The sequence below is a fragment of the Mucilaginibacter flavus genome (genome assembly GCF_030409315.1).
Lineage (GTDB): Bacteria > Bacteroidota > Bacteroidia > Sphingobacteriales > Sphingobacteriaceae > Mucilaginibacter > Mucilaginibacter flavus.
Window position 1 is genome coordinate 1 of the sequence record NZ_JAUFPS010000005.1, and the last position, 115,343, is coordinate 115,343.

The window sequence follows — 115,343 nt, forward strand, 5'->3', positions numbered from 1 at the left end:
CTCAAAATCAGGGTTGGAATTAATTGGTTCGTTCATCAAACAAAAGTCCAACTTTTTCGCAACTTGTGTACACACAGTAGCCCGTTGGGAGGGAATAAAACACCTCTGATAATCAGAGTTTAAAACCCATCGCTATTTGGAAATGAGGCTTTTACCCCACCATCCTATCTACAATTTCAGCTACGGTCAGTTTCTCCTGCACACCGCTGCTCATATCTTTAAAAGTAAGCAGTCCGGTTGCAATTTCATCGCCACCGATTACTACCGTGTAGGGGATATTTTTATTATTGGCGTAATCCAACTGTTTTTTGATTTTGGCACCTGCGGGATAAAGTTCGGCGTTTACGTTTTGCCTGCGAAGCTGTTGTAATAATGGCAAGCCATAAGTTTCGCCCTCTTTATCGAAATTACAGATCAATACTCTGGTGGTTTGGTTGGCGGTGGTTGGGAAAAGGTTCAATTCTTCCAGCACATCGTAAATTCTATCGGCACCAAAGGAAATACCCACACCTGTTAAGCCTTTTAAGCCAAACATACCGGTTAAGTCATCATATCTGCCACCGCCGCCAATGCTGCCCATAGTAGCTTCGTTGGTTTTTACTTCAAATATGGCACCGGTGTAATAGTTTAGTCCGCGGGCAAGGGTTATATCCAGTTCGAGCGTAGCGGTTTGCAGCGGGCAGCTTTGCAGGTATGTAAAAACGGTTTCTATTTCGTCGCAACCTTTTAACCCGGTAGTCGATTCGGCCAGGGCTTCGCGCAGACTTTGTAGTTTTTCGGCATTGGTACCTTGCAACAAGATCACCGGTTTTATTTTTTCAATATCAGTTTCGGTAAACCCGCGATCAAGCAATTCTTTGGTTACACCATCCAGACCTATTTTATCCAGCTTATCAATAGCTACGGTAAGGTCGATAATGTTATCTGCTTTATTGATCAGCTCGGCAATGCCGGAAAGTATTTTGCGGTTATTGATTTTGATGGTAAAATCTTTCAGCCCTAATTTGCCTAAAGCTTCGTCATAGATCAATACAAATTCAGCTTCATTTAATAATGAATCGGAACCTACCACATCGGCATCACATTGGTAAAACTCGCGATAACGGCCACGTTGCGGCCTATCGGCACGCCAAACCGGCTGCACCTGAAAACGCTTAAACGGGAATGTGATTTCATTTTGATGTTGAACTACGTAACGGGCAAAGGGAACGGTTAGATCGTAGCGGAGGGCTTTTTCGGAGATATTGTTAGTTAGTTTATTAAACGCAACAAGTCGATTTTTCGGAGCTATCAACTTATAGTTTTTTTCATAGTCATCGTGAAAAGCTATTTTCTCGGCATCTGTTTCTGCTGAGTTATATTTACTAATCAGATTATACATTGAATCAAGCACCTCAAAATTGGTATTATCCTGTAATTCCAACAAGCCCTTATCCAATTCATTAAAAAAAGACTCTAAAGACTTTGAATTAAAATACTCTCCTGAATCAAGGATTTTAAATATTAACTTATCGCCCTCTTCTCCATACTTTCCGGTTAACGTCGATAGATTTTCCATCGTAGGTGTTTCTATCTGCTGATAGCCGTATTTGCGGAAAACGCTTTTAATAGTATCAAAAATATAATTACGTTTCACCATTTCAACAGGTGAAAAATCGCGGGTGCCTTTAGGTACGGATGGTTTGATGGATGCCATGCGGCAAATGTACAAAAAAGCTTAAGCCCTCCCAACCTCATTAGCGCGACGGATAAATGACACAGTTTTTACTATAGTTTTCGCCTATTCGTATATTTTTGAAAACCATGAACATTATCGCCCAAACACCCCGCTTACTGATCCGTGAATTTACTGCTAATGATGAAGCGCTTTCTTTACTCATGGATGAGGATGAGCGGCTTACCCAATATGTAAAAAAACGTACCCCGGCCGAGGCTAAACAGGTTTTTAAGGATACCCTTAAAGATTACAAAAACAAAACAGGGCTTGGACGCTGGGGGATTTTCGACATTGCTAATAATGATTTCATTGGCGTTTGCATGCTGAAACCAAGTGAATCTGACCCTAATAGTATTGAACTGGGCTACCGCCTGCATTTAAAATACTGGGGCAAAGGTATCGCCACCGAACTTTCGCAGGCGCTTGTTGATTACGGTTTTAATCAATTGGGACTGATAGAAATTTGCGCCGTTACACACCCGCAAAACGCCGCATCGCAAAAGGTACTGCTAAAGGCCGGACTTAAACGAAGCGGGGAGGCTTTTTGGTACGGTGAGGATTTGCCTTTGTTTAAAGTGCGAAAAGCTGTGATTTGATTTGCTTTATTGCTTTTGGGTTACTAACTATTAGATTTATTTGTAACTGACAAACATCGGCCCGCTCAATTGCCGCGGGAGGGCTGTTACTTTTTCTTGATAAAAAGTAACCAAGACCGAGCATAGCGAGATAATGAGCACCAATAAAATAAATAACAGCGAATAATTCAAGTCAGCAGAAATGCTTCTTTGCGCTCAAGTCCTCTGCCCTGCAAAACGGGCAAAACCTGGGCTGGGATTATTTTGCCCTCGCCCGCTTTTGCCCCAACCGCAAAAACTCCCTATGCCCTGCCGCCGTACAAGCCCCGCATTGTTTTGTCCGTTTTCGCCCGAAGCTGTTCTGCTGACACTTTCGGAATAACGAGAGCATTTTGGGCAATTGTAACAAAAATCCTGTAATCCCTTAATCCTAAAAATCCCGGTTCAGACAAAAATTCTACTAATTCTCAAATCCTGAAAATTCTGATTCAGACAAAAAAATACTCAACCAAATCTACTCAACCAACCTCTTGATAATCGCTTTACACCCGTCTTCAATCAGCGTGAAAACCGGCTCAAACTGGTTGTCATCATAATAAGGATCGGGGACTATTTTATCACCAAGCAGCATACTTACTTTTTGGGCGTCTGTATCGTTACGAGCCATGTTGAGTACATTGCTCAGGTTGCTTTTATCCATCACAAAAATGTGGTCGAACTCGTCGAAATCGCTTCGCCTGAACACACGACAAACCTGTTTGCTGATATCAACACCATGATTACGCGCCGCGCGGATGGAACGCCTGTCTGGTGCTTCGCCAACGTGCCAATTGCCCGTACCGGCCGAGTCAACTTCCCAACCAAGGCCCTGCTCATCGCTCAGGTGCTGCATAATCCCCTCCGCCAGCGGCGAACGACAAATGTTGCCGAGGCATACCATTAAGATTTTCATTTCTTTTTGAGGTAAAAGGTGAAAGGATAAAGGCGAAAGGTAAAATACAAAAGGTTAAAAGAGGCAGCCGACCGAAAAAATTATATTTCCAGCACCTGTAGCTGCAGCTCCTTTAACCTTTCGCCTTTAACCTTTTACCTAAAAAATTACCCAAATATCTGATTCAATACCCCGGCTAAACGCACACCAGCTTTCAGCAGTTGCTGGTTAAGCAGGCCTATGTATTTGAAGTTGTATTTGTAGGTTAAGTTTTCGTTAGGTTTTACGTCGGTATATAATTTTTCGGCAATCTGGTTGCTCTCATACCACCACTCGCTGATTGGGGCTTTTTGTAAAGCGGCACGTTCGGCGGCTGTGGTATGATTAACCATGGCGGCGTATTCGGTATAGCTTAATTGCTGGTTATCTATCAGCTGGCTATCCCAAACCGAATGCAGGTTACTATCCTTACCAAACCATTGTACTTTAACGTCATTACCACCTTTGTCGCTGGTGTGGCCGGTATGCAGGGGCTGATGTACGTCTTCTACAATGTGGATCAACATGCGCAGATAAAGCAATTTATTAGCTTTATTGGTCGCCGGCTTTTTTAATTCAGCAATTAAAAAATTCATTTTGGTGTAGGCATCTACAGCCGTATCGGCTTTCAGATAAGTTTGCAGTTCGGGATAAGTGTATGCTTTATCCAGATCGATAAAATGCCAGTTATACAGGTAGCTATACGCGGGGTCTGATTTTATAAAATCGGCCCAGTTACTGGTAATGGCAATGGACTCATTACCCAATATAGCCTGTATGGCTTTGCGGGCTTTGGGTGTTAAATAGCTATCGGCTATCTGGCCGCAAATGCGGTGTCCGTTGGTACCCCAGGCCATGCTTTGCACCGGTAAGTAGCATACCGCTACAAACAGGGTGATTTTTTTTAAGATAGATAGTTTCATGTTTTTACAATGGTTTTGGTACGCAGCCTGTTCTTTTAACCAGTCGCGCGTTTATAGGTATTACGTTTGATGTACTATTAAATTGAATAAGCGAATCTGTAGTTTGTTTTATTTTGAAAAACTCTTCATAATCGCCATAGCGGAAGCAGCTTTTCTCATCTTTGTAGCCACCGTCGGCAGTGCAAAACTCCCCTTTAAGATGTAGGGTATCTTGTTTTTGGGTATAGGTGCCTTTAATATATTCGGCCCAGTGACCGCTGCTCATGCAGGTATCGGCACCGTAATTAACTTTACTTACGGTGTTGATGCGTACAAAAAACGAGTCGCAGCTAAATTTCAGATCATATAACGAATAGGTAACCAAACGCTTTTGCGCTGGCACCGAATCCTGCTTCCACTCGCCCTGTAACATTTTGATGCCCGGCTTTTGATAGTTGGCATTCATGGTACAGGAAGAAAGGTACGTAGAGAGGTAAAAGGCGAAAGGTAAAAGGTAAAAGGCTTTTGAGCGTAAAGCTGAAGGCTTAAAGCTAAAAGCGGGAAGGTGAAAGCTGAAAGGCCAAAGGCCAAAGGTCTTCTGCATATTTCGGATGCTGTTCAAAGCAGTAAATAAAAAGCCCCTCTCCTTTAGGAGAGGGGTTGGGGTGAGGCTTCTTATTTTAAGCTTCCTATCATATTTTCGGGGCGTACCCACTCGTCAAACTGTTCGTTGGTTAATAAACCAAGTCCGATTGCTGCTTCACGTAATGAGCTGCCTTCTTTTAGTGCTGTTTTGGCAATTTTGGCGGCGTTTTCGTAACCGATGTGTGGGTTAAGCGCCGTAACCAGCATCAATGAGTTTTCCAGGTGTTTTTTTATACCGGCGTAGTTTGGTTCGATACCAACGGCGCAATGATCATTAAAGGATACACAGGCATCACCAATTAAACGGGCCGACTGCAGGAAGTTAGCTGCCATAACCGGTTTAAACACGTTTAACTCGTAATGACCATTTGAACCACCGATAGAAATAGTTACATCGTTACCCATTACCTGCGCGGCCACCATGGTAACAGCTTCGTTTTGGGTTGGATTAACCTTGCCCGGCATAATTGATGAACCCGGCTCGTTATCTGGGATATGGATTTCGCCAATACCCGAACGCGGACCAGAAGCCAGCATCCTGATATCGTTTGCTATTTTCATTAAAGAAACCGCTATTTGTTTTAAAGCGCCATGACTTTCAACAATGGCATCATGAGCGGCTAATGCTTCAAATTTATTTTCGGCAGTAATGAACGGCAATCCGGTAAATTCGGCTATATATTCTGCAACTTTTACGTCATAACCTTGTGGAGTATTGATGCCGGTACCTACAGCTGTACCACCAAGGGCCAGCTCAGAAAGGTGATCTAAAGTGTTACGCAGCGCTTTTAAACCGTGGTTTAATTGTGATACATAACCAGAAAACTCCTGCCCCAAAGTAAGCGGCGTAGCGTCCATCAAGTGGGTACGACCAATCTTTACCACATTTTTAAACGCCTCAACTTTAGCCTGTAAAGTATCGCGTAGTTTTTCAATACCAGGAATGGTTACATCAATCAGGATTTTGTAGGCCGCGATGTGCATTGCCGTTGGGTAAGTATCGTTTGATGATTGTGATTTATTTACATCATCATTGGGGTGGATGAAAGTTTTGCCTTCGCCCAGTTTGTTACCTTGTAATACGTGCGCTCGGTTAGCAACAACCTCGTTCACGTTCATGTTTGATTGCGTGCCCGAGCCTGTTTGCCAGATCACCAGTGGAAATTCTGATGCCAGCGCGCCGGTCAATATCTCATCACAAACCTGTGCTATCAAGTCACGTTTTTCGGCAGATAGTACGCCAAGATCGGTATTGGTATACGCGGCGGCTTTTTTAAGATAAGCAAACGCGTCGATAATTTCCTTTGGCATTGAAGCCTCCGGACCAATTTTAAAGTTATTGCGTGAACGCTCTGTTTGTGCTCCCCAGTATTTATCGGCAGGTACCTGTACCTCGCCCATGGTATCGTGTTCGGTTCTGAAACTCATGGTTGTATTAAAATTTTGCAGGGGCAAAGTTATGCTTTTATCTGATGCGGGGGAAAGGCAAATGGTAATCTTTTTGTGATGGAAAGAAGGAATATTTTTCTTACAACCAATCTGACAATTAAAGCAAGTTTTTTGATGTCAACAGCTTTTGCAGATATTCGTAAGAGCAATAATACTCAATGTCGTTACTATAATTTATCTCCATATTTTGGAGTTCTTCTATTATTTCAATATCTCGAAATTCACTTTTAAAATATTCTATATCATAAATAGGATGCCTGTCAAACAGCTTAGAAAACTCATAATTTAGAAGAGCTTTAAAGTCATGAACCACATCAGCTTGATCTCCATCGACTATATCAACCGTGAAAGTAATGAGTTCATCATTACCTACCAGTCTTTGAGGGGATTTATCATTTTCTACTTTTGTAAATTTCTCTATTGTATCTATGGTTTCACACAAAGATTCTTTTAAAGACTCAATGAACAAATCAATGGAATGAGAATAGCGAGGATGGGTACTTGAATTTTCAAAATAATAAAGCAATGCATCCTTTTTGAAATTTTTTTCGGATTTAAAAATTGCTTCAAAACGATGCTCCACGAGGTCCAAAATATTTTTAAATGGAATCATTGAGTGGACAAGCTTTTTAAGTTCATCCAAAGTTTTCTTGAATCCAACGAGAATTACCTTAATTTTCTCCCAGAGTATATTTAAATACTTATTTAAAAAATCTTTATGTCTTTCTATAATTTCACTCAAACTGTGGTATGTGTCTTTTCCCTTAAAGTCATTATCCACTGAATAAAGAATATAATTTATAGTGCCATTTGAGAAGAATTGGCCTAAGAATATAGACGATATTAATTCGCGTCCAACTGGCTTTCTCCTTATTGGGTGTCCTATTAATTCGTTTCGGATTGTCCTATTAGGGTTTTTATCTTCTTGGCTCGACGGTTGTTCTTTAAATATGTAAAGTATTTCGTCGATCAGGTCTTGTTGCGCATAAATAGTCTGCATCACGCCTGTTGCTTGAAATACACTATAATTGAAATCTTTAAAATATTCAATGTTCTGAACGAACGGCAATGTATCCCTTAAATAATTAAAAATATCCGCATAATAATTGATTTTGCTTTGCGTCTCAAAATTTATCTTGGATTTACAAAATCGATAATTACAGAAATAAATTTCCCACGCTTCGTTGATTGTTTTTAGCTTTTCTTCAATTCGTATCATAAACAGAAAGACATTTCGCCTCAAAACTCCCTTTTGGCAGCCGTTACCCAAGCATCAAGCGCCGATAGTTTAGCGTTGTTATCTTTAAACCATTGCAGGTTTTCATCTTTATAAGCACTTAAGCTAATTAGCCTGGCAAGTGTCTGCATGTTATCTGTTTCGGCCAGTTTCGCAAAATAGTCGGCGTAAAAATGAGTGTAAAAATCATCTTTTTTATCCATGCTAAAAGTATGCGATACTTTATAAACCGATTGCAGTTGCAGTGTTAACGAGTCAATTGCTGTTAGACCTTTTTTATCGGTAGTTGCAGATAAAATGGCTAATGGTAAAGATAAATTTCCGGGGTTAAGGTCGGTTGCAGATATGTTTACGTTTACCGCTTTCTCGCTCTTTTTAGAAATGCCATAGTTAAGGATATATTTCACATAATTAAAAGCCTCTGCAGATCGCTTGGTTTGCGGCTCAAGCAATAAAAAACTACTCCAGGCTAAAAGTGATACTCCGCGTTTATTTTCATAAAAAGTAGCCATTGCATAAGCCCTGTGACTACTGGCGTGTTTAGGATCTAACTTAATGGCTTCAATGGCATAAGCTTCTGCTTCGGGATATTTTTTTTGACGCAGGCTCGATATCGCCAGGTTAAAGTGCAGGCGCTGGTAATCGGGTGCTACTTCAACGCCCTTTTTATAATATTCTATCGCTTTATCGGCTTGCTTATCGTCATCATAAATACTCCCCAGCATGTCATAAGCCGCGCCGGATTTGGGATCTAACTTAAGTAGCTTCTCTAAGTAAGGGATCGCCTCTGTGCCTTTACCACTTGAAAACAGCGTAAAGCTAATTTCATGATAGGCACTTGAGTAATTCGGATCAATTTTCATTGCCTCCTTGTATTTGGCAATGGCTTCATCGTATTTGCCGGCATCGTGCAGGGCAACGCCTTCGGTAACTAACTTTTTGGCATCCTCGTTTGCTTGCCCAAAGGCAAACGACGAAAAAACAGACAATAAAATAAGCAACAGGAATTTGTGATAGGTTTTCATGCTTAAATGTAAGTAGTTGATTTATTAAAAAGAAATATCATTAAAAAAGATTAACACCGGTCTGTAGCACTTCGTATTACGGTACTTTTTTTGTTAATTTTGTAATATCATCAACATTACCCAAAAGTGTATTCAGAAGCAAGGAAACTATATCTAATTGAAGCAATGCTCAAAGTTAAAAGTGAGGATGTTTTAATTGCGTTAGAGAATGTACTAAAAAAGAGCGAAGTAAAAGCATCGCCAGCTAAACCGAGCATTTATGATTTTGTGGGAATACTTTCTGACAAAGAGACTGCTAACATAAAAAATGCTATTGCAGAGGCCTGTGAAATTATAGACGAAAATGACTGGAAATAGTTATTTTTTAGATACCAATATCGTCATCGAGGTTTTCTCAGGGAACAAAGTTATTGCCGATAAAATAAATGAAATTGCTCAATTTTCAATTTCCTCTATTGTTTTAGGAGAGTTGTATATAGGAATAAATAGGGTTGCTAATAAAGCAAAACATTTAAAGAAACTCGAAGCTTTCCTTAACTTGTGTACTGTAGTCGACGTTGATACAATAACAGCTCAGTTTTACGGCGAAATCACTGCCGCGCTCTTTAAAAAAGGGAAACCGATTCCTTCAAACGATATATGGATTGCTGCCACTGCCAAACAACATAATTTGATTTTGGTTACAAGGGATAATCACTTTCAAGAAGTGGATAACATTTTTATAGAAAACTGGTAATTTCAGTTACAGTAAACAAAATTATCATCAAAACTTTCGCTCAGTCCCTGCTATCCAGGCTCCTAAAGCTTTGCGTTTATCCTCGTTTAACTGCAACCATTGTTTACCAGCCTCTTTATTCGCACTTAAGCCCATCAAATGCGCAAAGGCCGGCATATGATCAGTTTTGCTTAACCTATAAAAGAAATCGGCATAATAATGCCTGAAAAAATCATTCCCTGTTTGCTTTTCGGCTAACGTGCCCACTGCCTCAAATATGGCTTGCAACTGATTTTGTAAAACCTCGGTAGATGTCGAACCTGGTTTTGCTTTAGCAATTGCCGCATTAAGAACTCTGTTCAATGCAATGGTTGATGGCTCGGCTTTAGTATCCTCTGCTCTTAACGTTCCGCCTTTTAAAATGCTTTGCATGTTGGTATAGGCTTCATCGCTCCGCGGGCCTTCGGGCTCAAGCAACAGGTAACTGCAAAAGCCCATCAAAGCCGCCGCCCTTTTATTTTGATGAAAGGTAACCAAACCATATAGACGCTGACTATTGGCATGCTTTGGATCGAGCTTAATGGCTTCAATAGCGGCCTGCTCGGCTTCGGCAAATTGTTTGGCCCTAAAGTAAGCTATGCCAAGGTTAAAGTACAGAGGCTGATAGTCGGGTTTTATTTTTAGTCCCTCCTTATAAGCATCAATAGCCTGTTGTGGTTGTTTGTTGGCATCATAAATACCACCAAGCAATTCAAAAGCAGGCCCGGTAAAACTGTTGCTGGTTTTGGTGATCTTGCTCAAATACGGAACAGCCTCCACCCCTTTGTCCGAAGCGTTTAAACTGTAGGCCAGCTGATAGTTGGCCTGGGTGTTTTCAGGATCGGCAGCAAGCACCTGTTTGTACTTTTCAATTGCCCCTGCATAATCATGTGCGTTATTAAGCTGGATGCCTTGCTTAATAAGCGCGCTTACATCGATATCCTGGGCGTATATGGTAGCCGAAAATAATAAAGCGGGTATAATAAGGGAGATATTTTTAAACAATTTCATGTTTTAAACATACAAAGAGTATTAACTAAAAGAAAAAAATAAAAACTTTAATGGATACCTGCGGTATAATTTTTAATTTTCGCATTCGTTTAAGTTGAGAGTTTTTTCCTATGAAGTTATTGTACAAGAGTGTCCTTTCGTTTACTGCCTCGCTATTAGTTCTTACGGCATGTTCGTCAAAAAATAAAGATAAATCACAAGCCGCCACACCCGCTACCAGTAAGCCATTAGATACTGTTGCCCTGCTGGCTTATAACCCCAAAAACGCCGATAAAAAGATAGACGAGGTAATGCAGGAACTGCACCGTACCCGCGCTTTTAACGGCAATGTGCTGGTTGCAAAAAAAGGAAAAATTGTTTACGAAAATGCTATTGGCTGGGCCGATTACCTGCACCGCGACAGCCTGCGTATAGGATCGCAATTTGAACTGGCGTCGGTTACCAAAACCATGACGTCAACAGGCATTTTGATGCTGATGGAACGCGGTAAGCTGAAGTTAGATGATGATGTGAAGAAGTTTTTTCCCGATTTTCCGTACGATGGCGTTACCATTCGCTTGTTGCTTACGCACCGGTCGGGCATGATGAACTATGTATATTTTATTGATGATATATACCGCAGTCAGCATTTAAATCAGAAAAAAGGGTTGACCAATATGGAGGCCATGAAAATGATTGCCGATAATAAGCCTCGCCCGTTTAATGTGCCAAACAAGCGCTTTTTATATAACAACTCCAATTTTATGGTGTTGGGTTCTATCATTGAAAAAGTGAGTGGACAATCGTACGCGCAATTCATGAAAGAGAATGTGTTTATCCCGGCCAGCATGCTGCATACTGCGGTTTACTCCAAAGCGGTTTATGATAAAATACCGGTTCATGTGGTAGGGCACGACCGCGGCCAGTGGAAATACTCGGTGGCGCAAAACTTTTTAGATGGCCCGGTTGGCGACAAGGGCATTTACAGCACCGTAAAAGACTTATTTTTATTTGACAGGGCCTTGCGTGCCGGCATCCTGTTAAAACAAGCCACGCTCGATTCGGCCTATGTACCACGTAACCCCATGTTGCATGGTCACTTTAGCTACGGTTACGGCTGGAGAACTTTTACAGCCCCAGGCGAGCAGGTTATTTACCACACCGGCTGGTGGCATGGTTTCAGGCATATTTACCTGCGCGATATGAAACACGATATCACCATTGTGCTATTGTCAAACCTGGCCAACGGCAGCTTACTAAAACTTGATGACCTGTTTAAAGCCGCTGGTATGCCTATAGTACGCAAAAGCGCTTACAATGGAAATGGAGATACGAGTGATGATTAGGTGCGTGGTGAGTAAAGAAACTTCATCTCAAACTTTTTGGTTTTGAATTTGTAAAATTTAAGTATCAATCACATTAAATAATTATCCATCTGCATATTTGCACATCTGAAATCTGCACATTTGCATATCTGCACATCTAAAAAATTATGTTTGATAAAATAATGGAAGCCCAGCAAAAGGCTGGCGAATCAAAAAAACGTTTGGATGCAATAACAGTATCTGGCGCTGCCGAAGGTGGCAAAATTACGGTAACGGCTAATGCCAATAAGGTGGTCAAATCAATCAACATCAATCCCGATTTTTTGGCCGATGCCGATAAAGAGGAATTAGAAGAGTTATTGGTTGTTGCCATAAACAAAGCAATGGAACAAGCCGATAATGTAAGCCAGGCCGAGATGGCCGCCATGACTAAAGATATGCTTGGTGGCATGGGTGGACTGGGTGCCTTGTTTGGGAAATAATGCCCTCTACTCCCTAAAGGGGAACACCGCTTGGTTTAACTTAACGTAAAAACATATAACTACTACACTATGAAAACTACATATTACGGCCAATCTACCGTTGCGATAGAAACCGGCGATTTTAAACTGCTTTTCGATCCGTTTATAACTTATAATCCCCTGGCAAAGGATATTGATGTAAAAAGCTTCAAACCCGATTATATCCTGGTATCACATGGCCATGGCGATCACGTTGCCGATTTGATAGAGGTTCAAAAAAACAGCGGTGCTAAAGTGATCTGCATTGCCGAAATTGCCAACTGGCTTAATGGCAAAGGCGTTGAAAATGTACACGGTATGAACATTGGCGGCGCTTTCAATTTTGAATTTGGCCGCGTTAAAATGGTAAACGCTGTACACTCCAGCACCATGCCCGATGGTGCGCCAGGTGGTAACCCGGCTGGTTTTGTGCTTTACCTGCCCGGCAAAACACTATACTTTGCCGGCGACACCGCGCTTACCTATGATATGAAACTGTTAGAAGATGAAAACATCGACTGGGCATACCTACCTATCGGCGATAACTATACTATGGGTGCCGATGATGCCATCAAAGCAGCCGCTTTCATCAACTGTAAAAACATCATTGGTGTTCATTACGATTCTTTTGAAGTAATTAAAATTGATAAAGACGAAGTAAGAGAGAAATTCATCAAAGCAGGCCTGAATTTGAAGTTACCTGCAATTGGCGAAACGATAGATTTGTAAAAAGCAATAAAAATAAAGGAGTCATGCTGAACTCGTTTCAGCACCCCACTTGCAAAGTATGCATTAGCACGGTTACCTGTCCTATGGGTTCCTGAAACAAGGATGACATGGCCCTCAACAAAAAAGCCTCCCGAGAAACTCAGGAGGCTTTTCATTTTAAAGATAGCCACTACATTTTCATGGTAGTGTCTTTCATTTTTTTCTTCATCTTCATTTTACCTTTTTTCACCTTTTTCTTCATTTTCATGGTATCCGTTTGCATAATACCATGGGATGATTTAGCAGGTGCTACTTCTGCAAAAACGCTTCCGAAAGAGATTGCCGCTAAGGCGATCATACAAAGTGCCTTTTTCATATTTTTCGTTTTATAGTTTTTATATTAATAGAACAAAGAAATTATGAAATGTTTTAACTTTTAATTAAATAACAGTTCCATTAGGAATGATCGCACGTTTTTTCACTACAACTATGCCATCCTGTACAGTGTGTGTACCATAATCGCCATCGGGTAAAAGTTCGCCGCAATTGATGGTTACATCATCGCCTATAAAGGTATTTTTATCGATGATAGCGTTTTTGATTTTGCAACGGTTACCTATACCCATAATTGGCGAATCGCTTAGCTTTAACTCGGCAATTTGCTCCAGGGTTTGGTAGTTATCGCTGCCCATTACGTAGCAATTTTCTATTTCGGTATCAACACCAATGCGGGTACGGATACCAATGATAGAGCGTGTAATTTCCTTAGCGCTGATAATACATCCATCGGCAATGATAGATTTGTTTAGCGTAGTACCCGATACTTTTGAAGGCGGCAACATGCGTGCACGGGTGTAAATATGATTTTCGCCAAAAAGGTTAAACTTTGGGATTTCATCTGTTAGGCCCAGGTTGGCATCAAAAAACGATGGGATGGTACCAATATCTGTCCAATAGCCCTCATATTGGTAGCTTAGTACCCTATGGTCAACTATAGATTGCGGGATGATTTCTTTACCAAAATCGGTACGGTCATTACCTTCCAGCAATTCATATAACAGTTTGCGGTTAAAAATGTAGATACCCATTGATGCCAGGTAAACCCTGCCTTCGGCTTTCATTTCGTCGCTTACTTCAGATGCCCAGCTTTCAAAGTTCGATTTTGGTTTTTCGATGAATGCCGATACCATGCTATTTTCATCAGTTTTTAAAATTCCGAAACCCGGTACATCAGCCGCGTCAACAGGGATGGTAGCGATAGAAATCTCGGCCTCGGCTTCGATGTGTTTGGTGATCATGTCATCAAAATCCATCTGGTAAAGCTGATCGCCGGATAGGATCAGTACATACTCAAACTCGTGAACCGCCAGGTGGTGTAAGCTTTGTCTTACCGCATCGGCCGTACCCTGAAACCAGGAGCCACTGGTAGGCGTTTGCTCTGCCGCCAAAATATCAACAAAGGCATCGCTAAAGCTGCTAAAGTGATAGGTGTTTTTGATGTGCTTATTTAACGAGGCCGAGTTAAACTGTGTTAACACATAGATACGCGTAATACCCGAGTGCAGGCAATTAGAGATTGGAATATCAACCAAACGGTACTTGCCCGCAATAGGTACTGCCGGTTTTGAACGTGTTGCAGTAAGTGGTGATAAACGACTGCCCTGGCCACCGCCAAGCACAATTGAAATTACTTTAGATGTCATATCTGAGGGTTTAAACTTTCATAAAGGTTTATATATTCTTTGGCCGATCTGTCCCACGAAAAATCGAGGGCCATCATTCGCTTGCGTAATATTTGTAATTGGGGCTGGTTTTGATAAAGCGCAATGGCCCGGTTTATAGAATGGCAAATATCATCAACAGTAACCTGGTTAAAACGGATGCCGTAACCGCCCTCATCGCCAAAGTCGATTACCGAATCTATTAATCCACCGGTGCTGCGCACAATTGGCATGGTGCCATAGCGTAAAGAGTAAAGCTGGTTTAACCCGCATGGTTCAACGCGTGATGGCATCAGCAGGAAATCGCCTCCGGCATAAACCAAATGAGCCAGGGACTCATCGTAACCAATAAATACATTGCAACGGACGGGGTATTTATCTTTTAGCTCAAGCAAGGCCGTCTCCATATCTTTATCTCCCGAACCAAGGATAAAGAAATTTACGTCATCCCCATATTGGGCCAGCGTGCGATCTATAGCTTCAGGCAATAAATCGGCTCCTTTTTCAATTACCAGCCTGCCGATAAATACAAAAAGCGGTTTATCGGGATTGAGGCCAAACCGGGTACAAATCTCCTCCTTATTGGCCTGTTTGCCTTTTGCCAGCGTTTTGGTATTAAAATGGTTGGGCACCATAGGGTCTGTTTTAGGGTCCCAAACTTCGGTGTCAATTCCGTTGATAATGCCGTGGCCTTTTGCACGTTCAATATAAAACAGGTATTCTAAGCCGTTTGAATTGATAGTAAGCTCATTTAAATAAGTTGGCGATACCGTGGTATACAACCAACTGCATTTAACAGCGGCAGCCAGGGGATTTATACCTCCCGCCCAATCCAGCAAACCGGTTTTGCTCATATCAACCTCTGGCAAAAAGTGCAGATGCTCCCAGCCAAAGGCACCGTGATACTGCCCGTTGTGAATAGTAAATATGGTGGGTACATTGGCCAGCCTGCGGTATAATTTTGAATGATAAAGCAGGAAAGGCACCAGGCCCGAATGGTGGTCATGACAATGGATAATATCCGGCGTTTGCTGCGAATAGCTAATCCAATCTAAAAAAGCCAGCTGAAAGGCCAAAAACTGTTCGCGCTCATCGGGATAGCTGTATACGTTTTCACGATCAAGCAGCCCGGGAATGCGTACCAAAAACAACTCAAAGCCAAGCTTATCGGTTTTCTCCTTCAAAATTTCGAAATAAAGGCGACGGGTATCTAACAGGGTAACGGCGCTAAAAACAACATCAAATTCGTTTTCGCGGGTAAACTTCCTATCGTAATAAGGCATTACAACTGCCGCGTGCAAACCTGCCAGGTTTTGGTATTTTGGCAGTGCGCCAACAACATCTGCAAGGCCGCCAACTTTGGCAACAGGGTAACATTCAGCACTCAGGTGAAATATTTTCATTCAGGTTTTATTGGCTCAATTTAAGGAAAGATTACTAAAAGAGAAACCTATAATAATTAATATAGTTTTTTAAATTTAGAATGAAAATTGTAAAAATGTTATTAAAGATTAGCAGCTATAGTTGTAAAAATGGCAGTAAAAGGGAGGGATGAGCTATAGCGTAAATTGTACTTTGGATACACTAAGGGGGTATTATGGATTAAAAAAGGCCACAATCGCACGTTAAACCGAATAAAACTAAACAGAGGCGAAATAATCAGAAAGATAAATGGCAACCCAGTATGGCCGATTTTAAAATACCTGCTTCGTCATATGTTTGCTCATACATACCGGAGTTCATGCTAAGCAAAATCACCTTTTTATTTTCGGGGTCGATAATGAAGTATTCTTTCACTCCTGCCGACTCATACAGAGCCCGTTTTTTCTGAGTGTCGTAAGCACGGTTTGTTGAAACTATTTCGATGATGAGCTCTGGCACACCATGAACGCCATTCTTTTTGATGATATCGCATTGCTCATTTAAAACCACAAACAAATCTGGCTGAACTACCGATTGTTGCTTTTCAAAATAAACATCAAAAGGGGCGCTAAATAATTCACCTATAGGATTGACTGTTAAATAGTCAAACAATAGCGCGGTAAGCTTTATTAAAACCTTTTGATGTTCCCGGGATGGCGATGGCGACATGCTTAATTCGTTGAATATAACTTCGCATCGGGTACCTTCGGGCAGCATACGGTAAATATCAACAGCGGTAGATGGTATCTCCGTTATAAAGTTTTGATATTTATGTTTGTTATCCATCGCCTTAACGCTTAGCTGTGAAACAAATATAATTAATTGGGTTGAGAAAATGTTACTCCGTACAAGTTGCAGATACCAGACTTACGAAGTTTTTGAAACTTCGTAAGTCTTTCATCGTTCTCAATCCAACTTAATCAACTTAATCCAACTCAACCAACTCAATGCGCCTCCAACCAGTTTACGCCAGTGCCAATCTCCACCATAATAGGAACCGTGGTTTTAATGGCATTTTGCATGTTGTGTATAATAAGTGGTTTGATAAGCTCCACTTCATGATGTGGTACATCAAACACCAACTCGTCATGTACCTGCATGGTCATGCGGGCATCTAATTTCTGGGCCTTCATTTCGCGGTGGATATTAATCATGGCTATCTTGATCATATCTGCCGCCGAACCCTGGATGGGCGCGTTAATGGCATTTCGCTCGGCAAAACCGCGTACGGTGGCATTGGCCGAATTGATATCCCTTAAATACCTGCGCCTGCCCATCAGCGTGGTTACATAACCGTTTTCGCGGGCAAAGTTCATGGTATCAGTCATGTATTGTTTTATACCGGGAAACTGCGCAAAATATTGTTCAATAATATCGGCCGCCTCTTTACGTGGGATGCCTAAGTTTTGCGATAAGCCAAATGCCGATTGGCCGTAAATGATACCGAAGTTAACCGCCTTGGCATTACGGCGTTGTTCGCTGGTTACTTCATCAAGCCCGATGCCGTACACGTTAGCTGCTGTAGCGGTGTGAATATCCAGCTTATCAACAAAGGCCTGCATCATGTTTGGGTCTTTGCTGATCTCGGCAATAATGCGCAATTCTATCTGCGAATAATCGGCCGATACTATGGTATGGCCCGCGTCCCTCGGGATAAAAGCCTTCCTTACTTCCCTGCCCCGCTCGGTACGGATTGGAATGTTTTGCAAATTGGGGTTAACGCTGCTCAGCCTGCCGGTTGCGGCTACCGCCTGGTTGTAAGAGGTGTGGATTCTGCCGGTTTTAGGGTTCACCATTGTAGGCAAGGCATCAACATATGTAGATTTCAGTTTTTGCATTTGCCTGAAATCCAATATATCGCGCACAATGTCACTTTTGGCGGCAAGGGCAAGCAACACATCTTCGCCGGTTTGGTACTGGCCTGTTTTGGTTTTTTTAGCTTTAGGATCAAGCATCAGTTTTTCAAACAACACCTCGCCCAATTGTTTTGGCGATGCGATATTGAATTTTACGCCGGCTTTTTCATAAACCGTTTTTTCTAATTTGGCTATATCTGTTTCCAATTCCTTGCTAAAATCACCTAAGGTAGCATGATCTATTTTTACCCCTTCAAACTCCATATCGGCCAATACATAAATCAGCGGATTTTCAATTTCGTTGATCAGCTTTTCGCTTTCAACCTCTTTAAGTTTGGGTTCAAAAACGGTTTTTAGTTGCAGGGTAATGTCGGCATCCTCGGCCGCGTATTCCTTTATTTTTTCTATCTCCACATCGCGCATATTACCCTGGTTTTTACCTTTGGGGCCAATAAGCGAAGTAATAGAAACCGGTTTGTAACCTAAGTAATTTTCAGACAGGATATCCATACCGTGGCGGGTATCCGGGTCAATCACGTAATGCGCTATCATTGTATCAAACAGGCTGCCTTTAACCTGCACCTGATACCACTTCAATACAAGTACATCAAACTTAATATTTTGTCCTATTTTGCCGATACTTTCATTTTCCAGCACAGGTTTAAATTCGGCAACTATGCTTTTCGTAGTTTCCGGGTCAACCGGTACAGGTACATACCAGGCCTCACCTGCTTTTATTGAAAAAGATAATCCTACCAATTCGCAATTGTTAGCATCGGTACCGGTAGTTTCGGTGTCAAAACAAAAAGATTGCTGTTTTTCTAATATGGCTATCAGTTCGGCACGCTTTTCTGCAGTGTCTGCTAAATGATATTCGTGGGGTACGTTATCTATGTTTTTAGAGGCGATAATCAGGTCTTCGCGGATATCTTCCACGTCAACGGTCATCGTTGTACGGCGTTCTTCAACCGGAGTACCAAACAGGTCGGTTTGTGTACCTGCCGATTTAAACTCGGTAATGGTAAAGTCGTCACCAAAAACGCGCCTGCCCAGGGTGCGGAACTCCAGTTCGGCAAATAACGGCTCTAACAGTTCCTTACTTGGCGCACAAACTTCCAGGCCTTCTTCATCCAATTCTACCGGCACGTTTAATAATATGGTAGCCAATTTTTTTGAAAGCAAACCCTGCTCGGCAAAGGTTTCCACATTTTCGCGCTGCTTGCCTTTCAACTCATGGCTATGGGCAATGATGTTTTCCATGGAGCCATATTGCTTAATGAGCGATTTGGCTGTTTTTTCGCCAATGCCAGGGATGCCGGGAATATTATCAACAGCATCACCCCATAAACCTAAAATATCTATAACCTGCTCAACATTTTCTATCTCCCATTTTTCCAGCACTTCCTTAACACCCAGTATCTCCATCTCGTTACCCATGCGGGCAGGCTTGTAAATGCGGATGTTTTCAGATACCAGTTGGGCAAAATCCTTATCAGGCGTCATACAGTAAACCTGGTAACCCTTTTGCTCGGCCTTTTTGGCCAGGGTGCCTATAATATCATCGGCTTCGTAACCGTCCGACGTAATCACCGGGATATTGAAACCCAATATCAATTTAACCACATACGGCAACGCTTTGGACAAATCCTCGGGCATGGCTTCGCGGTGGGCTTTGTAGGCCTCGTAATCAGTATGTCGTTCAGTAGGAGCATCAGTATCAAAAACAACAGCCATGTGGGTTGGCTTTTCTTTTTTCAAAACATCAAGCAAAGTATTGGTAAACCCCATTACCGCCGATGTATTCATCCCGCCTGATGTAAACCGCGGACTTTTACTCAAAGCAAAATGCGCCCGGTAAATAAGGGCCATGCCATCCAAAAGAAATAGTTTTTTCATTGTTTATGATTAGACTGATTTATTTTGATTTCACCGATTAAAGTGATTTCACTGATAGTCAGCAGCTATATATTGATTGTTAAAATTGATTTGTCGCTTTTCAAAAATACAATTTAAGTTGATCTATAAGTACCCGATTTCTTTAATTCAAAAAAATCACATCAATGAAATCACTTTAATCGGTGAAATCAAAACTACTTAAAATTACACTCCGGGATATGATCATTAACCATGCCCGTGGCCTGCATATAAGCGTAGCAAATGGTGGTGCCAAAGAATTTGAAGCCCCGCTTTTTCATGTCTTTACTAATAGCGTCAGATTCGGGCGTACTTACGGGTGCTCCGTGGCGGTGATTGATAATCGCCTTGCCTCCGGGCATAAAGTTGTACAGGTATTTATCAAATGAGCCAAACTCCTGTTGTATGCCGATGAATAGTTTGGCATTATTGATGGTGGCCAATACTTTAAGTCGGTTACGGATAATACCGGGGTCTTGCATCAGGCGCTCTACATCGTCATCAGTAAAGGCAGCTACCTTATGTACATCAAAATTGGCGAACGCCTTTTTGTAGCCTTCACGCCTTTTTAAAATAGTTATCCAGCTTAAACCCGCCTGCGCCGATTCGAGGACCAGGAACTCAAACAGAATTTTATCGTCATGTACCTCCCTGCCCCACTCTTCATCGTGGTATTGCATATAAAGCGGATCGGTACCGCACCAGGAGCAGCGGGTTAATTGAGTGGTGGTCATTTTTGTGTAGATATAAATCCGAAATTACTGAATATAATATAGTTTTCACGCTAAGATCCCCAAGCCGCAAAGCAAAAAAATAATTCTTAGCGGCTTTGCGCCTTTGCGTGAAAGTTATACCAGTTTATGCACCTAACATTTCACAATAATTTCGCATTTTGCAGGTGAGCGCAAAACGGGTAACGGCTCGCGTAATTTGATATGCATTTTTCACTAACATGGGGTTCGGTTTCGGGATGGTGGGTACCTGCCTGTTTGTTACTTGGGCTATTATACGCCTGGCTGCTATACCGGCAACCGGTTAACCTGGCTAAATATTACAGGATAGGGCTTTCGGTAGCCAGGGCTGTCGTGGTATTCCTAATTGCCATGCTGCTGGTATCGCCATTGGTAAAATCTATCAGGTACGATGCACAAAAACCCCTGGTGCTTATTGCCCAGGATAATTCGTCGTCAATTAACACATTTAAAACTCCGGGTTTCAATGTAGATGACTTTGTTGCGCAGTTAGCTAAGCTCAAAGAAACCCTTGGTGACAAGTATGATGTTCAGGAATTTAATTTCGATAAGGATTTAGCCAATGGCTTATCCACCAAATTCAATGGCAAACAAACCGATATTGCCAATGCCCTTCACCAGTTAAACAACAAGTTTGTAAATCAGAATATCGGCGCATTGGTACTGGCTACAGATGGATTGTACAACCAGGGGAATGATCCGCAATACGAGGCGAAAAACATCAAAACCAGCATTTATACCGTTGCCCTTGGCGATACCGTTGCCAAACGCGATTTGCTGATTGGCAATGTAAACTACAACAAAACCGCCTTTTTGGGTAACGATTTTGAGATAGAGGTTTTGGCAGCCGCCTACCAAAGCAAAGGCGAAAACATTCGCCTAACCGTTACCGAAGATGGCAGGCAGGTGTACGCCCAAACTATCCCGGTAACCGGCAATGATTTTAAAAAACTCGTCCCGGTTAAATTAAATGCCGATAAAAAGGGCTTGCGCAAGTTCAGCATCAACATTGCGCCTGTTAAAAACGAACTGTCAACCCAAAACAATACCGAAATTATTTATGTGGATGTATTGGATGCACGCCAAAAAGTATTGGTGCTGTACCAAAGCGCGCATCCCGATATTACCGTTATTAAACAGGCTGTTGAAACCAATAAAAATTACGAGGTAAAAACTTCACTTCTTGCAGACATTGCCGATGTTAAACTACCCGATTACAGCTTGATTATCCTTTACCAGACTAACGCCGCTACTTCGCCCGCTGTAAAAAACTTCATCGCCAAAAGTAAAACAGCGGTGTGGTACATTTTAGGTTCGCAAAGCGATTTGCAGGGTTTTAATGCCGAACAGAATGTGGTGAAGATAAGCGCGGGCCGCAGTGAGACACAGGAAGTTTATGCTTTGCCGGAGGTCGGTTTCGCAGCCTTCACGCTATCAGATTCATCCCGAAAGAAGATCATCAACCTGCCGCCGTTATTAGCGCCATTTGGCAGCTATGGTACCGCGGCGGGCACTACCATTTTACTTAAACAAAAAATTGGCGCTATTGCTACCACCTACCCCCTTCTGGCCTTTGGCGATGAAGCAGGTCGTCGCACTGCTGTGTTAACCGGCGAAGGACTATGGCGCTGGCAATTATCAGAATATCAAAATTACGGCAACCGCAACGCTACCGATGAATTATTAAGCCAAACCGTACAATATTTAACGGCCAATGCCAACCGCCAGCGCTTTAGGGTTTATCCGGCCCGCACCATATTTGACGAAGGCGAAAATGTGATCATTAATGCCGAATTATACAATGATGCGCTGGAGCTGATCAATACACCCGATGTTAAAATAGAACTTAAAAACGCGGAAGATAAAAGTTACAGCTTTTTATTTAGCCGTACCGGACAAAGCTACCAGTTAGATGCAGGCGTACTACCTGCCGGCGAATACACCTACAGCGCATCAACCCAAAATGGTAAAAGCCAGTTTAAGTCATCAGGCCAGCTAACCGTAAAGGCCCTTAACCTGGAAACCCGCCAAAGCGCCGCTAATCATCAATTACTCAACACCATTGCCAAACAAAGCGGCGGCCAAATGCTGCTACCCAACCAAATCGGCCAGCTTGCAGATCTCATCCGAAAAAACGACAACATCAAAACCGTTGTATACGAGGATAAACACTACAGCGATATCATCGACGTAAAATGGCTGTTTGTACTGATCCTTTTATTACTAACCGGCGAGTGGTTTTTAAGAAAACGCGAAGGGGAAGTATAAGAGTCAAGAGGTTAGAGTCAAGAATCAAGAGAGTTGCAACTTACGCAATGAACTAGGCCGCCGCTTTTTTGCCGCAACATAGCAAGATTTAAACGCAAAAAAATAGCGATGAAAAAATTCATCGCTACAAATATCTTGATTCTTGACTCTAACTTCTTGATTCTATTTCTGAGGTACTATTAAAAAAACATCCTCATTGTCCTTTTTCATCAAGTATTTTTCGCGGGCGAATTTTTCTAATTGCTGGGGGTTGGAGTTGAGTTCTTTAAGTTCTTTGGTAACCTGGTCGGTTTGGGCTTTGTAAAAGTCGCGCTCCTTTTCAAGTTTGTGAACCTGGCTACGATACTCGTATTGTGAGAACAGGTCGTTACGATCAAAAAAAATCATCCACACAAAAAATGCTAACGTAACCAAAAAGAACTTGTTCTTAAAAAGGTCAATAAGCCGTTTCATTGATATGGGTTGTATTAATTTCATTTAAAGCTATTTATTTATTTTGAAGGATGCAAATTTTAGTGGTTCATTAGTTCACTGGTTTATTAGTTCATTGGTGAAAAGTTTTTGAAACCTGCCAACTTGCTAAGACCAATGAACCAGTGAACAAATGAACTAATGAACCAAGAAGAACTATCGCCTTCCAGCCGATCTACTGGCTCCGCTCATTCCGCTGCCACCGCCGGATGATTTATTACCGCCGCCAGATTTGTTGCCGCCAGAACGATTGCCACCACCTGAACGGCCTCCGCCGCCACCTGATGATTTACGACCACCGCCACGTCCGCTTTCGCGTTTAAAGCTGCCCGATCCTTTTTTGGATTGGCTGGCTACCAGGTTGGCAGCCATGGCTACTGGGCTCATTGGGTAAGGATGCCCTTCTTCAACCGGGATTTCCTTTCCAATTAGCTTATGAATATCCCTTAAAAACAAAATCTCTTCCGAATCACAGAACGACATCGCGATACCATCGGCACCGGCCCTACCTGTACGACCGATACGGTGTACATAAGTTTCGGGGATATTTGGCAACTCGTAGTTAACCACATGGGTAAGCTCATCAATATCAATACCACGGGCGGCAATATCGGTAGCTATCAACACGCGGGTGGTACGGTTTTTAAAGTTGGTTAACGCGCGCTGACGTGCGTTTTGTGATTTATTGCCGTGAATAGCCTCGGCAGTAATGCCAACCCGGTTCAAATCTTTCACCACTTTATCGGCACCGTGTTTGGTGCGGGTAAATACCAGCGCGGTTTTAATGTTTTTATCTTTCAGGATGTGGATCAGCAATGATTTTTTATCATTCTTCTCCACATAATATAAGGCCTGCTGTATAGTGTCGGCTGTTGACGATACCGGGGTTACCTCAATACGCTCGGGATTAGTCAAAATGGTATCGGCCAGTGATTGAATCTCTTTAGGCATGGTAGCCGAAAAGAACAACGTTTGCCTTTTGGCAGGTACTTTAGCGATAATCTTTTTAACATCGTTTACAAAGCCCATATCCAGCATACGGTCGGCTTCGTCCAATATCAGCATTTTAACGTGATCCAGGTGCACAAAACGCTGGTTCATTAAATCCAGCAAACGACCCGGGGTAGCTATCAAAATATCAACACCACGACGCAAGGCATCTACCTGCGGGTTTTGCGATACACCACCAAAAATCACCAGGTTTTTTAAACCTGTGTTTTTGCCATAAGCGGTAAAGCTTTCGGCAATTTGTATGGCCAGCTCGCGGGTTGGCGTAAGTACCAGGGCCTTAATAGATTTTTGTTCTTTATGCGCCATCCTATCTTGAAACAATAATTGCAAAGTAGGTAACGCGAAAGCGGCAGTTTTACCGGTACCGGTTTGGGCGCAGCCCAATAAGTCGCGGTGATTTAATACAATAGGAATAGCTTGTGCCTGGATAGGCGTTGGAGTGGTATATCCCTCAGTTTTTAAGGCCTTGAGGATGGGCTCAATTAATTTTAAATTTTCGAATGACATGATTCTTGTAAATGTGCAGATGTGCAAATTTAAGATGTGCAGATGTGCTTGTAATATTATAGACTATTTATGCCTATGTACTAAGCACGGCATAACTTTCTGCAAAGATACGGTTTTATAATCAGATGTGAGGATTGCAAATATTGTAGGAGGGGGAACAGGTTTGGTAGCGACAAATTAGTATCAACGCAGCTTCAGTTCAAAATTAAAACTTCTGTCATCATGGAACGCAGTGAAGGATCTATTCGACGCAATGCATATTAGCCCTGTAATGTTTGCGAATAGATGCTTCGTTCCTCAGCATGACAGGAAAGACCATTAAGATGTGATTACAAAAAGAAGCCTTACGCCGTAACCGGCTTTTCTTCAGCCACCATTTTTTTTTGCTCGCGTTCGCGGAAGTAAGCGTTTACAATAAGAATACCTACACCTGCCATGATAGACATATCGGCTACGTTAAATACGCCTGTTTGAAAAATCTGGAAATTAAGGTGCAAAAAATCGGTTACGCTGCCGTACATGATCCTGTCCCACAGGTTACCTGCACCGCCGGCAATAATTAATATGATACCTATTTGGTTAAGCCTGGTTAAGTTTTTTTTGAGTAATACATAAAGCAAACCCCAGGTAAGTGCTAAGCAAGGTAACAGGGCGAGCAGGATAAACCTCCAAGGGTTTTGCAATGAATCGCCGAGACTTAAAAACGCGCCGGTATTTTCGGCACGGGTAATAGTGAAAAAGTTTTTGATAACAAAAATGTTATCGGTTAAGTGCACATGCTGGCGAATGTAAATCTTTGATACCCTGTCAACAGCAATATTTAAAACTAAAATTAACACTAAGCCCAATCCGCTCAAAATCCTTTTCCTATCCATTAAACTTAACACTTGATATTGTTTATAACGTAACGAAGGTTACTTAAATTATTGGCCGAAGATAAACAGGCCCGCTTGAAATGCAAAATTACAAACCAATTAAATAATAGCTAAAAGCAAAATGCACAAAGCCTAAAGCTTAAATTCTGATTTCTAATACCCACCGGGGCATTTTGTATTAACCTATTTGATAGCCTTTATAAATAAAAAAGGCCACCTGTTTTTAAGCAGATGGCCCTTTAATATGGTTCAGATTATTTTTTGTAGAATTTGAAATCCTTACCGATGAATTTTGCATTGCTGCCTAATTCTTCTTCAATACGTAATAACTGGTTATATTTAGCGATCCTGTCTGAACGTGAAGCCGAACCGGTTTTGATCTGGCCGCAATTTAATGCTACAGCTAAATCGGCAATGGTAGCGTCTTCAGTTTCGCCAGAACGGTGGCTCATTACAGATGTAAAGCCATTGGTCTGCGCTAAAGTTACCGCGTTGATAGTTTCAGTTAATGAACCAATCTGGTTAACTTTTACCAGGATTGAATTAGCAATACCTTCGCTAACACCACGTTGTAAACGTTTAGTGTTGGTTACAAACAAATCGTCACCTACTAATTGTACTTTACCGCCAATTTTGTCGGTTAAAATTTTCCAACCTTCCCAATCGTCTTCGGCCATACCGTCTTCGATAGAGATCACAGGGTATTTAGCAACTAATTCGGCAAGATAATCAGCCTGCTCGGCGCTGGTACGGATAGCACCTTTTTCGCCTTCAAATTTAGTATAATCGTATTTTCCGTCTTTGTAAAACTCAGATGCAGCGCAATCAAAAGCGATGAAGATATCTTCGCCTGGTTTGTAACCTGCTTTTTCAATAGCTTGTAAAATGGTTTCAACACCATCTTCGGTTCCTTCAAAAGTTGGTGCAAAACCGCCTTCGTCGCCAACGGCAGTTGATAAACCACGGTCGTGCAGAATTTTTTTCAGGTTATGGAATACTTCGGTACCCCAACGTAAAGCTTCAGAGAATGAAGGAGCGCCAACCGGCATGATCATAAATTCCTGGAAAGCGATAGGCGCATCAGAGTGTGAACCACCGTTAACGATGTTCATCATCGGGATAGGTAAAGTGTTTGCGTTTACACCACCAATGTAACGGTATAGCGGCTGACGGCTTTCTTGCGCTGCTGCTTTAGCTACTGCCAAAGACACACCCAAAATAGCGTTAGCACCTAATTTACCTTTGTTTTCGGTACCATCAAGTTCAATCATTAAAGCGTCGATTGAGTTTTGGTCAAAAACATCTACACCTTTCAATTCAGCAGCAATAACATCATTTACGTTGGCAACGGCCTTTAACACGCCTTTACCCAAATACTTTGATTTATCGTTATCACGAAGTTCAACAGCCTCATGCACACCGGTTGATGCACCTGAAGGTACTGCGGCACGACCAAAAGCGCCATTTTCAGTTAATACTTCTACTTCGATAGTAGGGTTACCGCGCGAATCTAAAATCTGGCGGGCGTGTACGTCAATTATTAAGCTCATTTCTTTATTGTCAGATATATGTAAATTGTAAACGGCGGCTAAGTTAACAGCAAAATCAAGAAATCACAATGGAAATTTGGTTTTTGTTATCATTATTGATGATTACAGGAAAAGCGTAACAACAATTTAACATGGAATTAAAATATTTTAATGCGATGGACTATACTTCAATTATGATGCACTAATCTGTTGTGGTAGGCAATTGCTCTTTTTGAACAGCGTTTTTACGATTGATGCGGTACATCAACATCAGCATGATATTGTTTTTGCCACTGCTTTGTGTTACCGTATAATTACGCTGATTAATCCAGCCGGCCTGCACTATCCATTTTTTATCAAACTGGTAACCCAAAGCTGCCGATACGCGGTTACGCTCAAAATTGGGTGCCTTGTTATTAAAAAACACCTCATCAAATAGCGACAGGAACCAGGTTTTAGCTACAATTTTAGTGTTGTTTAGCGGGATAAACATATTTAGCCTGTAACGAAAACGGTTACGATAATCGCCGTTTACCCAGCGTTGCTCTACCCGGTAGCGGTGCTCAAACTTAAGGCGATACAAAAACTGGTTAACCGTCATTTGCTCCCAAACACGAAACTCGTTGGTAAGCGGACCAGCGCTCAGATCGGCAAAATCATAAGTATGGTAAGTACCCGTACCAAGCAAAGCGATAAAATTTTTATCCAGATCATAGCTTACCCCGGCTTTCGCCTCATAATATTGAAATTGTGAAAAAGCGGTATTAGTGCGGATTTGCAGTTCCGAGTATCCGCCCCATTTATGGACACTATCGCCGGGCAACACCACGGTAGCTATACCCCATGTACCCAATTTTGAATCCTGGGCAAAAACAGCCGATGAGCCAATCACCAGCACAAACAAAATAAAGTAAAGTTTTTTCAAGTTAATTTAATGTTAAATAATTCGCAAATGTGCAATTAATTAACATTAAAACATCATACTGATTTAACAAAATGGTTAATGCGCAATCAAGTAATAACTAAACTATATTTGAACCATCAGATGCCTTATTAGATAACAAATATCCATGACAGACGAAGAAGTAGGCCTTTTAGTAAAAAATGAGTTTTCATTAAAAACACTTGGAACAACAGAGGCATACCTTGAAATTCACGAACCGATATACAGTAACGGGGAATTAAAAATTGACCGTATAGATAGAGAAGGCCGGCCAGATCTCATCATTGTGTACTTGCCTGTTAAAGGCGAATACTTCCATTTTGCAGTTTATATTGATACGGAAGAAAAGGCAATATTTAATGTTGGAACCGAATCAAGAAACATGGTTTATTTGAGGGCGACATCTGATACAATGGATTTGAACCAGTTATGCAAACTTTGCAGCCTTATCCCTACCAAAGTATGGAACAAAGGTGATTTAAAACCGAATAAAAAATCGGCATATGATTTTAGCGGTGCTTGGTTTGAACCCAATCCTGAACCTGATGCATTTGAAGATAAACTTAAAAAGCTGTTGCTATACTTGCAAAATGACAAACCCGGTGTTCGCGAATTAGTGTCCAAAGCCAATGCTTATGTACAGGTAATTATGGATTTCCATGCGGGAAACCAACTTTTAGGCAGCGCAGGAGTAAATTTAGAATGCGTTAAATTATTGGCGGACTTAAACCTGGAAATCAGTTTCGACATTACGGCCTGGGGCGAGTCTTTTAAATAAACTTACATCTTCCTCTTCCCTATCAACGCCACCAACCCTAACACCGGTCCAGCAGCCAGTAACATATAAATAAAACCCTCATTATCTGTCGTGCGTAAAGCATTGATCAACTGGATACTAACAATAGTAATAGCAAACCCAATGCAATTTATAATAGTAAGCGCCGTCCCTTTAAACTGCGGGGGAGCACTTTGGGCTACCAGGGTAGAAAACATGGGCGAATCGGCTATTACGGCCATACTCCATATAAAAAGGAAGGTAATAAATATTACTGCAGAATGATTGATCAATAACAGCGGAGATAACAGGCAACAGATACACGATACAGTTAAAGAGATCGTTGCCGTGCGTTTTGTACCGATATACTGAGATACCAAACCGCTAAAAACACAGGAGATACTACCGGTTACAATGATAAAAAATGAGAGCAAGGAAACGTTCAACTGCGTTCCCCAATGGTGATTATAGGCAGTTAACATTACCGGCACAAATACCCAAAAGGCATACAATTCCCACATGTGGCCAAAATAGCCGAAGGCGGCGGTACGAAATTCCCGGTCGCGAAAGCTTTGGAGAAACCCGTTCAGGTTTATTTTTTGGCCCGGCTTACGGTAAGGGCCATCGGGGACCATTAATACCATGGCGATACCGCCCGATACGGATAACACCGAAGTTGCATAAATAACATAATGCCACGGCAGGCCAGTTAGCATGCTTTTTAAAAAATGAGGGAACGCGGTACCGATAACTAAAGCGCCAACCAAAAACCCGAGAGACTTTCCCAGACCTTGCTGGTAATGATCGGCAGCTATTTTCATACCTACCGGGTAAATTCCCGCAAGGAAAAAACCGGTGATGAAGCGCAGCAGCATTAAGGTTAACGGTGTAATACTATTTAAACTTACACCCCAATTAACAGCCGCGGCAATAACAGCGCAAACAAAAAACACACGCGATGGCGAAAACCTATCGGCTATACTTAAAATAGCAAAAATGAGGGTACCGGTAATGAAACCCAATTGCACAGCGCTGGTTAAATAGGCCAGGTATGATGGCTCCAGGTGCAGCTGTTGGGCAATATCGCCCATCATGGCGTTCCCGGCAAACCAGAGCGACGTGCAAAAAAACTGGGAAAGTACAATTACAGGTAAAATGCGCTTCATGGGGTGGTGGGGTGTAATTTACCTTATAATGCTAATTAAAAGCGAAATCATCCTGGAATAAAATATCTATAACAGACTAAAAACTCCGTCATTGCGAGGCACGAAGCAATCTCTACACAGGCAAATCGACCTTGCTGAGTTCGCTCTGTATAGTCCGGAGATTGCTTCGTACCTACCCATGACGTTTAATACTTTAGACAAAGGTTGGCTTTGAACGCAGACGAAGACTCACCCGGCGAGGCTACGCCCGCCACCCTCCTCTCTTCACCTGCGGTGGAAAGAGGGGTTTGAACGCTGATTACTAAGTATAACTAAATAAAATATAAACTTTTCAAACCCCTCTTTCCGGCGAAGCCGAAGAGAGGGTGCCGCGCGTAGCGCTGGCGGGTGAGTCTTCGCCGCCAGGTGATCTACGTCATTTCCACTTTCAGAGTCCCCGGATTTTATACCTCGCAATGACGGATAGTTGTTGTTAGTTTGTCTTTCGAAATCCAATATTTTAAGACGCGCATTTATAGCCAATGTCTTAATTCTTTATTCTAACCTCTTGATTCTCTTCCCCTATTCCCATTTAAAAGTCTTCACCGCTACGGCATAAACTATTACCAGCCATATGAGCAGGATAAACAATTGATGGGTAACATCCCCCAAACCGGCACCTTCAAAGGCTACCAGGCGCATGGCGTTGTTAAGGTGTGTTAGCGGCAAGGCATTACTCACATATTGAAGCCATTTTGGAAATGCCGTAACCGAAAAGAACGTGCCCGAAAGTAAAAACTGGGGCATGGTAATGATGTTGGATAATGGCGGTACCGTGCCCTCGTTTTTAGCTATGCCCGATATGATAAAGCCAAAACCCATAAATATAATGAGTCCAAAAGCCGAAAGCACCAGCATGTTGAGTACCGTTGTAACGCCATGGATAAGTGTAAAACCAAACAGGTAATGGCCTACCAAAATGATAAACAAAGCGCCTAACAGCGAAAAAATCATCCTGGCCAGGGCCTCGCCCAAAACAATGCTATAACGTTTAACAGGTGTCGCAAAAAAGCGTTTGATCACCAGGGTTAAACGCAAACTCAGGAACACGAAAGCCGTACCAAAAACCCCACTGCTTAGTATTGAAAAACCCAATTGCCCGGGCAAAATAAAATCGATGTATTTATATGCGCGACCGGTCACCGTAGTTTCTGTTAAATGAACTGCCTCCGGTATTTTAAGTGGCGAATAAGATTGTATTTTAGCTAACTCGGCCGATTGCACGTAATAAAACATGTTATTCAAAATCGATTTCAGGATTTCGCCTTTACCGGATGCTTTGCTGTACTGTACATTAACCTGCAATGGCTGCATGGGTACAAGGGGTTTCAGATCAAGTATCGCGTCAAGTTGTCCTTTAGCAAGATTCTTGTTCATTTCCTCTGTCGACTGATCAGTAATCAGGTTAACCAACTTTCTTGACTTAAGCTGCTGATAAAACCTGCCGGCGGTATCACAGCCTTTAGCTACCCCAACATCAACAGAAACACCACCGCCACCGATATTGGCAAACACCACAATAAATATTAAAGGGAAAGCCAGTGTAAAAACCACCGCCGATGGACTGCGCAGTATGGCCCTGAAACTCGCTTTGGCTATGGCCAGGGTTGCTTTGGTGTTGCTGTAATTTTGGTTCATTAGTTAATTGGTTCAATAGTTCATTGGTCTTTTCTGGTTCGAGTATCGGCATGTAGTTGGTTACTTGGTTGCTGTATAATCTGCCTGTCTTTTTGTTGCTAACTGCAAACTCAAAACTGCAAACTGATCAACCTTCCCTCCACTCCTTACCGGTGAGGTTGATAAATACATCTTCCAGGTTGGCCAGTTTTACTTCTTTTTTGCGTTCAAAGCCGGATGCGACCAACTGATCAATAAAATGATCGGGGGTATCAATGCCTATGATGTGGCCGCCATCAACAAAGGCTACCCTATCGCAAAGCACTTCGGCTTCATCCATATAATGGGTGGTAATTACAACAGTGGTACCCTGGTCGCGAATTTCGCGAATCAAATCCCACAGGTTACGGCGGGCTTGCGGGTCGAGGCCGGTGGTTGGTTCATCTAAAAAGATGATCCTTGGGTTATTGATAAGGGTGGTTGCGATAGAAAAACGCTGTTTTTGTCCGCCCGATAGGTCTTTATATTTTGCTTTGGCTTTATCGGTTAGAGCAACCTTTTCAAGCATTTCCATGGGCGATTTATCAATGCCATATAAGCCGGAGAACAGTTCAATCAGTTCGGCAAGATTCAGGTTGGGGTAATAGCCTGCCGCCTGTAACTGTACACCTATGCGTTGTTTAATACTGTTTTTATCGGTTTCAATATTGAAGCCATCTACGGTGATCTCGCCGGATGTTTTTTCGCGCAGTGTTTCAATTACTTCAAGGGTGGTGGTTTTACCGGCACCGTTTGGGCCAAGCAAACCGAAGATCTCGCCCTCGTAAACTTCAAAACTGATACCCTTAACGGCGGCAAAGTCGCCGTAATTTTTTACCAGGTTTTTAACGGTGATAATAGGTTGTTTCGCCATTGCGTAAAAATGCATCAGATTAATGAAATATCAATGAATTATTTTTGCCTCACCCTGCCCTCTCCAAAGGAGAGGGTTCTGAAAATCATTCGATTTAAGTGTGATTTAATAATCCTGCAAATCAAAAGTCCTCTCCTTTGGAGAGGATTTAGGTGAGGCTATTTATGGTTTTGGTTACGGGTTCGTCGTGTTTTTTGGTGATCTTACCTTTAGCTTCCGATTTTCCCCAGTTCCAGCTTACATTATCTCCCTTTTTCATGGTGCTTATGTTTATAACAGCAACAGCGGGATTTATATATTGATTTATAAAATTCAATTTCCCTGTTTAAAGGCCGGGTGAGCCCTATTTTACCAGGTGACCGATAGAATGAATGATGGCCGCGGCATGTTCTGCGGCTTTCATTACTAAATGAGCAATCTGGATAGCGAGTAGCGTTTTCATGGTTGTTTGTGTTTTGTTGATTCAAAAATGCAAACTCACCAGCCTTTTAGCTATAACTATTAGGCGAAGCCGACCAAACTTCCGGTAAACGGCGGATTTTTACCGATGAATGAGGATAAAAATTAGTCAACGTCGGTAAAACAATTAGGAGTAAAAATAACCAGCCAGTCATTATACATGCGAATGGTTATTATTACTATTTTCAGCCCAATTTAATCCTTATCATAAAAGATGAAAAAAACTTTACTTGTATTATTCTCGGCTTTACTATGCACTATCGCCAACGCTCAATTTAAACCCATAGCCGAAGGTCCGGTTTTTAAAGAACCAGAAGAAGGCGAAGCCAAAATTTTACAACTGAAAAGCGGGGGTACCATGTTTTTTAGGGTAACCGAAAAAGATGGTATTGATTTAAGAATTTACGATACTCAACACCATGAAACAGTTGCCACAAATTTTAAACCTACTTACATTAAAGTAAAAAAGGCCCAGGTAAACGCGATTTTTGAAATTAACGGGAACGCGATTTTGATGATGAGCGAAGTTGATTCAAAAATCCCTACTTTATATCGCCTTATTTTGAATGGGAAAACGGGAACCATCGTAAGCGAAGAAAATATCGAAGAGTTAAATAAACGAAAATTTGGCGACGGAATTGCAACCACTTTTGGCGGCATAGCTACGCCATCGTTTTTTATTAAAAAAGATCCATACAGTGACAACTATGCTGTTGTACGTTTTAACTCTTTAGAATCAGACAGGAGCAAGCGAATTGAAATAATTAGCTACGATGGCAACAACAAGGAAACAAACAGAGCATTTTACACATCGCCAGAGGGAAAATATAAATATATAGCCTACCGCGATATGGTAATTTTGGGCGACAAAAAGGTGTGCGTGTTTGCATATGGCTACAACAAATCCAACGACTCTGAAAGTGAATTATTGATGGCTAATCTTGATAAAGGATCATCAGAAATTGATTTTACAAAATTAAACTTCCCGGATACGCTCGATCCCTTTTACTGTACGGCTAAGTTTAACCCTTCTATTAACTCTGTGTTATTGTTATCAATAGCCGAGGAAAAAAAGAAAAAAAATGATGGCTACATTCCTATCCTGACATTTATCAATCCGTATGAAAAAAAGATAAACCGCTCTGATATTATATCACCATCAAAAAGGATTGATCAATATTCAAAAAAAGGATTCAGAGGCTTGCCCCAAAATCTTTATATAAATGACGACGGCACATTTACCGTTGTATCTGAAGAATCATCAGTTGTTTGGGGCGGTAAGTATGGTACAGCGCCTATAAGTCGGTTAGGCGACATCGCCATTGTGAACTACAGCAAAACCGGCGAACCAATGAACGATTACCTTATCAGGAAAAGTCAAACTTTAAATAATGTTTATCTTGGCTTATTATACCTGGCATCCAAGGAAGGTACAACTCAATCTTTACAAAAAGGCACACAGTTTAAATCATTCGCCTATTTAGATGGAAAAGCTAAAAGTTATATTTTATTTAACGATACTGAACGCAACAGTGAAAAGCTGGAAAAAGGTAGTCTTGTTGATGTACAGGGGGTAAGTAATTGTGATGGTTTTTATTATCCGCTTACAGGGCCCAATGCGATATTGAAAAGAGAATATGTATTTGGCAACCCCGAGAAAAAAAGAGACCATGAATTAGGCCTTTTTTCGATATCACAGTATGACAGGCAAAATAATATTTATGTAACCCTGCAACTGTCAAAAGAAAGCGGTAAAAAAGGGGTAAAACTGATTTGGTTACAACCATAGCCCTTACCTTTCAGGAAAACAAAAAGGCGGCGAAATTCAACTTTCACCGCCTTTTTATTTTGACCGCATTTCAATCTACACATCTGAAATCCGCACATCTGCACATCTATTACACCTTCCCTTCCATCAAAAAATATATTTCCTGCATGTAAATGGCTTCGTCCATAGCGGCGTGAAAATCTTCCCATTCATCGGTGTTAAAGGTAAACTGTACATCATTTACCGGCGTGCGCATTACTACACGTTCCTGGCCGTCGGGAAAGGGAAAGCTATGGTCGTTAAAATCAAGTTCTACTGTAAAATCCCTGAATTGCACAAATTGCTCGGGCGAAAAACTCAGGATGAGGTTATTATTCCAGATAAAGATACAACGGCACTCCTGGCAACGGCTTATTACCGATGCTCCTACCTGGCTCAAAACTTTTGCGTCGCACATAGATATAAATAGATGATGATGTTATCAATTGGTGCCTGCCCTGCACTAAAGCTCATTACCGCATTTAGCGAAGAGCAGGACTTTATATTTTAAACTGTTTTTTCAACGTAATCTGCAATTACTTTACGGGCAGCTTCTTTGTTTTTAACGGCATCCCATTTGCCTTTTGCCGATTGATCGGCCAGGTCAAACAGGCGCTCATACAACAATTTGCCATCTACCTTGCCTTTTAATTTAAGGGTGCCGGGCTGGGCATAAACTTCGTCCCATACCTGTCTAACGGCTGTCCAGTATGGTTGCTGGGTTTTCCACCATTTTTGGGCATAGGCAAATTTGGCTTCGTCGGCTTTGGTAAATTCTTCGTAACCTTTTTCGCGTACTAACAGTTTGTCGCCATTGGCATCACGAATAATCTTTTGGTTATCCTGCTCAAACATCCAGCCTTTATCGGTTAAATAAATGCGGTTGCCGCGGCGCAGTACATTATAATCGCTGCGTTTAGTAAACTCGCGGCGTGGCAAGGGCGAATCGCATTCGCTATGCCATTCGTGCCTGCCGTCAACATGTACCCAGGTACCAATGCTTTTATAACGCGGACCATCATCAACCTGGAAAACCTTTTGTACCCAACGGCCTTTGGTATCTGTCGGGCTTAGTTTGGTTTTATTCCAGGCGCTGGCTTTATCAAAGCTTAATACGTTTGCTTCCTCATAAACCCAATCTTCTCGCCAGTGTTTAATTACCGAGGTATCGCCTATAACCAATATGTGCTGTATAACAATTTTTTTAGGTGATTCCTGTTCAACAACCGCCCATTCATAACCAGAGGCATGGTATTGAGCATGATTTTTATAGGCGGTATCGGGCGAAAAGGTTTCGCCATAATCAAAGGTTACTTTATAAAAACCTCCGAGGGAAAGTATCGCCTTGCGGTCCTGCTCCAGTTTTGATTGAGCCTTGGTTAACGTGGTTTGAAAAGCGACCAGCAATACTGCGAGGTAAAGAATTTTCTTCATTGTGCAAGAATATTTAAGTGTGATAGTAAATGAACAAGGGCAAAGTAAATCCTTATTTAGAATAAATCCAAATAAAAATAGTCTTTTTTTAGAAGAAGCAAGAATTAAGAGTCAAGAATCAAGACAGCTGCAATTAGAATAGATAAGATGTAGCAGATGATATAGGAGAGCCTATTGCTCTTCGTAGGCTTTCATTTTATTATACTGCGGTAAGTGGTACCAGGGCTTTGCCGGCCTATCGGCAGGGAAGCCGTGTTTTTCGCGGTAAGCTTTGCGCTCTGCTGTGAAATGCCACCAGCGCTTGCTATCGTCATGATGGGTGATGTAATGACTCAGTAAGCGATATGAATCTTCCACACAAGGATCGGCCCAGGCACCGCAATGCTTTTCATAGGCGTTAAATAGTTCGACCGGATCTTTGCCTTTCAATTGCGCCAACGAATAATATCCTTGCGAAATTAACTCTGTAGCGAAGTTGATACCAAGCGAGGGGATACTTTGAAATTCTATAAGGGCATTGACCTCTTTAGCCCGTTGCGGGGATGCATTTAACAGGCTTGCAATCTCGTCGGGGGCATAACCCGCAAGTTCACTTATTTTTATTTTTTGTGCTTTTAGCTTCGCTTTTTCGGTTAGGGTTAATTGTAGGTCGATATTCTTTTTCATCACATAATTTATAACTAAATTACACAAAAAAAGACAGCCCGTATTAACTGCAACAATTGTGGTACAATAAATTATTAATTAAAAATAAAGTAAACTTAACAAGCTATTACTTTCGTATAAAACACTTTAACTTGCTTAACCAATCTTGATCCCCCGTAAACATATCGTTATAAGTAATAACACATTTTCGAAATTTTTATCGATACTGTTTTTGCTATTTAACGGTTTGCAGGGCTTCGCCTTATCGCATCACGAAGTAGATAGCATTAAAAAACTACTGCCCGCGCCGGCCACCCTGCAACAAACCCCGGATACGGCAACCATTAATTCGCTCAATAAGCTGGCGGCAAATTTCTTTAAATCAAATCCGGACAGCGCTTATTATTACGGTCAAAAAAGTATCGACCTGTCCCGCAAAATTAAATACAAGGCCGGCATAGCAAACGGGTTGCTACAAACGGGCCACGTAAATTATTTTAAAGGGAACGCCGAAGCGGCCGGCAAAAACTTTGATGAAGCTATTTCCATATTTAAAGGTTTAAATGATGATAAAGGCCTTAGCAAAACCTATATCGCCTATAGCCGCATGTATAACCTTCTTGCCGAATACGCGCTGGCGCTTAACTACCTTGATAAGGCCCGCATCATATGCCTGCGCAATAATGATGAAGCTACCTTAACCGATTGTTATAAAAATATTGGCATCGTTTATTTTAGCAAGGGGCAGTTATCAAACGCCCTTGATTTTTACTACAAAGGGCTTTTCATAGCCCTTAAAAACGATTATACCACCACCTATGCCGAAATTTATAACGACATAGGTGTTGTACTGCAAAATATGGAGGTATACCCCAACGCGCTTGAGTATTTTAAAAAAGCAATTGTGGTGTTTGAGCGTACCAATAATAAACAAGCCGTTGCCACTATTAATGAAAACATTGGCGAAGTACTGTTAGCCCAAACAAAATACGATGAGGCAATTGGCTACCTCTTTAAATCATTAAAAACGGTAAAAAAGCAAGATGATAAAGATGGCTTAAGTTCGGTATATACAGATCTGGGCATTTGCTATGCACATAAAAACCAGTTAAAGCTGGCTATAGCCTACCTGGATACCTCTTTGCAAATAGCCGATAATTTTAAAATTGTGTACAACCAGGCATATGCTTTGAACGGGTATGCCACGGTTTATAACCTGATAAAAGATTATAGAAACGCCTACAAATACGCGCTGCAGGGAAAAGAACACGCCATTAAACTGGGTAATATTTCGGTACGGTCAAACTCGGCGCTGCAGCTTAATAAGGCTATGGCCGGCCTGGGGATGTTTGAGGATGCCAACAATATGCTCAATGAATACATTTATCTTAAAAATAAAATAAACGATAACGAGAGCATCCAAAAACTCACCTCCTATAATTATGAGCTTGGCTTTGCCGAAAAAAAACGCCAGCTGGTACAACAACAGCGGGAGCGCGATTTGATTTATCAGCAAAAAATAAAAAGTCAGCGGTTAATTAATACCATTTTCCTGGTTATCATTTTGGCCATGATTGTTACCGTGGGTATATATTACCGTCAGAAACGTAAGCAGCAGCTCATTAATGCTTTACTTGCCGATAGAAACCATGAGATACTGAAACAAAAAACCAATATTGACGACCAGGCCGAAAAGCTAAACGACCTGAACACTTTAAAAGACAGGCTCATATCCATACTGGCGCATGATTTGAGGGCGCCTTTAAGTACGCTGCGCGGATTGTTTGATTTATTGCAGGATGATAGTATAAGCCACCAGGAATTATTGGAGATGATTCCGAACGTGCTGAAAAAACTGGAATACACTTCCGATTTTTTGGATACACTGCTATTTTGGATCAACAGCCAGATGGAGAATTTCGATTCGTCGGTAAAAAAGTTTTCAATTAAAGAACTGGTACACCTGGAGATAGGCAGCTACCATGAGCAAGCCTCACTAAAAGGCATCACCCTAATAGACAATATTCCGGATGGCTTAATGGCCTGGGCCGATCCAAACTCTATTCGCATTGTGATCCGCAACCTGATTACCAATGCCCTAAAATTTTCTACTGTGGATGATACCGTTGAAATCTCGGCCTGGCAGGAAGAAGGGCAGCGCATAGTGGTGCAGGTTAAAGATACCGGTGTGGGCATGTCGCCCGATCTGCGTGATAAACTTTTTAAAGGTAAGGTAAACAGCAAAACCGGCACCAAAAATGAATCGGGTACGGGCATGGGCATGCTATTTTGCAAAGACCTGGTTGAACGCTGCCACGGCACCATATGGGTAACCAGCCAACCCGGTATCGGTACCGAATTTATGTTTACCATACCCGCGGTGGCACAAGGTGTGCCGGCGGTAATATAGCAACTGCTAACAAAAAAGCCTTTCAAGTTTAAAACTTAAAAGGCTTTTTTTATTTCGGATTTCGGATGTTCGATTTGGGATTTATTAATTCGATCTCTCAATTACTAATTTGGTCATCCCATTTTCAAATCTTCAAATTTTCAAATCATTTGAAATCTGCACATCTGAAATCTGCACATCCAAACTATTGCATCAACTTAATAAAGTCATCAAACAGGTACCTTGAATCGTGCGGACCAGGTGACGACTCGGGGTGGTATTGTACCGAGAATGCTTTTTTATCTTTTACACGGATACCTTCTATCGATTGATCGTTAAGGTTAACGTGGGTAATTTCTACTTTATCAGAAGCGCGAACAGCCTCTGGTACCACACCAAAGCCATGGTTTTGCGAGGTTACTTCGCAGTGGTTAATGATGATGTTTTTTACCGGGTGGTTTAAACCACGGTGACCGTTAAACATTTTCTTGGTTGGGATATCGTTAGCCAAAGCTAATAACTGGTGGCCTAAGCAAATACCAAACATAGGTTTATCGGCAGCTAAAATTTCTTTTACGGTAGCAATAGCATAAGGCATTGCCGATGGATCGCCGGGGCCGTTTGAGATGAAGTAGCCGGTTGGCGCAAAATCCTTTTCCATTTCGGCATAAGTAGTTTTAGCCGGGAATACTTTAGCGTATACATTACGATCGTCAAAGTTGCGCAGGATGTTTTTCTTAACACCAAGGTCAAGCACAGCTACGCGGTAGGCGGCGTTTTCGTCGCCAAAAGTATATGTTTCTGTAGTTGATACCTGTGATGAAAGTTCCAGACCATCCATTGAAGGTACATTGGCAAGTTTAGCTTTCAACTCGTCAAGATCAAGTATCTCTGACGAAATGATAGCGTTCATAGCGCCTTTATCGCGGATATGGCGAACCAGCTGGCGGGTATCCACATCGCTGATGCCTACAATATTTTGCTCCTGAAAATAATCCTGGATAGATTTATCGGCCTGTTTACGGCTGAAAGGAATGTTAAAGTTTTTACAAACCAGGCCGGCAATCTGGATGTTGCCCGATTCAACTTCCTGATCGGCAATACCGTAATTCCCTATGTGCGAATTGGTTGTTACCATAATTTGCCCAAAGTAAGATGGGTCGGTAAAAACTTCCTGGTAACCGGTCATGCCCGTGTTAAAACAGATCTCGCCGGTAGTAGTACCAATTTTTCCGGCGGCTTTACCGTAAAAAACGGTTCCGTCGGCCAATAAAAGTACTGCCGGTAATTTGGTGAAATGCGTCATTTAGTAAAAAAATTGAATGGATAAACAGATCGGATTTTCTGGCTCGAAGCTCCGTGAAAAAACCTCTTAAGGTGGAAGTAAGATACCCCTTTATTCACGGCGCAAAAGTATATATTTATTTCGGATTTCGGAGTTTCGATTTCGGATTTTTTTATTTTGACTTACTATTCTATAGTAATATTTAATAACCGGAAACATTTTCAAATAAAACATCCAAAATCTCAATTCCGAAATCCGAAATTAATAACAACCTTTGCATCTCTTTAATACATTTTAACAATGTCTGTAAACAAAGAAGTTAAAAGGATCACCACGCATATCCTGCAGGAGATGAAAAACCGTGGCGAAAAAATTGCCATGCTTACCGCCTATGATTACTCCATGGCAACCATAGTTGATGAAGCCGGCATGGATATCATTTTGGTGGGCGATTCGGCATCAAACGTAATGGCCGGTCATGAAACTACGCTGCCCATAACGCTCGATCAGATGATCTATCACGCATCGTCGGTAGTACGTGCCGCTAAGCGCGCTTTGGTGGTGGTTGATTTACCATTCGGCTCATACCAGGGTAACTCCAAAGAAGCCTTAAACTCGGCCATCCGCATTATGAAGGAATCAGGGGCGCATGCCGTTAAAATAGAAGGCGGTGTAGAAATTGCCGAATCCGTTAGCCGTATCCTTACCGCGGGCATCCCCGTGATGGGTCACTTAGGCTTAACGCCGCAATCCATTTATAAATTTGGCACCTACACCGTGCGCGCCAAAGAAGACGCCGAAGCACAAAAACTAAGGGATGACGCCCTTAAACTACAGGAATTAGGATGCTTTGCCATTGTACTGGAAAAAATACCAGCTAAGTTAGCTACAGAAGTAAGCCAAAGCGTACATATCCCCATTATAGGCATAGGCGCAGGCCAGTGCGATGGACAGGTTTTGGTTATCCATGACATGCTGGGTATTAACAACGGCTTTAAACCTCGTTTTTTACGCCAGTACGCCAACATGTACGAGCAAATGAACACCGCGTTTAAAGGTTACATTACCGATGTAAAATCAAAAAGTTTCCCAAGCGAAAAAGAACAGTATTAAATAGATGTGCAGATTTCAAATGTGCAGATATGCAAATGATTTGAAACAAGATGTGCAGATTTCAAATGTGCAGATATGCAAATGATTTGAAATAAGATGTGCAGATTTCAAATGTGGAGGTGTGCAAATGATTTGAAATAAGATGTGCGGATATGCAAATGAATTACAGACGCAAGTTAACTGAAAATCAAAAATTAATAAATCCGACATCGAAATTCCCAAATCCGAAATTAAAAGATGGCTCGTCCCGAATATAATTATACCAGTTATGATGTTACCGATAAGGATGTTCTTTATGAGGACAATCACCTTATCGCGATAAACAAGCGCGCGGGCGATATTGTACAGGTTGACGATACCGGCGATGAATCATTGGATGAAAAGGTAAAAAAATACATCGCAAAAAAATACAACAAACCCAACGGCGCTTTTTTAGGTGTAGTACACCGGTTAGACAGGCCCGTGAGTGGCGTTATCCTGTTTGCAAAAACCAGCAAAGCTTTGGAGCGCATTAACAAGATGTTTAAGGCGCGCGAAATGCACAAAACCTACTATGCCGTAGTGCGCAAAAAGCCTTATCCGGAGTTTGGAACGTTGGTACACTGGCTGGTAAAAAACCCGCAGAAGAACGTTACCAAAGCTCATGATAAGGAAGTTGTTGGCAGTTCACGGTCTGAGTTACATTATAAATTAGTGGGCGAGCTTAACGGTTACTACTTAATTGAGGTTGATCCTATAACTGGCAGGCCACACCAAATCAGGGTGCAGTTATCTACATTGGGCTGCCCTATTGTAGGCGATAATAAATATGGCTATCCCCGCGGTAGCTTACGCAAAAGCATTTGCCTGCATGCCCGCCTGCTTACTTTTACCCACCCTGTAAAAAACGAACCAATAGGTATTATTGCCCCAGTTCCTCGCGATGGCTTTTGGGAAAAGTTTGAAGATATGATGGTGGGGTAGCTTGAAGAAGAATCAAGAGATTAGAGTCAAGAATTAAGATTTTGGTTATTTTTCTTTTTTAGAAAAATGGCGAAAACTCTATGGCTTTCATCTTTTGAACTTCAAAAAATACGCCATTCAAATGATCAAAATCGGCATCCGTTGTTAATAACTTTAAGCCTAACAACGCGCAAAGAGTTGCTATCCAAAGGTCGTTCTTGCCCATATTTCTTGGGGTATCAAACAGATAACCAGTAAAACCAGGGTTTAATCTTTGGGAGAATGTATCAATCTCTGCATAGGTGTTAATGTGAGACTGACTTATATCGATAATATTAATCTGCTCTAAAAACTCATCGAGCAAAGCGACTCTGTTCTGCCCCCATCTGTTTCTGATTGCCAATGATTTCAATTCAGCTTCCGTGGCAACTGAAATATATAATTTAGCTTTATCGGGATTTATATAATTCAATATTCCGGCAAAGTCCCGTGACCTGATAATATAAAAAATAATATTGGTATCAAGTAGAAGATTCATTACTTATCGTTTTCCAACTGTTTGGATAAGTTGTCCCATTCTTCTTGGCTAAAGGGTTCAACTGGGGAAGCTTCCTGAAGGGCTTTAACTAATTTATCAGTGTCTTTATTTTGCTTGTGACTAAATGCAGTGGTGCCACCAGCCGCCAAAACCTCCTCAACCGAGTACGATTTGTGTGTTTTAAATAAAATTGGGGTCGAGGTATTGGCTTTCACTATCTAATCTCCTTTATTTTCAAATATAAAAACAATTTATCGTATTTGTTTAAACCGGGCTGCAACCGCATCCAACTTCACAAGCCCTTTACCACCTCCCAAATCTTTTCATCAACCAATACACCTTCGCGCAGATTTTTTTCCCGGGTTTTAAGTGTATTTTCCCCGGGATAGGATATGGAACTATCCGCGTTTTCGGGTGCACTTGTTTTGGTGTAGGCAATAATCTCTTCAATTAATGAAGTTGTTTGTTGGCCGCTGCTGGGTTTTATGCAGATGAATACCTGGGATACACCTGCTTCGGCACCGCTTTGGGTGATTTTCGCTGTGGAATTGCCGCCGCTTAAAACCGTAGCCAATAGATCAAGCACCAACGACAGGCCCGAGCCTTTCCAGAAGCCAACCGGCAATATTCTTTTTGATTCTAATATCCCGGCAGCATCGGTGCTTAAATTACCCTCATCATCATAACCGCCCGGCAAAGGCAATGCCTCGCCTTTACTTTTATACTGCATTAACTTACCTACCGAGTATTGCGATATAGCCATATCCAAAACCACATGCCCCTCTTTACGTGGCACAGCAATCACCAAAGGGTTATTCCCCAAACGCGGATCAAGCCCACCCCAGGGCGGCAAATTGGCTATGGTATTGGTAAAGCAAATGCCTATTAAGCCCGCCTCTGCCGCCTGCCAGCCGTAAGTGCCGGCGCGCATCCAATGGTTGGTGTTTTTTATGGCTATACAGCCTATCCCGCTTTCGTTAGCTAATGCTATCGCCCTATCCATACAAAAGCGGGCATTGAGCATGCCAGGGCCATAATTACCATTCCATTGCTCTAAAGCACCAAACCTACCCTCCTTAGTCGGCTCCTCATCAGGCTTAACCAAACCACCCTTTACATGGCCCACAAATGTTGGGAAACGATTTAAACCATGGGTATATACCCCGTCCCTGCTGTTTTCGGCAAAAATAGTAGCGCAGGCTTCTGCTTTGGCATCGGTAAAATGGAGGCTCAGCAGTACCCGTTTAAATTCGGCTTTAAGCTCATGGAATGGTATGCGCATGTTTTAAATTCAAAAGTTTAAACTCAAAAGTAAAAAAACCTTTAACCATTAATTCCTTTGGTAACGTCATAATGCTATATGTCTTCTAAAATAATTTACCATTTACAGAGTTATAAATACGTCCCGATAGCCTGGTAATGGACAGGAATTTTTATTTTTGCGGCATAAGTTCAATGAGAAACAAGCTTTTATTATTCTTTATCCCCGGTTTGTTGGCTATCAACCTGTTTTGCAATTCGTGTAAAAAGGATACCAATAGTAATATTCCGCACCTTTTAAGTACCGGTACCTGGCAGCTGGCTTCTATTTTGGTTTATCATTATACAGGTAACTCGCAAAACGGTGATCCGGACACGTTGAACACCACTTGTTTGAAGGATCAGTTTTTTACCTTTAAAAGTGACAATACCTGTTCATACACCAATTTCGCTTGCCTTGCCCAAACAACTACCGGCACCTGGACCCTTACCGAAAATAAGCTATATTTTGCATCAGACATGGTTGCCAAGGATACAATAGCAGGCGGAAACGGAAGCACCACTACCGTAAAGCCGTTTACAAACACGCAAATAACCACCTTAGGAGTTTACTCATTGGTGCTACAAACCGGCGATGTTGAGCCTAACTATTCGGCTACAAAAAAAAGAACCGTTGTTAGGTATGGTTTTATTAAGCAAAAAGCCACAACCATTACCAATTAAAATACGTAAAATTTTATATTTGGAATATAATTGAACGCTTTGTTATTAGTTACCTGCAATAAATACAAAACTGGTGTAAAAGCCTTGCCAGGTAATGTCATCACACTTGAAAAACTTTAATGAAGAAACGAATTGCCATTTTTGCTTCAGGTTCGGGCTCAAACGCCCAAAAGTTAATGGAGCATTTTAAACGCAATGCCGAAGCCGAAGTTGTACTGATACTCACCAACAACCCGCAAGCCTACGTATTACAGCGTGCCGACAATTTTGAAGTGCCATCGCACATATTTACCCGCAAAGAATTTTTTGACACCGATGATGTGATCCGCCTGCTTAAAAACCTGCAGGTTGATTTAATTGTATTGGCCGGCTTTTTATGGCTTGTACCCGGTTCATTATTAAAAGCATTCCCTAATAAAATCATTAACCTGCACCCTTCCCTGCTACCCAAATACGGCGGCAAAGGCATGTATGGCGATAACGTGCACAAAGCCATCCTGGCTGCCGGCGAAGAAGAAGGCGGCATTACCATCCATTTTGTAAACGAAAACTTTGACGAAGGCGAGATCATCCACCAATCGAAATTTAAGATTGAACCAGGCGATAACCTGGAGATGGTAAAATTTAAAGGCCAGCAATTAGAGCACCTGCATTTCCCGAAAGTGGTGGAAGCCCTGATAAAAAAGATGAACAGGTAACGCGATTTAATGATTTTATAAGATTAACAAGATTTTTAATTGCAATTGACTTGTAAAAAATCCTGTCAATCTAAAAAAATCTGCTTAATCAAGGTTCAGACAAAATCACTTGCACATCAAAAAACCTTAACTCTTGATTCTAATCTCTTGATTCTTCTTCCTCCTCTACATTAATCCCAATTTGCTTTAATAACAACGACGCGTTAAAGGTTTTGCATTCGCCGTGTTTAATTTTGTAATCAAAAAGCATTTCGCCGTTTTTAACCTGGATATCGAAATAGTAATTCCGTACATAATCGGGATAGGTATCTTCTAAACGGGCTATTTGCAAATCGTGAGTGGCCACCATGCCTACGCCTTTTTTGGCTATCAGTTGTTCTATTACCGCTTTCGATCCACGGTATTTGTCAACAGAATTGGTGCCGCGCAACATTTCATCTATCAGGAAAAACACTTTAGTTTCTGTTTGTACGGCGGCAAGCAGCATTTGTAAACGATCAAGCTCGGCTTTAAAGGTTGAGGTACTTTCGTTAAGCGAATCTTTAATACGCATATAGCTTATGATGGTGATTACAGATACCCGCATACTTTTGGCACATACCGGCGCACCGCAAAGGGCCAGTACTGTATTAATACCGATAGTACGCAAAAAGGTGCTTTTGCCTGCCATGTTTGATCCGGTAATAATATCCACCTTAAAGGCATCATCAAGTTCGTAATCGTTTTTTACTCGTTTAAACTCGTCAATAAGTGGGTGCGCTATTTCTTTGGCTATAATGGTGTAGGATTCCTCATCTATAATTTCGGGATAAGTATAGCCGGGGTTATTGATAGCTAAACCGGCTAAGCCCATAATGGCTTCAAATTCGGCGATAACATTAAAGGCAACTTCCAGGCTTTCGTGATTGCGGCGTTTCCAGTTTTCAATGGCGATAATGTGGCGGATATCCCAAATAAAAAACACATTGAGGATAAAGCTCACAAACAGATTTAAACGGGAGTTTAACTTACCAATAAGTTTAGATAGCTGCCTGATCTGGCTCGAAACCGACTCATTACCCGCACGTTTAATTCGCCCGGCTAATGCCTGGTTATATGGAGCTTCCCAGCTTTCATTTTGAATGGCTTCAAAAGCTAAAGCATACAAAGCAAGCGACGCGCCAATTTTACCGGCAATCAGATCGGCCCGCTCAACCAGTTTGGCTCTTGAACTCACCAAACGGTTATTAGCAAAAGCTATCAGTACAGTAACATACCTTGCAGGCGCGTAAAATATACTGAACGCAATGAGTGCCAGCATGATATAAGGCGCGGCCTGGCTATAGATGGTTAAAAACTTTTCGTTCTTAATTTCAACAGTAGCCTTTAAATAGGTTATCAGGTTTTTGATATGATCGGCAGGTTGTTTTAAGCCGAATAACAACAGAGTTTGAAAATTCAGCTTCCAATCGTTTTTCCCCGCTATTTCTTTTACGGCCTGCTGCCTTTGCAAAATGGTTTGCTTATCGGCAGGAGCATCAAGCCATTTGGCCAGTTTATGATTACCCGGAGCTGCACTTGAACGGTTTATTAAATGAAACAGCGACCGGCTGCCATAAATATCCAAATCCGACGTGTAAAAATGTTTATCGTTGTTAAACATCGCACCATCATCATAAATATTGGTGCGGTGCAAAGTGTTCGCTATCTCGTTTTCGTTAACTTTTTTCAAGTCGGTATAGTACCGCTTAAGTTGTTCAAATTTACTTTGCTGCCTCACCAGCCATGCAAACCAAAAAACAGAACCCAACAGACAAAAAGCAAAGATCAGGATTTCGTTCTGAACTACGGCCAGGTATATTGAAAATATCAGGAAGCCAAAAACAAGCAATCGCTGCAAAGAATATTTGTTGGCCAGTTTTTCGTATTGGTTAGCTTGCTCAAGCGCGGTATCCGCCCGTTGTTGGTAATCACTTATAATATCCTGTTCCATCGGTAAAAAAAGTTGGGGCTAAATAAACACTAATATTTTAAATAAACGTTTATTTGTTTCAGATATGAAGATCACGTTTTTAACCGTTGGCAAAACCGAGGATGCTTACCTGAAAGAAGGCATCGAAAAATATGTTAAGCGACTGAAGCATTACACCAAATTGGAATTGATTGAACTAAACGAACTAAAAAACACCAAAGCGCTTACCCCCGATCAGCAAAAAGCCAAAGAGGCCGAAATAATCCTGAAAAAAATCACCCCGCTCGATCATGTGGTGTTAATGGACGAAAAAGGCACCGAATACACTTCCACCCAATTTGCAGCCTACATCAACAAACGGGAAATCAGCTCATCGGCCACGCTTATTTTTATTATCGGTGGGCCTTATGGTTTCGATCAATCCGTTTATCAGAGAGCCAATGATAAAATATCCCTATCGCGCATGACCTTCTCGCACCAGATGGTACGCCTGTTTTTTGTAGAGCAGCTATACCGTGCCTACACCATTATGAAAGGCGAACCGTATCATCACGAGTAGATGTGCAGATACTATTAGATGTGCAGATTTCAGATGTGCAAATATGCAGATGAATTTTATGACAAATGATTTAAATTGTGTTGATTTTCAAATTCGTGTGTTTATGAAAATCTGATTAAGACGAACAATCTGCACATTTGAAATCCGCATATCTGCACATTTTTTCCCTACCTTTGCCGCATGTCAGCACACGATCATTCACATGCACACGGTCACCACCACCATGACCACGCCCCCAAGTTAGATCATTTAAATACCGCCTTTATCATCGGTATTATCCTTAACTCGGCCTTTGTGGTTATTGAAGCTGTTGCGGGTTTCATCACCCATTCCCTATCACTATTAACCGATGCCGGGCATAACTTAAGCGATGTGGCTTCGCTCGCCCTGGCTTTATTAGCCTTTAAATTGACCAAAGTAAGCGCTAATAGCAAGTATACGTATGGCTATAAAAGATCAACCATTATTGTATCCTTCTTTAATGCTATGATCCTTTTTGTGGCGGTTGGTTTTATTATTTACGAGGCCATTATGCGCTTCATGAACCCCGAAATTGTATCGGGCGGCACCATGGCGTGGGTGGCTTTCATCGGCATAGGCATTAACGCCTTTACTGCCTGGCTTTTTGTGAAAGATAAAGATACCGACCTTAACGTGAAAGGTGCTTACCTGCACATGGCTGTTGATGCTATTGTATCTTTCGGCGTGGTAATATCCGGCGTTATCATTTACTTCACCAAAATTTACTGGATAGATAGCGTAGTAAGTATCATTATAGCGGTTGTGATATTACGCGGCACCTGGAGCCTGCTGAAAGATAGTCTGCGTTTGGAAATGGATGGCGTACCTGCCGAAATGGACCTTGAAAAGATCAAAACAGAACTCATGAAAGGTAAAGGTGTAGTAGATGTTCATCACATGCACGTTTGGGCGCTCAGCACTACCGAAAACGCCCTTACCGCCCACCTGGTGATCAGTCCGGATGCGATGTCGCAGTTCGATAATATTAAACACGATCTGCGTCACCGTTTAGAGCATTTAGAAATTAGCCACGCCACGTTTGAACCGGAGTTTTCTGATAAGAAATGCGAGCAGCCGGAGTGTTTGTAAGGCGTTAAGTAGTACTTTATACCTTGCCAGCTAAAATTATAACAACACCTAATATTGCGTCATGCTGATTTCAGCACCTCACTTGCAAAATATACTATATGCCGATGTCTTGTCCTGAGAGTTTCCGAAACAAGTTCGGGATGACTTCATTCGACTTTAATTGTGTTATTCATTTCAAATAATTCTTGTTACCTTAAACCATTATTTAACCTGTAATGAAATCAACAAGAAGAAAATTTATAACCACCACAGCCGCCCTGGCAGCAGGAACGGCAGTAGCATCAGCATTACCTATGACAGATCAAAAAGAAGAATGGCCGGTAGTACATCATGTGTTTTTCTGGCTTAAAAACCCTGGCTCAATTGAAGACAGGGACAAATTAGTTGCCGGCGTTAAAACGCTTTCAAAAATAGAAACCATTAAAAAATTAAAGGTTGGCATAGTAGCCAGTACCGAAAAACGGGATGTAGTTGATAATAGCTGGGCAGTATCTGAGCTAATGTTTTTCAGTGATCTTGCAGGTCAGGCTACTTACCAAAGTCACCCTATCCACCTGGAATTTATTAAAAATTGCAGCCACCTTTGGGAAAAGGTAATTGTATATGACGCGATTGACGCGTAGGCATTAGAATTAAAATCCCGCGAGGTTAGCGCAGCGTAACTCGTGGGTAAACCTGGGTAAGCTTTTAGCTTACGGCACCAAACAGGATTCGATTTTTGTAGTGTTTAGCTGAAATCTGCAACCATGATACTCACGAGCTGAAAGCTCGCGAAAGCAGTTATAAAATAAGAAAGCCCCGGTAAAACCAGGGCTTTCTTATTTTATAGTAAATCGCTTATGCTTTTTTAGCAGGCACTTTTTTAGCTTTTGCTTTTGGCGCTTCGGCAACCGGCTCTGGTTCTACCGCAACAACTTCGGCAACCGGCTCTTCTACGGCAGGCGCTTCCGGCGCAGGGGCCTGGGTTGGGTCGGCTTCATCAAATAATGGCAGCTCTTTTAATAGCTGGAACCATGAAATGATCTTTTTCATATCAGAGGCGTAAACTTTTTCCTCATCATGGGTAGGTGCTACTTCGTAAAAGAAGGTACGCAATATTTTGCCATCAGCCTTGGCATCAGGAACTTTTGAAGCCGATTTCATCTGCTCAAAAACATCAGTTAGCCTGATATCATCCTCTGTACCAAAAATGGTGATCTCGCTCAGGGCGGCTAATTTAGCTGTTGACAGGTTAGCTACCAGCTTTGTTTTTTGAGCATCAAGACTCTCCAGTACATAACCGGTTTTATTTTGTGCCAAAGCTCTCCACAAGCCCGGTTTGCCGGATACGGCTACAATTCCTTGTAAATTCATTTTTATTGGTTGATTAGGTGAATGGTTGATTAGGTTGATTGAGTTAAGTGGTTGATTAAGTTTTGCTTTTTAACCTAATCAACTCAATCAACCTAATCAACTACTCACCATAAAACTATTCCTCTATTACTTCGATGCTTAAAATTTTATCGCCCTGGCGGATAGCGTCAACTACGTCAACGTTTTCAATCACTTTACCAAACACGGTGTGGTTACGATCTAAGTGAGCAGTGTTTGCACGGTTGTGGCAGATAAAAAACTGTGAGCTACCAGTGTTACGACCAGCATGAGCCATTGATAACACACCACGATCATGGTATTGGTTTTCGCCGGTTAATTCGCAATCAATTTTGTAACCTGCACCGCCTGCACCTGTACCGGTTGGATCGCCACCCTGTACCATAAAGTTAGGGATAACACGGTGAAAGATAACACCATCGTAAAAGTTTGATTTTGCTAATTTTTTAAAGTTAGCTACGGTATTTGGGGCATCATTGTCGTAAAACTCTACGGTCATGTCGCCTTTTTCGGTTTTAATTATTGCTTTGCTCATTTTATTAAATGTTTTTTTGAAAACAGTTGGCAAAGGTAAGTAAAAAAGGAGAAAGGAGAAAAGACTTTGGGACTATTAGACTTTTGGATTATTGGACTTTTGGACGAAGGAAGGAAAGACAAAAGATAAAGGACCAGGCATCTGTGGTAATACATTCCCCGTTTATTCGTTACATTTGATAATCCACATTTATAACAACGTCGAATAGTGATTCATCAACCATATAAAAAGCGCCTTTCACCTTTCACCTTTCGCCTTTTACCTGCAATACGGCTTTTAGCTTTGAGCCTTTTGCTTTTAGCTCCTCTCCTAACCCGGGCTGCATCTATCCTGCTGCCTATGGATGATGAGCAAAAAGACCATCTTAAATCGTACGGGATCGCATTTCTGGCTTTAAAGAATGGCGAGGAAGTGGATTGGCTGCTCAATTACCGGGGTGGCAGTTTTTTGATGAAGTACGATCAAAAGATTGAGGAGGAATGCAAAATTCGCGGGGTAAGTTACCAGGTGCTGGCCGATGCCAAGGTGAGCGAGATTGTAAGCGAGGTGAGCGATCCCTCAGTAAACATGGATTTGGTTAAGTTAGAGAAAGCGCCTAAAATGGCGGTGTACTCGCCAAAAAACAAACTGCCCTGGGACGATGCAGTTACCCTGGTTTTAAAATATGCCGAAATCCCTTACGATGTGGTTTACGATGAAGAAGTAGTACGGGGCGATTTACCCAAATACGATTGGCTTCACCTGCACCATGAGGATTTTACCGGCCAGTACAGCAAGTTTTACGGCGCCTTCAGGTTTGCGCAATGGTATACCGATGATGTGAAGGGACAGGAAGCTTTGGCCCACAAACTTGGCTTTAAAAAGGTATCGCAAATGAAATTAGCCGTTGCCAAAAACATCCGTGATTTTTGCGCCGGCGGAGGGTTCCTGTTTGCCATGTGTTCTGGCACCGATACTTTTGATATCGCCCTGGCATCAGCCAATACAGATATTTGCGAACGCATGTTTGATGGCGATGCCGCCGATCCGGATGCCCAATCAAAACTGGATTTTACGCAAACCTTCGCGTTTCAGAATTTCACGCTGGATATGAACCCGATGTCGCACCAGTTTAGCAATATCGATGTAACCACCACCCGACAGGTTGAACGTACCCGCGATTTTTTTACGCTGTTTGATTTTTCGGCCAAATGGGATGTGGTGCCCAGTATGCTCACCCAGGATCACGACAAGGTGATTAAAGGTTTCATGGGCCTTACCACGGCCTATAACAAAAGTATGCTGAAACCAGGCGTAACCATTATGGGCGAAATGAAAACTGCCAACGAAGCCCGCTACATCCACGGCGAGTTTGGCAAAGGCCAATGGACCTTTTACGGCGGCCACGACCCCGAAGACTACCAACACGCCGTAGGCGACCCACCAACGGATCTTAAACTACACCCCAATTCGGCCGGCTACCGGCTGATTTTAAACAATGTGCTTTTCCCGGCGGCAAAGAAGAAGAAACAGAAAACGTGATTTAGTAGTAAGATTTTTTGATGTGCAGATATGCAGATTTCAGATGTGCAGATGAATTTGTCTGAACCGGGATTGAACAGATTCATCAGTTTTTTTGGATTTTTGGAAAAAGAATCCTGTTAATCCTTTAATCCGATAAATCCCGGTTCAGAAAAAATTCTGTTAATCCTTAAATTCCAAAAATTCAGGTTTCAGACAAATCGGGCTAAAACTGTCTTAGCTCTTGATTCTTGTCTCTTGATTCTCTTTTAATTATAAAACGTCCAGCTTACACCAAACTTCAGCAGGTGATCTTGCATAGGGTAACGGTTTACAGTATAGTATCCGCGGCTTTGCAGACCCTGGTTGGCATAATCATAGGCCAGGAACAGGTTGGTGCGTTGCAGGGTTGCTTTAAAATAAACCGACGCTACCGGGTACGATGAAAAAGTGATATCCGGTCCGTTATAAAACTGACCTAAACCAACCGCGTACGATGGCGCAACGTATGGGGTATTGTACCTCACACTTATCCCTACGTTTGATTGCAACACATTAAAAAACGTTTTGGCTATATAGAGGTTACTATAGGTGTAAAGTTCGGGCGTGCGCAGGGTTGATTGATAATCTGTTTTTTGATAAACAATATAGTTATCAAAATGCAGGTTGTGGTATTTTAAGTTTTTGCCCACACTTACTTTAAGCAGGTTTATATCATTACTCAGCTGTACCGGGTGCGCGTCATTACCGCCGGCCTGGGCGGTGAAATACAGGTAGCCGGATATCAGGAAGTACTCGGCCTTAATATCCAGCTGCAAGGGGTTATTGATATAGGTGAACGAAGCGCTGGTAGTTTTAGTTTTATCGAAACTATTGTGGAAAATGTAGTGATTGGAAATCCAGTTGGTGTAGACCAATGGTGGCGTACTGTTTTGCGAATAAGCCTCTAAAATTATTTTACCGGCTTTATCATTACCGGCCAGGGTAAGTTTGGCATCATAATAATAGTCGCCAAAGTCGCGGCCCTGGGCTATCTGCCTGAAATCGGCATCCAGCCCTATCCTATCGCTAAAGCGGTATCCCAATTTAGCTTTAAGCGTAATATCCTGAAATGTATTGTTTTGAACTTTGTTTTGATGGATGTATTGATAACCGTACTGATTAAGCAAGGTATCGCTCACATATTGGGCGTAATTATAAAAATCATGTACCAGGCCTAAATCGAGTTTAACTTCATTCTTCACAAACTTTACCGATTTACTCCTGAGGTAAAAGCTATACGAAAACTCATTTTGAATATGCGTTACCACCAATGAATCGCGCGAGCGGGTATTGCTGAAATAATAATCCGGGAATACCCCATAAGTATCGGGCTGGTTGGTTTGCAGGTAATTGTATTTACTGCTTTGTACAAACAAAGTGTGGGCAACACGCTGCGTAGGCAAAATTTTGGAGTTTGCTTTTCCTTTGTTCAAACTATCAATTCGGCCTAAATAGTAAAACTGTTTAAGGTATAAGCTTTTATCGCCCCAGTTTTCATAGCTGTTAGGCAAGCGTACCTGCGCCGAGTTTTTGAAAAACAGACTGTTACTTGGCGCGGTAAAAACAGAGTCGTTAAGGATAGACCCTGTTTCTGGCGCTTTTAAATTATTGTATATGATATTGGCCAACAGGTTGTACCGTTTACCTTTTGACTGATACCAGGTAAATAAAGCGGCATTAACATCACTTACATTTTGCTGCAAAATGCTGCTGTAGCTATAATACCCTCTTGAACCATTAAAGTTAAGATTAAAGCCTACGTTCCAATTAGGTTTTATATTTTGGGTATGCAGTATTTTAAATACCTGCTCGGCCGAACTACCAAAACCATTAAATAATGTAAGGTTGGTATACGCTACCCGGGCATTGTAGTACTTAATATCCTGCGGGTGCAAGGCATAAACATCAAGCGCGTGCAGGCCGGCATCAAAACCTATTCTTTGGCTTGGCTCAAACAGCAGGCTACGCTGCGATACACCGTTATAACCCAAACTTATTTTAGGGCTACGCGGATCATTAAGCGGACTAAAATTTTCAAAATTGTAAATCCCCGTATCCAAAGCAAAAGTTTGTGTGCTATCGCTCAGGAAACGCTCCATCGTCATCCTGATAAACTTGGAGCTAAATACAACCGAATCTCTTTTATTGTCTTCTTTTTTACGCAGGCTGTCCAGAAGCTCGTCGTCAGTAACTTTCTTCTCTGTCCGGGCCGTATCACGGGTAGACAGTGGCCTTCCACGGTTAATTTGCCCATATTGCGCAAAAGCCGACTGAACACCAAGGCACAGCAATAACAATAAAATATATCTAACCTTTATACGCATTAATTGCCCGCTATCAGATTTTTGAGGATCAGGGTAAGTTTTGGCTCAGCTTCTTCGGCCACACGAATTATCTCTTCAAGCGATACAGGTTCCAACACTTCGGTAAAACCTTCATCTGTTAATACAGATATGGCAAATACCGGAATGCCCATATGGTTGGCTACAATAACTTCGGGAACGGTGCTCATACCAACGGCGTCGCCGCCAATGATCCTTAAGTAAGTGTACTCGGCCTTGGTTTCTAAATTAGGGCCGGTTACAGCAACATAAACTCCCTTGTGGCAGGTAATATTGTTTGCTGCCGCGATTGTTAATGCTTTATCAATAAGTGTGCGCTGGTAAGGCTGGCTCATATCCGGAAAACGCGGACCAAGCTCTTCATAATTTCTGCCCACCAAGGGGTTTTGCGGTTGCAGGTTAATATGGTCTGAAATTACCATCAGGTCGCCCTTCTTAAAATCAGAATTAAGCGATCCGCTGGCGTTTGATACATACAGGGTTTTAATGCCCAGGTATTTCATCACCCTAACCGGGAAGGTAATCTGTTGCATGTTATAGCCTTCATAATAATGCAAGCGGCCTTGCATAGCTACTACTTTAACACCTCCCAGGGTACCAAATATCAGTTTGCCCGAATGAAACTCTAAAGTCGAGATAGGAAAATCGGGAATGTTGGAATACATCAGTTGTTTTTCAACCACAATTTCCTTAACCAGGCCGCCCAGGCCGGTGCCTAAAATTATACCTACTTCGGGTTCAAAATCGCCAATACGGTTTTTAATATACCGGGCGGTGCTTTCAATATTGTCTAACATATGCTGTTGCTAAATTATCAAACTGTTGCCTGCCATTATTTAAAAAACTGATGCCGATGGGCAACACCAAAACAGGGAGTTTTTTAACGGCCGGCAGTAAAGCCTGTTCCCCTAAACGCTGTGCATCCTTTTCTGTTGTGATAATGATTTTTTTTTGTGATGCACAGGCCGCGAAATCATCGGCAAGTTTACTGATATTTTTTAAGGTAAACTGGTGATGGTCGGGATATTTATGGTGATGGATGTTTGGAGTAAGCTTTTTTAAATGCGATAATAAAGGCGCGGCGTTGGCTATGCCGGTAAGCAAAAATACAGTGGTATGATCATCAACCGTGTAATAAACTGTATCGTTTTCCATATTGTGAAAAGCGAGGTAGCTTATAGCTGTAAAAAACAAATGCTGATGCTTATAGGGCTTGATGTGTTTTTTAATAAGGCCAATCTCCTCTTCGGCCAACGTTGGCGGGCATTTGCTAATCACTATAACATCTGCCCTTTCGCGCCCGCTGAAAGGCTCGCGGAGGTTACCGGCCGGTAGCATCAAACGGGGTTCGGTGAGCCTGCCGTAGTCAAACAACAAGATACTGAACCCAGGTTTTAAAGCCCGGTGCTGGAAAGCGTCATCAAGTATTACGGGCCGGTATTTGTTATTTAATTTCTCAATCCCCTCAACCCGTTTTTCACATACGGCCACGGTAACGTCCGGGAACTTGTTTTTAAATTGCGCGGGTTCATCGCCAACCTTTTCAGCATCTGCGGGGTTATCGGCCAACAAAAAGCCCTTGGTTTTACGGCCATAACCACGGCTAAGCGTAGCCATTTTATACTGATCTTTAAACAGGCGAACCAGGTACTCGGTCATGGGGCTTTTACCCGCACCGCCCACATCAAGGTTGCCTACTACAATGATTGGTAAATTAAACTTTGTACTTTTAAACGCGCCGGCATCGTACATCCAATTACGGATAACCACCACCAGGCCATAAATAAGCGAGAACGGAAATAAAAGCAGGCGCAGGTATTTCATATTTGGTGTAAAGATATAACGTAAATACGTATTTGCGTTATTCCTCAGGAAATCGGGAAAAGTGAATCATTGGCAATATCCAACAACGATACAGCTTGTTCTTTACTTACAGAAGGGAAATCATCTAAAAAATCATCCAAAGAAACACCCGCCTCTAAATGATCAAATAAAGATTCAACCGGAACGCGTGTGCCTGTAAAAACCGGCTGCCCCCCTAAAATATCAGTATCAATATTGATAACTTGTTGAATATTCATGTATAAAGATACAAATATTTGATTTTAATATGCTATTACGAAAATACCTTCAACAATTTTTTTGAGAACGTTGATTATTGCGGAAATCGCTTTTAAACGAACATGGCTCATTTTGGCTAAAGCCACTTTGTGTATTGTTATTTTCCGCCCCATAAATGGGACGGCAATGAATATAAAGATGGCTTTTAGGTTTGGCTTTCTATTTATTGCCGTTTTGGCTTTAGCCAACGGTTAATAGAGGTATCCGGAAAGATGGCTTTAGCCAAAAAATGCTGGTTTGAATTTCCAAACCTATTTCCCTGATTTTAACAGCCGTTATACTTAATTTTATTTAAATTAGTTTTCTATAAAAACCTATGGAAGCCCTGCAACATATCCAGCTTACTTTCAAATGCCCTAAAACCCTGGCAGAGCTTACACCATGCAACAACGATTGGTATTGCAAGGGCTGCCACAAAGTAATACGCGATTTTAGGGGAATGGCAGAGGCTGATATTATAGGCAGCATAGATTTTAGCAATAAAATGCATTGCGGCATATTTGATGCCGATAGGATAACGAGTATACCTCAACCTAAATGGCAACGATGGTTCTCGGCCACCCTAATGGCTTTGGGCTTAACGGCCTTAAATAACGTTGTACTTGCCCAGCATAAAAAATTACAGGCAAAACCAGCGACGGGAATCACAAAACCTATTGTTGATACGGCCAAAGAACAGGCTACAATAGGTATAGTTTTTGTCCCGATGGAGATTCAACCAGAATATCCGGGTGGCATCACGAAATTCGAGGAATTCATTACCAAAAACCTCGATTTAAAAGGCTTATCCATTTCCGAAAGCAAAAGAGGATTGGTACAATTCACAGTGGAAAAGGATGGTTCTATAGCCGACATTAAGGTGGTGAAAAATATTAGCCCCGAAATAGATGAAAAAATTGTTCAACTGATAAAAAAGTCATTTAGATGGAGGCCAGGCATCCAAAACGGAAGACCTGCGAAAGTGGCTTTTACTATACCTATTGCTATTGACCCTGCACCCGAATCGAAATAAAATGATAAAAATTAAACTCGCCGCGCTTTTCCTGCTTATCGCCACCACATCTATCGCCCAAACCGATAAAAAGCTAACCGCCCAAATAACCGAAGCAGTTAAAGGCTTTCATGGGCAGGTTGGCATCTATGTACATAACCTTAAAACCGGCAAAACGGTTGCGCTTAATGCCGATACGTTATTCCCTACGGCCAGCATGATTAAGGTGAGCATTCAGTGCGGGGTGATGGATAAAATTGATAAAGGCGAATTAAAATACAATCAGAAATTAGCTTACCGCGATTCTTTACTTTACGCCGGCGAAGATATACTCGGCTCTTTTAAAAATGGCGATACCATACAGCTAAGCAAGGTTGCTATGCTAATGATTACCATGAGCGACAACACCGCAAGCCTGTGGCTGCAAAAACTGGCAGGCGGCGAATACATCAATAACTGGCTGCAGCAAAACGGCTTTAAGGTAATGCGTGTAAACTCCAGGGTGCCAGGCAGGGAAGCTATCCGCAAAATATATGGCTGGGGCGTAAGCACACCTTATGAAATGTGTAAGCTTTTTACCATGATCAGGAACGGTGAAGCCGTGAGCCCTGCCGCCAGCGAACGGATGTACCGTAACATGGGGCGCATTTATTGGGACGAACATGCGCTGTCACAGATTCCGCCTTATGTGCATACCATCAGCAAGCAGGGCGCGGTTGATGAATCGCGCTCCGAAACCGTATTGGTAAACGCCCCTCATGGCGATTACGTATTCTCTATCATCACCAATCACAATACCGATCAAAGCTGGGGAACCACCAACGAGGCCGGACTACTCATCAAAAAAATATCGGCCCTGCTATGGCATTACTATGAACCCGACAACAACTGGAAACCCGCCGAAGGCGTAGACAAATTTATGCGAAACGAATAGCTGCGCAGTCATTATGCTGCGCGTCATTGAGTCATTTCGCTGCGCGTCATTGAGTCATTTCGCTGCGCTGTCATTGAGTCATTTGTTCAGCTGCCATTTTGCAGTGCTGGGTCAGATCTTTAGGCAATGACCAAATGACGCAAAGCAAATGACCTAATGATGTGAAACAAACGTAATATTTCCGTTTGAGTTGCCGTTAATTGTTGGTTGTTTGCTATTATTGGCAATTATATCAATGTGTTTAAAACACACATACCAGTTACAACCAAACAAATGAAAAAAACACTTACTTTTATTGTATTGCTGCTGCTTTGTATATCTGTACAAGCGCAAAATATGACCAATGTTAATGGCACTGTTACCGACCGTATTCAACAAGGTATTGCCGGGGCTTCAGTTTACCTGCTTAACACTAATTACCATACTATTGCCGATAAAAAGGGCAATTTCTCGCTACAAAACATTCCTACTGGTACTTATATGCTACACGTCAGCGCTGTAGGTTTTGCAAGCAAAAATCAATCGATTGCAATCAACGGCAATCAATCTTTGAACATCAGCCTTAGCGATGATAACCGACAATTAGATGAAGTTACCGTAACCGCGCAAAAATACGAGGAAGATGCTCAAAAGGTACCTTTCAGTATCTCTACATTAACCGCCAAACAGGTAAAGGACTATGGTCTTTGGGATTTAAAAGATCTTACGGCCATTGTACCAAATCTAAACTCGGCAGGTCCGGGCGATAGTCGCACGGTGAGCGGTATCCGCGGTGTTGTTACGACCTCATATGATCCGGCTGTGGCTACTTATGTTGATGGTGTAAACCAGTATGGGTTGGATACCTATATTCCGCAACTGTTGGATATAGATAGGATTGAAGTACTGCGCGGGCCGCAGGGAACATTGTACGGACGTAATGCTACCGGCGGCGTTATCAACATTATTACCAAACAACCCAGTAATACGGTTAGCGGCTTTGCAGGGTTGGATTTTGGCAACTACGGCCAGCAACGCTACACCCTGGGCATTAAAGCACCGTTAATAAAAGACCGTTTATTTTTAGGCGTAGCCGGTGTATACTCGGGCTTTAACGGATTTTATACCAATACTTTTAATAATACCCATTTTGATAAACAGCATTTCTTTTTAGGTAACTACTATTTAAAATTCCTGGCTACCTCCAAGTTAGCCTTCACCTTAAATGTAAAGAATTACAACAACCGTAACAATGGCGCGTTTACGCTGGCCGGCTCGCCCGAGGAAGCTTTGGCTAAGCCTTACCAGGTTGATCAGAATGCTACTACCAAAATGATTGATAACACTTTTCATTCATCTTTGGCAATCAACTACACAGGTCGTAGTTTCAACTTTACTTCACAGTCATCATACCAGGTAAATAACCGCTATTACACCACCCCTATCGATGGTGATTTTTCACCCATCGACGCTGTTTCTGTAATTAACAATTATGGCGGCGACTGGAACAAGGTACGTACAGGAATCCAGGAGTTTAGGTTTACCTCTCCTGCTTCATCTACCTCAAAATTAAAATGGACTGCCGGCACTTATGGTTTTTATCACTACGCGCCAAACAAACAAGGCACTCATTTTGGTGCCGATGCAGCCGCGGTTGGTTCACCAATTAGCAATTTCACCAGTATCAACACCAATACTGATCGCAACTTTGGTTTAGCCGCTTACGGGCAGGTAACTTATGCTGTTAGTCCGCAATTTGATATTACCGCAGGTTTGCGTTATGATTACGAGCATAAAAAAGAAAACGTTGAAGGCGAGTTTAAACCAGATGGACAAGACGCGGTTGTTACCAGGTCTGATACTTCGTCAAAAGCCAACTTTAAAGCGTTTTCTCCAAAGCTGAACATTGCTTATCACCTGTCAATAAATAATGATTTGTACGCCACCTATAGCCGTGGATTCAGGGCTGGGGGCATTACTGAGTTAGGCTCTGATCCATCTTCACCTCCTTTATACACTTTTAAACCAGAGTACAGCAATAACTTTGAGGTTGGCTCAAAAAACAGCTTTTTTGATAATAAGCTGCGTGCAAACGTGGCCTTGTTTTACACCCGCATCACCGATGCGCAGGTGCCAACACTAATTTTACCAGATGCTATCACTATCACCAAAAATGCCGGTAAACTGAGCAGCAAAGGTGCTGAGCTGGAGTTAAACGCTACCCCTGTTAAAGGTTTATTGATTGACGAAAACTTTGGCTACACCCATGCCCGTTATACCGATTTAGCTGTTGGCAACAACGGCGAGGTGGTAAACCTGAAAGGCAACAGGCAAATTTATACCCCTGCTGTTACCAACATGTTTGCCCTGCAATACGGCTACGGCTTAAACGACAAGATAAAAACCAGGCTGGTAGCCCGTGGCGAATGGCGTTTATTAGGTAATGAGTATTTTGACCTTGCCAACAAAATTGAGCAAAAAGCATACAGCAAATTCAACGCCCGTGTGGGTGTGGAAACCAAATGTTTCAGCCTGTTTTTATGGGAAAGCAACATTGCAAACAAAAAAGCTATTGATTACGCCTATGATTTTGGCGCCACGCACTTAGGTAACCCACGTACTTACGGAGTATCGTTAAGTACTAATTTTTAATATTGTTTTAATACCCAAAGATGTAATTTAGACTGTCTTTTAACTATCAAGACATCTAAATTACATCTTATGAAAAAACGCCTTTTATCACTGCCTGTTTTATTTTTCCTTTTGGTTTTTAACCTTGTTGTTAAAGCTCATACTGCTCCGGCCACTAAATTAAACGTTTGGCTTCTTCAAGGTGTTCAACTCAAAGCAAGTCCATCCGAAAAAAGCAAAACAATTGCTACACTTCCCTACGGTACATCGGTTAATACAATAAAAGAAACCAGTCCTCAAAAATCATTTACTGTCGACTTTAAAAGTGACGCCTTTAAAAAGCCCTATAAACTAAAAGGCCAATGGGTTAAAGTTGATTTTAATGGCAAAACAGGTTATGTGTTTGATGGATTCCTATCGGCATTGCCCCCATTGCATAAAGATGTGCACGGCAATTTTGAACCGCAGGAAGATTATTTAAAGCGTAATTACGGTGTTAAAAAAATCGAAAAAATATCGAACAGGAAAGCCGGTCCATTAACCACAACCTATTATAACAACGGCATTAAAAGTGTGGAAATGGGCATGGAGGGTTGTTTTGATCACCAACTTTATTTCACCAAAATAACCCTTAACGAGGCGGTGTTATTACAAAAGGTTTTGTATGTTGGAGCCGATGCGGCGCAAAATATCAAAGTTGAAAGACTTGATAACAACAACATCAAAATATCATCGTACGATTGTGATTGATATATTTGTTAATTTAGTTTGAACTAACCGGCTTCAAATCAACTAAATTATCCTTATCAAATGAAAAATATTGTTTTATTAACCGCTGCTGTTTTCACTTTTGCAGCCAGCCAATGCCCCGCCCAGGTAATTACCAAATATGGCGATAATGTAAGTACGCTTGATGGTATCATTAAAGCGTATTACGACGTGGTAACCGTAAAAAAAGGCGAACAGGTGTATTATGAGCGCGACAGCCTGCTGCATGTTCCAGACGCGCACGTAGGCTCGGGCTATATTGATAAACAGGGTAAACAGCGTTTTAATTATATGACGCTTAAAAAATATCACCAGCTTTCCGATGCATCTTTATCCCGCGACGGGTTTGACGAAAGGGAGATTTCGCGCAAGATTGAACATTTCGGCAGCATTTACCACGTGTTCAGCACCTATGAATCGCGCAATACCAAAAACGGACCAATCATTGAACGTGGCATCAACAGCATTGAACTATTTAACGATGGCACCCGCTTTTGGATACTGGCCTGGTTTTATGACGGCGAACGCAAGGACAACACGATACCGGGGGAATATTTGGGGAATTAGAATCAAGAAGTTAGAGTCAAGAGTCAAGACATGGAATGTTATCCGACGTGATGTTGAATTGTAAAATGAGGCCGACGCTAAAAGTTGCAATGACGACGGGCAAAGAAAAAAATGGGGTCATGCTGAGCTTGTCGAAGCACGCGGGCAAAGGCCTCTACGCGCGCCCTTCGACAGGCTCAGGGTGACAGCCCCTTAAAAAACAACTTATCATAATGCTTGATGGGTCCTGAAACAAGTCCAAAATAACTTTGATAACAACAAGGGCCGGATGATTAATTCTCCCGGCCCTTGTTATTTTTTGTCTTGATTCTTGACTCTTGATTCTAAAAGTCTTTTCACTGCCGGAAGATCAACTCTCCCGGCCCTTTGTGTTATTTTTCTGTCTTGATTCTTGACTCTAATCTCTTGATTCTATTAACGTCCGCCTGTAGCACCACCACCGGCGTTGCCGCCTTGGTCGCCTTGTTTCTGGTCGTCGTTGTTAACGCCTTTTTTCTGTTGCTGCGGATTGCTGAAGCTTAACTTACCAAAGCTGTAGCTAAACGTAATACCGAACGAACGGAAAGGGAAAGCGGTTGAGCTTTGTAACGAGAAAGCGCTGCTGCTGATGTTTTGATCAAAATGTTTGTCCCTGGCAAATGGCTGCACAGTGTTAAAGCCGATAGCCAGTTTTTTATCCATAAACTGTTTCTTTAAACCAAAAGCATAAATGCCAAATGCCGGGCTGGTACCTTGTATGGTACGGCGGGCCGAGTTGGTAAAGCCAAATAATTCGGCAAGGAAGTTATGCGGAAATTGGTATGACGCGCTTCCGAAAGCCGAATACTGGAAGTAAACACCGGTTGCCGAAGCCTTGTCTTTATACTCATCAAATATAGTTGGGTTATAAGTATAACCGTTGATGCTGGCCCTGATGGTTAACGGTTTAATCGGGTTGATAGACCCGAAGAAACTTGCGCCAAACGAATTGTTTTTACCAATGTTTTGGTAAGCCGTACGTGTTGCATGCACAACCTGGTGACGAATAGTTTCTGTTAAAGTATCGGCAATACCCTCAATCATGTTATTGGTATTTTTATAATATACCGAGAAGTTGATCACCGATGATTTAATGAACTTGTTGATGTTTAACTCAACAGTTTGTGATACCTCTGGTGCCAGGTTAACATTACCTACAGATTGGCTTTGGATTGAGCTACGGTTGATAAACGGATTTAAAAACTGCAAGCTTGGCCTTTGAATACGTTTACTATAGGATAGTTTTAATGTTTGGGTACCCAGTTGTTTTTGTATAGTTAAGCTTGGCACATAAGTAGTATAGTTTGATGTGAACGGTGATAGATTTTGAAAAGCATCGCCGGCTGTAGTGGCATCCTGGTAAGGGTTTTGCGGATCGCCTTTGATCCTGGTATTTTCAACACGACCGCCAGCCAATATCGAATAATTTTTTGGCAGGGTGAATGTTAATACAGCGTAACCCGCGTATACGTTTTGGGTATAATCATACAGGTTTGAGTTCAACGAATCGCGCACCGCGTTGTTACCAGCGTCGTCAGTATCAAAAATATCGTAGTTACTGTTTATACGACGTTGGATAGTTTTACCACCGGCTTCAACCTTTACTACTTTATTTAAAGGCAGGGTATAATCGGCCTGGAAAGTGTACTCATTGTTTTTACCATTGTTATCACCAATCTGGCTTGGGTTAACCGCGGTAAATAAGTTGTTGTAGTTGGTAGTGATTAAGCTGTGGCTCCACTGACCCGATAAGGTAAATTCTTCACCCTCTTTTTTAAATTTGTGGGTATAATCTAAATTCCAGTCAAAACCACCAAAGTGATTGTGCGATTTGGTATTGCTGGTATATTGGCTTAAAATACTGCCTGCCTGTATGTTGTTTACGCCGCTTCCATCGGTGTTAAAACCACCATCATTAAGCCTAAAAGTAGTATTAAAGCTGTTGTAGGCATTAACCTCATAACCCATAGTTACCGAACCAATAGCACCATGCCTTTTAATACGGCTTGATGAATTGTTAAAGTTATGACGGGTTACATCACCATTGCCATCGTAAAATTTTTGATCGAATACTGTTGTTGATACCTGCGGCCAGGTTAAGTTACCACCCGCGTTTACACCTAAACTAAACCTGTTTTTGTTATAGTTTAAGTTAACGTTGCCATTATTTTGACGGGTACCAACACCGCCGCTCACAGAACCGCTAATGCCCGATACATTTTTTTGTTTGGTGATGATGTTAATGATACCACCAGAACCTTCGGCATCATATTTTGCCGATGGCGATGTTACAACTTCGATGGTTTTGATCTGATCGGCAGGGATGGTTTTCAATACATCTGATAAACTGGCCGATGTAGCGCCCGATGGTTTACCGTTAATTAATACCTTAACGTTTTGATCGCCACGGATAGATACGTTACCATTGATATCTACGTTAACCAAGGGTACTTTTTGCAATACGTCTGTAGCGTTACCACCGGCCGAGGTGAGGTCTTTTTCGGCATTGAAAACGATTTTATCAATCTTGTTTTCAATTAGCGGTGCCTGGCCAACAACATTAACGGTTGCCAGTGCATGCGCGCCTGGCGAGATAAATACGTTTCCCAATTTATTATCGGGCTTTGAAGCCGTTGTAGTTACAGGCTCAACAATTTTTGTTGGATAACCGATAAAAGTAATTTTAAGGCTGTAAGTGCCTGGCTTTACGTTATCAATTTTAAAATTACCTTTCTCGTCGGTAAGTACACCATTAAGCGGCGATTTACCGCCTACGCGGTATAAGCCAACAGTAGTGTAATCCATTGGTTTTTTGGTAACTGAATCGATAACCGTGCCCGAAATACGGCCCACAATATTAGGACCGCCGCCACCAACCCCAAACTGGGCTTTGGCCGAAAGAGCAAAACAGAATAATGCTATAAGTATGTAAAAACGTTTCATTTATGTTTATTTTGGTAATTGGAGGCGAAAATAGTTTAAATGTTACACGGCAAAACCTTATTTTTTTGATAAAGTATCAATTGTCATGTACATGTTACACTATGATGATAATTAAGCAATGGCTATTTAGAATGACTATTGATAGCTCAATTTTTGAGAAAATTTGAGGCACGGCTCCTCTATTAGTTTATAAAATACCCATGCAAATAAAATGCTTAAAGCAAAACCGGTTACATAGGCTATTCCGTTAAACAATAACGCTTTGGGCAGTAACCTACCCAACCATACCACAGTATTGGCACCAATCATATCATGGGTAAGGTATAATGAGAATGAAATTTTTGAAAAAAAACTCACTATTGGTCTTTTTTTTAATGGCAGTAACAACAATACTAAAGCCAATAAAGCTATTGCGGTTTGCAGTATCCCTAAGCTGTAAATGCCACACACTATTATTATTATACCGGGTATTAAAACGGATTGAAGGCTTTTAGCCTTTGCTATGTACAAATAATATAATATGCCCAATGCAAAAGCAGGAAAACAAACAATCAGCGTTACTATAGGCAACTTAATTAATAAAGCGCATACACTTAGGAGAGCAAGAACCCATTGCCCCCATTTGCCTGTAAAAAGCGGAAAGCAAAAAGCTACGAACAAATAAAATTGGAATTCGATACCCAAGGTCCAATACACAGGACTAAGGTAGGGTTGCGCTAAAAAAACATTCAGGTAAGCAACATGACAAACCGCGTTAAGCCAATCGGGATGGTAATGATCTATCCAGAAAAAGTTGATGATAATGGCCAGTATAATCGAGGTGATATAAGGAGGTTCAATGCGGATAATTCTTTTGAGGATAAACTTACCACTTAACCGCCAGGTATAATTTTGCGGGATAGCCCAGCAAATAATAAAACCGGATAAAAGGAAAAACATATAAACACCCAGCCAGCCATATTTTATAACAGGCAAAACCTTACCGCCCAAATGAAACAAAGCCACCGCGAGCGAAGCTATCGCCCGGATATAATCAACCTGGTGGATGTGTTTTTTTTGCCTTGTAGCGGATGCAGTCATGTATACCGGCGTTATGTTTCCGGCTGGTGGTAAGATAATGAAAATATAGGGTGATTATAAAAGAGCGGAAAGACTTACGAAGTTTTTGAAACTTCGTAAGTCTGGTATCTAAAGTGTGATGATCTTAAATCACCATATTTACAATCCGGCCCTTAACAACGATAACCTTTTTAGGGGTTTTACCGTCAAGGTATTTCTGCACGTCGGCGTTGGCTAAAACTGTTGCTTCAATATCTTTTACATCAAGGCTCAATGAAATGTTAAGATTCATTTTCATTTTACCGTTGATGCTGATAGGGTAAGCAAACTCGTCCTCAACCAAATAAGCAGCGTTAAATTTAGGGAACGGCGCATATGATAAAGTACCCGCCGGGTTACCCAGCAAAGTCCACAATTCTTCACAAATGTGTGGGGCGTATGATGATAAAATGATCACCATATCTTGCAAAACGGCGCGGTTGTTCGATTTCAGATCGGTTAATTCATTTACCGCGATCATGAAGCTGGATACTGAAGTATTGAACGAGAAGCGCTCAATATCTTCTTCCACCTTGCGGATAATCTTATGTAAAGATTTCAACTCCGCTTTTGAAGGTTCGGCATCTGATACACCAAACTCCCAGGCATCGTTGTGGAACAACCTCCAGAATTTACGCAGAAATTTAAACACGCCCTCAATGCCATTGGTATTCCAGGGTTTACTTTGTTCCAGCGGACCAAGGAACATTTCGTACATGCGCAAAGTATCGGCACCATAACGTTGCGCTATATCATCGGGATTTACAACGTTGTAATAACGTTTTGACATTTTTTCAACCTCAACGCCACAGATGTATTTGCCGTTCTCTAAAATAAATTCAGCATCTGCAAATTCAGGCCGCCATTGTTTGAATTTGGCAAGATTTAATACTTCGTTTTCTACAATGTTTACATCAACATGCAATGGCGAAGTTTTATGTTCTTTGATCAGACCATGAGATACAAAAGTATTAGTACCACGACCTTCTTCATCTACCAAACGATAAACAAAGTTGCTACGCCCCTGAATCATCCCCTGGTTAATCAGTTTTTTGAAAGGTTCTTCTTCTCCTACTTTACCAATATCCTTCAAAAACTTATTCCAAAAGCGGCTGTATAACAAGTGCCCGGTAGCATGCTCAGATCCGCCGATGTACAAATCCACATCCTTCCAGTAAGCGATAGCCTCTGGCGATGCAAATTCTTTATCGTTTTGGGCATCCATGTAGCGATACCAATACCAACTTGAACCTGCCCAACCAGGCATGGTGCTTAATTCATAGTCGCCTTCGGCGTGCTTCCAACCTTCGGCTCTTGCAAGAGGTGGTTCTCCGCTTTCGGTTGGTAAGTATTTATCAACCTCGGGCAATAACAATGGCAAATGATCCTCTTCAATTAAATAAGGCAAACCATCTTTAAAGTAAACCGGCACCGGTTCGCCCCAGTAGCGCTGGCGACCGAATATGGCATCGCGCATCCTGAAGTTTATTTTGGCTTTGCCTGCGCCTACTGCCTCTAATTTGGCAATAACGGCAGCAGTACCGGCTTTATAATCCAACCCGTTCATAAATTCCGAGTTGATATAGGTGCCTTCCTTGGTTGGGTCGGCTTCGGTATCAATTTTTTGAATATCGATGATAGGTACTATCGGCAAATTGAAATGCTTGGCAAACAAATAATCGCGCTGATCGCCCGATGGTACCGCCATTACCGCGCCTGTGCCGTAACCGGCCAGTACGTAATCGGCAATCCAGATAGGGATTTGCTGACCATTAAGCGGATTTAACACATAACTGCCGGTAAACGCGCCCGATACGGTTTTGGCGTCAGCCATCCTATCCAACTCCGATTTCTTTTTGGTAACTGCTATGTACGCGTCAATATCAGCCTTTTGCTCCGGCGTAGTCAACGAAGCTACCAGCTCATGCTCGGGCGCTATCACCAAAAACGTAACACCGAAGATGGTATCAACGCGGGTTGTGAAAACCTCTATATAGTCAGTGGTGAGTGGTGAGTGGTGAGTAGTTTTGTCTATTGGAAAACGAACAGACGCGCCGGTGCTTTTGCCTATCCAGTTGCGCTGCATTTCTTTTAGTGGCTCGGGCCAGTCAATAGTGTCGAGGCCTTGTAACAGGCGCTCGGCGTAGGCGGTGATGCGCATGCTCCACTGCATCATCTTTTTTTGCTCAACAGGGTAACCGCCGCGCTCGCTAAAACCGTCTTTCACCTCGTCGTTTGCCAATACGGTACCTAAGGCGGGGCACCAGTTTACGGTGCTTTCGCGCAGGTAGGTAAGGCGGTATTTTAAAAGTTCTACCTGTTGTTCCTGGTTGCTCAACGCTTTCCATTCACCGGCGGTAAAAGTCAATATATCTTCGTCACAAACAGCGTTGATTCCTGCCGATCCGTTTTGTTCAAAATGGGCTACCAGGCTGGCAATGCTTTCGGCTTTATCGGCATCTTTATTATACCAGCTGTTAAACAGTTGCATAAAGATCCACTGCGTCCATTTATAATAATCGGGCGAGCTGGTGCGTACTTCGCGACTCCAGTCAAACGAAAAACCAATCTGATCTAACTGCCGGCGGTAGGTAGCGATGTTATCCTCGGTAGTTACCGCGGGGTGCTGCCCGGTTTGTATGGCATACTGCTCGGCCGGTAAGCCAAAACTATCATACCCCATTGGGTGCAACACGTTAAAACCTTTTAAGCGTTTATAACGGGCAAAAATATCAGAAGCGATATAGCCCAGCGGATGGCCCACGTGCAAGCCCGCCCCCGATGGGTAAGGGAACATATCCAGCACGTAATACTTGGGTTTGTTGCTTTTATCCTCGGCTTTAAACGTTCCGTTTACGGCCCAAAACTGCTGCCATTTTTGCTCTATATCTTTAAATTGATAGTCCATATTGGTATTTACAGGTATAAGGTTGCGAAATTAAGAAAATCCCTATTAGTATGGTAGTTTATTGGCGATTAGTTGTGTGGTGCGGGGTATATGGTGCGGGGAGCGGGTTGCAGGGTGCGGGTAAAAGGTTTAAGTGTACCGCAGCACAGAGAAGACGGATAAACCGACAAAGCTCGCTTCCAAAATACAGCTCCCCGAACCTCGCAACCCGAACCTCGAACCAAAATTTAGCTCCCCGAACCTCGAACCCGACACCCCGCACTTAAAATTCTCCCAACTTATTTTTTTATTATACGTATATAAGGTAGTTTTATATAAAATTTTAAGCCTTAAATAATGAAACACAACTACAAAATTATCATGATAGCCCTTGCGGGCGCTGTACTTACCTACGCGGGTTGCAGTAAGTTAAAAGATGATGGCAGTACGCCAAATACCAGCACCGTAAGCACCACAGTTGTAAATACGCAAATGGCTTCAACGCTTAGCGAAGCGCTTTACGGCGCGGAGGGAGGCTTCAGCATTTCTGACGGGCTTGATTATCCGTCAAACGTGGACTTTAAAGCGAAAGGAAAAGTAAGGGTTGAATCATTACGAAAATTTGGTTGCGGATTTAAAATTGACACCACGTTTTCGGCAAGTTTGGGCAGTAGTGATACTTCAAAATTGGATATGGGAAAAAATTAACTACCAAGTAGCCTGTACCAGCGATAAAATATCAAGCGTAAGCATTGCCGATAGCTTAAACCTTACCATAGTTGGCAGCGGCAATAACATTACCGAAAAATACGGCAAAAACTTTTTGTTAAAAAGTTTAAATCCTGGGGTAAGCAATACCAAACTTCAATTGGATGGAAAGTTAAACCTATCGGTTAAAGGCACTTATAAAGAAGGCACCGCCACAAAGGCAATTGACGCCACATTTAACTTCAATCTATCTACCCTGGTTATCGATCGCTCAAAAGATGCCGACATTATTAGCGGTTCTGCAACATTTTCAACAAAGGGAACTTATGATAAAGGCACCTGGAACTACGCTGGCAAAATTGATTTCCTTGGCGATCATAAAGCCAAAATTACCATCAATGGCCAGGTAACTACCATAAACGTAAGGACAGGCAGGCTTTTATAGTAACCTGCCAGCATTAAAAAATCCCCGTTATTGATAAAGTAACGGGGATTTTTTATTTGCCTGTATCGGTAAATATTTCCCCATTAGTGTAGAAAAATATCCCCTAATTTTGAGGTCTCAATCATCAGTTTGTTAATTTATAATTAACCTTAAATTAAATATCCTTTTTGTTTAAGGTGTAAATTATACTTGTTTTAAAACATTCTGTATGTGGTATGCTTGTTGCCCATTTCGGTTACCAAATAAATTCAAATCTTATCTATTAAAACTATGAAGCTAAATTTACGCGCCGCATTACCATTACTTATGGGCGTTGCCATTTCTTATTCCGCTTGTAAAAAAACCGAAAACAAACCACAATCAACCACAACCGACAATGCCGCAGTAAGCCAGGCAAGTGCTGCCATTGGTAAAAACCTTGCACAATCATTAGTTGGCGCATTTGGCGGTGCCAGCATTAAAGATGGTGTTAACCCATCAACAACATTTAAAGCAGCTTCAAAAACTAAAGTTCAAAGTACAGACGTAGGTTGCGGTTTTTATACTGATAACAGCTTAAACCTTGTTTGGAACCAGGGCGATACCTTAAAAGCTACCAAAACCGGTGGTTACAGCTATTATTTTGTGTGTAATGGTGCAGCTACCATTGGTTACAACCTGGTAGATTCCATCAAAACTGTTGGCAGCGGTCCTGGTTATTCTTTTGTGTATAACACCGTTCAAAAATATACTGTGCGCGGTTTAAATACCAACAACTCAAACTTTTCATTAAACGGCACCATGCAGGCCAATGCCGATAACAACTACACTAAACCAGTATCTGCTACATCGGTACATGTTACATACACCTTTACAAATTTGTATGTACACGGCGATGACAACTTTGATATTACCAGCGGCAACGCAACTTTTGTATCAAAAGGTTCATTTAACGGTGGCGGCTGGGAGTACAGTGGCACATTACGCTTTTTGGGTAACCACAAAGCTCAAATGGTTTTCTTAAACCACGAATACCTTGTTGACCTTACAACCGGTGCTACTACACCTAACTAATAAACGCTTTTCATAATAAATTAAAGTAGAGCTCTTCTCGTTTTCGGGGAGGGCTTTTTTGTTTTGGTCATTGGTCATTGGTCATTGGTCATTGGTCATTGGTCATTGGTCATTGGTCATTGGTCATTGGTCATTGGTCATTGGTCATTAAAGCAAGGCAATTCGGCTGATGTTGTTTTAAAATTCTCAAATAAAAACTAATGACTAATGACAAGCGAAGCGACAATGACCAATGATAGCGAAGCGCAATGACTATTTTTTTTAGCTTATTTTATTTTTGTTGATTGAATAGCGGGCTATTTTCAACTTTGATTTTGTTAACTTAGGTTTTCCAATCTCAATCAAATGAAAAAAATATCCTTGCTGTTTATTCCACTTTGTATCCTTGTTAGCTGTAAACCCAAACCGGCCAACGACGCAGGTACACTTTCTGGTGATGCCGCTTTTCAAAAGCTGGCCGATGAGTATATTGACGGCTACCTGGCCTGGCGACCGGCCAATGGTGTTGCCTTAGGCTATCACCAGTACGATGGTAAGGTTACGGATATCAGCAAGGCGTCATTAGATAAGGAGCTTGCCCGTTTAAAAGATTATGACACCAAACTCACCGCGGCTGATACTGCTTCATTTAGTCCGAAAACGTTTTATGATTTCAGGATTTTGCGGTCGGCAGTTAAGCAGGAAATCTGGACGTTTGAGGACATGGGAACTTATACTAAAAATCCCATGACTTATGCCGGTGCTGTTGATGTGAGCATCTATATCAAAAGAAACTTCGCGCCGATAGAGGATCGCGTAAAATCCATCATCGCTATTGAAAAACTGGCACCTCAATTAATGGCCGATGCCAAAAAGAATTTGAACGACACGCTGGCCAAACCTTATGTAGAAACCGCGATTCAGATAGCGCAAGGCTCTGCAGACTTTTTAGGTGGCGACCTGAAGGTTGCGCTTAAAGATGTAAAGAACGATACCCTGATGAAAACGTTCAATACCGTAAATGACGCCGCCATTGCCGCTGTTAAAGATTTTGCCGCTTACCTGCAAAAAGATAAATTACCCAAAGCCAACAACAAATACGCCATAGGCACTGCTAACTATCAGAAAATGCTGTTGTATAGCGAGGGCATTAAGCTATCGCCGGATAAAGTATTGCAGATCGGTTTAGCAGAGCTGAAAAAAGAACAGGGGTCTTTTAACGCTGCCGCTCATATCATCAACCCCAACAAAAAACCGGTTGATGTATACCACGATTTGCAAAAAGACCATCCCACTGCAGAAAGCCTGATCCCGGATGCTAAGAAGACATTGGAACAGATCCGCCAGTTTTTGATTGACAAAAGCATTGTAACCATGCCATCAGAAGTGCGGGTTAAGGTAGAAGAAACTCCGCAATATGCCCGTGCTACAGGCACCGCCTCGATGGATACGCCTGGTCCGTTTGAAACAAAGGCTACCGAAGCCTATTATTACATTACACCTGTCGATCCAAAATGGACCGCCCAGCAAAAAGAAGACTGGTTAAAACAGTTTGATTTTTATACTACCGATAACGTGAGCATCCACGAAGCTTACCCTGGTCATTACACCCAGTTTTTACATTTAAACGCGTCATCGGCAACCCGCCTTGAAAAGATATTTGGTAGCTATGCCTACGTAGAAGGCTGGGCACATTACTGCGAAAAAATGATGACCGACGCGGGTTACGGCAATACCGGCGATGGCGTGAAAGCTGCCAAATACCGCCTGGCACAATCGGGCGATGCTTTACTAAGACTTTGCCGCCTTTGCGTATCTATCAAAACCCATACGCAGGGGATGAATGTAGATGATGCCACCAAATTTTTTATGGCCAACTGGTACCAGGGCGATAAACCATCGCGCCAGGAAGCGTTGCGCGGTACTTTTGATCCGGGCTACTTGTTTTATACCATAGGCAAACTGGAAATTCTGAAACTACGTGAGGATTACAAAAAACAGGAAGGCACCAACTACTCACTCAAAAAATTCAACGACGAAGTACTTGATCACGGCATGCCCCAGATAGGTATGCTGCGCGAAATTATGCTGAAGGATAAAAGTATTTGGGGAGATGTGTTGTAAGTTGGTTGATTGAGTTGGATTAGGTCGATTAAGTTAGAGTGAGTTGATTAGGTTGGACCAAGGACGCTCAACTCTAAGGACAATATGTGTAGATGATATTAAAAAAGGCTTACCGGGATTTAAAATTCGCTAAGCCTTTTTCATTTATGCTGTTTTTATTTATGGTGCAGCCGGTTTTGGCGGCGGTGGCGGATGTGGCATATTACGCGGTGGCGCGCAGCTGGTGGTTAATGTGGCAACCGTGGCTATAAGCAACAGTATGCCGGTAATTCGTTTTTTCATGGTGATGTTTTTATTATATAATAATTGCAAGCCGCGAATTGTTTTAGCCGATTGGTTTTCAATGAGCAATATTCTCAGCTGTTCAGCTGTCCGAAGTCAGAGACTTTGAACAACGCAAGACAACGAGGAGTTTTGAACATTGAGGAAAATCGATTTAAAGTCGTGCTGAACTTGTTTCAGCATCCCACCGGACAGATATCCCGCTTGAGTCTATACCCTACTCCGTTTTGGGTGCCGGTGTTGGGTTAGGTAAATTACGTGGCGTGCCACAGCTTGTTGCCAGCATAGCAACCAGGGCCGCCAACAATACTATTCTTGTAAACTTTTTTGTCATAAGTAGAATGTTTACAGGTTAATATAAACGGGCGGGAATTGTTTTAAAAGCAGAGAATTTAGACGAATTAAGAGTGAGTCAAATGAAAAAATTATTCAATCCCCATTCCAACCCTGTATTCCTGCTGAACAATCAACAAACAATTGGCGCACAGGCAGCCTTCGTAAAGCTCGCTCACGTATTGCACCTCATTTATGGTAAGCTGCACGGTACTGCACTGGCATTTGGTGAATGAATTGGCTTTACATTCAAAAGGGGCCTCACAGCGTTCGCAACGGATGATTTCGTGTTTTGGGTGCATTTTTATTAGTCCGGAAGTCGGGAAAGTCCGCAAAGTCCGAAAGTTGATTTCGCCAAAGGTCGACAAGTTTGCCGGCAAATAAAAGCTTTGCAAATCATTATAATGTAAAAGGCCGGTAGCTATTAAACTACCGACCTTCTTTATCTTTCGGACTTTCCGACTTCTTTACTTTCGGACTATTATGCTGAACAGGTAACGCAACCTTCTTCCATTGAGCAGCTCGGGCCTTCTGGTACGCTGTCAACAACCTGGTCTACATGGTCTGGAATAACCGGCTCCATATTTTTACCACCCTGGTTTTCAACAGTGAACTTAACAGCTTGTGAAGCGGCTTGAGTACGCAGGTAATACATACCTGTTTTTAAGCCTTTTTTCCATGCGTAGAAGTGCATTGAGGTTAATTTTGAAGCGTTTGGCGCGTTGATGAACAGGTTTAATGATTGTGATTGACAAACATATGCACCTCTATCGGCAGCCATATCAATGATGTTACGCATCTTAATTTCCCAAACTGTTTTGTACAGTTCTTTGATATCGGCAGGTATTTCGGCAATATCCTGGATAGATCCGTTCGCGCTGATGATCTTATCTTTCATTGCAGGGGTCCATAAGCCAAGGTTAACCAAATCGCGCAGTAAGTATTTGTTTACTACAATGAACTCGCCACTTAATACACGGCGGGTGTAAATGTTTGAGGTATATGGCTCAAAACACTCATTGTTACCCAAAATTTGCGAAGTTGAAGCGGTTGGCATTGGCGCAACTAATAATGAGTTACGTACACCATGGTTCATTACGTCTAAACGAAGGTTTTCCCAATCCCAACGGGTGCTGGCCGGCGATACATTCCATAAATCAAACTGGAATTTACCTTTTGATAATGGCGAACCTTTGAAGGTTTCGTAAGCGCCATCTTTAATAGCCAGGTCTTTTGAAGCTGTCATAGCTGCAAAGTAGATGGTTTCAAAGATCTCTTTGTTCAGTTGTTTAGCTTCATCGCTTTCAAACGGCATACGCAGCTGGATGAAAGTATCGGCCAAACCTTGTACACCTAAACCAATAGGGCGATGACGCAAGTTTGAATACTCGGCCTCTTTAACCGGGTAATAATTATGATCGATGATCTTATTGAGGTTTAAAGTAGCCTGGTAAGTAACATCGTATAATTTGTTATGGTCAAATGTGCCATTGATGATGTAGCGTGGCAATGCTAATGAAGCCAGGTTACAAACCGCAACTTCGTTTGCATCGGTGTACTCCATAATTTCGGTACAAAGGTTTGAGCTTTTAATAGTACCTAAATTTTGCTGGTTTGATTTGCTGTTGGCAGCATCTTTATACAACAGGTATGGTGTACCGGTTTCTACCTGGGCATCTAACACAGCAAACCAAAGTTCCTGCGCTTTAATAACACGGCGGGCACGGCCTTCTTTTTCGTAACGGGTGTATAGTTCAACAAACTCTTCGCCAAAGCAATCGGCCAGGCCTGGTGCTTCGTGCGGGCAAAATAAACTCCACTCTTCGTTAGCTTCAACGCGTTGCATGAACAAGTCAGATACCCAAAGGGCATAAAACAAATCGCGGGCACGCATTTCTTCTTTACCGTGGTTTTTACGCAGATCTAAAAATTCAAAGATATCTGCATGCCAAGGCTCTAAATAAATAGCGAAAGCACCTTTACGTTTGCCACCACCCTGATCAACATAACGGGCAGTATCATTAAACACACGCAGCATTGGGATAATACCGTTGCTGGTACCGTTTGTGCCGCTGATGTACGAACCTGTAGCACGCACATTGTGGATGCTTAGGCCAATACCACCTGCGCTTTGCGAAATTTTGGCGGTTTGTTTTAAAGTATCGTAAATACCATCAATGCTATCATCTTTCATGGTTAACAAAAAGCATGACGACATTTGTGGTTTTGGAGTACCTGCATTAAATAATGTAGGCGTAGCATGTGTAAACCAACGCTCGCTCATTAAGTGGTAAGTTTTGATAGCGCTTTCAATATCCTCTTTGTGTATACCAACAGATACACGCATAAACAGGTGCTGAGGGCGCTCGGCTATTTTACCGTTAATTTTTAAAAGGTATGATTTTTCGAGGGTTTTAAAGCCGAAGTAATCAAAACCAAAATCGCGGTCATAAATAATACTGCTGTCTAAAAGTTCGGCGTTTTTCTGGATCACTTCCCAAACGTCATCGGCAATAAGCGAGGCTTCTTTACCTGTTTTAGGGTCGATGTACTCATGCAGCAAACGCATGGTTTCAGAGAACGATTTGATGGTGTTTTTGTGCAGGTTTGATACAGCTATACGTGAAGCCAACAAAGCATAATCCGGATGCTTGGTAGTTAAGGATGCTGCCGTTTCGGCTGCAAGGTTATCCAGTTCTGATGTGGTTACCCCATCAAACAACCCTTCAATTACTTTTTTTGCCACATCAATTGGATCAACCAATTGGAATCCATAGCACAGTTTTTCAATACGTGCCGTGATCTTGTCGAATTTTACCGACTCTTTTCTTCCGTCTCTTTTTACTACAAGCATGTTTGTTGGTATTTAGTAGTTAGTATCAAGCAGCAAAACCTGAAACTAACCCGTGGATATATATATGTTAACTAATTCTTTTTTTGTATCAAGTAGTTAGTATCAAGTATCAAGACCTTCTATTACCACTTGGTGTGATGTTTTTTCTTTTATTTATGGTAGTCGTATCTATAGTTTTCCAATCCCCGCGTTCTCCGGTCTTACTACTTGATACTTGCTACTTACTACTAAGAGCTACGCTCTTAAAAGTCCTCGTCTAAAGAAAATGCCTTGCTCTCTGAGGTGCTGTTCAGCACACCGCTTTTCTGATAGTCGCCTACGCGTTTTTCAAAAAAGTTGGTTTTACCTTGTAAAGAGATCATCTCCATAAAGTCGAACGGATTGCTTGCACCGTAGTGTTTTTCGTAGCCAAGCTCGCCTAACCATCTGTCGGCTACAAACTCAATGTACTGGCTCATCATTTTGGCGTTCATGCCAATCAGGTTAACCGGTAAGGCATCAGTCACAAATTCTTTTTCAATTTCAACCGCGTCTGTAATGATCTTGGTAACCGCTTCGGCGCTTAACCTGTTTTTTAACATTTTATATAATAAGCAAGCAAACTCGCAGTGTGAACCCTCGTCACGGGAAATCAGCTCATTGCTGAACGTTAATCCCGGCATCAGGCCGCGTTTTTTTAGCCAGAAGATAGAGCAGAAGCTACCCGAGAAGAAAATACCTTCAACAGCCGCAAAAGCCACCAAACGCTCGGCAAAGTTGCCGTTGTTTATCCAACGTAGTGCCCACTCCGCTTTTTTGGTTACGCATGGTATAGTATCAATAGCGTGGAAAAGACGATCCTTTTCGGCGGCATCTTTGATGTAGGTATCAATTAACAGGGCGTAGGTTTCAGAGTGGATGTTTTCCATCATGATCTGGAAACCGTAAAAGCAACGGGCCTCTGGCAATTGCACTTCGCTCATGAAATTCACGGCTAAATTTTCATTTACAATGCCATCGCTGGCAGCAAAGAAAGCCAGGATGTGCGAAATGAAATGCTTCTCGCCCGAATTAAGGTTTTCCCAATGCTTCATATCGTCCGAAAGATCGATCTCCTCGGCCGTCCAGAAACTGGCTTCGGCCTTTTTATACATCTCCCAAATAGCCGGATACTTAATAGGCAGTATCACAAACCTGTCCTTGTTCTCTTTCAGTAATATTTCGTCGTCCTGTATCATTGGTCCCTGTTTTTTTATCCTTACAATTATTACGTAGCGCCATCAGACACCAAAGCCGGCCTTATTAAAAAATAAAGCTTCCAAGTTGCTGTGATTAGCTCGACCAATCACAATTTTTAGTATGTAAATCTCTGACAGCTAAGTGTTTGCAGTATTGGATGATGAATGCATCCGGCTGTCTGTTGAATACCTTTTTATTACCTTGTAGAACAAAGTTAAGGTTTGAGTTGGTATGCTGTTAGTCTTAGTTTTTAACAAAGCCCCGAGTTATTAACACTTTGTCGCTTTATTTTTACAAATAGATAAAAGATTGAAAATTAATGAACTTGATTACAGCTAATTAAAAAAGATCCCCGAAATTCACCGTCTAAAAACTTGCCAAAAACAATAATTTAACATTATAAATTACTTGACTTAACACAGACAATTATTGCGAATAGCATAATACCCTAAGTAAGTGGCAATAAGAATCTCGAAATTGAACCCTGAAAGTAGTCCACAAAACCAAATGTGGAAAAACAAAATATCCCGAACGACTATCATCGCCCGGGATATTCCTGTAATGTTTAAGAATTATTTTACGTCGGCAGCCGATACGAATTTCATTGACACTGAATTTACACAATGACGTGTATTTTTGGGAGTAAGGTACTCGCCTTCAAAAACGTGACCCAAGTGGGCACCGCAGTTGGCGCATACAATTTCAACCCTGCGACCATCTGCATCGGGCACCCGTTTTACCGCGCCGGGAATCTCGTCGTCAAAACTTGGCCATCCGCAATGAGATTCAAATTTCGATTCGGAAGTGTACAGCGGCGTATCGCAGCGTTTACAAACGTATAAACCTTCGGCCTTGTTATTTAACAGCGCCCCGGTAAACGGGCGCTCGGTTCCTTTATGTAATATGATATATTCTTCTTCGGGCGTTAATTTGTTGTATTCCATTTTTAATTATTGAATTATTGATTGACTGAATTATTGAATGGGAAAACAGTCTGTTTTACTATATAAAGATACGACAATTAAGAAGGTTTGATTGTTTTTAGGGGGGATGTTTACATGGTTTTGACACCCCTTAAACTTTGTGTTCTAAAGCATATTCAATCTCATCCGGGTTGTCGACCACAGCTACTATGGTTCCGTTTTTGTTGATGATGAAATGGGTGGGGAACGCGTTAATATGAAGTGTTTGAGTGATGAAGGGGCGTTGCCCGGCCACAACCTGGTAATTAAACTGTTTACGTTTTAAAAACGCCTGTAGCTTAGGTTTGGTATCAAACGCGAGGCTTACAAACACAACATCTTTACGAGCTTTATATTTGGCTACAATGGCATTTAGTTCGGGCATTTCTTCCTCACAGCGACCGCAGCCTATATACCAGCATTTAAGCACTATGGTTTTGCCTTTGGTGTTGGTGTTATCATATTTGTTACCGTTAATATCGGTAAAACTAAACGTGGGGAAAGGTTTGCCTTGCCGGTTGTAATGATCTAAAAAGATGGTGGCAAAGCTTTGTATGTAAGTCAATCGTTTTTTTCCGGCCTCGCTGTTTACCTTACATAACTGGTAGTATAATTTACCATCTGCCGAACTAAGCTTGAGGGGCAGGTAGCTGCCGGTGCTAAGCTTTTCAAAAAACGTCTGCTTGCTTATAACTTTTAACCCTGCGTCATAAGGCACAATATCTCGCGTAATTTTAAAAAAGTATAAGCCCACATAATTGTAAAAGCTGTCGTCGCTTTTCAATATTTCATCTGCTTTTATAACAGGGGCACCAGCTTGCGCGTAAGTAAAGATGGTTGCTGATGTTAGTGCAACCAAGAGGAGCGCGCAAAAGCATATCTTTTTCATGGCAGATAATTGGTTTTATAAAGTAAAGCCTTTGGGCAGTATAATCCAAATGCTTTTAAGGGGTTACCACATCCAAATGATATTCCTGTATCATCGGCTCATGCTCGGGCGTTAGTGTAAAGCTTACTTTGATGTTGGCGTTCTCACATTTAATAATAAAATAGCCCCGCAATTGGTTCTCCGATTTTACATCGCTCACGCTTACCATTTTACCTGCTTTGGTAAAGGCTTCGGCGGTGGCAAGTTTTAGCTTTTCGGGGAAGTAGTCCATAAAAAAGTTATCGGCGAAAATGCCACTTTCCTTGGCCTTGCTCCAGTCGGCAATAACTTTCAGCAGGTCGTTTTTGCGTTGCTCTAATATTAGCGAGGCAGGTAACTGGCGGGGTTTAATATTGGTGAGCGCCATAATGGTATCCAGTACCTGGGTATTAGGGTAACCGGCACGGGCATAGGTTAGGTTAGCAAATGATACTACACCGATGCCATAGTCGGGCATTATATTCCATTGACTACCAAAACCGGGCAAGCCGCCGGTGTGGCCAATGTAAACCCGGTTATCGCAATCCTTTGCCCAGCGCAGGCCATAAGCGTAAGCGCTTACATTGGGGCAAGGCCTGCCGGTAGTAGTTTTGGCATTGGCCGTTAAATAATTTACATCCCATGGGTATTGCATTTCGCGGATGGAGCTGCGCTTAACCGGCCCGGTTTCGGCATCATCGCGCGGTGGCCAGGCATCCAGGTGTAATGACATGTAAATGCTGAAATCCTCAATAGAGGTAATCAGCCCGCCCATGGCACCGTAAGCACCATCGTGCAGTAAAGGTTGCTCAACCCATTTATCATCAAGCCAGCGGTAGCCCAGGGCCAGTTGATCTTTGGGCACTTTGGTATACTCCCAGTAAGTGTGCGTCATGCCCAGGGGCTTCAGGATATTATCGGTAATGTAATTTTCATAGGTTTTGCCCGATACCTTTTTAATGATATAACCCAGCGTGGCAAAACCCAGGTTGCTGTACTCATAACCCTGCCCGGGGTTATTGGAAAACGAAACACCTTTTTTATACAACGCTACCAACTCATCATCGCTCACGGCCAGTTGCCTGTCGCCCCAGGGATTATCCTCCGGATAGCCGGCACAGTGGGTAAGCAGGTTGCGTACCGTAACAGGCGTGGCATCTTTAGTAAGATATTTGGTATTCTTGATTTCGGGAATGTATAGGTAAGCCGGATCATCCAGTTTTAATTTACCCTCGTCCCTGAGTTTTAATATAGCCATGGCCGTTAGGCTTTTAGTCATGGAAGCTATCCGGAAATCTGATTTTGAAGTAACCGGGATTTTATTGGGCACATCCGTATAGCCGAGATTACCGGTATGCACCAGCTTGCCATCAACAATAATTCCGTAAGCTACGCCCGGCCAGTGATTATCTTCGGCGTATTTTTTATAAATCTGGTCGATGATAGGATAGGTAGCTTCAATCTTTTTTAACCTGTCGGGATCAGTAAAGGTGGCCGGCTTATAAGTTTGGGCCGAGGCTGCTGCGCCGCAGGAAAGTAGAAATAACCAAAGCAGATTTTTTTTGATCATGGCGATGTTTTAATGCTGATGTTCCTAAAATAAGGAAAATGTAGGTTGGGAGTTCAGGGTAGCGGAAACTTTTTTCTATCAATAAAATTAAATTGTTTTTTGAAATAAATCCTCGGCACTCTGCTCAAAAATACCTGCATAATTCTATCATTAGCCAGCAAGGGTACGGTAAATTTGGTTATCAATATTTGTTCGGCGGTATTAGTGTAAATAACCATATAGGTGTAATTGCCAAACTTGCCTAAGTCCTTTTGCTCGTATATTTCAACCTTAGCAATACTCCCCCTGTTAATAGTAATGGTGACGTTTTGATGAATGTAAGTGAGCGTAGTTCTGTCCTCGCTGATTGTTATTCGCTTGCTATTATCATACCTGTTAAATTGCCTGGTTATTAGTACAACATACATTTGAAAGTATAAAAGCACTGCAGGTAGCGTTATTACAAAAAACAAGGCCAGGGGCGACATATACATTTTTATCAATGCAAAAAGTATCAGCCCAACCATCATCCCCGCCAAAACAAGTTCGGCTATAACTGATTTACCCTTATAAACATACGCGTTAGCTTGTTTCATACCCTGTGAAATGGTTGCCGGTAAATTAACTCAAAATATCACCACAAAAAAATCCCGGCCAAAAAATGACCGGGATTTTAATATATCATTTGCGAACCTTTCGCCTTTAACCTTTCAGCTTTCGCCTCAAAAGTATTAAGCTAATTTAGCCAATTCCTCTGCCATGGCAGCGCCAATTTCGGCCGGAGATTCAACTACGCGAATACCGCACTCGGCCATAATTTTCATTTTGGCAGCAGCTGTATCATCGGCACCACCAACAATAGCGCCCGCGTGGCCCATACGGCGACCCGGAGGCGCTGTTTGGCCGGCAATAAAGCCTACTACTGGTTTAGTACCAAATTCTTTAATCCAACGGGCAGCATCAGCTTCCATACCACCACCAATTTCACCAATCATGATGATACCGTGTGTGTCCGGATCGTTCATTAATAATTCAACGGCTTCTTTGGTTGGGGTACCAATAATCGGGTCGCCACCAATACCAATAGCGGTGGTAATACCTAAACCGGCTTTAACAACCTGGTCAACCGCTTCGTAAGTTAAAGTACCCGATTTTGAAACTACACCCACATTACCTTTTTTGAAGATAAAGCCTGGCATAATACCAATTTTACTTTCGTCGGCAGTAATAATGCCCGGGCAGTTAGGACCAATAAGGCGCGCGTCTTTATCGGTTAAATATTCTTTTACCGCAATCATATCCTTTGTTGGGATACCTTCGGTGATACAAACAATAACTTTAATGCCGGCTTCTGCAGCTTCCATAATGGCATCGGCGCCAAAAGCGGGAGGTACAAAAATGATAGATACATCGGCACCGGTTTGGTCAACCGCGTCTTTAACGGTATTAAACACCGGACGATCTAAATGTTGCTGACCACCCTTACCTGGTGTAACACCACCAACCAGCTGAGTACCATAAGCAATCATTTGTTCGGCATGGTAGCTGCCTTCTTTACCGGTGAAACCCTGTACAATAACTTTTGAATCTTTATTTACGAGAACGCTCATTGGTTTTTTTCGTTTTAGTACGGCAAAGCTAAAGTTTTTGTCCGAATGTCAAACCCCTAAAGCTTTTAATACCGCAATAATTTAATTAGTTAACATAAAAGTGACGTTGAAGTATTTTTGCTTTCAGGGGGATTAGTGCCTTGTTGATCCAAACAAGGTCGAATAATATCGAATACTGAATTTTGAATATCCAACACCGAAGGTTTTACTTCATTATTCAATATTGGGCGTTCGGTGTTCGATATTAAATCGGCATTAAACCTTTAACTTCCCATCGCAAACTTATTTCCCCGCGGCCAGCAAAAAGGTATTAAACGAATCGGCTTTTAAAACCGGATTGATTACTTTATTACCCAATTTAATGGCTACTGTTTTATCGGCCTCACCATCGTTTTGTATCACTACCACAACGCTATTATCGGGATTTTTAAAAGCCAGTAAATTATTAAAGCTACCGCTGGTGGCTAATAGTTTGGCACCCGGCTTCACAAAATGACTCAGGTGCTTTAGCAGGTAATATTCATAATTAAACTTGTAGGTATGCGCGGTGGTATCAACACTCACCAGCGAGTTTTGGCTCCAGCCCCAATGGCTGATGCCGCCCTCTTTGAGCGATATGTTCCAATACATATAAGCGTTGGCTCCGCTGTTAAAATAGTGTTTCATTAAATCCCAGGTATAGCGACAGTACTTCCAGTCGTTTTGGCCGTCGCCGCATTCCTGTTCGCTTTGGTAAAGGGTAAGGTTGGGGTAACGCTGGTGAATACCGGCTATAGCGCCCTTTCCCGCCCATTGAAAGCCTACACCTTTTATATATTTGGCACTCGCGGGGATAGTGAGCAGGGTATCCGTTAGTTTTTCATTGGCACGCTCAACCGTGCCAAAAAATACGTTTACACCGCGCTGCTGCATTTCGGGCCCAAGGTAGCTTACAAAATTGGCCAGGCTGTGCGCCGTCCAGGTGCAGCTTGGAAAAACCTGGGCCGAATTAAATTCGTTTTGCGGCATTACCATCCCTATTTTAATGCCTTGCTGCTTGTAAGCATCAATGAATTTACCAAAGTATTGGGCATAGGTTTTAAAATGCTGTTCATCCTGTATAAACATATCTGTACCTTCTTTACCAACCTGGTTAGGCTGTAAGCCGTTTTCGGCGTGCGAAAAATCCATCCCGACCAGTTTATGGCCACCGGCCTCATATTGGGCTATCATTTCTTTTGTGGGGATCATGGCAGCCGCGTAATGCTTGTTCTTTTTTAGCCATTGCGGCGGGCTCCAGGGAGATGCCCACAGCTGTAGCTTGGGGTTATACTTCTGCGCGTCTTTAATAAAAGGTACCAGGGTGTTCATATCATGGGCTATACTAAAATCCTTCAACCCAAAATCGCCATCGGTTTCATCATAAGAGTACCAGTTAAGCGAAAAGTCATTTGCCCCCACAGGCATCCGGCATATATTAAAGTTTGCTCCTACGCCAGGAGCAAAAAGTTCCTGCATAATGCTTTCCCTATCTGTGCTACTGAGCAATTGTAGGGAAGTATAACCCAGCTCATTAAAGCAGCCACCGAAACCGATAATGGTTTGTTTAGGGCTGGCGGTTAAAATTTCAACATCCGCGGCAGGGCTTTTAACCGTTATACTTTTAACACTGTTGCTTGTCCAATGATCCGTTTGAGTACTGGAAACCCAGGTTGCAGTTTGCGCAATCGATTGCGAACCTATACCTGCCATTAAAATGGAAAGAAATATCTTTTTCATATCATTTAAAATTCCCGGGCTAAACAGTTTAGCTCCGGCTTGTAAAATTGATTAACGGTATTATTGGTTTATGAGAGACAAAACAGCTATGTGTTTTATTGACACAATGATAAGTAAAGGTTTTTGAATTTGCAATAAGCGCAGGCATTATTATATCAAGACAATCGAATAGAAAGGAAATCGTTTTAGCATTTTGCTAAACTTAATTTCACTGTTTAGCTATTGGAATGAAATGAAATTGAGCGCTAAGCAGGGGCCTATTATCCCCCAATCAAAAAACTTCGCCTTCAAGGGGCCGGGGGGCAAACTCCCCCTCACTCTTCGCTATTACAATGGTAGCTACCCCATTGCCTATTACGTTGGTAATGGCCCGCGCTTCTGACATAAACCTATCTACCCCAAACAAAATGGCCAGCCCTTCAATCGGGATAACCTTAAGTGCGGTAAGTGTGCTGGTGAGTACAATAAAGCCGCTTCCCGTTACGCCCGCCGCACCTTTAGATGTAATCATCAGGATACCGATAATAACCAATTGCCGCTCTAAAGATAAGGGCACCTTAAAAACCTGCGCCAAAAATATCACCGACATAGATAGATATATAGTAGTACCATCCAGGTTAAATGAATACCCGGCCGGAATCACCAGGCCCACTACCGAACGCGAGCAACCAAATTTTTCCATCTTTTCCATCATCGCAGGCAATGCCGACTCGGATGACGACGTACCCAGCACAATCAAAATTTCCTGCCGGATAAATTTCAGGTACTGCCACAGGCTAAATTTGTACAGGTAACAAATGATATTAAGCACCACGAAAATGAACAGGGCCATAGTTAAATAAACCGATCCTAACAGCATGCCCAAAGGTTTGAGGGTGGCCACGCCATATTTACTGATGGTAAAAGCCATCCCACCGAAAGCGCCGATTGGGGCAACCTTCATCACTATTTTCATGATGTTAAAAAACACCTTGGCTATTTTATCAAACAGGTTAATTACCACCTGGCCGGTATCGCCCATGCGGCTCAGCCCAAAGCCAAACAACACCGCGAAAAACAGCACCTGCAAAATATCGCCTTTGGCAAAAGCATCAAAGGCGTTAGTTGGTACTATGTGAGTAATAAAATCGCCCCAATGCATTTCGGCAGCTGCTTTTTGATAGGTAGCCAGTTTACCGCTGGTATCTACGGCCGCGTGACCGGTAAAGCTATCGCCGGGTTTAACGATGTTGGCTACGGTAATACCTATAATAAGAGCAAAAGAGGTCACAATCTCAAAATAAAGCAACGCCTTGCCACCTACCCTGCCCACCTTTTTCATATCGCTCATGCCGGCTATGCCCAGCACAATGGTAAAAAATATGATAGGCGCTATCAGCATGGTAATTAAACTGATAAATGTTTTGCTAATCACCTCGGCCGTTGGACCAATACCTTTAAAGTATAACCCAACAATGAGCCCCAATATGATGGCGATAAGTACCTGGAAATTTAAATTAGCAAAGAGGCGTTTCATGGTTAACTGGTATAAGGCTCTCCCGGAGAACCGGGAACTGTACTATTTTACCGGCAAGATAATAAAACTTAACCCAACCTAATCAACCCATTCCAACCCAATCAACTTAATCAACCAACAAATTAATCCTTTTCAATATATAATAGTCCTATATGTGTATTTGGTTTAAAAGCCGGTACATTAAAATTATACACCATGAAAAAGAGATTTGTTGCATTTGCACTATTAATATCAGCAGTTGTATTATCAGTAACCTCGGGTTGTGTAGTACGTGACGGATATGGCCGTGGATACCACCATGATGGGTACCACCACGGATATTATGATGGTTATCATGACGATCGTGGACACGACCACGATGGCTATAACCATTATTAATATTTAATATAAAGATTGTTGTTGAGTGATTGTTAGCAGGGCGGTGATTTTATCATCGCTCTGTTTGTTTTATAGATTATGCTCCCCACCAAATCTAACCCTATATCTTCACCAAAGCTTCATCAAATAGTTGCTATGAGCAACTAACTTAGCGGCACTAATTTATTTAATGCTCAACACTTTACCCCATTGCTACGTAACAGGTAAATCCTGGCTAATTGCGTGCGGATTAAACCTTTTTATGAAGAAAAATCTTTACTTAACACTTTTCACCCTATTATTTATTCTTACTGCCCACATTGCTTTTGCACAAACGGCTTCGGTTGATACCATTGGCGATAAAGGCGAGAAAAAATCGGGACTAAAGATTGGCCTTAATTATTTGAGCAATGCGGTACTACTGGGCCGGGCCGATACGGTAAGAACATCACTACTTGAACCCGAAATAAAATACACCTTTGCCCCCGGCATTTACATTACCGGCAATTTAGAGTACGTTCCCAACCGCAAAAAGCATCATGTTGATGGTGGCAGCCTGGGTTTAGGTTATGATTTTGAAATCGGCGATAACTTAAGTGGAGGAGTATCTTATACCAAATTGTTCTACAGCTCATCAAGCACGCAGATCGGTTCGGCTATCAGCCATTCCTTTAACGCCAATTTAGATTATAACATCGGCGATATCATTACCCCATCTATCAGTGTAGACTACAATATTATTAAACAAGGTTTTGGTAATGATGTATTGCTCAACGCCGGTATTAACCACGATTTTACAATTGAAGATGTATTTGGTGACGGCGACGAACTCACCTTTACCCCTACCGCGACCGTAAACGCGGGCACACAAAACTTTTACGACGCCTACTTCTCTGTAAAAAAATATAAAGTAACTCAAAAAGGCCAGGCCAAAGAAGCCAGGGCAAAAGCACTGTTGGCGGCAAACGCCGCGAAGCTAAGCCAATTCACCTTGCTGGATTATGAACTATCTATGCCCATCGAATACAAAACAGGTATCTTCATTTTCAGCGTGACGCCTACTTATGCCATCGCGAGGAATAAGCTGCCCGCGCAAATCACATCAACCATGGTAAATAGCAATAACGGGATATTTTATTTGCAGGTTGGGGTGGTGGTGAAGATATAGACACGGATTTCATTTGGGTTAAAACCGTATCTTGTTCTGAATTTAAATGCATGATTTAATGAATCCCTACTTCCCCTTAGATAATCATTTCAATAATTTATATGGTGAGATTGGCGAAACAATTAAACAACTTTATCCAATTGGCCTGGCAAGAGAGACCAATGAATATAAAGAGCACTTAGGTATAAAAAGTGTAATGAAAGTTTTCGAAGAAAATGGCTTCCATAATGCAAAGTTTAATAAACCATGGAAAGAGTTTTTAAAAAAAATCAAATTCGGAACTAAAAAAAAGATTCACAATATCAGCTATCTTACTAATCCCAGTTTTAGTGGAGAACTAATTTTGGAGCGATATAATGACGATGCGCTCTGTAGGGTAAAGAAGATTGTGTTTTCAGTTAGCCAGGTAGCACACTTTTTTACCATTTATGGAGTGGACGAAACATATATAAAAGAAAAGGAAAAACCTTCGTTAAATGGATATCATGCCATAAATGTGATCACAGAATCGCCTTACAGCGAATTTGAAAGTAGCTTTAAAAATATACATACCGCAATAGCAGCACATTTTGTTGAATATAAATTTGTACCGATAAGGGCATCTTTATACACGGTAAAAGATTTGCAAACACCTTACAGCGATTTACACGAATGCAGCATTCACAATGCCCTATTTGACAATTCCTTTGATTATCAGCAGGTACGTTTTTTTAGAGGAGAAATGTTTTATGGCGCGCCCCGAAGCAATATTGATGTTGTTTTACTACCACCACCAGTAGTGTAGCATCGGATTAATACTTTTTTAGATATTCTTCTCTTACGTGTCCCTGTCCCATTGAAACAAAAGCTTTGTAGCGACCCATCCTTAATATTTTTTGTCCGTAGGTGCCAAACCCCAAGGCATGGCCCTACAATGGAGGTTAAAACTCAATAAATCCCATCGCAATAAAAGCAAGCTATTAGTCTAAAAAAATGCCTTAAAAACCTTCATTTACAGCCTCAATGCTGCTCTATTGCCGCCATATCAGCCAATTACAAAAACTTTTTTACGCAAGCCCTTGAAAATCAAAAAATAGTACCTACCTTTGCAGTCCTTAAAATAAGGATAAAACTGTAAATACAAAAAGGAAAAAATGCCTACTATTCAGCAATTAGTTAGAAAAGGTAGAGTAGCTCTGGTTGACAAGAGTAAGTCACCAGCGTTGGACAGCTGTCCACAGCGAAGAGGCGTATGCACACGCGTGTATACCACTACCCCTAAAAAACCAAACTCAGCAATGCGTAAAGTTGCCCGTGTGCGCTTAACCAACGGTAAAGAAGTAAATGCTTACATCCCGGGTGAAGGTCACAACTTACAGGAGCACTCTATCGTTTTGATCCGCGGTGGTCGTGTTAAGGATTTACCAGGTGTACGTTACCACATCATCCGTGGCGCGTTAGATACATCAGGTGTTGCCGGTCGTAACCAACGTCGTTCTAAATACGGAACAAAACGTCCTAAACCAGGTCAGGCAGCTGCACCTACCAAAGGCGCACCAGCTAAGAAGAAAAAATAATTAAGGAGGATAGAAAGCAATGAGAAAGTCAAAACCAAAAAAGAGAATTATCCTTCCTGATCCACGGTTCAATGATACCATGGTTACAAGGTTTGTAAATAACATGATGTATGATGGTAAAAAATCTACCGCGTACGCTATATTTTATAACGCAGTTGATATTGTTGAAAAGAAAACCAGCGAAAGCGGTTTAGAAACCTGGAAAAAGGCTTTAAACAATGTTATGCCAGCTGTAGAAGTTAAAAGCCGCCGTGTAGGTGGTGCTAACTTCCAGGTACCAACCGAAGTTCGTCCGGAGCGTAAAATCGCTTTAGGTATGAAATGGTTAATCAGCTATGCCCGTCGTCGTGGTGAAAAAACCATGATGGAGAAATTAGCCGGCGAAATCATCTCAGCAGCTAAAGGTGAAGGTGCAGCAGTGAAAAAGAAAGAAGATACGCATAAAATGGCTGAAGCCAACAAAGCGTTCTCACACTTTAGATTCTAATTATTGAATTAGTGAGTTAGTGAATTATTGATTTAGTAACATTAGGCTAATCAGTAATTCACAACTTTGCAAGTTCATTAATAAAAATTACTGAATAACAGGATCAGTGATTTGAAACCATTAAAGTAATTTATTTTTTCACTCACTAATTCACTAATTCAATAACTCAATAATTAATATGTCAAGAGATCTAAGATTTACAAGAAATATAGGTATTGCCGCTCACATTGATGCCGGTAAAACCACTACTACCGAACGTATCCTTTACTATGCTGGTGTAAGCCACAAAATTGGTGAGGTACACGAAGGTGCAGCTACCATGGACTGGATGGCACAAGAGCAGGAACGTGGTATTACCATTACATCTGCTGCTACAACAGTTAACTGGAACTACAGAGGTCAAAAATACCATATCAACATTATTGATACCCCGGGTCACGTGGATTTTACTGTAGAAGTAAACCGCTCACTGCGTGTATTAGATGGTTTGGTGTTCCTTTTTAGCGCTGTTGATGGTGTTGAGCCTCAATCAGAAACTAACTGGCGCCTTGCCAACAACTACAACGTTGCCCGTATTGGTTTCGTTAACAAAATGGACCGTTCTGGTGCCGACTTTTTAAATGTTGTAAAACAGGTAAAAAGCATGTTAGGCAGCAACGCTGTGCCTCTTCAATTACCTATCGGTTCTGAAGAGAAATTTCAGGGTGTTGTTGACTTAATTAACTGGAGAGGTGTTGTTTGGAATGAGCATGATAAAGGTATGACCTTTACTGAAGTGCCTATCCCGGAGGATATGTTGGAAGAAGCAACCGAGTGGAGAGAGAAATTACTTGAATCAGTAGCTGAGTATGACGAAAGCCTGATGGAGAAATTCTTTGACGCACCTGAAACTATTACCGAGCGTGAAGTACTTGACGCTTTACGTAAAGCCGTTTTAGATGCTAAAATTGTTCCTATGGTATGTGGTTCATCTTTCAAAAACAAAGGTGTACAAACCATGCTTGATTACGTGATGGAATTGCTACCTTCACCTATGGATGTTGAAGGTATCATTGGTACCAACCCAGACACCGGCGAAGAAATTTTACGCAGACCATCTGAAAAAGAACCATTTGCAGCATTAGCGTTTAAAATCGCGACAGATCCTTTCGTAGGTCGTTTGTGCTTTATCCGCGTATACTCAGGTAACCTTGAGGCTGGCTCATATGTGCATAACATGCGTTCTGATAACAAAGAGCGTATCTCCCGTATCTTCCAGATGCATGCTAACAAGCAAAACCCAATCCCTAACGTAGGTGCAGGTGATATTGCTGCGGTAGTAGGCTTTAAAGATATCAAAACCGGTGATACCCTTTGCGACGAGAAACACCCGATCATCCTGGAGTCAATGAATTTCCCTGACCCGGTTATCGGTTTAGCTATTGAGCCTAAAACTCAGGCCGACGTTGATAAATTAGGTATTGCTTTAGGTAAATTATCTGAAGAAGATCCTACCTTCCACGTAAAATCTGACGAAGAAACCGGTCAAACCGTAATTAGCGGTATGGGCGAGCTTCACTTAGATATCATCATGGACCGCTTAAAACGTGAGTTTAAAGTAGAGGTTAACCAGGGTGCGCCACAAGTAGCTTACAAAGAGTCAATCACCGGTACTGTACAGCACCGCGAAACTTATAAAAAACAAACTGGTGGTCGTGGTAAATTTGCCGATATCCAGGTTATACTTTCACCAAACGATGAAGGCCAGGAAGGCTTACAGTTTGTGAATGAAATCAGCGGTGGTTCAATCCCACGTGAGTTTATTCCATCTGTTGAAAAAGGCTTCAAAGCTTCAATGGACAATGGTGTATTGGCAGGCTATCCTTTAACCAGCTTAAAAGTTAGGTTAATTGACGGTTCATTCCACGCGGTCGATTCAGACGCGCTATCTTTCGAGTTAGCTGCTAAGATGGCTTACCGTGAGGCATTACCAAAATGTAAACCAGTATTGTTAGAGCCGATCATGAAAATCGAGATCCTTACCCCAGAAGAAAACATGGGTGATGTAATCGGTGACATGAACCGTCGTCGTGGCCAGCTGTTAGGTATGGATTCACGCGCAGGTGCACAGGTTATTAAAGCAACTGTACCACTTTCAGAAATGTTTGGTTATGTAACCCAGTTACGTACTATCACATCTGGCCGTGCTACTTCAACCATGGAGTTTGATCACTATGCTGAAGCACCACGTAACGTACAGGAAGAAGTAGTAGCCAAAGCAAGAGGCAAAAGAGCTGCTGCAAACGCATAATTTAAGTTGAATGGTTGATTGAGTGAGTGGTTGATTGAGTTTTAAAAACCTAATCAACTTAATCTAACTCAATCAACCTAATCAACTAACAGATAAACAATCAATTGCCCTAATAAATAGCTCTTAGGGTAATCAAATTAACAAACAAAATGAGCCAAAGAATCAGGATCAAATTAAAATCTTACGATTACAACCTGGTAGATAAATCTGCTGAGAAAATCGTAAAAACAGTAAAGCCAACAGGCGCTGTAGTTAGCGGACCACTTCCGTTACCAACCGAAAAGAAAATTTTCACCGTATTACGTTCACCACACGTAAACAAAAAGGCACGTGAGCAATTCCAACTTTGCTCATACAAACGTTTATTAGATATTTACAGCTCTAACTCAAAAACTGTAGATGCCCTAATGAAATTGGAGTTGCCAAGCGGCGTTGAGGTTGAAATCAAAGTTTGATAGATGCCCGGTCCACTGAAAGGTGTGGAACAACATAAAAAACACCATCCGTTTTCGGGTGGTGTTTTTTTGTTTATATAGACTTATATTTAGCTATGCGAAAAGCCCTTTTAGTAACTATAATTGCTTTATTAAACTTTAGCTGTTCAGAACGCCATAGAATTACTAAAATGGCCTCTGCACTTGGCAAGTGTGAAAGTGAATGGAAGTACTTTACATTAACCAAACCCATCAAAGGCATAGTTTTATTGCATACAAAAGGCTATTGTGGATTTTCTCATACACATGCGAATACTATAATAATTGTTAACAACACGGATACCATTCGGGTTAATGGTCCTTGTTACACTCAGAATATCGATATATCCGATTCAGTAATAGTTACCCAATACGACGATAACGGCAATGTTACCGGAGCTGCCGGAGATGGAAAATATGATTGTTCGATAAAGAAAACCTGTTACGGCCTGATAAAAAAAATAAAATAGTCGTTAACATTTTTGAATAACACATGAAGAAAAACAAGAAATAAGAAACCAAAAATTACAGATCCCGTTGTTCACAAAACGTCTTACGAACACTTAAATAAAGAAACATTATCCCTTCATATTCTCAATGCCATCGCAAAAGGGCAAGCTGATTTTAAAGCGAACCGTATAATAACTTTAGAAGAATTTAAGAAACGGCTAAGTTCCATTTATCAATATTGACAAAGCCGCTTATTCCTTTGTTTTTTCATCCTCAATCACTTCCTCTGTAAAAGTCAACCTGTTTCCAAAGGGATCATGTACAGTAACGTTTATTTCATTTGGGTTCCATTCCGGCACCTCTAAACCTGGTCGGTTATATTTGTACTGTTTGGCTAACAGATTCTGATGGTAGGCCCTTAAGCCGGTAAACTCCCCTATCAATATATGCGCTCCGGGACTTGAGTCGCCATGATGTTCTGACAGGTGAAGTATCACATCGCGCAATGATACCTGCATATACAGCGGGGCCTCATCTGGCTGGTGTTTCCAATCTATTTTAAAACCAAGCCAGTGTATGTAAAATTCAATGGCTTTATTATAATCAAAAACGCGAAGGATGGGTTTTACCGTTGTCATAATACATCTACATCAATTACCAATTAATAAAATTAACTCAACTACTATAATTTGGCAGAAAAGCTAAATAAACAAAGCTAACCGTTGTGTTTTTCCGCTCAGTTACAAAGTTTCCCTTAAATTAACAACAGGTAAGGCAAACAGTTGGTCTTACCCGCATTTGTGACAACCTGGTTCTCAGCAAAAAAATAGGATTCTCACCATCCCGTTTTTTGCAACTTTTTCTGCAAGCAACCCCATTTCAGGAAGAAAATCAGCAACTTACTATGCATGCATAAAATATGTACCGAATACCGTTTTGAACTTTGGTCTATTTTATAAAAATTTATATATCTTTAAATTATATATTTACATAATTTTATATTGATTTAATTAAATAAATCAATATAAAATACTTTTTGAAAAAATAAAAGTTAACTATTGTTATTCCTTGATGCTATTTCTACCTTGTGATTACTGATTCAAGCAATCAACAAAACCTGATCAACAACAAAGAATATTTACAAAGTTAGTTTATCTAAAGCAACAAAATGAGTTCATCATCAGATACTACCACAGCTATAGAATTGAATAAGTATAGCAAAACTTTCACCCAGGACCCTACCCAGCCGGCTGCACAGGCCATGCTTTACGGAATTGGTTTAACAGATGATGACATGCTTAAAGCGCAGGTTGGCGTAGCCAGCATGGGTTATGATGGCAACACCTGTAACATGCACTTAAACGATTTGGCTAAATTAGTTAAGCAAGGCATTTGGGATGAAGATTTGGTAGGCTTGATATTCAACACCATTGGTGTAAGCGACGGTATGGGTAACGGTACCCCTGGTATGCGCTACTCTTTGATAAGCCGCGATGTTATTGCCGATTCTATCGAGGCTATTACCGGTGCTCAATATTATGACGGATTGGTAACCCTACCTGGTTGTGATAAAAACATGCCTGGCTCTATCATGGCTATGGGCAGGTTAAACCGCCCATCTATTATGGTATATGGTGGTACCATCCACCCGGGCCATTGGAAAGGCGAAGATTTGAACATTGTATCGGCATTTGAAGCCTTAGGCAAAAAAATAGCCGGCACCATTACTCCCGAGGATTTTAAAGGAGTTATAAAAAATGCCTGCCCAAGCGCGGGTGCCTGCGGTGGTGTTTATACAGCCAATACTATGGCAGCAGCTATTGAGGCATTGGGTATGAGCTTGCCATACTCATCAAGCAATCCTGCTTTAAGCGACGAGAAAAAAGCTGAATGCTTAGCAGCAGGTAAAGCGATAAAACTGCTATTAGAAAAAGATATTAAACCAAGCGACATCATGACCCGCAAGGCTTTTGAAAACGCTATGGTAGTAATTATGGTATTAGGTGGCAGTACCAACGCGGTATTGCACATGATAGCCATGGCCAAAAGCGTTGATGTAAAAGTTACGCAAGACGATTTTCAGACTATAAGCGATCGTATCCCTGTATTGGCAGATATGAAGCCAAGCGGTAAATATATGATGACCGATTTGCACGCTGTAGGTGGCGTACCGGCGGTAATGAAATACTGCCTGCAACAAGGCTGGTTACACGGCGATTGCCTTACCGTAACCGGAAAAACCCTGGCCGAAAACCTGGAAGAAGTACCAGGATTGGATTTCAGCAAACAGGACATCATTTGGCCGGTTGAAAAACCGGTTAAAGCTACCGGCCACTTACAAATTCTTTACGGAAACCTGGCCGAAGGTGGCAGCGTTGCCAAAATCAGCGGTAAAGAGGGCGAGCGTTTTGCAGGTCCGGCCCGTGTATTTGACGGCGAAGCGTCCTTAATGGACGGTATTATGTCCGGCAAAGTAAAAGCAGGCGATGTGGTTGTTATTCGTAACGTTGGCCCTAAAGGCGCGCCTGGTATGCCCGAAATGTTAAAACCAACATCGGCCATTTTTGGAGCTGGTTTAGGGGCTTCGGTAGCCTTGATCACCGATGGTCGTTTTAGCGGCGGTACCCACGGCTTTGTGGTAGGTCACATCACTCCAGAAGCTTATGAAGGTGGTTTGATAGGCTTAGTGAAGGATGAAGATCGTATTGAAATTGACGCAACCACCAACACCATGATACTAAAAGTATCTGATGAGGAAATAGCGGCCCGCAAAGCAGCATGGCAACAACCGGCGCTAAAAGCATCAAAAGGGTTATTATACCGCTACGCGAAAACGGTAAGCTCGGCAGCAGAAGGTTGCGTTACTGACGAAATGTAAAAGACGTTATACGTACTACGTTTTACGTGGTACGGTGATAAAGAATTTAATATATAACAAAAACGTAGTACGTAAAACGTATCACGTATAACAAAAATGGATATGGAAGCTATACAAGAAGTACTTACTGAAGAAAAACCTACAGAAACCGGTATTGAGGTTTCAGGGTCGGTAGCATTATTGGAGGCATTGATTGTTGAGGGAGTTGATACTATCTTCGGCTATCCGGGTGGCGCTATTATGCCCATCTACGATGCTTTATTCGACTACAATGATAAGCTCAACCATATCCTGGTCCGTCATGAGCAGGGCGGCATTCACGCCGGCCAGGGCTATGCGCGCACATCGGGTAAATGCGGTGTTGTATTTGCAACCAGCGGCCCCGGTGCAACCAACCTGGTAACAGGTTTAGCCGATGCGCAAATTGACAGCACACCGCTGGTATGTATCACTGGCCAGGTTTTCGCTCACCTTTTAGGCACCGATGCCTTCCAGGAAACTGATGTAATTAACATTACCACACCGGTAACCAAATGGAACTACCAGATTACCGACGCTACTGAAATTCCTGAAGTGATTGCCAAGGCATTTTATATCGCAAAAAGCGGTCGCCCGGGTCCTGTTTTGATCGACATTACCAAAAACGCGCAGATCCAGTTATTTAACTATAAAGGTTATACACCTTGTAGCCATATCCGCAGCTACAGGCCAAAACCTATTGTTAGGCCACAATATATTGAACAGGCTGCGGCTTTGATCAACGAGGCAAAAAAACCATTTATCCTTTTTGGCCAGGGCGTTATTTTAGGCAGTGCCGAGCAGGAGTTTAAAGCTTTTGTTGAAAAAAGCGGTATCCCTGCAGCATGGACAGTATTAGGCGCTGGTGCTATCCCTACAGATCACCCTTTAAACGTGGGTATGTTAGGTATGCACGGTAACTACGGACCAAACGTTTTAACCAACGAGTGCGACGTACTCATCGCTATAGGCATGCGTTTTGACGACCGTGTAACCGGCCGTTTAGATAAATATGCCAAACAGGCTAAAGTGGTTCACCTGGATATTGACCCTGCCGAGATCGACAAAAACGTAAAATCAACCGTACCTGTTTGGGGCGATTGTAAAGAAACGCTGCCATTGCTTACCGCTTTGGTTGACGAAAAACAACATACCGAATGGCTTGCAAAATTCAATGATTATACCCGCCAGGAAGTTGAGCAGGTAATTGAAAAAGAACTTAACCCTACCACGGCCGAAATGACCATGGGCGAGGTTATTAAACAATTGAATGAAATAACAAAAGGTGAAGCCGTAATTGTTACCGACGTTGGTCAGCACCAGATGGTGGCTTGCCGTTACGCGCAGTTTAACAACACCCGCAGCAACGTAACCAGCGGCGGCCTTGGTACTATGGGCTTTGCATTACCTGCCGCTATAGGGGCTAAATTTGGCGCTCAGGACCGTACCGTAGTAGCTATTATTGGCGATGGCGGTTTCCAGATGACCTGCCAGGAGTTGGGTACTATTATGCAAAGCGGCATCGATGTAAAAATCATTATCCTTAATAACCGTTTCCTGGGTATGGTAAGGCAATGGCAGGAATTGTTTAACTCGCGCCGTTACTCATTTGTTGACATCCAAAGCCCCGATTTTGTGGCCCTGGCAGCAGCATACCGTATCCCCGGCAAAACGATAGACAACCGTGCAGACCTTCCATCGGCATTAAGCGAAATGCTGAACAACAAAGGATCATTCCTTTTAGAAGTAATGGTTACCAAAGAGAATAACGTATTCCCTATGGTACCACAAGGTTGTAGTGTAAGCGAGATCAGGTTAAAATAGCCCCCTACCCCCCTGAAGGGGGAATTAAAAAAGAAATCATGACCCAGGAATCAGAAAAACAGGAATTTAACATCACGGTTTATACCGAAAACCAGATTGGTTTATTGAACCGGATTGCCATTATATTTACACGTCGTAAAATCAACATTGATAGCTTGAACACATCTCCGTCTGAAATTGACAAGATACATAGGTTCAACATCGTGATCAATGAGTCGGAAGACGTGGTACGTAAACTTACACGCCAGATTGAAAAACAGGTAGAAGTATTAAAATGCTACTACCACACCAATGCCGATGTTATTTGGCAGGAAATGGCGTTATATAAAGTATCAACCGATGTAATTGCCGAAAAGGTAAGCGTTGAGCGTTTATTGCGCGAAAACGGTGCGCGCGCGGTGGTGATCCGTAAGGATTACACCGTGTTTGAAACCACCGGCCACCGCGAGGAAACCGATAACCTCATCAGCATATTACAGCCTTATGGGCTTATAGAATTTGTACGTAGCGCGCGTGTGGCAATTATTAAAGATAGTGACGGATTTAACCGTAAATTGCGCGAGTTTGAGCGCCTTGAACCAGGTGAAGACGTTATTGAAAACGAATATTTAAACCAGGGGCAAAAGGTGTTTACGATGTAAGGTTTGAGGTGAAAGGCTAAAGCTGAAAGGCAAAAGGCTAATTACACCAAAGACCGTCATTGCGAGGTACGAAGCAATCTCCAAACTATACAGGACAAGCTTTCAGGTTAAGCAATGTCAACAATAAATTAGAAAACTTAAATTACTCATAAAATCAAAATCGGTGAAATCACCACAAATCGGTGAAATCCCAAAACACAAACAATAAAACAATGGCAAAATTAAATTTCGGCGGTACTGAAGAAAACGTAGTAACCCGCGATGAGTTCCCTTTAGCTAAAGCTCAGGAAGTATTAAAAGACGAAGTTGTAGCGGTAATTGGCTATGGCGTTCAAGGTCCGGGTCAGGCGTTAAACCAAAAAGACAATGGCATTAACGTTATTGTTGGTCAGCGTAAAGGCACCAAAACATGGGATAAAGCTATCAGCGATGGCTTTGTACCCGGCGAAACTCTTTTTGAAATTGAAGAAGCTTTAGAAAAAGGTACTGTAATTTGCTACTTATTGAGCGATGCAGCACAGATTGCTTTATGGCCAACTGTTAAAAAACACCTTACTCCAGGTAAAGCATTATACTTCTCTCACGGTTTTGGTATCACTTTTAACGAGCAAACAGGCATCGTTCCTCCTGCTGATGTTGACGTGTTTTTGGTTGCTCCTAAAGGTTCAGGTACTTCGCTACGTCGTATGTTCCTGCAAGGCCGTGGCTTAAACTCAAGCTACGCTATTTTCCAGGATGCTACCGGTAAAGCATTTGAGCGTGTAATTTCATTAGGTATCGCTGTTGGCAGCGGTTACTTATTTGAAACCAACTTCAAAAAAGAAGTATATAGCGATTTAACCGGCGAGCGTGGTACATTGATGGGTTGTATCCAGGGTATTTTTGCCGCTCAGTACGAAGTATTGCGCAGCAATGGTCACTCTCCATCTGAAGCTTTCAACGAAACTGTTGAAGAGTTAACGCAATCATTAATGCCTTTAGTTGCAGAAAATGGTATGGATTGGATGTATGCCAACTGCTCAACTACCGCGCAACGTGGTGCTTTAGATTGGTGGAAAAAATTCCGTGACGCTACTAAACCAGTATTTGAAGACCTTTACAAAAGCGTTGCTACAGGTTTTGAATCACAACGTTCTATCGATTCAAACAGCCAGCCGGATTACCGCGAAAAATTAGACGCCGAACTGAAAGAATTACGCGAAAGCGAATTATGGCAAGCCGGTAAAACCGTACGCAGCTTACGCCCTGAAAACCAGGTTGTAGAAGCTTAAGAGCCTCACCCTGCCCTCTCCAAAGGAGAGGGTTCTGATGAGCATGTTAAAAATAAAACCCTCTCTTATAAAAAGAGAGGGTTTCAATAGATACGATTAATAATCATAAAAGTAAAGTCCTCTCCTTTGGAGAGGATTTAGGTGAGGCTATGGGACAAACATTATTTGATAAGATATGGGATGCGCACGTCGTCAGTAGCAACGAGGGTTTTCCGGATATTTTATACATCGATACACACTTCATACATGAGGTAACCAGTCCGCAGGCATTTGATGGTTTGCGCACAAGGGGGTTACCGGTTTTCAGGCCAAAACAAACAGTGGCCACTGCAGATCATAACGTTCCAACAATTGATCAGCACCTCCCAATCAAAGAAGAACTTTCCCGCTACCAGGTTGATATGCTCACCAAAAACTGTAAAGAGTTTGGTATTGAGTTGTACGGCTTAGGTCACCCCTACCAGGGTATTGTACACGTAATTGGCCCCGAGCTGGGTATAACCCGCCCAGGTGGTACTTATGTATGCGGCGACAGCCATACATCAACACACGGCGCCTTTGGTGCTATTGCGTTTGGTATAGGCACATCGCAGGTAGAGCAGGTTATGGCAACACAATGTTTGCTGCAATCGCGCCCCAAAAGAATGAAAATTGAAGTTAACGGCACTTTGCAAAAAGGCGTTGGCGCTAAAGATATAATCCTGTACATCATCGCGCAGATCAGCGCGGCAGGTGGTACAGGCTACGCGGTAGAGTATGCCGGCGATACCATCCGCTCACTGAGCATGGAAGGCCGCATGACCATCTGTAACATGAGCATCGAAATGGGTGCCCGTTGCGGATTGATCGCTCCGGACGAAACCACCATCAACTACGTTAAAGGTCGCGAATTTGCCCCTAAAGGCGAAGAGTGGGATAAAGCCGTAGCTTACTGGCAAACACTTTACTCCGATGAGGACGCGGAGTTTGATTCGGTTTTAAGCTTCAAAGCCGAAGATATTGAACCGATGATTACCTACGGTACAAACCCGGGCATGGGCATTGGCGTAACACAACACGTTCCCGAAACTGCTTCATTTGAGGCTAAAGAACAGGGGTCATACAAAAAAGCCCTTGATTACATGGGCCTGCACGATGACGAGACACTGTTAGGCAAACCTATTGATTATGTGTTTATCGGCAGCTGTACCAACTCTCGAATTGAAGACCTGCGCCAGGTGGCCGAATTTGTAAAAGGCAAGCACAAGGCAGATAACGTTACCGTATGGGTAGTTCCAGGCTCTAAACAAGTACAGGAACAAGCCATCCGCGAAGGACTGGACAAAATATTTAACGAGGCAGGCTTCCCGCTTCGCGAACCAGGCTGCAGCGCGTGTTTGGGCATGAACGAGGATAAGATCCCCGCAGGTAAATATTGCGTATCCACCTCCAACCGTAACTTTGAAGGAAGACAAGGGCCAAACAGCCGCACCTTCCTGGCCAGCCCGTTGACAGCGGCCGCAAGCGCTATTACGGGGAAAGTGACGGATATAAGAAGCTTCTTTAACGAGGAAGAATTAGTCTGAATCAGAATTTGCAGAATTTTAGAATTAGCAGAATAAATCAGTATTGATTAATGATATTCTAATTGTGCAAAGAGATGAGCTTACATATAAAATAATTGGTTGCGCTATGAAAGTGCATAACACTCTTGGTAACGGCTTTCAGGAAGTAATTTACCAAAGATGTTTAGCAATTGAATTAGCAAAATTGGATATCAAATTTGTACGTGAAGAAGAACACACTATATTTTACGAGGGAATAAACGTTGGATCAAGAAGGGCTGATTTTATAGTAGAGGGAAAAGTATCCGTTGAATTAAAAGCGATAATTAATTTAGAAGATGTCCATTTAGCACAGGCAAAAAACTACACGGTAGCTTATGATTTCCCTATCGGGTTACTCATAAATTTCGGTAGTCAAAGCTTACAATATAAATTAATCTTCAATCCAAAATACAACATAAAACTTAATTGACATTAACAGCCAGAATTTAATAATAGGCAGGGATTTTGTGAACATAGACAAGCATTCTGTAAATTCTTAAATTCTGTAAATTCTGATTCAGATGGCAACCAAAATATTCAAACATATACAAACCAGCGTGGTGCCTTTGCCTATCGAAAATATCGATACGGATCAAATTATCCCAGCAAGGTTTTTGAAGGCCACTACCCGCGATGGTTTTGGCAATAACCTGTTCCGCGATTGGCGTTTTGATGGCGATGATAACCCTAAACAGGATTTCGTGCTTAACAACCCTAACTATAGCGGCAAGATCCTGGTTGCGGGTAAAAACTTCGGTTGCGGCAGTAGTCGCGAGCACGCCGCCTGGGCCATTGCCGATTATGGCTTTGATGCCGTGGTAAGCAGCTTTTTTGCGGATATTTTTAAAGGCAACGCTCTTAACAATGGCTTGCTACCCGTACAGGTAAGTGAAGACTTTTTAAAGAAGATCTTCGACGCGGTTTATGCCGACGAGCATGCTGCCGTTGAAATCGACCTTGAAAACCAATTCATCCGCCTGGTAGCAACCGGCGAGCAGGAAAGCTTTGAGGTTAACCCCTACAAAAAAGCCTGCATGACCAACGGTTATGACGATATTGATTACATCCTGAGCAAAAAGGAAACGATAGCCGAATTTGAATCGAAGAGATAGGTAAAAACTGAAAGGTCAAAGGCGAAAGGCCTAAAAAAAGGTAAAAGCTGAAAGGTCAAAGGCGAAAGGTCAAAAATGACTTAATGACCAAATGACAGCGAAGCGAAATGACGATTACCTGCCTGCAACGACCAATGAACTAATGAACCAGTGAACCAATGAACAAAGTAATCCAAAGGGAAGGCAAAGGCACAGCGAAGTTGTTTGACGAACGTAGTTTGGCAAATGATTACGCAACCCTGGCTTCTGCGCTTAAACCTGGTTTACGGGTTTTGGATGTTGGTTGTGGTACGGGTGCGATATCGAAAGATATTGCGGCCCTGGTTGGTGATACCGGTTATGTTACGGGCATCGATAATACGGAGTTTTTTATACAGAGCGGCAAGGAAACTTATGCTGATGTTAAAAACCTTGATCTGATCTATACAGATCTGTTCGCTTACGAGCCGGAAGAAAAGTTCGACCTGATTGTGGCGGCACGGGTTTTACAGTGGTTAAATAACCCGGTTGAGGCATTACAAAAAATGTACTCGCTTTTAAAACCGGGTGGTACCGTATCTATATTAGATTATAACCACGAAGCATTAGAATGGCATCCACAACCGCCGCCAAGCATGCTGAGGTTTTACGCTACTTTTTTAAGATGGCGCGGCGATGCCGGCATGAACAATCACATAGCCGAAGATTTGCCAGGCTATTTTGAAGAGGCCGGTTTTACCAACATAGTTGAGTTTAATGCCGACGAGGTATACCAAAAAGGCGAATCGAACTTTATTAACAAAGCTGGTATCTGGGCCAAAGTGGCGCAGTCAAAGCAAATGGTGGAGGAAGGTTATATTGACGATGAACTTCGCCTGCTGGCTATCGACGAGTATACCGACTGGGTAACTACCGATGCCGAGCGCATGACGATGAAACTAAAAGAAATACGCGGAACAAAACCGCAAAACATCTAACTATAAAAACATAAAAACATTCCCCCTTTAGGGGGTTAGGGGGCTTATGAAAAAACACATTTTAGTAATACCCGGCGACGGGATAGGCCCCGAGGTTACTACCTGGGGTAAAGCGGTTTTAGAAAAAATTGGTCAGGATTTTGGCCATGAGTTTACATTTGATGAGGCCCTGATGGGTCACGCCGGTATTGAGGCAACGGGTAACCCGTTGCCCGATGAAACTTTGGCGAAAGCCAAAGCCAGCGACGCCATTTTATTTGGCGCTATCGGCCACATTAAATATGACAATGATCCATCTGCAAAGGTTCGTCCGGAGCAGGGATTGTTAAAGATCCGTAAAGAACTGGGCCTGTATGCCAACCTCCGCCCCATCATGTTATTTGATGAACTGCTGGATGCATCAAGCTTAAAGCCCGAAATACTGAAAGGCACCGATATCCTGTTTTTCCGCGAGTTGACAGGCGATGTATACTTTGGCGAGAAAAAACGCAGTGAAGACCGCAATACTGCGTCCGACCTGATGATCTACTCCCGTTATGAAGTGGAACGCATCGCCATAAAAGCTTACGAAGCGGCCATGGTGCGTGGTAAAAAATTATGCTCGGTAGATAAAGCCAACGTGTTGGAGGCTTCTCGCCTGTGGCGCGAGGTGGTACAGGAGATAGCCAAAAACTATCCTGAGGTTGAAACCGAGCACATGTTTATTGATAACGCGGCTATGCAGCTGGTTAAAAACCCTAAAAAGTTTGATGTGGTATTAACCGCCAACCTTTTTGGTGATATCCTTACCGACGAAGCATCGCAGATTGCAGGTTCAATGGGTATGTTGGCATCGGCATCCGTAGGTGACGGTACCGGCTTTTTTGAGCCTATCCACGGTTCGGCTCATGATATTGCCGGGCAGGATAAAGCCAATCCGCTGGCCTCTATCCTATCGGTGGCACTGATGCTGGAGATCAGCTTCGGTCTTAAAGACGAAGCCAAACTAATCACCGACGCTATCGACAAAGCACTGAAACAAGGCTACCGCACCGGAGATATCGCCGACGCGAACACCGACAAAGCCAAAATTTTAGGCACCAAAGCAATGGGCCAAAAAGTATTAGAATACCTATAGGCAAAGCCCCCCAGCCCCCTAAAGGGTGAGCAGGAAATTAACACGTCATCAATCTGAAGTCAAACTAATGACTAATGACCAATGACACAATGACTAAAATAATGAAGTGGAACGCTGATTTATACGACCAAAAGCACGCCTTTGTATTCAAGTTTGGCGAAGACGTGCTCGATTTGCTGGATGTTAAACCCGGCGAGCATATCCTGGATATTGGTTGCGGCACAGGCCATTTAACCAAACAAATTCAGGATAAAGGTGCCATTGTTAAAGGTACCGACTATTCGCCGGATATGATTGCCCAGGCAAAGGCCCTGTTTCCCGATGTTGATTTCGCGGTAGAGAACGCTGCCGATTTTTATACTGAACAAAAATACGACGCCGTATTCAGTAACGCTGCCCTGCATTGGGTTTTGGATGCCAACGGTGCTATAAAAAGTGTATACAACGCGTTGAAACACGGCGGCCGTTTTGTAGCCGAAATGGGCGGCAAAGGCAACGTGGAGAAATTAACCCAGGCTGTAAGGCTGGTATTGATTAACCACGGTTACGTAAACCAGGCCGATGTTAAAGTATGGTTCTTCCCCTCAACGGCAGAGTATGCTAAGTTGCTGGAAGACCACGGCTTCAGGGTAACCTTCACCTCGCACTTTGATCGCAAAACACCACTACAGGATGGCGACGAAGGCGTAGCCAAATGGATCAGGATGTTTGGTGCCCAGTTTTTGCAGGATATCCCCGAAGACGAAAAAGAACAAATATTAAAAGAAATAACCCACAAGCTTGAACCCTACTACAACGAAGGCGGCCAATGGTACGCCGATTACAAAAGGCTAAGGTTTGTGGCGGTGAAAGAATAGCTTGCTTAGTAGTAAGTATCAAGTAGTAAGTAGTAAGATTTTTTTTGCCGCTTCACAATTTGATGCCTACGCTAAATCAACGATAAAAAGTAGTAAGTATCAAGTAGTAAGTAATAAGATTTTCTTCGCCGCTTCACAATTTGATGCCTACGCTAAATCAACAATAAAAAGTAAGCCGTCAGTCGGTATTTTTTAAAAACGTTTTGATTGACGATATTTATAGATTAATAACAAATTGAAGTAGCAACACATCGCGTGGCAGAAGCAAATCTTACTACTTGATACTTACTACTTACTACTAAAAAAGAAAAATATGTTACACGATCCCAACCGCGTTTATGTTTTTGATACCACGCTTCGCGATGGCGAGCAGGTACCAGGGTGCCAGTTAACCACCCCCGAAAAGATTGAGATAGCTAAAGAACTGGAACTACTGGGCGTGGATATTATTGAGGCCGGTTTCCCGGTTTCAAGTCCGGGAGATTTTCAGAGTGTTGTCGAGATATCTAAAGCCGTTACCAACCCTACCGTTTGCGCGCTTACCCGTGCCAACAAAGGCGATATTGATGCCGCTGTAGAATCACTAAAATATGCCAAACATCCGCGTATCCATACCGGAATTGGCTCATCAGATATGCACATTAAACACAAGTTCAACAGCACCCGCGAGGAAATTCTGGAGCGTGCCGTTGAAGCTGTAAAGTATGCCAAAAAATCTGTTGAAGATATTGAGTTTTATGCCGAGGATGCCGGCCGAGCCGATGTAGTTTACCTGGCGCAAATGGTTGAGGCCGTTATTGCCGCCGGTGCCACCGTGGTTAACATCCCCGATACCAATGGCTACTGCCTGCCAGATCAGTACGGTGCCAAGATCAAATTCCTGAAAGAGAACGTTAAAAACATTGATAAGGCCATCATATCCGTACATTGCCATAACGATTTAGGTTTGGCCACCGCCAACTCTATTGCCGGTTTACAAAACGGTGCCCGCCAGATAGAAGGCACCATTAACGGCATTGGCGAACGCGCGGGTAATACCTCTATTGAAGAAGTAGTGATGATCCTAAAAACGCACCAGGTTTTGGGCTTAAATACCCAGATAGACTCTAAACGTTTTTATGAGTTAAGCCAGATGATCCGCACGCAAATGCGCATGCCGGTACAGCCAAACAAGGCTATTGTAGGCAGCAACGCTTTTGCGCATAGCTCGGGCATTCACCAGGATGGTTTCCTGAAAATGCGCGAGAATTACGAGATCATTCGCCCTGAAGATGTAGGCTTCCCGAGCGCCACAATAGTGCTAACCGCGCGCAGCGGCAGGCATGCTCTGAAGTTCCATTTGGAACGCCTTGGCTTTACATTGGATAAAGATGAATTAGCCGCTGTTTACAATAAGTTTTTAACGCTTGCCGATGTCAAGCTTGATATAAATGACGAAGACCTGCAAGGCTTAATGGCCCACAGGCTGGTAAAAAATTAATAATGGAAACTGAAACTGCTAACCTGCTCGATTTTGATTCGGCTTACGAACGATTGAAGGAGGTTGTAAAACGCACTCCGCTGGAGTATAACGCCGGTCTATCGGCTAAATACGAGTGCGAAATATATTTGAAGCGTGAGGATCTGCAAATAGTACGGTCGTACAAATTGCGTGGTGCTTACAACATGATCAGTCAGCTTAGCCAGGATGAGTTGAGCCGCGGCGTGGTTTGCGCCAGCGCGGGTAACCACGCCCAGGGCGTGGCCTTTAGCTGCAGCCGCCTGGGTGCCAAAGGCGTAATTTTTATGCCCGAGATTACCCCCAAGCAAAAAGTTACCCAAACCGAAATGCATGGTAAGGGCAATATTGAAATTGTACTCACCGGCGATACGTTTGACGATTGCCTGCGCGAAGCCCTTATTTATACCGAGGCGCATGGTATGACGTTTATCCCCCCTTTTGATAACTACCGTATTATTGAAGGCCAGGGTACCGTAGGTGTGGAGATATTGCAGAATTTGCCCGGCATCGAAGCCATCATTATGCCTATCGGCGGCGGCGGACTGGCGGCCGGCACCGGGAGTTACCTTAAACAACACGCACCAGGCATTTACCTGGCCGGTGTTGAACCCGAAGGTGCCCCATCAATGCTGGAAGCCTTTGAAAACGGCGGACCGGTTACCCTGAAAGAAATTAACCGTTTTGTAGATGGCGCCGCTGTTAAATGCGTAGGCAAGCTTACCTACAACCTGTGCCGCGAGGTATTAGACGATATGCTGCTTGTACCCGAAGGCAAAGTGTGTACCACCATATTGAAACTATACAACGAAGACGCCATTGTGGTTGAACCCGCCGGTGCCCTCTCTGTAGCAGTACTGGATGCCTGTAAAGATAAAATTAAAGGCAAAAAGGTAGTTTGCGTAATCAGCGGTGGTAATAATGATATTGCCCGCATGCAGGAGATCAAGGAGAAATCCCTTTTGTATGAAGGCCTGAAGCATTACTTTATTGTACGCTTTCCGCAGCGCCCGGGAGCGTTGAAACTCTTTGTGAACAACGTATTAGGCCCCGGCGACGATATCACCCGCTTCGAGTTCATCAAAAAAACCGAAAAAGAAAACGGCCCGGCCCTGGTAGGCATCGAACTCAAAAACGCCGCCGACTACCCCGCATTGTTAAACCGCATGGAAGCCCATCGCTTCAGCGTAATTGAGCTGAATAAGGATCAAACCTTGTTTGAGTATTTGGTTTAGTTGGGGGGTGAAAGGATAAAGGTAAAAGGCGAAAGGTAGAAGCCCCTATTTAACTCGCCCACCCGTCATTGCGAGGAACGAAGCAATCTCCAAACTGTACAGAGCTGCTTTACAGATCAAAAGGTTACCTCAAAACACCAAACATAACAAAGCCTCCCGGAGATAAAACTTAGGGGGGCTTTTGTGTTTTACTCTCCTATTTTCAGTACAGGCAAATCAGGATTAAGCCTTATAAAGGTAATTTTTTCGGGAATAATTTAAAATCTGTAAGCCTATCTAAGGACATTATACGCCAATCGTAAGTTCGTCATTTCCTTTTGCCACTACACAAAACTTACACTAATAAAGTGATTTCACTAAATCATCGTGATTTGCATACGCGGTACACGCGACACGCTTTCACTAACTTCAGTAAATTTTGGTGAATGGTGAAAAAAATATAGCTCGGCTAATTTCTTCTTTTCGTGCAAGTATTAAGAGGTAGTGGTATAAAAGCCTACTTATGACTGTTGTTAGCTAACGGTAACTTCAATTATTAAATGCTTCGCCGGAATTACGATTCAATTAAAAGTATTAAATAATTTGACACAACGCACTTTCTACTTTTAATTCAAAAAAACATTCTACGCAGATAGGTTGCGTAGAACATTTTCTTCTTTGTATTAATTATATTGATCGTTCTGTCAGCGAGAGGTTGTAAAAACTCAACAAACGAAATTCTCAGACCTTGCAATGAGAGCAATAACAACAAAAATAAACGATGAATAAGAAAAGTAACGAAAAATGAGAGACAAGAAAATGGTTAAAACTTTGCAAAGTCAAGATCAAATAGATGGCTATTGGCATGACTGTGATTTTGTGACCGGCGCGTGTGATGCTTATGAAAATGCCAGTAAGCACTTAGCCATTAGTGAATTGCTTGCGAAACAAGAAAATTATGGTTTTAGCGTTTCGCACTTAGTTTTAGGTATAGAAGAGTTGATTAAAGCTCTGATACTAATGTTTCTCAATTCAGATCGACATTTTATAAGTCATCCCCATAAGGAAAAACTTTTTGCAAATCATGGTTTCAAGCACATTAATGTCAAAAAGTTTTTATCTGCTTTAACTAAAGAAAGTATGGATGACTATGACAGTAATTGGTTTGACTACTATTTTAATGGCAACCCTAACAATACATTCCAACAAAAAGCTTACACAATCAGTAAGTTGTTCAATCTCGGGCAGATCAATGAACAGCAAATCGATCAAATTATACAGCTACTGGATGATGCAAATAATTTGAAAAACAAGGGCTTCTATGTCGATTATGATGGAGGATGGTTAAGACCAGAAGACGTTGGTTTGGCAACATTTGACAACTATTCAAATATCGGTAATACTTTGATGCGTTTCGTTAAACCACTTTTCACCACACCGTTGCTCGACAATGATGAATTAATTGAGTTTATTTATGGAAAATAAAACTTGATTTCACGACCAATCTCCTTTGTTGACTCATGTTAGAAATTTGCCGCGTACCAATGTCCCCTACATCGGTACAAAATAAGGGAGCTACGGATGAATTGGTTGCAAAAGAAATTTAAACTGGCGTTGATTCAACAATTGTAGTGTCAAAAAAACTGCAATAATAGCATAGAGGTCATATATAACTAAATTATTAGTGATGCAGAAACCAATTTTTTCCCGAAATGAGGATATTGAAAAAATCGCCTTTTTAAATTGGCGTATACACGCTGATGATGCCATCCGGAATATGATAAATATAGCAGATGGTTATTTGAAGTCAGCCATCAGACAAGCCAGACTATGTTTAATTTATAACGACAACAAAACTGCGGATATCCTGATCTTTCCCATTTTGGCTAATGCCAACCATGGAATTGAACTTTACTTAAAAGCATTGACTTGGATGCTGAATATAATTATGCAAAATGAAAAACGAATAGAAGGCAGTCATAATATTAAACAAATTTACCATACGGTTCGTTCAAAAATCAAAAGCTATAAAGGCAAAATTACGCCAACGGAATTCGCCGAAGCAACAGCAGAGCTGGAAGATTATATCAATGAGTTATTTGATATAACCGAGGCGACCGAACAAAAAGATAAAATGGATTTTTCAAGGTACCCTTTTGATACAAAGTATGATAATCATTTTTATGTAGACAAAATTGGCAATGTAGAAATTGATTTAGAAAATTTTGTGAGAAGGTTCGAATTAATCGCCGAGCGTTTGGATAATATTTGTGATTTCATATATAACAATGAAATGGAAGATCTCGAAACTGAAGATGAATAATAACTCTACTTGCGCAAGTCTTGTGTGTTGGCCAAAGAGCGATGGCGGACTTGTGACTTACTAACGCAAATCCTGTGTTAGGGTAATTTTTTTACTGCCCTACGGGTGCTCCTTTTTTTGAGCGCCGAATTGTCTTTTATCTCATAGCAAAGTAGTATCAGTAAAAATACAGTGCTGTCTATGGCAAGGGAAGCGAAGATCCAGAATAACCTATCGCCATTGTGTTGAGCAAAGGGTTTATATACCGGCAACAATAGCAATGGCTCGCCATCGGGCACATCATTGCGGGAATGCACAGCGGCCTGGTAGTATTCAAAGTCGTTATTGCGGGGTGCTAACCTATCCATGTAAACCAGGCTATCCAGTGGTTCGCGTTTAAAGTCGGCTTCGCATTTGGCAACAAACACCCTAAAGTTCAGGTCTTTTTCCGTACGCGATAAACTGTTGCTAATAGTTTTGCTATACTTTAGGCACAACCATGCCGCAGGCCATATTTTTTGTGGCTCAGGGTCCTTTTTTAATTTGTACGCTATTGTTACTACAGCCAGCGCACCGTATTTACCTGTATCGCCATATCGGGGCATCACCCGGGTAGGATTAATATAGCGCATAAACCTGATAGAATCTGCCGGAAGTTTGGCAAGCCTTTGCATGGTGGCCATTTTATTATCAATAAGTACCAACGTTTTGGGATTTGCCGCTTTGCGCATCGCTGCTATGAGGTTGGTATCGGGAAAAAGCCGATTAAATAAGGGTACAGCCAGGTAAGCGGTCATATCAAAATTGGTATTGTGTTTACCCGTTACTGTAAATATCACCTTGACATGCAGGGCTTTTTTCGCGCTGTAAAATTGCTTAACGGTGTAATATTTGGTAAGCGGCAGCGTAGTTATTTGGCTTATGCTATCGAGGTGAGTAATTCGGCCAGTAGCCGTTTCTACATAATATTGTGCAATACAGGTTGGTATGGCCCAGGCAAGGCCGGTTATATAAATAAAAAATACCATTGGACTTTTAACACTGCTGTATTTAAGCAGCTTTAATCGCGGGCGAAGCCAAATAATTAATATGATAAAAACCGGAATGCAGGCGCAAGCATAATTTATGGTCAACTCCGAAAGATTTATAAGGCGGAATTGGATAACCAGTAGCCAATGCAAAAAGCTATAAACAGCCAGCCAGGCAGCACCCATGTATAAAAAGGGCCAAAAAATAAGTTTAAGCTTGGCTTTAAATTGTTCCATTTTAGTATTGATATGGTTTGGTAATAAAGCCCCTTCAAATTTAAGTTTCCACTAATGCGAGGCATGATTTAATTAGCCAATCTATAAAAAATTGGGCAAAAAACCCTTCGCTCTCCTTGGCGCAAGTCTTGTGTGTTGGCCAAAGAGCGATGGCGGACTTGTGACTTCACAACTTCCCTTCCCACAACCCATACTCAAGACTAAGAAAAGTATGTTAACCATAATAAAAATAAATAATTGATTATCAATAATTTAACTTTTAACATTTCAAATTATGTTAAGTTATGTTAACCCTTAATTGACATTTGTTCGCACAAATTTATAAAGGAATCAGCTTCAATATCCCTATCTTCGTGCATACCTAAAAGCATGCCCCCACGCCAAACCATTTCTTTTTTTGATAGGCTGAGTAAACAAGTGATCAGCATACAGGTTGCCGAATCGGTACAGTTGCCGCAGGGTGCCGGGTATTTTAATATTGCTACCAACCAGGTATTATTGAGCCGGGAACTGTTTGGCGAATGGGAAACATTAACCGATCATTTAGAAAAGCAGATTGAGTTTATATTGAGCTTACAAAAAGTAGAGCGTTAAGTGTACCGTTTTCCCTCCACAACTCCTATATTAGGATAACAAAACCTGCTAAACACAATGACTGTAACAGAGATCCTTGCAAAACTGGAGAGCCTTTCCGATATAAAGGTACGTGCAATGAATATAAAACGCAGCGGGCCTGAAAATCAGTTCGGGGTAAAAATGGGCGATATCCGCAACGTAGCAAAAAAGATAAAACCCGATAATGAGCTGGCTAAAGCCCTGTGGGCAACCAACAACGTGGAAGCCCGTTTTGTGGCTACGTTGATTATGGTTCCGAAAGATCTATCCATCCCCGAAATTGAGGACCTGGTTAAAACCGAACGTTATGCTTATGTGATAGACTGGTTGTACTCTTACGTTATTAAAGAATATCCTGATAAAGAAAAACTGCGCCTGCAATGGCTACATGCCGACGATGTAATGGAAGCCCGCCTTAGCTGGAGCCTTACCAGTGGCCGTATAGCCCACAATCCTCAGGGCATTGATATCCAGGCAGTTTTGGATCGCATAGAAACCGAGATGCCCACCGCCCCACCCGACGTGCAGTGGACGATGAACTCTACGCTGGCCAATATCGGTATATATCATTCCACCTACCGGCAGCGCGCGCTTGACATTGGCGAACGCCTGGGCATATACCGCGATTATCCTGTATCAAAAGGGTGTACCTCGCCCTTCGCCCCTATCTGGATCAACGCGATTGTAAACCGGCAGGGCTAAGGTTAAGAAATCCGCTTATCGGGAGCAGTCAACAAGTATGCTGTAGATTATTATTACAAATAAAAAGCCGCCCATTATATGAGCGGCTTTTCTATTATATATATGCCTGTAAAACCCCGGACTAAGAGATTTATTTTGAAAATGGATATTCGGTAGCGCCTATATCAAAAGCCTTACCCGAAGGGCGGCTTACGTTATAATAATCGACGTTAATACCGTACAATAAACCGTTGGCTCCTTTATCAATCAGCGGCGATGAGGGCAGCAAATGAAAATCGCCCGCGGTGTAGTTTACAAATTTGCAAACAGCTACGTTGTTACCTACATAATTATTTACGGCTGTGAGTTTAACACTGTTGCTTTTCCTAATAATCGGACTTAATGATGCCGATTGGATGATAACGTTATTAACAACCGTGTTCATCGGGATAGTTTCAGAATTTAATTTAATACCACCTAAAGCCGAAGCAACTATGGTATTATTAATAAATTGAAAATGAGGTCCGGGCGTATATCTCGAATCTGCAAAAATACCATAGCTTTTTGAATTTAGGATGTAGTTATTATATATCACGTTGTCGCCAAGTCCCAAAACAATGATTCCATTACCGGGCGCATTTTTTACACTATTGTTATAACAAAGCCCTCCCGTGCCCTCACCAATCTGTATCCCGTTATCCTGGTAAGCCGAAAACGGGCTCACACCTGGATTTTTAACCTCGTTAGCATAAATTGCGCACCCTTTGGTAGCACCGCCAACCTGGATTCCTTCACTACCGGTAGAATCGGTAATATTTTTGTAGATTTTAGCATTCACTACATCATGAGGTAAAACCGTGCCGCATGAGGTTGACACGCCATCCTCGTAAAAAGAATTTCCAATGTAAAGCCCCTCTCCTCCGGTTTTGTGTACATAATTGTCATGAATGATTACGTTGCGCATGGTAAAATGGCCACGCCAAGTTGCCGGATCGCACGATGGATCTGTTTTTGCCATAATGCCCGCAAAGCCGCTGTTATGCACCTCAACATTTGAGATCTCAAAATCTGAGCTCAAATCGTCCATTGTTACTCCAATATTGCCACCATTCATTTCAAAGCCGTACTTAATGGTTGAAACGCCATTGCCCAATACTTTAAAATAGACACTATTTTGCGTTTTAAAAGCGTATGAGGCACTGGTAGATGTACT

At 42.1% G+C, this 115,343-nt stretch carries 106 protein-coding genes (1 of these 106 running past the window's edge); 51 read left to right on the top strand and 55 right to left on the bottom strand.

What is annotated here, in order from left to right; all coding sequences use genetic code 11:
• Positions 1-151: 151 nt before the first annotated feature.
• Positions 152-1,696, bottom strand: coding sequence for a histidine--tRNA ligase (hisS, locus tag QWZ17_RS00890; RefSeq protein WP_290302942.1), 1,545 nt, complete (start codon positions 1,694-1,696; stop codon positions 152-154).
• A 107-nt stretch (positions 1,697-1,803) separates the two neighbouring features.
• Between hisS and QWZ17_RS00895 the strand changes: the two genes are divergently transcribed.
• Positions 1,804-2,313: a GNAT family N-acetyltransferase gene (locus tag QWZ17_RS00895; RefSeq protein WP_290302943.1), complete on the top strand. Its 510-nt coding sequence runs from the start codon at positions 1,804-1,806 to the stop codon at positions 2,311-2,313.
• A gap of 493 nt (positions 2,314-2,806) precedes the next feature.
• Here the strand turns inward: QWZ17_RS00895 and QWZ17_RS00900 are convergent, their stop codons facing one another.
• The 6 genes from QWZ17_RS00900 to QWZ17_RS00925 all read right to left on the bottom strand — a co-directional run bounded on the left by QWZ17_RS00900 (position 2,807) and on the right by QWZ17_RS00925 (position 8,520).
• The gene (locus QWZ17_RS00900) at positions 2,807-3,244 is read right to left on the bottom strand and encodes a low molecular weight protein-tyrosine-phosphatase (RefSeq protein ID WP_290302944.1); all 438 of its coding nucleotides are present in this window, start codon (positions 3,242-3,244) and stop codon (positions 2,807-2,809) included.
• 146 nt (positions 3,245-3,390) lie between these two features.
• A complete protein-coding gene (locus tag QWZ17_RS00905) occupies positions 3,391-4,185 on the bottom strand; it encodes a S1/P1 nuclease (protein WP_290302945.1) in 795 nt (264 codons plus the stop codon).
• Positions 4,186-4,189: 4 nt separating this feature from the next.
• Positions 4,190-4,768, bottom strand: a complete 579-nt coding sequence (locus tag QWZ17_RS00910; RefSeq protein WP_290302946.1) for a hypothetical protein — start codon at positions 4,766-4,768, stop codon at positions 4,190-4,192.
• A 71-nt stretch (positions 4,769-4,839) separates the two neighbouring features.
• Positions 4,840-6,237, bottom strand: coding sequence for a class II fumarate hydratase (gene fumC, locus QWZ17_RS00915; RefSeq protein ID WP_290302947.1), 1,398 nt, complete (start codon positions 6,235-6,237; stop codon positions 4,840-4,842).
• Positions 6,238-6,355: 118 nt separating this feature from the next.
• Positions 6,356-7,477 (bottom strand): hypothetical protein, encoded by a 1,122-nt coding sequence (locus QWZ17_RS00920; protein ID WP_290302948.1) that lies wholly within the window; start codon positions 7,475-7,477, stop codon positions 6,356-6,358.
• Positions 7,478-7,497: 20 nt separating this feature from the next.
• Positions 7,498-8,520, bottom strand: coding sequence for a tetratricopeptide repeat protein (locus QWZ17_RS00925; RefSeq protein WP_290302949.1), 1,023 nt, complete (start codon positions 8,518-8,520; stop codon positions 7,498-7,500).
• A gap of 165 nt (positions 8,521-8,685) precedes the next feature.
• Between QWZ17_RS00925 and QWZ17_RS00930 the strand changes: the two genes are divergently transcribed.
• Both QWZ17_RS00930 and QWZ17_RS00935 read left to right on the top strand, forming a co-directional pair.
• A complete protein-coding gene (locus QWZ17_RS00930) occupies positions 8,686-8,877 on the top strand; it encodes a hypothetical protein (protein ID WP_290302950.1) in 192 nt (63 codons plus the stop codon).
• Positions 8,864-9,256: a type II toxin-antitoxin system VapC family toxin gene (locus QWZ17_RS00935; protein WP_290302951.1), complete on the top strand. Its 393-nt coding sequence runs from the start codon at positions 8,864-8,866 to the stop codon at positions 9,254-9,256. The genes QWZ17_RS00930 and QWZ17_RS00935 overlap by 14 nt, the downstream gene beginning before the upstream one ends.
• A gap of 27 nt (positions 9,257-9,283) precedes the next feature.
• Here the strand turns inward: QWZ17_RS00935 and QWZ17_RS00940 are convergent, their stop codons facing one another.
• Positions 9,284-10,285, bottom strand: coding sequence for a tetratricopeptide repeat protein (locus tag QWZ17_RS00940; RefSeq protein WP_290302952.1), 1,002 nt, complete (start codon positions 10,283-10,285; stop codon positions 9,284-9,286).
• 110 nt (positions 10,286-10,395) lie between these two features.
• Between QWZ17_RS00940 and QWZ17_RS00945 the strand changes: the two genes are divergently transcribed.
• From QWZ17_RS00945 to QWZ17_RS00955, 3 genes are all read left to right on the top strand, one after another.
• The gene (locus tag QWZ17_RS00945; protein ID WP_290302953.1) at positions 10,396-11,610 is read left to right on the top strand and encodes a serine hydrolase domain-containing protein; all 1,215 of its coding nucleotides are present in this window, start codon (positions 10,396-10,398) and stop codon (positions 11,608-11,610) included.
• Positions 11,611-11,756: 146 nt separating this feature from the next.
• Entirely contained in the window at positions 11,757-12,071 is a 315-nt protein-coding gene (locus QWZ17_RS00950) for a YbaB/EbfC family nucleoid-associated protein (protein WP_290302954.1), read from the top strand.
• Between the two features lie 69 nt (positions 12,072-12,140).
• Positions 12,141-12,818 (top strand): metal-dependent hydrolase, encoded by a 678-nt coding sequence (locus QWZ17_RS00955; RefSeq protein ID WP_290302955.1) that lies wholly within the window; start codon positions 12,141-12,143, stop codon positions 12,816-12,818.
• Positions 12,819-12,987: 169 nt separating this feature from the next.
• Here QWZ17_RS00955 and QWZ17_RS00960 read toward each other — a convergent pair whose 3' ends face one another.
• From QWZ17_RS00960 to QWZ17_RS00985, 6 genes are all read right to left on the bottom strand, one after another.
• Positions 12,988-13,173 carry a hypothetical protein gene (locus tag QWZ17_RS00960; protein ID WP_290302956.1) on the bottom strand — a complete coding sequence of 62 codons (186 nt, stop codon included), beginning with the start codon at positions 13,171-13,173 and terminating at the stop codon, positions 12,988-12,990.
• Between the two features lie 64 nt (positions 13,174-13,237).
• Positions 13,238-14,500 carry a glucose-1-phosphate adenylyltransferase gene (locus QWZ17_RS00965; protein ID WP_290302957.1) on the bottom strand — a complete coding sequence of 421 codons (1,263 nt, stop codon included), beginning with the start codon at positions 14,498-14,500 and terminating at the stop codon, positions 13,238-13,240.
• Positions 14,497-15,921: a glycogen synthase gene (locus tag QWZ17_RS00970; RefSeq protein WP_290302958.1), complete on the bottom strand. Its 1,425-nt coding sequence runs from the start codon at positions 15,919-15,921 to the stop codon at positions 14,497-14,499. The genes QWZ17_RS00965 and QWZ17_RS00970 overlap by 4 nt, the downstream gene beginning before the upstream one ends.
• A 256-nt stretch (positions 15,922-16,177) precedes the next feature.
• Complete coding sequence (locus tag QWZ17_RS00975; RefSeq protein ID WP_290302959.1) at positions 16,178-16,726, bottom strand: Uma2 family endonuclease; 549 nt, start codon at positions 16,724-16,726, stop codon at positions 16,178-16,180.
• 158 nt (positions 16,727-16,884) lie between these two features.
• On the bottom strand, positions 16,885-19,692 hold the full coding sequence (polA, locus tag QWZ17_RS00980; RefSeq protein ID WP_290302960.1) for a DNA polymerase I: 2,808 nt from the start codon (positions 19,690-19,692) through the stop codon (positions 16,885-16,887).
• A gap of 194 nt (positions 19,693-19,886) precedes the next feature.
• On the bottom strand, positions 19,887-20,444 hold the full coding sequence (locus tag QWZ17_RS00985; RefSeq protein ID WP_290302961.1) for a DNA-3-methyladenine glycosylase I: 558 nt from the start codon (positions 20,442-20,444) through the stop codon (positions 19,887-19,889).
• A gap of 201 nt (positions 20,445-20,645) precedes the next feature.
• Here QWZ17_RS00985 and QWZ17_RS00990 point away from each other — a divergent pair, with 201 nt between their 5' ends.
• The gene (locus QWZ17_RS00990) at positions 20,646-22,730 is read left to right on the top strand and encodes a hypothetical protein (protein ID WP_290302962.1); all 2,085 of its coding nucleotides are present in this window, start codon (positions 20,646-20,648) and stop codon (positions 22,728-22,730) included.
• Between the two features lie 162 nt (positions 22,731-22,892).
• Here QWZ17_RS00990 and QWZ17_RS00995 read toward each other — a convergent pair whose 3' ends face one another.
• The 5 genes from QWZ17_RS00995 to QWZ17_RS01015 all read right to left on the bottom strand — a co-directional run bounded on the left by QWZ17_RS00995 (position 22,893) and on the right by QWZ17_RS01015 (position 28,048).
• Positions 22,893-23,183: an FtsB family cell division protein gene (locus QWZ17_RS00995; RefSeq protein WP_290302963.1), complete on the bottom strand. Its 291-nt coding sequence runs from the start codon at positions 23,181-23,183 to the stop codon at positions 22,893-22,895.
• Between the two features lie 174 nt (positions 23,184-23,357).
• A complete protein-coding gene (locus tag QWZ17_RS01000) occupies positions 23,358-24,719 on the bottom strand; it encodes a DEAD/DEAH box helicase (RefSeq protein ID WP_290302964.1) in 1,362 nt (453 codons plus the stop codon).
• A 344-nt stretch (positions 24,720-25,063) separates the two neighbouring features.
• Positions 25,064-25,594 (bottom strand): signal peptidase II, encoded by a 531-nt coding sequence (gene lspA, locus QWZ17_RS01005; RefSeq protein WP_290302965.1) that lies wholly within the window; start codon positions 25,592-25,594, stop codon positions 25,064-25,066.
• Between the two features lie 254 nt (positions 25,595-25,848).
• The gene (gene eno / locus QWZ17_RS01010) at positions 25,849-27,144 is read right to left on the bottom strand and encodes a phosphopyruvate hydratase (protein WP_290302967.1); all 1,296 of its coding nucleotides are present in this window, start codon (positions 27,142-27,144) and stop codon (positions 25,849-25,851) included.
• Between the two features lie 181 nt (positions 27,145-27,325).
• A complete protein-coding gene (locus tag QWZ17_RS01015) occupies positions 27,326-28,048 on the bottom strand; it encodes a DUF2490 domain-containing protein (protein ID WP_290302968.1) in 723 nt (240 codons plus the stop codon).
• A gap of 145 nt (positions 28,049-28,193) precedes the next feature.
• On the opposite strand from QWZ17_RS01015, the gene QWZ17_RS01020 reads away from it, so the two are divergent.
• Positions 28,194-28,844 (top strand): DUF4279 domain-containing protein, encoded by a 651-nt coding sequence (locus QWZ17_RS01020; protein WP_290302969.1) that lies wholly within the window; start codon positions 28,194-28,196, stop codon positions 28,842-28,844.
• A gap of 2 nt (positions 28,845-28,846) precedes the next feature.
• On the opposite strand, the gene QWZ17_RS01025 is transcribed toward QWZ17_RS01020, so the two are convergent.
• The 4 genes from QWZ17_RS01025 to QWZ17_RS01040 all read right to left on the bottom strand — a co-directional run bounded on the left by QWZ17_RS01025 (position 28,847) and on the right by QWZ17_RS01040 (position 32,835).
• Positions 28,847-30,007, bottom strand: a complete 1,161-nt coding sequence (locus QWZ17_RS01025; RefSeq protein WP_290302970.1) for an MFS transporter — start codon at positions 30,005-30,007, stop codon at positions 28,847-28,849.
• A 561-nt stretch (positions 30,008-30,568) separates the two neighbouring features.
• Positions 30,569-31,684, bottom strand: a complete 1,116-nt coding sequence (locus QWZ17_RS01030) for an ABC transporter permease (RefSeq protein WP_290302971.1) — start codon at positions 31,682-31,684, stop codon at positions 30,569-30,571.
• Positions 31,685-31,811: 127 nt separating this feature from the next.
• Positions 31,812-32,576, bottom strand: coding sequence for an ABC transporter ATP-binding protein (locus tag QWZ17_RS01035; protein ID WP_259087829.1), 765 nt, complete (start codon positions 32,574-32,576; stop codon positions 31,812-31,814).
• A 148-nt stretch (positions 32,577-32,724) separates the two neighbouring features.
• Positions 32,725-32,835 carry an HVA1 family protein gene (locus QWZ17_RS01040; protein WP_290302975.1) on the bottom strand — a complete coding sequence of 37 codons (111 nt, stop codon included), beginning with the start codon at positions 32,833-32,835 and terminating at the stop codon, positions 32,725-32,727.
• Positions 32,836-33,249: 414 nt separating this feature from the next.
• On the opposite strand from QWZ17_RS01040, the gene QWZ17_RS01045 reads away from it, so the two are divergent.
• Positions 33,250-34,824: a hypothetical protein gene (locus QWZ17_RS01045; RefSeq protein ID WP_290302976.1), complete on the top strand. Its 1,575-nt coding sequence runs from the start codon at positions 33,250-33,252 to the stop codon at positions 34,822-34,824.
• Positions 34,825-34,933: 109 nt separating this feature from the next.
• On the opposite strand, the gene QWZ17_RS01050 is transcribed toward QWZ17_RS01045, so the two are convergent.
• The 3 genes from QWZ17_RS01050 to QWZ17_RS01060 form a co-directional block, all read right to left on the bottom strand.
• Entirely contained in the window at positions 34,934-35,260 is a 327-nt protein-coding gene (locus QWZ17_RS01050; RefSeq protein WP_290302977.1) for a DUF6686 family protein, read from the bottom strand.
• Positions 35,261-35,349: 89 nt separating this feature from the next.
• Positions 35,350-36,276 carry a DUF6607 family protein gene (locus QWZ17_RS01055; protein ID WP_290302979.1) on the bottom strand — a complete coding sequence of 309 codons (927 nt, stop codon included), beginning with the start codon at positions 36,274-36,276 and terminating at the stop codon, positions 35,350-35,352.
• A 171-nt stretch (positions 36,277-36,447) separates the two neighbouring features.
• Positions 36,448-36,942, bottom strand: coding sequence for a helix-hairpin-helix domain-containing protein (locus tag QWZ17_RS01060; protein ID WP_290302981.1), 495 nt, complete (start codon positions 36,940-36,942; stop codon positions 36,448-36,450).
• 145 nt (positions 36,943-37,087) lie between these two features.
• Between QWZ17_RS01060 and QWZ17_RS01065 the strand changes: the two genes are divergently transcribed.
• Complete coding sequence (locus QWZ17_RS01065; RefSeq protein WP_290302982.1) at positions 37,088-39,331, top strand: tetratricopeptide repeat-containing sensor histidine kinase; 2,244 nt, start codon at positions 37,088-37,090, stop codon at positions 39,329-39,331.
• Positions 39,332-39,515: 184 nt separating this feature from the next.
• On the opposite strand, the gene carA is transcribed toward QWZ17_RS01065, so the two are convergent.
• Positions 39,516-40,616, bottom strand: coding sequence for a glutamine-hydrolyzing carbamoyl-phosphate synthase small subunit (gene carA, locus QWZ17_RS01070; protein ID WP_290302983.1), 1,101 nt, complete (start codon positions 40,614-40,616; stop codon positions 39,516-39,518).
• 279 nt (positions 40,617-40,895) lie between these two features.
• On the opposite strand from carA, the gene panB reads away from it, so the two are divergent.
• Positions 40,896-41,708: a 3-methyl-2-oxobutanoate hydroxymethyltransferase gene (gene panB / locus QWZ17_RS01075; RefSeq protein ID WP_290302984.1), complete on the top strand. Its 813-nt coding sequence runs from the start codon at positions 40,896-40,898 to the stop codon at positions 41,706-41,708.
• Positions 41,709-41,945: 237 nt separating this feature from the next.
• The gene (locus tag QWZ17_RS01080) at positions 41,946-42,671 is read left to right on the top strand and encodes an RluA family pseudouridine synthase (RefSeq protein ID WP_290302985.1); all 726 of its coding nucleotides are present in this window, start codon (positions 41,946-41,948) and stop codon (positions 42,669-42,671) included.
• Between the two features lie 58 nt (positions 42,672-42,729).
• On the opposite strand, the gene QWZ17_RS01085 is transcribed toward QWZ17_RS01080, so the two are convergent.
• From QWZ17_RS01085 to yiaK, 3 genes are all read right to left on the bottom strand, one after another.
• Positions 42,730-43,188 (bottom strand): type II toxin-antitoxin system VapC family toxin, encoded by a 459-nt coding sequence (locus QWZ17_RS01085; protein ID WP_290302986.1) that lies wholly within the window; start codon positions 43,186-43,188, stop codon positions 42,730-42,732.
• Positions 43,188-43,403, bottom strand: coding sequence for a hypothetical protein (locus QWZ17_RS01090; protein ID WP_290302988.1), 216 nt, complete (start codon positions 43,401-43,403; stop codon positions 43,188-43,190). The genes QWZ17_RS01085 and QWZ17_RS01090 overlap by 1 nt, the downstream gene beginning before the upstream one ends.
• Before the next feature lie 77 nt (positions 43,404-43,480).
• Positions 43,481-44,470, bottom strand: coding sequence for a 3-dehydro-L-gulonate 2-dehydrogenase (gene yiaK, locus QWZ17_RS01095; protein ID WP_290302989.1), 990 nt, complete (start codon positions 44,468-44,470; stop codon positions 43,481-43,483).
• A gap of 173 nt (positions 44,471-44,643) precedes the next feature.
• Here yiaK and QWZ17_RS01100 point away from each other — a divergent pair, with 173 nt between their 5' ends.
• Positions 44,644-45,171 (top strand): lipocalin family protein, encoded by a 528-nt coding sequence (locus QWZ17_RS01100; protein WP_290302990.1) that lies wholly within the window; start codon positions 44,644-44,646, stop codon positions 45,169-45,171.
• A 119-nt stretch (positions 45,172-45,290) separates the two neighbouring features.
• On the top strand, positions 45,291-45,869 hold the full coding sequence (purN, locus tag QWZ17_RS01105) for a phosphoribosylglycinamide formyltransferase (protein WP_290302991.1): 579 nt from the start codon (positions 45,291-45,293) through the stop codon (positions 45,867-45,869).
• 139 nt (positions 45,870-46,008) lie between these two features.
• Here the strand turns inward: purN and QWZ17_RS01110 are convergent, their stop codons facing one another.
• A complete protein-coding gene (locus QWZ17_RS01110) occupies positions 46,009-47,841 on the bottom strand; it encodes a MutS-related protein (RefSeq protein WP_290302992.1) in 1,833 nt (610 codons plus the stop codon).
• 64 nt (positions 47,842-47,905) lie between these two features.
• On the opposite strand from QWZ17_RS01110, the gene rlmH reads away from it, so the two are divergent.
• The 3 genes from rlmH (at position 47,906) to QWZ17_RS01125 (ending at position 50,112) form a co-directional block, all read left to right on the top strand.
• A complete protein-coding gene (rlmH, locus tag QWZ17_RS01115) occupies positions 47,906-48,379 on the top strand; it encodes a 23S rRNA (pseudouridine(1915)-N(3))-methyltransferase RlmH (protein ID WP_290302993.1) in 474 nt (157 codons plus the stop codon).
• Positions 48,380-48,559: 180 nt separating this feature from the next.
• Positions 48,560-49,489, top strand: coding sequence for a cation diffusion facilitator family transporter (locus QWZ17_RS01120; protein ID WP_290302994.1), 930 nt, complete (start codon positions 48,560-48,562; stop codon positions 49,487-49,489).
• A gap of 215 nt (positions 49,490-49,704) precedes the next feature.
• Entirely contained in the window at positions 49,705-50,112 is a 408-nt protein-coding gene (locus QWZ17_RS01125; RefSeq protein ID WP_290302995.1) for a Dabb family protein, read from the top strand.
• 214 nt (positions 50,113-50,326) lie between these two features.
• Here QWZ17_RS01125 and QWZ17_RS01130 read toward each other — a convergent pair whose 3' ends face one another.
• Positions 50,327-50,842: a DUF5606 family protein gene (locus tag QWZ17_RS01130; RefSeq protein WP_290302996.1), complete on the bottom strand. Its 516-nt coding sequence runs from the start codon at positions 50,840-50,842 to the stop codon at positions 50,327-50,329.
• Between the two features lie 115 nt (positions 50,843-50,957).
• A complete protein-coding gene (locus QWZ17_RS01135; RefSeq protein WP_290302997.1) occupies positions 50,958-51,395 on the bottom strand; it encodes a peptidylprolyl isomerase in 438 nt (145 codons plus the stop codon).
• Positions 51,396-51,734: 339 nt separating this feature from the next.
• Here QWZ17_RS01135 and QWZ17_RS01140 point away from each other — a divergent pair, with 339 nt between their 5' ends.
• The gene (locus QWZ17_RS01140) at positions 51,735-52,916 is read left to right on the top strand and encodes an asparagine synthetase B (protein WP_290303060.1); all 1,182 of its coding nucleotides are present in this window, start codon (positions 51,735-51,737) and stop codon (positions 52,914-52,916) included.
• A gap of 248 nt (positions 52,917-53,164) precedes the next feature.
• Here QWZ17_RS01140 and QWZ17_RS01145 read toward each other — a convergent pair whose 3' ends face one another.
• The 5 genes from QWZ17_RS01145 to QWZ17_RS01165 are packed head-to-tail and all read right to left on the bottom strand — an operon-like array spanning position 53,165 to position 57,588.
• The gene (locus QWZ17_RS01145) at positions 53,165-55,261 is read right to left on the bottom strand and encodes a putative porin (RefSeq protein ID WP_290302998.1); all 2,097 of its coding nucleotides are present in this window, start codon (positions 55,259-55,261) and stop codon (positions 53,165-53,167) included.
• A complete protein-coding gene (locus QWZ17_RS01150; RefSeq protein WP_290303000.1) occupies positions 55,261-56,076 on the bottom strand; it encodes a purine-nucleoside phosphorylase in 816 nt (271 codons plus the stop codon). The genes QWZ17_RS01145 and QWZ17_RS01150 overlap by 1 nt, the downstream gene beginning before the upstream one ends.
• Complete coding sequence (gene lpxK, locus QWZ17_RS01155) at positions 56,060-57,103, bottom strand: tetraacyldisaccharide 4'-kinase (protein WP_290303001.1); 1,044 nt, start codon at positions 57,101-57,103, stop codon at positions 56,060-56,062. Before lpxK ends, QWZ17_RS01150 begins: the two co-directional genes overlap by 17 nt.
• 44 nt (positions 57,104-57,147) lie before the next feature.
• The gene (locus tag QWZ17_RS01160) at positions 57,148-57,360 is read right to left on the bottom strand and encodes a DUF433 domain-containing protein (RefSeq protein ID WP_290303002.1); all 213 of its coding nucleotides are present in this window, start codon (positions 57,358-57,360) and stop codon (positions 57,148-57,150) included.
• A 24-nt stretch (positions 57,361-57,384) separates the two neighbouring features.
• The gene (locus tag QWZ17_RS01165; protein ID WP_290303003.1) at positions 57,385-57,588 is read right to left on the bottom strand and encodes a hypothetical protein; all 204 of its coding nucleotides are present in this window, start codon (positions 57,586-57,588) and stop codon (positions 57,385-57,387) included.
• Positions 57,589-57,716: 128 nt separating this feature from the next.
• Here QWZ17_RS01165 and QWZ17_RS01170 point away from each other — a divergent pair, with 128 nt between their 5' ends.
• From QWZ17_RS01170 to QWZ17_RS01190, 5 genes are all read left to right on the top strand, one after another.
• Positions 57,717-58,412, top strand: a complete 696-nt coding sequence (locus QWZ17_RS01170) for an energy transducer TonB (protein ID WP_290303004.1) — start codon at positions 57,717-57,719, stop codon at positions 58,410-58,412.
• 1 nt (position 58,413) lies between these two features.
• Positions 58,414-59,325, top strand: a complete 912-nt coding sequence (locus QWZ17_RS01175; RefSeq protein ID WP_290303005.1) for a serine hydrolase — start codon at positions 58,414-58,416, stop codon at positions 59,323-59,325.
• Positions 59,326-59,598: 273 nt separating this feature from the next.
• Complete coding sequence (locus QWZ17_RS01180) at positions 59,599-61,956, top strand: TonB-dependent receptor (protein ID WP_290303006.1); 2,358 nt, start codon at positions 59,599-59,601, stop codon at positions 61,954-61,956.
• A 69-nt stretch (positions 61,957-62,025) separates the two neighbouring features.
• Positions 62,026-62,685: an SH3 domain-containing protein gene (locus tag QWZ17_RS01185; RefSeq protein WP_290303008.1), complete on the top strand. Its 660-nt coding sequence runs from the start codon at positions 62,026-62,028 to the stop codon at positions 62,683-62,685.
• Between the two features lie 60 nt (positions 62,686-62,745).
• Positions 62,746-63,270 (top strand): hypothetical protein, encoded by a 525-nt coding sequence (locus tag QWZ17_RS01190; RefSeq protein WP_290303009.1) that lies wholly within the window; start codon positions 62,746-62,748, stop codon positions 63,268-63,270.
• Positions 63,271-63,684: 414 nt separating this feature from the next.
• On the opposite strand, the gene QWZ17_RS01195 is transcribed toward QWZ17_RS01190, so the two are convergent.
• The 3 genes from QWZ17_RS01195 to leuS form a co-directional block, all read right to left on the bottom strand.
• A complete protein-coding gene (locus tag QWZ17_RS01195; RefSeq protein ID WP_290303011.1) occupies positions 63,685-66,231 on the bottom strand; it encodes a TonB-dependent receptor in 2,547 nt (848 codons plus the stop codon).
• A 135-nt stretch (positions 66,232-66,366) separates the two neighbouring features.
• Positions 66,367-67,311, bottom strand: coding sequence for an acyltransferase family protein (locus QWZ17_RS01200; RefSeq protein WP_290303013.1), 945 nt, complete (start codon positions 67,309-67,311; stop codon positions 66,367-66,369).
• Positions 67,312-67,435: 124 nt separating this feature from the next.
• Positions 67,436-70,237: a leucine--tRNA ligase gene (gene leuS, locus QWZ17_RS01205; protein ID WP_290303014.1), complete on the bottom strand. Its 2,802-nt coding sequence runs from the start codon at positions 70,235-70,237 to the stop codon at positions 67,436-67,438.
• 336 nt (positions 70,238-70,573) lie between these two features.
• Here leuS and QWZ17_RS01210 point away from each other — a divergent pair, with 336 nt between their 5' ends.
• The 4 genes from QWZ17_RS01210 (at position 70,574) to QWZ17_RS01225 (ending at position 74,525) form a co-directional block, all read left to right on the top strand.
• Positions 70,574-70,924 (top strand): hypothetical protein, encoded by a 351-nt coding sequence (locus QWZ17_RS01210; protein ID WP_290303015.1) that lies wholly within the window; start codon positions 70,574-70,576, stop codon positions 70,922-70,924.
• Positions 70,890-71,369, top strand: a complete 480-nt coding sequence (locus QWZ17_RS01215; RefSeq protein WP_290303016.1) for a hypothetical protein — start codon at positions 70,890-70,892, stop codon at positions 71,367-71,369. Before QWZ17_RS01210 ends, QWZ17_RS01215 begins: the two co-directional genes overlap by 35 nt.
• A gap of 270 nt (positions 71,370-71,639) precedes the next feature.
• A complete protein-coding gene (locus QWZ17_RS01220) occupies positions 71,640-72,422 on the top strand; it encodes a hypothetical protein (RefSeq protein WP_290303017.1) in 783 nt (260 codons plus the stop codon).
• 345 nt (positions 72,423-72,767) lie between these two features.
• Positions 72,768-74,525: a DUF885 domain-containing protein gene (locus QWZ17_RS01225; RefSeq protein ID WP_290303018.1), complete on the top strand. Its 1,758-nt coding sequence runs from the start codon at positions 72,768-72,770 to the stop codon at positions 74,523-74,525.
• Positions 74,526-74,684: 159 nt separating this feature from the next.
• On the opposite strand, the gene QWZ17_RS01230 is transcribed toward QWZ17_RS01225, so the two are convergent.
• The 11 genes from QWZ17_RS01230 to dctA all read right to left on the bottom strand — a co-directional run bounded on the left by QWZ17_RS01230 (position 74,685) and on the right by dctA (position 87,514).
• A complete protein-coding gene (locus QWZ17_RS01230; protein ID WP_290303019.1) occupies positions 74,685-74,807 on the bottom strand; it encodes a hypothetical protein in 123 nt (40 codons plus the stop codon).
• A 425-nt stretch (positions 74,808-75,232) separates the two neighbouring features.
• Complete coding sequence (locus QWZ17_RS01235; protein ID WP_290303020.1) at positions 75,233-75,442, bottom strand: cysteine-rich CWC family protein; 210 nt, start codon at positions 75,440-75,442, stop codon at positions 75,233-75,235.
• Between the two features lie 179 nt (positions 75,443-75,621).
• Entirely contained in the window at positions 75,622-77,994 is a 2,373-nt protein-coding gene (locus QWZ17_RS01240; RefSeq protein ID WP_290303021.1) for a ribonucleoside-diphosphate reductase subunit alpha, read from the bottom strand.
• Positions 77,995-78,236: 242 nt separating this feature from the next.
• Entirely contained in the window at positions 78,237-79,211 is a 975-nt protein-coding gene (locus QWZ17_RS01245) for a ribonucleoside-diphosphate reductase small subunit (protein WP_290303022.1), read from the bottom strand.
• 573 nt (positions 79,212-79,784) lie between these two features.
• Positions 79,785-80,156 carry a methionine-R-sulfoxide reductase gene (locus QWZ17_RS01250; RefSeq protein WP_290303023.1) on the bottom strand — a complete coding sequence of 124 codons (372 nt, stop codon included), beginning with the start codon at positions 80,154-80,156 and terminating at the stop codon, positions 79,785-79,787.
• 130 nt (positions 80,157-80,286) lie between these two features.
• A complete protein-coding gene (locus QWZ17_RS01255) occupies positions 80,287-81,063 on the bottom strand; it encodes a TlpA family protein disulfide reductase (RefSeq protein WP_290303025.1) in 777 nt (258 codons plus the stop codon).
• A 55-nt stretch (positions 81,064-81,118) separates the two neighbouring features.
• Positions 81,119-82,651 carry a serine hydrolase domain-containing protein gene (locus QWZ17_RS01260; protein WP_290303027.1) on the bottom strand — a complete coding sequence of 511 codons (1,533 nt, stop codon included), beginning with the start codon at positions 82,649-82,651 and terminating at the stop codon, positions 81,119-81,121.
• Between the two features lie 53 nt (positions 82,652-82,704).
• Complete coding sequence (locus QWZ17_RS01265; protein ID WP_290303028.1) at positions 82,705-83,226, bottom strand: PH domain-containing protein; 522 nt, start codon at positions 83,224-83,226, stop codon at positions 82,705-82,707.
• Between the two features lie 135 nt (positions 83,227-83,361).
• On the bottom strand, positions 83,362-84,240 hold the full coding sequence (gene sucD / locus QWZ17_RS01270) for a succinate--CoA ligase subunit alpha (RefSeq protein WP_290303030.1): 879 nt from the start codon (positions 84,238-84,240) through the stop codon (positions 83,362-83,364).
• A gap of 282 nt (positions 84,241-84,522) precedes the next feature.
• The gene (locus QWZ17_RS01275) at positions 84,523-85,998 is read right to left on the bottom strand and encodes a glycoside hydrolase family 30 protein (protein ID WP_290303031.1); all 1,476 of its coding nucleotides are present in this window, start codon (positions 85,996-85,998) and stop codon (positions 84,523-84,525) included.
• 271 nt (positions 85,999-86,269) lie between these two features.
• Positions 86,270-87,514, bottom strand: coding sequence for a C4-dicarboxylate transporter DctA (dctA, locus tag QWZ17_RS01280; protein WP_290303033.1), 1,245 nt, complete (start codon positions 87,512-87,514; stop codon positions 86,270-86,272).
• Between the two features lie 195 nt (positions 87,515-87,709).
• On the opposite strand from dctA, the gene QWZ17_RS01285 reads away from it, so the two are divergent.
• The 8 genes from QWZ17_RS01285 to QWZ17_RS01320 all read left to right on the top strand — a co-directional run bounded on the left by QWZ17_RS01285 (position 87,710) and on the right by QWZ17_RS01320 (position 94,315).
• On the top strand, positions 87,710-87,892 hold the full coding sequence (locus tag QWZ17_RS01285; protein WP_290303034.1) for a hypothetical protein: 183 nt from the start codon (positions 87,710-87,712) through the stop codon (positions 87,890-87,892).
• Between the two features lie 241 nt (positions 87,893-88,133).
• Positions 88,134-89,039: a hypothetical protein gene (locus QWZ17_RS01290; RefSeq protein WP_290303035.1), complete on the top strand. Its 906-nt coding sequence runs from the start codon at positions 88,134-88,136 to the stop codon at positions 89,037-89,039.
• 58 nt (positions 89,040-89,097) lie between these two features.
• On the top strand, positions 89,098-89,823 hold the full coding sequence (locus tag QWZ17_RS01295) for a hypothetical protein (protein WP_290303036.1): 726 nt from the start codon (positions 89,098-89,100) through the stop codon (positions 89,821-89,823).
• 349 nt (positions 89,824-90,172) lie between these two features.
• Positions 90,173-90,595, top strand: a complete 423-nt coding sequence (gene rpsL, locus QWZ17_RS01300) for a 30S ribosomal protein S12 (protein WP_067190071.1) — start codon at positions 90,173-90,175, stop codon at positions 90,593-90,595.
• A gap of 19 nt (positions 90,596-90,614) precedes the next feature.
• Positions 90,615-91,082: a 30S ribosomal protein S7 gene (rpsG, locus tag QWZ17_RS01305; RefSeq protein WP_091149764.1), complete on the top strand. Its 468-nt coding sequence runs from the start codon at positions 90,615-90,617 to the stop codon at positions 91,080-91,082.
• A gap of 178 nt (positions 91,083-91,260) precedes the next feature.
• The gene (gene fusA / locus QWZ17_RS01310) at positions 91,261-93,372 is read left to right on the top strand and encodes an elongation factor G (protein WP_290303038.1); all 2,112 of its coding nucleotides are present in this window, start codon (positions 91,261-91,263) and stop codon (positions 93,370-93,372) included.
• Between the two features lie 149 nt (positions 93,373-93,521).
• Positions 93,522-93,827 (top strand): 30S ribosomal protein S10, encoded by a 306-nt coding sequence (gene rpsJ / locus QWZ17_RS01315; RefSeq protein ID WP_022830652.1) that lies wholly within the window; start codon positions 93,522-93,524, stop codon positions 93,825-93,827.
• A gap of 95 nt (positions 93,828-93,922) precedes the next feature.
• Positions 93,923-94,315, top strand: coding sequence for a hypothetical protein (locus tag QWZ17_RS01320; RefSeq protein ID WP_290303039.1), 393 nt, complete (start codon positions 93,923-93,925; stop codon positions 94,313-94,315).
• Between the two features lie 231 nt (positions 94,316-94,546).
• Here the strand turns inward: QWZ17_RS01320 and QWZ17_RS01325 are convergent, their stop codons facing one another.
• Entirely contained in the window at positions 94,547-94,933 is a 387-nt protein-coding gene (locus QWZ17_RS01325; RefSeq protein ID WP_290303040.1) for a glyoxalase superfamily protein, read from the bottom strand.
• 530 nt (positions 94,934-95,463) lie between these two features.
• Here QWZ17_RS01325 and ilvD point away from each other — a divergent pair.
• The 14 genes from ilvD to QWZ17_RS01395 all read left to right on the top strand — a co-directional run bounded on the left by ilvD (position 95,464) and on the right by QWZ17_RS01395 (position 111,590).
• Entirely contained in the window at positions 95,464-97,173 is a 1,710-nt protein-coding gene (gene ilvD, locus QWZ17_RS01330; RefSeq protein ID WP_290303041.1) for a dihydroxy-acid dehydratase, read from the top strand.
• A gap of 102 nt (positions 97,174-97,275) precedes the next feature.
• Positions 97,276-99,015: a biosynthetic-type acetolactate synthase large subunit gene (gene ilvB, locus QWZ17_RS01335; protein WP_290303042.1), complete on the top strand. Its 1,740-nt coding sequence runs from the start codon at positions 97,276-97,278 to the stop codon at positions 99,013-99,015.
• Between the two features lie 38 nt (positions 99,016-99,053).
• Positions 99,054-99,656: an acetolactate synthase small subunit gene (ilvN, locus tag QWZ17_RS01340; protein WP_290303044.1), complete on the top strand. Its 603-nt coding sequence runs from the start codon at positions 99,054-99,056 to the stop codon at positions 99,654-99,656.
• A 212-nt stretch (positions 99,657-99,868) separates the two neighbouring features.
• Positions 99,869-100,927 (top strand): ketol-acid reductoisomerase, encoded by a 1,059-nt coding sequence (ilvC, locus tag QWZ17_RS01345; protein ID WP_290303045.1) that lies wholly within the window; start codon positions 99,869-99,871, stop codon positions 100,925-100,927.
• Between the two features lie 149 nt (positions 100,928-101,076).
• Positions 101,077-102,492, top strand: coding sequence for a 3-isopropylmalate dehydratase large subunit (gene leuC, locus QWZ17_RS01350; RefSeq protein WP_290303046.1), 1,416 nt, complete (start codon positions 101,077-101,079; stop codon positions 102,490-102,492).
• Positions 102,493-102,556: 64 nt separating this feature from the next.
• On the top strand, positions 102,557-102,943 hold the full coding sequence (locus QWZ17_RS01355; protein WP_290303061.1) for a GxxExxY protein: 387 nt from the start codon (positions 102,557-102,559) through the stop codon (positions 102,941-102,943).
• A 91-nt stretch (positions 102,944-103,034) separates the two neighbouring features.
• A complete protein-coding gene (gene leuD / locus QWZ17_RS01360; RefSeq protein ID WP_290303047.1) occupies positions 103,035-103,625 on the top strand; it encodes a 3-isopropylmalate dehydratase small subunit in 591 nt (196 codons plus the stop codon).
• Positions 103,626-103,783: 158 nt separating this feature from the next.
• Positions 103,784-104,581: a methyltransferase domain-containing protein gene (locus QWZ17_RS01365; RefSeq protein WP_290303048.1), complete on the top strand. Its 798-nt coding sequence runs from the start codon at positions 103,784-103,786 to the stop codon at positions 104,579-104,581.
• 46 nt (positions 104,582-104,627) lie between these two features.
• Positions 104,628-105,698 carry a 3-isopropylmalate dehydrogenase gene (gene leuB, locus QWZ17_RS01370; protein ID WP_290303049.1) on the top strand — a complete coding sequence of 357 codons (1,071 nt, stop codon included), beginning with the start codon at positions 104,628-104,630 and terminating at the stop codon, positions 105,696-105,698.
• A gap of 101 nt (positions 105,699-105,799) precedes the next feature.
• Positions 105,800-106,555 (top strand): class I SAM-dependent methyltransferase, encoded by a 756-nt coding sequence (locus QWZ17_RS01375; protein ID WP_290303050.1) that lies wholly within the window; start codon positions 105,800-105,802, stop codon positions 106,553-106,555.
• A gap of 313 nt (positions 106,556-106,868) precedes the next feature.
• Positions 106,869-108,035 carry a 2-isopropylmalate synthase gene (locus tag QWZ17_RS01380; RefSeq protein WP_290303051.1) on the top strand — a complete coding sequence of 389 codons (1,167 nt, stop codon included), beginning with the start codon at positions 106,869-106,871 and terminating at the stop codon, positions 108,033-108,035.
• A 2-nt stretch (positions 108,036-108,037) separates the two neighbouring features.
• The gene (ilvA, locus tag QWZ17_RS01385; RefSeq protein ID WP_290303052.1) at positions 108,038-109,288 is read left to right on the top strand and encodes a threonine ammonia-lyase IlvA; all 1,251 of its coding nucleotides are present in this window, start codon (positions 108,038-108,040) and stop codon (positions 109,286-109,288) included.
• Between the two features lie 783 nt (positions 109,289-110,071).
• Positions 110,072-110,752 (top strand): AbiV family abortive infection protein, encoded by a 681-nt coding sequence (locus QWZ17_RS01390; RefSeq protein ID WP_290303053.1) that lies wholly within the window; start codon positions 110,072-110,074, stop codon positions 110,750-110,752.
• A 202-nt stretch (positions 110,753-110,954) separates the two neighbouring features.
• Positions 110,955-111,590, top strand: coding sequence for a hypothetical protein (locus QWZ17_RS01395; RefSeq protein WP_290303054.1), 636 nt, complete (start codon positions 110,955-110,957; stop codon positions 111,588-111,590).
• Positions 111,591-111,667: 77 nt separating this feature from the next.
• Here the strand turns inward: QWZ17_RS01395 and QWZ17_RS01400 are convergent, their stop codons facing one another.
• A complete protein-coding gene (locus QWZ17_RS01400) occupies positions 111,668-112,834 on the bottom strand; it encodes a hypothetical protein (protein WP_290303055.1) in 1,167 nt (388 codons plus the stop codon).
• A 369-nt stretch (positions 112,835-113,203) separates the two neighbouring features.
• Here QWZ17_RS01400 and QWZ17_RS01405 point away from each other — a divergent pair, with 369 nt between their 5' ends.
• Together QWZ17_RS01405 and QWZ17_RS01410 are read left to right on the top strand one after the other, a co-directional pair.
• Positions 113,204-113,428 (top strand): hypothetical protein, encoded by a 225-nt coding sequence (locus QWZ17_RS01405; protein WP_290303056.1) that lies wholly within the window; start codon positions 113,204-113,206, stop codon positions 113,426-113,428.
• 57 nt (positions 113,429-113,485) lie between these two features.
• The gene (locus QWZ17_RS01410; protein ID WP_290303057.1) at positions 113,486-114,151 is read left to right on the top strand and encodes a DNA alkylation repair protein; all 666 of its coding nucleotides are present in this window, start codon (positions 113,486-113,488) and stop codon (positions 114,149-114,151) included.
• 130 nt (positions 114,152-114,281) lie between these two features.
• On the opposite strand, the gene QWZ17_RS01415 is transcribed toward QWZ17_RS01410, so the two are convergent.
• Positions 114,282-115,343: the 3' portion of a right-handed parallel beta-helix repeat-containing protein gene (locus tag QWZ17_RS01415; RefSeq protein WP_290303058.1), read on the bottom strand. The gene runs 327 nt beyond the window's last position; 1,062 of the gene's 1,389 nt are visible here — the last part of the coding sequence; the start codon falls outside the window, past its right edge; it ends in the stop codon at positions 114,282-114,284.

Excerpts from the sequence above, each read along its gene's own strand:
- hisS (WP_290302942.1), bottom strand. The coding sequence starts at position 1,696 with ATGGCATCCATCAAACCATCCGTACCTAAAGGCACCCGCGATTTTTCA.
- QWZ17_RS00895 (WP_290302943.1), top strand. The coding sequence starts at position 1,804 with ATGAACATTATCGCCCAAACACCCCGCTTACTGATCCGTGAATTTACT.
- QWZ17_RS00900 (WP_290302944.1), bottom strand. The coding sequence starts at position 3,244 with ATGAAAATCTTAATGGTATGCCTCGGCAACATTTGTCGTTCGCCGCTG.
- QWZ17_RS00905 (WP_290302945.1), bottom strand. The coding sequence starts at position 4,185 with ATGAAACTATCTATCTTAAAAAAAATCACCCTGTTTGTAGCGGTATGC.
- QWZ17_RS00910 (WP_290302946.1), bottom strand. The coding sequence starts at position 4,768 with ATGCAGAAGACCTTTGGCCTTTGGCCTTTCAGCTTTCACCTTCCCGCT.
- fumC (WP_290302947.1), bottom strand. The coding sequence starts at position 6,237 with ATGAGTTTCAGAACCGAACACGATACCATGGGCGAGGTACAGGTACCT.
- QWZ17_RS00920 (WP_290302948.1), bottom strand. The coding sequence starts at position 7,477 with ATGATACGAATTGAAGAAAAGCTAAAAACAATCAACGAAGCGTGGGAA.
- QWZ17_RS00925 (WP_290302949.1), bottom strand. The coding sequence starts at position 8,520 with ATGAAAACCTATCACAAATTCCTGTTGCTTATTTTATTGTCTGTTTTT.
- QWZ17_RS00930 (WP_290302950.1), top strand. The coding sequence starts at position 8,686 with ATGCTCAAAGTTAAAAGTGAGGATGTTTTAATTGCGTTAGAGAATGTA.
- QWZ17_RS00935 (WP_290302951.1), top strand. The coding sequence starts at position 8,864 with ATGACTGGAAATAGTTATTTTTTAGATACCAATATCGTCATCGAGGTT.
- QWZ17_RS00940 (WP_290302952.1), bottom strand. The coding sequence starts at position 10,285 with ATGAAATTGTTTAAAAATATCTCCCTTATTATACCCGCTTTATTATTT.
- QWZ17_RS00945 (WP_290302953.1), top strand. The coding sequence starts at position 10,396 with ATGAAGTTATTGTACAAGAGTGTCCTTTCGTTTACTGCCTCGCTATTA.
- QWZ17_RS00950 (WP_290302954.1), top strand. The coding sequence starts at position 11,757 with ATGTTTGATAAAATAATGGAAGCCCAGCAAAAGGCTGGCGAATCAAAA.
- QWZ17_RS00955 (WP_290302955.1), top strand. The coding sequence starts at position 12,141 with ATGAAAACTACATATTACGGCCAATCTACCGTTGCGATAGAAACCGGC.
- QWZ17_RS00960 (WP_290302956.1), bottom strand. The coding sequence starts at position 13,173 with ATGAAAAAGGCACTTTGTATGATCGCCTTAGCGGCAATCTCTTTCGGA.
- QWZ17_RS00965 (WP_290302957.1), bottom strand. The coding sequence starts at position 14,500 with ATGACATCTAAAGTAATTTCAATTGTGCTTGGCGGTGGCCAGGGCAGT.
- QWZ17_RS00970 (WP_290302958.1), bottom strand. The coding sequence starts at position 15,921 with ATGAAAATATTTCACCTGAGTGCTGAATGTTACCCTGTTGCCAAAGTT.
- QWZ17_RS00975 (WP_290302959.1), bottom strand. The coding sequence starts at position 16,726 with ATGGATAACAAACATAAATATCAAAACTTTATAACGGAGATACCATCT.
- polA (WP_290302960.1), bottom strand. The coding sequence starts at position 19,692 with ATGAAAAAACTATTTCTTTTGGATGGCATGGCCCTTATTTACCGGGCG.
- QWZ17_RS00985 (WP_290302961.1), bottom strand. The coding sequence starts at position 20,444 with ATGACCACCACTCAATTAACCCGCTGCTCCTGGTGCGGTACCGATCCG.
- QWZ17_RS00990 (WP_290302962.1), top strand. The coding sequence starts at position 20,646 with ATGCATTTTTCACTAACATGGGGTTCGGTTTCGGGATGGTGGGTACCT.
- QWZ17_RS00995 (WP_290302963.1), bottom strand. The coding sequence starts at position 23,183 with ATGAAACGGCTTATTGACCTTTTTAAGAACAAGTTCTTTTTGGTTACG.
- QWZ17_RS01000 (WP_290302964.1), bottom strand. The coding sequence starts at position 24,719 with ATGTCATTCGAAAATTTAAAATTAATTGAGCCCATCCTCAAGGCCTTA.
- lspA (WP_290302965.1), bottom strand. The coding sequence starts at position 25,594 with ATGGATAGGAAAAGGATTTTGAGCGGATTGGGCTTAGTGTTAATTTTA.
- eno (WP_290302967.1), bottom strand. The coding sequence starts at position 27,144 with ATGAGCTTAATAATTGACGTACACGCCCGCCAGATTTTAGATTCGCGC.
- QWZ17_RS01020 (WP_290302969.1), top strand. The coding sequence starts at position 28,194 with ATGACAGACGAAGAAGTAGGCCTTTTAGTAAAAAATGAGTTTTCATTA.
- QWZ17_RS01025 (WP_290302970.1), bottom strand. The coding sequence starts at position 30,007 with ATGAAGCGCATTTTACCTGTAATTGTACTTTCCCAGTTTTTTTGCACG.
- QWZ17_RS01030 (WP_290302971.1), bottom strand. The coding sequence starts at position 31,684 with ATGAACCAAAATTACAGCAACACCAAAGCAACCCTGGCCATAGCCAAA.
- QWZ17_RS01035 (WP_259087829.1), bottom strand. The coding sequence starts at position 32,576 with ATGGCGAAACAACCTATTATCACCGTTAAAAACCTGGTAAAAAATTAC.
- QWZ17_RS01040 (WP_290302975.1), bottom strand. The coding sequence starts at position 32,835 with ATGAAAAAGGGAGATAATGTAAGCTGGAACTGGGGAAAATCGGAAGCT.
- QWZ17_RS01045 (WP_290302976.1), top strand. The coding sequence starts at position 33,250 with ATGAAAAAAACTTTACTTGTATTATTCTCGGCTTTACTATGCACTATC.
- QWZ17_RS01050 (WP_290302977.1), bottom strand. The coding sequence starts at position 35,260 with ATGTGCGACGCAAAAGTTTTGAGCCAGGTAGGAGCATCGGTAATAAGC.
- QWZ17_RS01055 (WP_290302979.1), bottom strand. The coding sequence starts at position 36,276 with ATGAAGAAAATTCTTTACCTCGCAGTATTGCTGGTCGCTTTTCAAACC.
- QWZ17_RS01060 (WP_290302981.1), bottom strand. The coding sequence starts at position 36,942 with ATGAAAAAGAATATCGACCTACAATTAACCCTAACCGAAAAAGCGAAG.
- carA (WP_290302983.1), bottom strand. The coding sequence starts at position 40,616 with ATGACGCATTTCACCAAATTACCGGCAGTACTTTTATTGGCCGACGGA.
- panB (WP_290302984.1), top strand. The coding sequence starts at position 40,896 with ATGTCTGTAAACAAAGAAGTTAAAAGGATCACCACGCATATCCTGCAG.
- QWZ17_RS01080 (WP_290302985.1), top strand. The coding sequence starts at position 41,946 with ATGGCTCGTCCCGAATATAATTATACCAGTTATGATGTTACCGATAAG.
- QWZ17_RS01085 (WP_290302986.1), bottom strand. The coding sequence starts at position 43,188 with ATGAATCTTCTACTTGATACCAATATTATTTTTTATATTATCAGGTCA.
- yiaK (WP_290302989.1), bottom strand. The coding sequence starts at position 44,470 with ATGCGCATACCATTCCATGAGCTTAAAGCCGAATTTAAACGGGTACTG.
- QWZ17_RS01100 (WP_290302990.1), top strand. The coding sequence starts at position 44,644 with ATGAGAAACAAGCTTTTATTATTCTTTATCCCCGGTTTGTTGGCTATC.
- purN (WP_290302991.1), top strand. The coding sequence starts at position 45,291 with ATGAAGAAACGAATTGCCATTTTTGCTTCAGGTTCGGGCTCAAACGCC.
- QWZ17_RS01110 (WP_290302992.1), bottom strand. The coding sequence starts at position 47,841 with ATGGAACAGGATATTATAAGTGATTACCAACAACGGGCGGATACCGCG.
- rlmH (WP_290302993.1), top strand. The coding sequence starts at position 47,906 with ATGAAGATCACGTTTTTAACCGTTGGCAAAACCGAGGATGCTTACCTG.
- QWZ17_RS01120 (WP_290302994.1), top strand. The coding sequence starts at position 48,560 with ATGTCAGCACACGATCATTCACATGCACACGGTCACCACCACCATGAC.
- QWZ17_RS01125 (WP_290302995.1), top strand. The coding sequence starts at position 49,705 with ATGAAATCAACAAGAAGAAAATTTATAACCACCACAGCCGCCCTGGCA.
- QWZ17_RS01130 (WP_290302996.1), bottom strand. The coding sequence starts at position 50,842 with ATGAATTTACAAGGAATTGTAGCCGTATCCGGCAAACCGGGCTTGTGG.
- QWZ17_RS01135 (WP_290302997.1), bottom strand. The coding sequence starts at position 51,395 with ATGAGCAAAGCAATAATTAAAACCGAAAAAGGCGACATGACCGTAGAG.
- QWZ17_RS01140 (WP_290303060.1), top strand. The coding sequence starts at position 51,735 with ATGGATGATGAGCAAAAAGACCATCTTAAATCGTACGGGATCGCATTT.
- QWZ17_RS01145 (WP_290302998.1), bottom strand. The coding sequence starts at position 55,261 with ATGCGTATAAAGGTTAGATATATTTTATTGTTATTGCTGTGCCTTGGT.
- QWZ17_RS01150 (WP_290303000.1), bottom strand. The coding sequence starts at position 56,076 with ATGTTAGACAATATTGAAAGCACCGCCCGGTATATTAAAAACCGTATT.
- lpxK (WP_290303001.1), bottom strand. The coding sequence starts at position 57,103 with ATGAAATACCTGCGCCTGCTTTTATTTCCGTTCTCGCTTATTTATGGC.
- QWZ17_RS01160 (WP_290303002.1), bottom strand. The coding sequence starts at position 57,360 with ATGAATATTCAACAAGTTATCAATATTGATACTGATATTTTAGGGGGG.
- QWZ17_RS01170 (WP_290303004.1), top strand. The coding sequence starts at position 57,717 with ATGGAAGCCCTGCAACATATCCAGCTTACTTTCAAATGCCCTAAAACC.
- QWZ17_RS01175 (WP_290303005.1), top strand. The coding sequence starts at position 58,414 with ATGATAAAAATTAAACTCGCCGCGCTTTTCCTGCTTATCGCCACCACA.
- QWZ17_RS01180 (WP_290303006.1), top strand. The coding sequence starts at position 59,599 with ATGAAAAAAACACTTACTTTTATTGTATTGCTGCTGCTTTGTATATCT.
- QWZ17_RS01185 (WP_290303008.1), top strand. The coding sequence starts at position 62,026 with ATGAAAAAACGCCTTTTATCACTGCCTGTTTTATTTTTCCTTTTGGTT.
- QWZ17_RS01190 (WP_290303009.1), top strand. The coding sequence starts at position 62,746 with ATGAAAAATATTGTTTTATTAACCGCTGCTGTTTTCACTTTTGCAGCC.
- QWZ17_RS01195 (WP_290303011.1), bottom strand. The coding sequence starts at position 66,231 with ATGAAACGTTTTTACATACTTATAGCATTATTCTGTTTTGCTCTTTCG.
- QWZ17_RS01200 (WP_290303013.1), bottom strand. The coding sequence starts at position 67,311 with ATGACTGCATCCGCTACAAGGCAAAAAAAACACATCCACCAGGTTGAT.
- leuS (WP_290303014.1), bottom strand. The coding sequence starts at position 70,237 with ATGGACTATCAATTTAAAGATATAGAGCAAAAATGGCAGCAGTTTTGG.
- QWZ17_RS01210 (WP_290303015.1), top strand. The coding sequence starts at position 70,574 with ATGAAACACAACTACAAAATTATCATGATAGCCCTTGCGGGCGCTGTA.
- QWZ17_RS01220 (WP_290303017.1), top strand. The coding sequence starts at position 71,640 with ATGAAGCTAAATTTACGCGCCGCATTACCATTACTTATGGGCGTTGCC.
- QWZ17_RS01225 (WP_290303018.1), top strand. The coding sequence starts at position 72,768 with ATGAAAAAAATATCCTTGCTGTTTATTCCACTTTGTATCCTTGTTAGC.
- QWZ17_RS01230 (WP_290303019.1), bottom strand. The coding sequence starts at position 74,807 with ATGAAAAAACGAATTACCGGCATACTGTTGCTTATAGCCACGGTTGCC.
- QWZ17_RS01235 (WP_290303020.1), bottom strand. The coding sequence starts at position 75,442 with ATGCACCCAAAACACGAAATCATCCGTTGCGAACGCTGTGAGGCCCCT.
- QWZ17_RS01240 (WP_290303021.1), bottom strand. The coding sequence starts at position 77,994 with ATGCTTGTAGTAAAAAGAGACGGAAGAAAAGAGTCGGTAAAATTCGAC.
- QWZ17_RS01245 (WP_290303022.1), bottom strand. The coding sequence starts at position 79,211 with ATGATACAGGACGACGAAATATTACTGAAAGAGAACAAGGACAGGTTT.
- QWZ17_RS01250 (WP_290303023.1), bottom strand. The coding sequence starts at position 80,156 with ATGGAATACAACAAATTAACGCCCGAAGAAGAATATATCATATTACAT.
- QWZ17_RS01255 (WP_290303025.1), bottom strand. The coding sequence starts at position 81,063 with ATGAAAAAGATATGCTTTTGCGCGCTCCTCTTGGTTGCACTAACATCA.
- QWZ17_RS01260 (WP_290303027.1), bottom strand. The coding sequence starts at position 82,651 with ATGATCAAAAAAAATCTGCTTTGGTTATTTCTACTTTCCTGCGGCGCA.
- QWZ17_RS01265 (WP_290303028.1), bottom strand. The coding sequence starts at position 83,226 with ATGAAACAAGCTAACGCGTATGTTTATAAGGGTAAATCAGTTATAGCC.
- sucD (WP_290303030.1), bottom strand. The coding sequence starts at position 84,240 with ATGAGCGTTCTCGTAAATAAAGATTCAAAAGTTATTGTACAGGGTTTC.
- QWZ17_RS01275 (WP_290303031.1), bottom strand. The coding sequence starts at position 85,998 with ATGAAAAAGATATTTCTTTCCATTTTAATGGCAGGTATAGGTTCGCAA.
- dctA (WP_290303033.1), bottom strand. The coding sequence starts at position 87,514 with ATGAAACGCCTCTTTGCTAATTTAAATTTCCAGGTACTTATCGCCATC.
- QWZ17_RS01285 (WP_290303034.1), top strand. The coding sequence starts at position 87,710 with ATGAAAAAGAGATTTGTTGCATTTGCACTATTAATATCAGCAGTTGTA.
- QWZ17_RS01290 (WP_290303035.1), top strand. The coding sequence starts at position 88,134 with ATGAAGAAAAATCTTTACTTAACACTTTTCACCCTATTATTTATTCTT.
- QWZ17_RS01295 (WP_290303036.1), top strand. The coding sequence starts at position 89,098 with ATGAATCCCTACTTCCCCTTAGATAATCATTTCAATAATTTATATGGT.
- rpsL (WP_067190071.1), top strand. The coding sequence starts at position 90,173 with ATGCCTACTATTCAGCAATTAGTTAGAAAAGGTAGAGTAGCTCTGGTT.
- rpsG (WP_091149764.1), top strand. The coding sequence starts at position 90,615 with ATGAGAAAGTCAAAACCAAAAAAGAGAATTATCCTTCCTGATCCACGG.
- fusA (WP_290303038.1), top strand. The coding sequence starts at position 91,261 with ATGTCAAGAGATCTAAGATTTACAAGAAATATAGGTATTGCCGCTCAC.
- rpsJ (WP_022830652.1), top strand. The coding sequence starts at position 93,522 with ATGAGCCAAAGAATCAGGATCAAATTAAAATCTTACGATTACAACCTG.
- QWZ17_RS01320 (WP_290303039.1), top strand. The coding sequence starts at position 93,923 with ATGCGAAAAGCCCTTTTAGTAACTATAATTGCTTTATTAAACTTTAGC.
- QWZ17_RS01325 (WP_290303040.1), bottom strand. The coding sequence starts at position 94,933 with ATGACAACGGTAAAACCCATCCTTCGCGTTTTTGATTATAATAAAGCC.
- ilvD (WP_290303041.1), top strand. The coding sequence starts at position 95,464 with ATGAGTTCATCATCAGATACTACCACAGCTATAGAATTGAATAAGTAT.
- ilvB (WP_290303042.1), top strand. The coding sequence starts at position 97,276 with ATGGAAGCTATACAAGAAGTACTTACTGAAGAAAAACCTACAGAAACC.
- ilvN (WP_290303044.1), top strand. The coding sequence starts at position 99,054 with ATGACCCAGGAATCAGAAAAACAGGAATTTAACATCACGGTTTATACC.
- ilvC (WP_290303045.1), top strand. The coding sequence starts at position 99,869 with ATGGCAAAATTAAATTTCGGCGGTACTGAAGAAAACGTAGTAACCCGC.
- leuC (WP_290303046.1), top strand. The coding sequence starts at position 101,077 with ATGGGACAAACATTATTTGATAAGATATGGGATGCGCACGTCGTCAGT.
- leuD (WP_290303047.1), top strand. The coding sequence starts at position 103,035 with ATGGCAACCAAAATATTCAAACATATACAAACCAGCGTGGTGCCTTTG.
- QWZ17_RS01365 (WP_290303048.1), top strand. The coding sequence starts at position 103,784 with ATGAACAAAGTAATCCAAAGGGAAGGCAAAGGCACAGCGAAGTTGTTT.
- leuB (WP_290303049.1), top strand. The coding sequence starts at position 104,628 with ATGAAAAAACACATTTTAGTAATACCCGGCGACGGGATAGGCCCCGAG.
- QWZ17_RS01375 (WP_290303050.1), top strand. The coding sequence starts at position 105,800 with ATGAAGTGGAACGCTGATTTATACGACCAAAAGCACGCCTTTGTATTC.
- QWZ17_RS01380 (WP_290303051.1), top strand. The coding sequence starts at position 106,869 with ATGTTACACGATCCCAACCGCGTTTATGTTTTTGATACCACGCTTCGC.
- ilvA (WP_290303052.1), top strand. The coding sequence starts at position 108,038 with ATGGAAACTGAAACTGCTAACCTGCTCGATTTTGATTCGGCTTACGAA.
- QWZ17_RS01390 (WP_290303053.1), top strand. The coding sequence starts at position 110,072 with ATGAGAGACAAGAAAATGGTTAAAACTTTGCAAAGTCAAGATCAAATA.
- QWZ17_RS01395 (WP_290303054.1), top strand. The coding sequence starts at position 110,955 with ATGCAGAAACCAATTTTTTCCCGAAATGAGGATATTGAAAAAATCGCC.
- QWZ17_RS01400 (WP_290303055.1), bottom strand. The coding sequence starts at position 112,834 with ATGGAACAATTTAAAGCCAAGCTTAAACTTATTTTTTGGCCCTTTTTA.
- QWZ17_RS01405 (WP_290303056.1), top strand. The coding sequence starts at position 113,204 with ATGCCCCCACGCCAAACCATTTCTTTTTTTGATAGGCTGAGTAAACAA.
- QWZ17_RS01410 (WP_290303057.1), top strand. The coding sequence starts at position 113,486 with ATGACTGTAACAGAGATCCTTGCAAAACTGGAGAGCCTTTCCGATATA.